Origin of the sequence: Nonomuraea roseola (assembly GCF_039535395.1) — a bacterium.
In the GTDB taxonomy this organism is placed as follows: Bacteria; Actinomycetota; Actinomycetes; order Streptosporangiales; family Streptosporangiaceae; genus Nonomuraea; species Nonomuraea roseola.
The window spans coordinates 2,854,536-2,964,417 of the sequence record NZ_BAAAXC010000015.1 but is presented as its reverse complement, the minus strand read 5'-3'; the positions used below and the strand labels follow the sequence as shown (position 1 = coordinate 2,964,417).

Annotated in this window: 116 protein-coding genes, 2 tRNA genes, 1 other RNA gene and 2 pseudogenes (2 of these 121 only partly in view); 63 read left to right on the top strand and 58 right to left on the bottom strand. The window is 69.5% G+C overall.

Annotated elements, in window-relative coordinates; all coding sequences use genetic code 11:
- The 3 genes from ABFX55_RS37430 to ABFX55_RS37420 all read left to right on the top strand — a co-directional run.
- Nucleotides 1-558, top strand: partial view of a class I adenylate-forming enzyme family protein gene (locus ABFX55_RS37430; protein WP_346127726.1) — the final stretch only. The gene continues 915 nt to the left of window position 1, outside the view; only the last 558 of its 1,473 coding nucleotides appear in the window; the start codon falls outside the window, past its left edge; the stop codon is at nt 556-558.
- Nucleotides 555-1,454 carry an NAD-dependent epimerase/dehydratase family protein gene (locus tag ABFX55_RS37425; protein WP_346127724.1) on the top strand — a complete coding sequence of 300 codons (900 nt, stop codon included), beginning with the start codon at nt 555-557 and terminating at the stop codon, nt 1,452-1,454. Before ABFX55_RS37430 ends, ABFX55_RS37425 begins: the two co-directional genes overlap by 4 nt.
- A gap of 75 nt (nt 1,455-1,529) precedes the next feature.
- Complete coding sequence (locus tag ABFX55_RS37420; protein ID WP_346127723.1) at nt 1,530-2,924, top strand: LCP family protein; 1,395 nt, start codon at nt 1,530-1,532, stop codon at nt 2,922-2,924.
- On the opposite strand, the gene ABFX55_RS37415 is transcribed toward ABFX55_RS37420, so the two are convergent.
- The gene (locus ABFX55_RS37415; RefSeq protein ID WP_346127721.1) at nt 2,901-3,638 is read right to left on the bottom strand and encodes an SAM-dependent methyltransferase; all 738 of its coding nucleotides are present in this window, start codon (nt 3,636-3,638) and stop codon (nt 2,901-2,903) included. The genes ABFX55_RS37420 and ABFX55_RS37415 overlap by 24 nt on opposite strands.
- A gap of 93 nt (nt 3,639-3,731) precedes the next feature.
- Between ABFX55_RS37415 and ABFX55_RS37410 the strand changes: the two genes are divergently transcribed.
- The 7 genes and pseudogenes from ABFX55_RS37410 (at nt 3,732) to ABFX55_RS37380 (ending at nt 9,576) form a co-directional block, all read left to right on the top strand.
- Entirely contained in the window at nt 3,732-4,760 is a 1,029-nt protein-coding gene (locus ABFX55_RS37410) for an ABC transporter substrate-binding protein (RefSeq protein ID WP_346127719.1), read from the top strand.
- Between the two features lies 1 nt (nt 4,761).
- Nucleotides 4,762-5,502 (top strand): annotated as a pseudogene (locus ABFX55_RS37405) (ABC transporter ATP-binding protein); the annotation flags it as partial.
- 224 nt (nt 5,503-5,726) lie between these two features.
- Complete coding sequence (locus tag ABFX55_RS37400; protein WP_346127718.1) at nt 5,727-6,581, top strand: ABC transporter permease; 855 nt, start codon at nt 5,727-5,729, stop codon at nt 6,579-6,581.
- Entirely contained in the window at nt 6,581-6,967 is a 387-nt protein-coding gene (locus ABFX55_RS37395) for an RrF2 family transcriptional regulator (protein ID WP_346127716.1), read from the top strand. Before ABFX55_RS37400 ends, ABFX55_RS37395 begins: the two co-directional genes overlap by 1 nt.
- A gap of 190 nt (nt 6,968-7,157) precedes the next feature.
- Nucleotides 7,158-7,700: a GNAT family N-acetyltransferase gene (locus tag ABFX55_RS37390; protein ID WP_346127715.1), complete on the top strand. Its 543-nt coding sequence runs from the start codon at nt 7,158-7,160 to the stop codon at nt 7,698-7,700.
- Nucleotides 7,701-8,184: 484 nt separating this feature from the next.
- Nucleotides 8,185-9,126, top strand: a complete 942-nt coding sequence (locus tag ABFX55_RS37385; protein WP_346127714.1) for an ATP-binding protein — start codon at nt 8,185-8,187, stop codon at nt 9,124-9,126.
- Between the two features lie 63 nt (nt 9,127-9,189).
- The gene (locus tag ABFX55_RS37380; RefSeq protein WP_183653426.1) at nt 9,190-9,576 is read left to right on the top strand and encodes an SCO5389 family protein; all 387 of its coding nucleotides are present in this window, start codon (nt 9,190-9,192) and stop codon (nt 9,574-9,576) included.
- Here ABFX55_RS37380 and ABFX55_RS37375 read toward each other — a convergent pair.
- Entirely contained in the window at nt 9,545-10,618 is a 1,074-nt protein-coding gene (locus ABFX55_RS37375) for an LLM class flavin-dependent oxidoreductase (RefSeq protein ID WP_346127713.1), read from the bottom strand. The genes ABFX55_RS37380 and ABFX55_RS37375 overlap by 32 nt on opposite strands.
- 51 nt (nt 10,619-10,669) lie before the next feature.
- On the opposite strand from ABFX55_RS37375, the gene ABFX55_RS37370 reads away from it, so the two are divergent.
- Nucleotides 10,670-10,897 carry an AbrB/MazE/SpoVT family DNA-binding domain-containing protein gene (locus ABFX55_RS37370; RefSeq protein WP_346127712.1) on the top strand — a complete coding sequence of 76 codons (228 nt, stop codon included), beginning with the start codon at nt 10,670-10,672 and terminating at the stop codon, nt 10,895-10,897.
- Nucleotides 10,898-11,174: 277 nt separating this feature from the next.
- On the opposite strand, the gene ABFX55_RS37365 is transcribed toward ABFX55_RS37370, so the two are convergent.
- On the bottom strand, nt 11,175-11,843 hold the full coding sequence (locus ABFX55_RS37365) for a ribonuclease HII (protein ID WP_346127711.1): 669 nt from the start codon (nt 11,841-11,843) through the stop codon (nt 11,175-11,177).
- Nucleotides 11,844-11,854: 11 nt separating this feature from the next.
- Nucleotides 11,855-12,790 carry a LysR family transcriptional regulator gene (locus tag ABFX55_RS37360; protein WP_346127709.1) on the bottom strand — a complete coding sequence of 312 codons (936 nt, stop codon included), beginning with the start codon at nt 12,788-12,790 and terminating at the stop codon, nt 11,855-11,857.
- A 79-nt stretch (nt 12,791-12,869) separates the two neighbouring features.
- Here ABFX55_RS37360 and ABFX55_RS37355 point away from each other — a divergent pair, with 79 nt between their 5' ends.
- The 3 genes from ABFX55_RS37355 to ABFX55_RS37345 all read left to right on the top strand — a co-directional run bounded on the left by ABFX55_RS37355 (nt 12,870) and on the right by ABFX55_RS37345 (nt 18,152).
- A complete protein-coding gene (locus ABFX55_RS37355; RefSeq protein ID WP_346127707.1) occupies nt 12,870-14,150 on the top strand; it encodes a pyridoxal phosphate-dependent aminotransferase in 1,281 nt (426 codons plus the stop codon).
- A gap of 152 nt (nt 14,151-14,302) precedes the next feature.
- Nucleotides 14,303-14,947, top strand: coding sequence for a GNAT family N-acetyltransferase (locus ABFX55_RS37350; RefSeq protein WP_183653411.1), 645 nt, complete (start codon nt 14,303-14,305; stop codon nt 14,945-14,947).
- 268 nt (nt 14,948-15,215) lie between these two features.
- Nucleotides 15,216-18,152: an AfsR/SARP family transcriptional regulator gene (locus ABFX55_RS37345; protein ID WP_346127705.1), complete on the top strand. Its 2,937-nt coding sequence runs from the start codon at nt 15,216-15,218 to the stop codon at nt 18,150-18,152.
- A 264-nt stretch (nt 18,153-18,416) separates the two neighbouring features.
- On the opposite strand, the gene ABFX55_RS37340 is transcribed toward ABFX55_RS37345, so the two are convergent.
- The gene (locus tag ABFX55_RS37340) at nt 18,417-19,706 is read right to left on the bottom strand and encodes an FAD-binding oxidoreductase (RefSeq protein WP_346127703.1); all 1,290 of its coding nucleotides are present in this window, start codon (nt 19,704-19,706) and stop codon (nt 18,417-18,419) included.
- Nucleotides 19,707-19,717: 11 nt separating this feature from the next.
- Nucleotides 19,718-20,173, bottom strand: coding sequence for a carboxymuconolactone decarboxylase family protein (locus tag ABFX55_RS37335; RefSeq protein ID WP_346127702.1), 456 nt, complete (start codon nt 20,171-20,173; stop codon nt 19,718-19,720).
- A 66-nt stretch (nt 20,174-20,239) separates the two neighbouring features.
- On the opposite strand from ABFX55_RS37335, the gene ABFX55_RS37330 reads away from it, so the two are divergent.
- Nucleotides 20,240-21,109: a sigma-70 family RNA polymerase sigma factor gene (locus ABFX55_RS37330; protein WP_346127700.1), complete on the top strand. Its 870-nt coding sequence runs from the start codon at nt 20,240-20,242 to the stop codon at nt 21,107-21,109.
- Here the strand turns inward: ABFX55_RS37330 and ABFX55_RS37325 are convergent.
- Entirely contained in the window at nt 21,094-22,491 is a 1,398-nt protein-coding gene (locus ABFX55_RS37325; protein ID WP_346127698.1) for a DUF7059 domain-containing protein, read from the bottom strand. The two genes, ABFX55_RS37330 and ABFX55_RS37325, sit on opposite strands and share 16 nt — an antisense overlap.
- A 93-nt stretch (nt 22,492-22,584) precedes the next feature.
- Between ABFX55_RS37325 and ABFX55_RS37320 the strand changes: the two genes are divergently transcribed.
- Complete coding sequence (locus tag ABFX55_RS37320; RefSeq protein WP_183653396.1) at nt 22,585-22,872, top strand: hypothetical protein; 288 nt, start codon at nt 22,585-22,587, stop codon at nt 22,870-22,872.
- Here ABFX55_RS37320 and ABFX55_RS37315 read toward each other — a convergent pair.
- The 3 genes from ABFX55_RS37315 to ABFX55_RS37305 are packed head-to-tail and all read right to left on the bottom strand — an operon-like array spanning nt 22,862 to nt 25,075.
- Complete coding sequence (locus ABFX55_RS37315) at nt 22,862-23,833, bottom strand: NAD(P)-dependent oxidoreductase (RefSeq protein ID WP_346127696.1); 972 nt, start codon at nt 23,831-23,833, stop codon at nt 22,862-22,864. The genes ABFX55_RS37320 and ABFX55_RS37315 overlap by 11 nt on opposite strands.
- A gap of 34 nt (nt 23,834-23,867) precedes the next feature.
- Nucleotides 23,868-24,482: a TetR/AcrR family transcriptional regulator gene (locus tag ABFX55_RS37310; protein ID WP_221241269.1), complete on the bottom strand. Its 615-nt coding sequence runs from the start codon at nt 24,480-24,482 to the stop codon at nt 23,868-23,870.
- Complete coding sequence (locus ABFX55_RS37305) at nt 24,479-25,075, bottom strand: GNAT family N-acetyltransferase (RefSeq protein ID WP_346127694.1); 597 nt, start codon at nt 25,073-25,075, stop codon at nt 24,479-24,481. Before ABFX55_RS37305 ends, ABFX55_RS37310 begins: the two co-directional genes overlap by 4 nt.
- Here ABFX55_RS37305 and ABFX55_RS37300 point away from each other — a divergent pair.
- Complete coding sequence (locus ABFX55_RS37300) at nt 25,062-25,529, top strand: winged helix-turn-helix transcriptional regulator (RefSeq protein WP_346127692.1); 468 nt, start codon at nt 25,062-25,064, stop codon at nt 25,527-25,529. The two genes, ABFX55_RS37305 and ABFX55_RS37300, sit on opposite strands and share 14 nt — an antisense overlap.
- On the opposite strand, the gene ABFX55_RS37295 is transcribed toward ABFX55_RS37300, so the two are convergent.
- The gene (locus tag ABFX55_RS37295) at nt 25,503-26,177 is read right to left on the bottom strand and encodes a VC0807 family protein (RefSeq protein WP_346127691.1); all 675 of its coding nucleotides are present in this window, start codon (nt 26,175-26,177) and stop codon (nt 25,503-25,505) included. The genes ABFX55_RS37300 and ABFX55_RS37295 overlap by 27 nt on opposite strands.
- Nucleotides 26,178-26,257: 80 nt before the next feature.
- Between ABFX55_RS37295 and ABFX55_RS37290 the strand changes: the two genes are divergently transcribed.
- Nucleotides 26,258-27,094 carry an SURF1 family cytochrome oxidase biogenesis protein gene (locus ABFX55_RS37290; RefSeq protein WP_346127689.1) on the top strand — a complete coding sequence of 279 codons (837 nt, stop codon included), beginning with the start codon at nt 26,258-26,260 and terminating at the stop codon, nt 27,092-27,094.
- On the opposite strand, the gene ABFX55_RS37285 is transcribed toward ABFX55_RS37290, so the two are convergent.
- Nucleotides 26,999-27,652, bottom strand: coding sequence for a hypothetical protein (locus ABFX55_RS37285; RefSeq protein ID WP_346127688.1), 654 nt, complete (start codon nt 27,650-27,652; stop codon nt 26,999-27,001). The two genes, ABFX55_RS37290 and ABFX55_RS37285, sit on opposite strands and share 96 nt — an antisense overlap.
- Nucleotides 27,653-27,675: 23 nt before the next feature.
- On the opposite strand from ABFX55_RS37285, the gene ABFX55_RS37280 reads away from it, so the two are divergent.
- The 3 genes from ABFX55_RS37280 to ABFX55_RS37270 all read left to right on the top strand — a co-directional run bounded on the left by ABFX55_RS37280 (nt 27,676) and on the right by ABFX55_RS37270 (nt 30,391).
- Nucleotides 27,676-28,410: a tyrosine-protein phosphatase gene (locus tag ABFX55_RS37280; protein ID WP_346127686.1), complete on the top strand. Its 735-nt coding sequence runs from the start codon at nt 27,676-27,678 to the stop codon at nt 28,408-28,410.
- A gap of 67 nt (nt 28,411-28,477) precedes the next feature.
- The gene (locus tag ABFX55_RS37275) at nt 28,478-29,674 is read left to right on the top strand and encodes an amidohydrolase family protein (protein ID WP_346127684.1); all 1,197 of its coding nucleotides are present in this window, start codon (nt 28,478-28,480) and stop codon (nt 29,672-29,674) included.
- Nucleotides 29,675-29,749: 75 nt separating this feature from the next.
- Nucleotides 29,750-30,391 carry a DsbA family oxidoreductase gene (locus tag ABFX55_RS37270; RefSeq protein WP_346127683.1) on the top strand — a complete coding sequence of 214 codons (642 nt, stop codon included), beginning with the start codon at nt 29,750-29,752 and terminating at the stop codon, nt 30,389-30,391.
- Here ABFX55_RS37270 and ABFX55_RS37265 read toward each other — a convergent pair.
- The 5 genes from ABFX55_RS37265 to ABFX55_RS37245 all read right to left on the bottom strand — a co-directional run bounded on the left by ABFX55_RS37265 (nt 30,369) and on the right by ABFX55_RS37245 (nt 34,330).
- Nucleotides 30,369-30,710: a YkvA family protein gene (locus ABFX55_RS37265; RefSeq protein ID WP_346127681.1), complete on the bottom strand. Its 342-nt coding sequence runs from the start codon at nt 30,708-30,710 to the stop codon at nt 30,369-30,371. The genes ABFX55_RS37270 and ABFX55_RS37265 overlap by 23 nt on opposite strands.
- 51 nt (nt 30,711-30,761) lie before the next feature.
- Nucleotides 30,762-32,177, bottom strand: coding sequence for an amidase (locus ABFX55_RS37260; protein WP_346127679.1), 1,416 nt, complete (start codon nt 32,175-32,177; stop codon nt 30,762-30,764).
- A 128-nt stretch (nt 32,178-32,305) separates the two neighbouring features.
- A complete protein-coding gene (locus ABFX55_RS37255; protein WP_346127677.1) occupies nt 32,306-33,256 on the bottom strand; it encodes an LLM class F420-dependent oxidoreductase in 951 nt (316 codons plus the stop codon).
- A 98-nt stretch (nt 33,257-33,354) separates the two neighbouring features.
- Nucleotides 33,355-34,023, bottom strand: a complete 669-nt coding sequence (locus ABFX55_RS37250) for a TetR family transcriptional regulator (RefSeq protein WP_183653369.1) — start codon at nt 34,021-34,023, stop codon at nt 33,355-33,357.
- Nucleotides 34,024-34,174: 151 nt separating this feature from the next.
- Complete coding sequence (locus ABFX55_RS37245; RefSeq protein ID WP_346127676.1) at nt 34,175-34,330, bottom strand: hypothetical protein; 156 nt, start codon at nt 34,328-34,330, stop codon at nt 34,175-34,177.
- Here ABFX55_RS37245 and ABFX55_RS37240 point away from each other — a divergent pair.
- Nucleotides 34,329-35,096: a hypothetical protein gene (locus ABFX55_RS37240; protein ID WP_346127674.1), complete on the top strand. Its 768-nt coding sequence runs from the start codon at nt 34,329-34,331 to the stop codon at nt 35,094-35,096. The two genes, ABFX55_RS37245 and ABFX55_RS37240, sit on opposite strands and share 2 nt — an antisense overlap.
- A gap of 303 nt (nt 35,097-35,399) precedes the next feature.
- Here the strand turns inward: ABFX55_RS37240 and ABFX55_RS37235 are convergent, their stop codons facing one another.
- The 5 genes from ABFX55_RS37235 to ABFX55_RS37215 all read right to left on the bottom strand — a co-directional run bounded on the left by ABFX55_RS37235 (nt 35,400) and on the right by ABFX55_RS37215 (nt 39,278).
- On the bottom strand, nt 35,400-36,458 hold the full coding sequence (locus ABFX55_RS37235; protein ID WP_346127672.1) for an aspartate-semialdehyde dehydrogenase: 1,059 nt from the start codon (nt 36,456-36,458) through the stop codon (nt 35,400-35,402).
- Entirely contained in the window at nt 36,455-37,729 is a 1,275-nt protein-coding gene (locus ABFX55_RS37230) for an aspartate kinase (RefSeq protein WP_183653363.1), read from the bottom strand. The genes ABFX55_RS37235 and ABFX55_RS37230 overlap by 4 nt, the downstream gene beginning before the upstream one ends.
- Nucleotides 37,730-37,801: 72 nt before the next feature.
- Complete coding sequence (locus ABFX55_RS37225; protein WP_183653360.1) at nt 37,802-38,332, bottom strand: DUF5063 domain-containing protein; 531 nt, start codon at nt 38,330-38,332, stop codon at nt 37,802-37,804.
- A complete protein-coding gene (gene recR, locus ABFX55_RS37220) occupies nt 38,325-38,924 on the bottom strand; it encodes a recombination mediator RecR (RefSeq protein WP_183653358.1) in 600 nt (199 codons plus the stop codon). Before recR ends, ABFX55_RS37225 begins: the two co-directional genes overlap by 8 nt.
- 3 nt (nt 38,925-38,927) lie before the next feature.
- Entirely contained in the window at nt 38,928-39,278 is a 351-nt protein-coding gene (locus ABFX55_RS37215) for a YbaB/EbfC family nucleoid-associated protein (protein ID WP_183653355.1), read from the bottom strand.
- 333 nt (nt 39,279-39,611) lie between these two features.
- Here ABFX55_RS37215 and ABFX55_RS37210 point away from each other — a divergent pair, with 333 nt between their 5' ends.
- Nucleotides 39,612-41,009, top strand: a complete 1,398-nt coding sequence (locus ABFX55_RS37210; protein WP_346127669.1) for a helix-turn-helix domain-containing protein — start codon at nt 39,612-39,614, stop codon at nt 41,007-41,009.
- A 1,501-nt stretch (nt 41,010-42,510) separates the two neighbouring features.
- Here ABFX55_RS37210 and ABFX55_RS37205 read toward each other — a convergent pair.
- A pseudogene (locus tag ABFX55_RS37205) lies at nt 42,511-44,379 on the bottom strand (DNA polymerase III subunit gamma and tau); the annotation flags it as partial.
- Between the two features lie 31 nt (nt 44,380-44,410).
- An RNA gene (gene ffs / locus ABFX55_RS37200) (signal recognition particle sRNA small type) lies at nt 44,411-44,506 on the bottom strand.
- 83 nt (nt 44,507-44,589) lie between these two features.
- On the opposite strand from ffs, the gene ABFX55_RS37195 reads away from it, so the two are divergent.
- The 3 genes from ABFX55_RS37195 to ABFX55_RS37185 all read left to right on the top strand — a co-directional run bounded on the left by ABFX55_RS37195 (nt 44,590) and on the right by ABFX55_RS37185 (nt 46,446).
- A tRNA-Ser gene (locus tag ABFX55_RS37195) sits at nt 44,590-44,677 on the top strand.
- Between the two features lie 87 nt (nt 44,678-44,764).
- Complete coding sequence (locus ABFX55_RS37190; protein WP_346127668.1) at nt 44,765-45,250, top strand: hypothetical protein; 486 nt, start codon at nt 44,765-44,767, stop codon at nt 45,248-45,250.
- 434 nt (nt 45,251-45,684) lie between these two features.
- Nucleotides 45,685-46,446: an SCO6745 family protein gene (locus tag ABFX55_RS37185; RefSeq protein WP_346127666.1), complete on the top strand. Its 762-nt coding sequence runs from the start codon at nt 45,685-45,687 to the stop codon at nt 46,444-46,446.
- A gap of 23 nt (nt 46,447-46,469) precedes the next feature.
- On the opposite strand, the gene ABFX55_RS37180 is transcribed toward ABFX55_RS37185, so the two are convergent.
- The 4 genes from ABFX55_RS37180 to ABFX55_RS37165 form a co-directional block, all read right to left on the bottom strand.
- The gene (locus ABFX55_RS37180) at nt 46,470-46,937 is read right to left on the bottom strand and encodes an AAA family ATPase (protein ID WP_346127664.1); all 468 of its coding nucleotides are present in this window, start codon (nt 46,935-46,937) and stop codon (nt 46,470-46,472) included.
- Between the two features lie 42 nt (nt 46,938-46,979).
- Nucleotides 46,980-48,077: a LacI family DNA-binding transcriptional regulator gene (locus tag ABFX55_RS37175; protein ID WP_346127662.1), complete on the bottom strand. Its 1,098-nt coding sequence runs from the start codon at nt 48,075-48,077 to the stop codon at nt 46,980-46,982.
- 12 nt (nt 48,078-48,089) lie between these two features.
- Nucleotides 48,090-49,028 (bottom strand): PfkB family carbohydrate kinase, encoded by a 939-nt coding sequence (locus ABFX55_RS37170; RefSeq protein ID WP_346127660.1) that lies wholly within the window; start codon nt 49,026-49,028, stop codon nt 48,090-48,092.
- Between the two features lie 91 nt (nt 49,029-49,119).
- Nucleotides 49,120-50,124, bottom strand: a complete 1,005-nt coding sequence (locus tag ABFX55_RS37165) for an SIS domain-containing protein (RefSeq protein ID WP_346127658.1) — start codon at nt 50,122-50,124, stop codon at nt 49,120-49,122.
- A gap of 229 nt (nt 50,125-50,353) precedes the next feature.
- On the opposite strand from ABFX55_RS37165, the gene ABFX55_RS37160 reads away from it, so the two are divergent.
- Genes ABFX55_RS37160 through ABFX55_RS37140 form a run of 5 tightly spaced genes read left to right on the top strand, consistent with a single transcriptional unit; the run spans nt 50,354 to nt 55,257 of the window.
- Complete coding sequence (locus ABFX55_RS37160) at nt 50,354-51,661, top strand: ABC transporter substrate-binding protein (RefSeq protein WP_183653331.1); 1,308 nt, start codon at nt 50,354-50,356, stop codon at nt 51,659-51,661.
- 4 nt (nt 51,662-51,665) lie between these two features.
- A complete protein-coding gene (locus ABFX55_RS37155; protein ID WP_346127656.1) occupies nt 51,666-52,553 on the top strand; it encodes a carbohydrate ABC transporter permease in 888 nt (295 codons plus the stop codon).
- A 20-nt stretch (nt 52,554-52,573) separates the two neighbouring features.
- The gene (locus ABFX55_RS37150) at nt 52,574-53,383 is read left to right on the top strand and encodes a carbohydrate ABC transporter permease (protein ID WP_312895739.1); all 810 of its coding nucleotides are present in this window, start codon (nt 52,574-52,576) and stop codon (nt 53,381-53,383) included.
- Between the two features lie 11 nt (nt 53,384-53,394).
- Nucleotides 53,395-54,231 carry a sugar phosphate isomerase/epimerase family protein gene (locus ABFX55_RS37145; RefSeq protein WP_346127654.1) on the top strand — a complete coding sequence of 279 codons (837 nt, stop codon included), beginning with the start codon at nt 53,395-53,397 and terminating at the stop codon, nt 54,229-54,231.
- A gap of 42 nt (nt 54,232-54,273) precedes the next feature.
- Nucleotides 54,274-55,257, top strand: coding sequence for an aldo/keto reductase (locus ABFX55_RS37140; RefSeq protein WP_346127653.1), 984 nt, complete (start codon nt 54,274-54,276; stop codon nt 55,255-55,257).
- Between the two features lie 4 nt (nt 55,258-55,261).
- Here ABFX55_RS37140 and ABFX55_RS37135 read toward each other — a convergent pair whose 3' ends face one another.
- Nucleotides 55,262-55,858 (bottom strand): LysE family translocator, encoded by a 597-nt coding sequence (locus ABFX55_RS37135; RefSeq protein WP_346131372.1) that lies wholly within the window; start codon nt 55,856-55,858, stop codon nt 55,262-55,264.
- A gap of 102 nt (nt 55,859-55,960) precedes the next feature.
- On the opposite strand from ABFX55_RS37135, the gene ypfJ (ABFX55_RS37130) reads away from it, so the two are divergent.
- The 11 genes from ypfJ (ABFX55_RS37130) to ABFX55_RS37080 all read left to right on the top strand — a co-directional run bounded on the left by ypfJ (ABFX55_RS37130) (nt 55,961) and on the right by ABFX55_RS37080 (nt 61,168).
- A complete protein-coding gene (gene ypfJ / locus ABFX55_RS37130; RefSeq protein WP_346127651.1) occupies nt 55,961-56,914 on the top strand; it encodes a KPN_02809 family neutral zinc metallopeptidase in 954 nt (317 codons plus the stop codon).
- A 33-nt stretch (nt 56,915-56,947) separates the two neighbouring features.
- Complete coding sequence (gene ypfJ / locus ABFX55_RS37125) at nt 56,948-57,799, top strand: KPN_02809 family neutral zinc metallopeptidase (RefSeq protein ID WP_346127649.1); 852 nt, start codon at nt 56,948-56,950, stop codon at nt 57,797-57,799.
- Between the two features lie 58 nt (nt 57,800-57,857).
- Entirely contained in the window at nt 57,858-58,154 is a 297-nt protein-coding gene (locus ABFX55_RS37120; RefSeq protein WP_183653309.1) for a type II toxin-antitoxin system VapB family antitoxin, read from the top strand.
- Nucleotides 58,155-58,233: 79 nt separating this feature from the next.
- The gene (locus ABFX55_RS37115; protein WP_346127647.1) at nt 58,234-58,512 is read left to right on the top strand and encodes a helix-turn-helix domain-containing protein; all 279 of its coding nucleotides are present in this window, start codon (nt 58,234-58,236) and stop codon (nt 58,510-58,512) included.
- Nucleotides 58,491-59,099 carry a phage major capsid protein gene (locus tag ABFX55_RS37110; protein ID WP_346127645.1) on the top strand — a complete coding sequence of 203 codons (609 nt, stop codon included), beginning with the start codon at nt 58,491-58,493 and terminating at the stop codon, nt 59,097-59,099. The genes ABFX55_RS37115 and ABFX55_RS37110 overlap by 22 nt, the downstream gene beginning before the upstream one ends.
- Nucleotides 59,100-59,181: 82 nt before the next feature.
- On the top strand, nt 59,182-59,490 hold the full coding sequence (locus tag ABFX55_RS37105; protein ID WP_346127644.1) for a hypothetical protein: 309 nt from the start codon (nt 59,182-59,184) through the stop codon (nt 59,488-59,490).
- 6 nt (nt 59,491-59,496) lie between these two features.
- Nucleotides 59,497-60,045, top strand: a complete 549-nt coding sequence (locus ABFX55_RS37100) for a head-tail connector protein (RefSeq protein WP_346127642.1) — start codon at nt 59,497-59,499, stop codon at nt 60,043-60,045.
- Between the two features lie 2 nt (nt 60,046-60,047).
- Nucleotides 60,048-60,251: a hypothetical protein gene (locus ABFX55_RS37095; protein ID WP_346127640.1), complete on the top strand. Its 204-nt coding sequence runs from the start codon at nt 60,048-60,050 to the stop codon at nt 60,249-60,251.
- Complete coding sequence (locus ABFX55_RS37090; protein ID WP_346131371.1) at nt 60,184-60,573, top strand: phage tail tube protein; 390 nt, start codon at nt 60,184-60,186, stop codon at nt 60,571-60,573. The genes ABFX55_RS37095 and ABFX55_RS37090 overlap by 68 nt, the downstream gene beginning before the upstream one ends.
- 60 nt (nt 60,574-60,633) lie before the next feature.
- Nucleotides 60,634-60,819: a hypothetical protein gene (locus ABFX55_RS37085; RefSeq protein WP_346127638.1), complete on the top strand. Its 186-nt coding sequence runs from the start codon at nt 60,634-60,636 to the stop codon at nt 60,817-60,819.
- Nucleotides 60,820-60,907: 88 nt separating this feature from the next.
- A complete protein-coding gene (locus ABFX55_RS37080) occupies nt 60,908-61,168 on the top strand; it encodes a hypothetical protein (protein ID WP_346127637.1) in 261 nt (86 codons plus the stop codon).
- An 84-nt stretch (nt 61,169-61,252) separates the two neighbouring features.
- On the opposite strand, the gene ABFX55_RS37075 is transcribed toward ABFX55_RS37080, so the two are convergent.
- The 6 genes from ABFX55_RS37075 to ABFX55_RS37050 all read right to left on the bottom strand — a co-directional run bounded on the left by ABFX55_RS37075 (nt 61,253) and on the right by ABFX55_RS37050 (nt 64,498).
- Nucleotides 61,253-61,657 carry a hypothetical protein gene (locus tag ABFX55_RS37075; RefSeq protein WP_346127635.1) on the bottom strand — a complete coding sequence of 135 codons (405 nt, stop codon included), beginning with the start codon at nt 61,655-61,657 and terminating at the stop codon, nt 61,253-61,255.
- A gap of 150 nt (nt 61,658-61,807) precedes the next feature.
- The gene (locus ABFX55_RS37070) at nt 61,808-62,677 is read right to left on the bottom strand and encodes a hypothetical protein (protein WP_346127633.1); all 870 of its coding nucleotides are present in this window, start codon (nt 62,675-62,677) and stop codon (nt 61,808-61,810) included.
- A 155-nt stretch (nt 62,678-62,832) separates the two neighbouring features.
- Nucleotides 62,833-62,922: transfer RNA gene (locus tag ABFX55_RS37065), tRNA-Ser, on the bottom strand.
- Between the two features lie 10 nt (nt 62,923-62,932).
- The gene (gene tadA / locus ABFX55_RS37060; RefSeq protein WP_346131369.1) at nt 62,933-63,373 is read right to left on the bottom strand and encodes a tRNA adenosine(34) deaminase TadA; all 441 of its coding nucleotides are present in this window, start codon (nt 63,371-63,373) and stop codon (nt 62,933-62,935) included.
- Nucleotides 63,374-63,492: 119 nt separating this feature from the next.
- Nucleotides 63,493-63,972: a tRNA adenosine deaminase-associated protein gene (locus ABFX55_RS37055; protein WP_346127631.1), complete on the bottom strand. Its 480-nt coding sequence runs from the start codon at nt 63,970-63,972 to the stop codon at nt 63,493-63,495.
- A gap of 16 nt (nt 63,973-63,988) precedes the next feature.
- On the bottom strand, nt 63,989-64,498 hold the full coding sequence (locus ABFX55_RS37050) for a tRNA adenosine deaminase-associated protein (protein WP_346127629.1): 510 nt from the start codon (nt 64,496-64,498) through the stop codon (nt 63,989-63,991).
- 142 nt (nt 64,499-64,640) lie between these two features.
- Here ABFX55_RS37050 and upp point away from each other — a divergent pair, with 142 nt between their 5' ends.
- The 5 genes from upp (at nt 64,641) to ABFX55_RS37025 (ending at nt 68,637) form a co-directional block, all read left to right on the top strand.
- Nucleotides 64,641-65,279 (top strand): uracil phosphoribosyltransferase, encoded by a 639-nt coding sequence (gene upp, locus ABFX55_RS37045; protein ID WP_183653297.1) that lies wholly within the window; start codon nt 64,641-64,643, stop codon nt 65,277-65,279.
- A gap of 120 nt (nt 65,280-65,399) precedes the next feature.
- Complete coding sequence (locus ABFX55_RS37040) at nt 65,400-65,615, top strand: hypothetical protein (protein ID WP_183653294.1); 216 nt, start codon at nt 65,400-65,402, stop codon at nt 65,613-65,615.
- A 272-nt stretch (nt 65,616-65,887) separates the two neighbouring features.
- Entirely contained in the window at nt 65,888-66,418 is a 531-nt protein-coding gene (locus ABFX55_RS37035; RefSeq protein WP_346127627.1) for a PH domain-containing protein, read from the top strand.
- Between the two features lie 96 nt (nt 66,419-66,514).
- Entirely contained in the window at nt 66,515-67,849 is a 1,335-nt protein-coding gene (locus tag ABFX55_RS37030; RefSeq protein ID WP_346127625.1) for a helix-turn-helix domain-containing protein, read from the top strand.
- Between the two features lie 104 nt (nt 67,850-67,953).
- Complete coding sequence (locus ABFX55_RS37025; protein ID WP_183653291.1) at nt 67,954-68,637, top strand: FadR/GntR family transcriptional regulator; 684 nt, start codon at nt 67,954-67,956, stop codon at nt 68,635-68,637.
- Between the two features lie 280 nt (nt 68,638-68,917).
- Here the strand turns inward: ABFX55_RS37025 and dnaN are convergent, their stop codons facing one another.
- The 3 genes from dnaN to ABFX55_RS37010 form a co-directional block, all read right to left on the bottom strand.
- A complete protein-coding gene (gene dnaN, locus ABFX55_RS37020) occupies nt 68,918-70,015 on the bottom strand; it encodes a DNA polymerase III subunit beta (protein ID WP_346127622.1) in 1,098 nt (365 codons plus the stop codon).
- 121 nt (nt 70,016-70,136) lie between these two features.
- A complete protein-coding gene (locus ABFX55_RS37015) occupies nt 70,137-70,796 on the bottom strand; it encodes a response regulator (protein WP_183653283.1) in 660 nt (219 codons plus the stop codon).
- Complete coding sequence (locus ABFX55_RS37010; RefSeq protein WP_346127620.1) at nt 70,790-72,199, bottom strand: sensor histidine kinase; 1,410 nt, start codon at nt 72,197-72,199, stop codon at nt 70,790-70,792. The genes ABFX55_RS37015 and ABFX55_RS37010 overlap by 7 nt, the downstream gene beginning before the upstream one ends.
- 110 nt (nt 72,200-72,309) lie before the next feature.
- Here ABFX55_RS37010 and ABFX55_RS37005 point away from each other — a divergent pair, with 110 nt between their 5' ends.
- Nucleotides 72,310-73,203, top strand: coding sequence for an ABC transporter ATP-binding protein (locus tag ABFX55_RS37005; RefSeq protein ID WP_346127618.1), 894 nt, complete (start codon nt 72,310-72,312; stop codon nt 73,201-73,203).
- Nucleotides 73,200-73,874, top strand: a complete 675-nt coding sequence (locus tag ABFX55_RS37000; RefSeq protein ID WP_183653274.1) for an ABC transporter permease — start codon at nt 73,200-73,202, stop codon at nt 73,872-73,874. Before ABFX55_RS37005 ends, ABFX55_RS37000 begins: the two co-directional genes overlap by 4 nt.
- On the opposite strand, the gene ABFX55_RS36995 is transcribed toward ABFX55_RS37000, so the two are convergent.
- The gene (locus ABFX55_RS36995) at nt 73,852-74,748 is read right to left on the bottom strand and encodes an SMP-30/gluconolactonase/LRE family protein (protein ID WP_346127617.1); all 897 of its coding nucleotides are present in this window, start codon (nt 74,746-74,748) and stop codon (nt 73,852-73,854) included. The two genes, ABFX55_RS37000 and ABFX55_RS36995, sit on opposite strands and share 23 nt — an antisense overlap.
- A gap of 35 nt (nt 74,749-74,783) precedes the next feature.
- On the opposite strand from ABFX55_RS36995, the gene ABFX55_RS36990 reads away from it, so the two are divergent.
- Complete coding sequence (locus tag ABFX55_RS36990) at nt 74,784-75,512, top strand: metallophosphoesterase (protein WP_346127615.1); 729 nt, start codon at nt 74,784-74,786, stop codon at nt 75,510-75,512.
- Nucleotides 75,509-76,039, top strand: coding sequence for a redox-sensitive transcriptional activator SoxR (gene soxR / locus ABFX55_RS36985; protein WP_346127613.1), 531 nt, complete (start codon nt 75,509-75,511; stop codon nt 76,037-76,039). The genes ABFX55_RS36990 and soxR overlap by 4 nt, the downstream gene beginning before the upstream one ends.
- Here soxR and ABFX55_RS36980 read toward each other — a convergent pair.
- Nucleotides 75,978-76,427 (bottom strand): universal stress protein, encoded by a 450-nt coding sequence (locus tag ABFX55_RS36980; RefSeq protein ID WP_346127611.1) that lies wholly within the window; start codon nt 76,425-76,427, stop codon nt 75,978-75,980. The two genes, soxR and ABFX55_RS36980, sit on opposite strands and share 62 nt — an antisense overlap.
- 174 nt (nt 76,428-76,601) lie before the next feature.
- Here ABFX55_RS36980 and ABFX55_RS36975 point away from each other — a divergent pair, with 174 nt between their 5' ends.
- On the top strand, nt 76,602-77,264 hold the full coding sequence (locus ABFX55_RS36975) for a TetR/AcrR family transcriptional regulator (RefSeq protein WP_346127609.1): 663 nt from the start codon (nt 76,602-76,604) through the stop codon (nt 77,262-77,264).
- Here the strand turns inward: ABFX55_RS36975 and ABFX55_RS36970 are convergent.
- Entirely contained in the window at nt 77,227-77,949 is a 723-nt protein-coding gene (locus tag ABFX55_RS36970; RefSeq protein WP_346127608.1) for an HAD family hydrolase, read from the bottom strand. The genes ABFX55_RS36975 and ABFX55_RS36970 overlap by 38 nt on opposite strands.
- Before the next feature lie 92 nt (nt 77,950-78,041).
- On the opposite strand from ABFX55_RS36970, the gene ABFX55_RS36965 reads away from it, so the two are divergent.
- A complete protein-coding gene (locus ABFX55_RS36965) occupies nt 78,042-78,290 on the top strand; it encodes a BTAD domain-containing putative transcriptional regulator (RefSeq protein ID WP_346127606.1) in 249 nt (82 codons plus the stop codon).
- A gap of 197 nt (nt 78,291-78,487) precedes the next feature.
- Here the strand turns inward: ABFX55_RS36965 and dnaB are convergent, their stop codons facing one another.
- Nucleotides 78,488-81,307, bottom strand: a complete 2,820-nt coding sequence (gene dnaB / locus ABFX55_RS36960; RefSeq protein WP_346127605.1) for a replicative DNA helicase — start codon at nt 81,305-81,307, stop codon at nt 78,488-78,490.
- Nucleotides 81,308-81,611: 304 nt separating this feature from the next.
- Between dnaB and ABFX55_RS36955 the strand changes: the two genes are divergently transcribed.
- Both ABFX55_RS36955 and ABFX55_RS36950 read left to right on the top strand, forming a co-directional pair.
- The gene (locus ABFX55_RS36955; protein WP_346127603.1) at nt 81,612-82,907 is read left to right on the top strand and encodes an MATE family efflux transporter; all 1,296 of its coding nucleotides are present in this window, start codon (nt 81,612-81,614) and stop codon (nt 82,905-82,907) included.
- Between the two features lie 81 nt (nt 82,908-82,988).
- Entirely contained in the window at nt 82,989-84,428 is a 1,440-nt protein-coding gene (locus ABFX55_RS36950) for an APC family permease (RefSeq protein ID WP_346127601.1), read from the top strand.
- 7 nt (nt 84,429-84,435) lie between these two features.
- On the opposite strand, the gene ABFX55_RS36945 is transcribed toward ABFX55_RS36950, so the two are convergent.
- The 8 genes from ABFX55_RS36945 to rpsF all read right to left on the bottom strand — a co-directional run bounded on the left by ABFX55_RS36945 (nt 84,436) and on the right by rpsF (nt 90,074).
- The gene (locus ABFX55_RS36945; protein WP_183653244.1) at nt 84,436-85,179 is read right to left on the bottom strand and encodes an amino acid ABC transporter ATP-binding protein; all 744 of its coding nucleotides are present in this window, start codon (nt 85,177-85,179) and stop codon (nt 84,436-84,438) included.
- The gene (locus ABFX55_RS36940) at nt 85,176-85,355 is read right to left on the bottom strand and encodes a hypothetical protein (protein WP_346127599.1); all 180 of its coding nucleotides are present in this window, start codon (nt 85,353-85,355) and stop codon (nt 85,176-85,178) included. The genes ABFX55_RS36945 and ABFX55_RS36940 overlap by 4 nt, the downstream gene beginning before the upstream one ends.
- Complete coding sequence (locus ABFX55_RS36935) at nt 85,355-86,209, bottom strand: amino acid ABC transporter permease (RefSeq protein ID WP_346127597.1); 855 nt, start codon at nt 86,207-86,209, stop codon at nt 85,355-85,357. Before ABFX55_RS36935 ends, ABFX55_RS36940 begins: the two co-directional genes overlap by 1 nt.
- 120 nt (nt 86,210-86,329) lie before the next feature.
- Nucleotides 86,330-87,196: an ABC transporter substrate-binding protein gene (locus ABFX55_RS36930; RefSeq protein WP_346127595.1), complete on the bottom strand. Its 867-nt coding sequence runs from the start codon at nt 87,194-87,196 to the stop codon at nt 86,330-86,332.
- 1,109 nt (nt 87,197-88,305) lie between these two features.
- Nucleotides 88,306-88,752: a 50S ribosomal protein L9 gene (gene rplI, locus ABFX55_RS36925; RefSeq protein ID WP_346127593.1), complete on the bottom strand. Its 447-nt coding sequence runs from the start codon at nt 88,750-88,752 to the stop codon at nt 88,306-88,308.
- Between the two features lie 14 nt (nt 88,753-88,766).
- Nucleotides 88,767-89,003, bottom strand: a complete 237-nt coding sequence (gene rpsR, locus ABFX55_RS36920) for a 30S ribosomal protein S18 (RefSeq protein WP_020543048.1) — start codon at nt 89,001-89,003, stop codon at nt 88,767-88,769.
- Between the two features lie 113 nt (nt 89,004-89,116).
- The gene (locus ABFX55_RS36915) at nt 89,117-89,704 is read right to left on the bottom strand and encodes a single-stranded DNA-binding protein (protein ID WP_346127591.1); all 588 of its coding nucleotides are present in this window, start codon (nt 89,702-89,704) and stop codon (nt 89,117-89,119) included.
- Between the two features lie 79 nt (nt 89,705-89,783).
- A complete protein-coding gene (gene rpsF, locus ABFX55_RS36910) occupies nt 89,784-90,074 on the bottom strand; it encodes a 30S ribosomal protein S6 (RefSeq protein WP_183653229.1) in 291 nt (96 codons plus the stop codon).
- Between the two features lie 190 nt (nt 90,075-90,264).
- Here rpsF and ABFX55_RS36905 point away from each other — a divergent pair, with 190 nt between their 5' ends.
- Nucleotides 90,265-90,576, top strand: coding sequence for a hypothetical protein (locus tag ABFX55_RS36905; protein ID WP_346127589.1), 312 nt, complete (start codon nt 90,265-90,267; stop codon nt 90,574-90,576).
- Nucleotides 90,577-90,622: 46 nt separating this feature from the next.
- Here ABFX55_RS36905 and ABFX55_RS36900 read toward each other — a convergent pair whose 3' ends face one another.
- Both ABFX55_RS36900 and ABFX55_RS36895 read right to left on the bottom strand, forming a co-directional pair.
- Nucleotides 90,623-93,712 carry a phosphocholine-specific phospholipase C gene (locus ABFX55_RS36900; protein WP_346127587.1) on the bottom strand — a complete coding sequence of 1,030 codons (3,090 nt, stop codon included), beginning with the start codon at nt 93,710-93,712 and terminating at the stop codon, nt 90,623-90,625.
- Nucleotides 93,713-93,839: 127 nt separating this feature from the next.
- Nucleotides 93,840-94,016 carry a hypothetical protein gene (locus tag ABFX55_RS36895; RefSeq protein WP_183653220.1) on the bottom strand — a complete coding sequence of 59 codons (177 nt, stop codon included), beginning with the start codon at nt 94,014-94,016 and terminating at the stop codon, nt 93,840-93,842.
- Between the two features lie 135 nt (nt 94,017-94,151).
- On the opposite strand from ABFX55_RS36895, the gene ABFX55_RS36890 reads away from it, so the two are divergent.
- On the top strand, nt 94,152-94,895 hold the full coding sequence (locus tag ABFX55_RS36890; protein WP_346127585.1) for a deoxyribonuclease IV: 744 nt from the start codon (nt 94,152-94,154) through the stop codon (nt 94,893-94,895).
- A 63-nt stretch (nt 94,896-94,958) separates the two neighbouring features.
- Here the strand turns inward: ABFX55_RS36890 and ABFX55_RS36885 are convergent, their stop codons facing one another.
- From ABFX55_RS36885 to ABFX55_RS36870, 4 genes are all read right to left on the bottom strand, one after another.
- Entirely contained in the window at nt 94,959-96,005 is a 1,047-nt protein-coding gene (locus tag ABFX55_RS36885) for a mannosyltransferase family protein (RefSeq protein WP_346127583.1), read from the bottom strand.
- Complete coding sequence (locus tag ABFX55_RS36880) at nt 96,005-97,333, bottom strand: glycosyltransferase family 87 protein (RefSeq protein WP_346127581.1); 1,329 nt, start codon at nt 97,331-97,333, stop codon at nt 96,005-96,007. The genes ABFX55_RS36885 and ABFX55_RS36880 overlap by 1 nt, the downstream gene beginning before the upstream one ends.
- Nucleotides 97,330-99,924 carry a transglycosylase domain-containing protein gene (locus tag ABFX55_RS36875; protein WP_346127579.1) on the bottom strand — a complete coding sequence of 865 codons (2,595 nt, stop codon included), beginning with the start codon at nt 99,922-99,924 and terminating at the stop codon, nt 97,330-97,332. Before ABFX55_RS36875 ends, ABFX55_RS36880 begins: the two co-directional genes overlap by 4 nt.
- Nucleotides 99,925-100,065: 141 nt before the next feature.
- A complete protein-coding gene (locus ABFX55_RS36870) occupies nt 100,066-100,452 on the bottom strand; it encodes a DUF5318 family protein (RefSeq protein WP_346127577.1) in 387 nt (128 codons plus the stop codon).
- Between the two features lie 133 nt (nt 100,453-100,585).
- Between ABFX55_RS36870 and ABFX55_RS36865 the strand changes: the two genes are divergently transcribed.
- Entirely contained in the window at nt 100,586-101,158 is a 573-nt protein-coding gene (locus ABFX55_RS36865; protein ID WP_183653205.1) for a PadR family transcriptional regulator, read from the top strand.
- Between the two features lie 12 nt (nt 101,159-101,170).
- Complete coding sequence (locus ABFX55_RS36860) at nt 101,171-102,250, top strand: inositol-3-phosphate synthase (RefSeq protein ID WP_346127575.1); 1,080 nt, start codon at nt 101,171-101,173, stop codon at nt 102,248-102,250.
- Nucleotides 102,251-102,555: 305 nt separating this feature from the next.
- Here ABFX55_RS36860 and idi read toward each other — a convergent pair whose 3' ends face one another.
- On the bottom strand, nt 102,556-103,140 hold the full coding sequence (gene idi, locus ABFX55_RS36855) for an isopentenyl-diphosphate Delta-isomerase (RefSeq protein ID WP_183653200.1): 585 nt from the start codon (nt 103,138-103,140) through the stop codon (nt 102,556-102,558).
- A 117-nt stretch (nt 103,141-103,257) separates the two neighbouring features.
- On the opposite strand from idi, the gene ABFX55_RS36850 reads away from it, so the two are divergent.
- Nucleotides 103,258-104,553 carry an MFS transporter gene (locus ABFX55_RS36850; RefSeq protein WP_346127573.1) on the top strand — a complete coding sequence of 432 codons (1,296 nt, stop codon included), beginning with the start codon at nt 103,258-103,260 and terminating at the stop codon, nt 104,551-104,553.
- On the opposite strand, the gene ABFX55_RS36845 is transcribed toward ABFX55_RS36850, so the two are convergent.
- Nucleotides 104,513-105,943, bottom strand: coding sequence for a CCA tRNA nucleotidyltransferase (locus tag ABFX55_RS36845; RefSeq protein ID WP_346127571.1), 1,431 nt, complete (start codon nt 105,941-105,943; stop codon nt 104,513-104,515). The two genes, ABFX55_RS36850 and ABFX55_RS36845, sit on opposite strands and share 41 nt — an antisense overlap.
- Nucleotides 105,944-106,024: 81 nt before the next feature.
- On the opposite strand from ABFX55_RS36845, the gene ABFX55_RS36840 reads away from it, so the two are divergent.
- The 3 genes in view from ABFX55_RS36840 to murJ are tightly spaced (at most 47 nt apart) and all read left to right on the top strand, a layout consistent with a single transcriptional unit that may run on beyond the window.
- Complete coding sequence (locus ABFX55_RS36840) at nt 106,025-106,534, top strand: YbaK/EbsC family protein (RefSeq protein WP_346127569.1); 510 nt, start codon at nt 106,025-106,027, stop codon at nt 106,532-106,534.
- A gap of 47 nt (nt 106,535-106,581) precedes the next feature.
- Nucleotides 106,582-108,678 carry a DUF6049 family protein gene (locus ABFX55_RS36835; RefSeq protein ID WP_346127567.1) on the top strand — a complete coding sequence of 699 codons (2,097 nt, stop codon included), beginning with the start codon at nt 106,582-106,584 and terminating at the stop codon, nt 108,676-108,678.
- Nucleotides 108,675-109,882, top strand: the 5' portion of a protein-coding gene (murJ, locus tag ABFX55_RS36830) for a murein biosynthesis integral membrane protein MurJ (RefSeq protein ID WP_346127565.1). Its footprint extends 400 nt past the window's final position; 1,208 of the gene's 1,608 nt are visible here — the first part of the coding sequence; the start codon lies at nt 108,675-108,677; its stop codon lies off the right edge, out of view. Before ABFX55_RS36835 ends, murJ begins: the two co-directional genes overlap by 4 nt.

Sequence of the window (109,882 nt, the reverse complement as noted above, 5' to 3'; positions counted from 1 at the left end):
TACGCGATGACCGAGGCGCTGCCCATCGCGATCGCCACGGCGGAGGACAAGCTCGCCACCACCGAGGGGGACCTGCTCGGCGCGCCCCTGCCGGGGGTGGGCGTCCGGGTCGCGGGCGACGGCGAGCTCTTCGTCAGCGGCCCGCACCTCGCCCACGGCTACCTCGGGCACGACCCCCTCACCGAGCTGCCCACCGGCGACCTCGTCAGGCTCGACGACCGGGGCCGCCTCGTCCTGCTCGGCAGGAAGAAGGACATGATCCTGAGGGACGGCGTGAACATCTACCCGGGCCTGTACGAGCCCGCCATCGCCGCTCTTCCCGGCGTGAGCGAGGCGGCCATCGTCGGGCTCGCCGATCAGGAGACGGGTGACGAGGAGGTCGTCCTCGCCCTGACCACGACGGCGGGCTACGACGAGAGGGCGCTGCGCAGGGCCCTGCCCGGCCTCGTGGACGCCGCCGCGCTGCCCGACCGGATCGTGACGCTGCCCGAACTGCCCCGCAAGGGCCGCAGCGACAAGCTCGACAGGGCGGCGATCAGGACGCGGGTGGCCCGATGAGGGTCGCGGTCACCGGCGCCTCCGGCTTCGTGGGCGGCCACGTGTGCAGGGCCGCGGCGGCGAGGGGCTGGGAGGTGCTCGCCTTCGGCAGGAGGCCGCACGCCGATCTGGGCGGCGTGCCGTACGCCTCGTGGGACCTGGTCCACGGCGAGCCGCCGGGTGAGCGGGTCGACGCGGTGATCCACTGCGCGGGCAGCGTGACCGACTGGGGCCCGCCCGCGGAGATCTGGCAGGCCAACGTCACCGGCACCCGCAACGCCGTGGCCGCCTTCCCCGGCGCCCGTTTCGTCCACGTGAGTACGGCCAGCGTCTACGACCCCTTCCGTCCCACGGTGATGGCCGCCGAGTCCGAGGCCCCCGTCAGGCGGTACGCCAACGCCTACGGCGCCGCCAAGGCCGGCGCCGAGCACGCCGTCAGGGGCGATGCGGTGATCCTGCGCCCGCACGCGATCTACGGCAGCGGCGACACCACCCTGCTCCCCCGCCTGCTGCGCTCGGTCAGGGCGGGCAGGCTCCTCGCGGTGGGCAGCGGCGCGACCAGGCTCAGCCTCACCTCGGTGGACAACCTCGTGCGGGCCTGCCTGCTGGCCACGACCGGCCCTCCCGGCGTCTACAACGTGACCGACAGCGAGCCCGTCACCCTGGACTCCGCCCTGCGCGCCGTCCTGCGCGAGCGGGGCATCGATGCCGAACCCGTCTACCTCGCCCAGGGCCTGGCCATGCGCATGGCCGCACTCGCCGAGACCGCCGCCGTGATCACTGGGCGCCCACCCCGTCTGACCAGGTACGCCGTCGGGCATCTGGCCGTCGAGCGCACTCTCGACATCACCAGAGCGAGGAGAGATCTCGGCTACGACCCCACGCCCACCGCGTTCGAGGGCGCCGCGTCCTGGTGAGGTATGCGGGATTTTGCCGAGCCGCGAGGCTTAGCTTGGCACAATCATCCCAAAACCGTTACTAACCTGTGATGGATGTGGATGGTTGGTGAAGAGCGTGACTTCCGTACAGGCGAGAGCATCGGTCTGACGATCGGCTCTGCCGTTTTGTGGGGGGTGGCGCACATCGCCACGGGACGGCAGCGCACCGGTTTCGCGCTCATGACCCTCTACCTCGTGGTGGTCGCGTTCATCATCACGCTGGCCACGGCGTTCAGGGGTCAGCTGCTCTCGCTGGCCGTCAGGCCCTCGTGGCTCATGGGGCTCACCATCGCCATCGCCTCGATCGCCGTCATCTGGTCGGTGGTGATCCTCTGGTCCTTCTGGCTGGTCAGGCCGGCCGCCGCGGGCCGCAGCGCAGCCGCCGCCACCGCCGGGCTGCTCTGCCTGCTGATCATCGCGCCGAGCGCCTGGGCCACCCGCCTGGCGTACGTCTCGCATGACGTGGTGAGCAGCGTCTTCTCCGCCACCAGCACGACGCCCGTGGTCGCCATGGACCCGTGGAACGGCGCCGCTCGCGTCAACATCCTGCTGGTCGGCGCCGACGCGGCCGCGAACAGGGTCGGCGTCAGGACCGACAGCATGACGGTGGCCAGCGTCGACACCGCCACGGGCGCGACCACGCTGTTCAGCCTGCCGCGCAACCTGGAGCAGGTCCAGCTGCCCAAGGGCCCCGCCCGCGAGCGCTTCCCCTACGGGTTCACCGGCGAGGGCCCCCAGACCCCCGGCCTGCTCAACGAGGTCTACCAGTACGCCGAGGACCACCCCGAGATGGTGCCGGGCGTGCGGGCCGGCCATCGCGGCTCCACCCTGCTCAAGGAGACCGTCAGCGACATCCTCGGCATCCCCGTGCGCTACTACGCCATGGTCGACATGGCCGGCTTCGCCGAGATGATCGACGCCATGGGCGGTGTGAAGATCACCATCAACGAGCCCATCGTCTACGGCAAGTACAACGAGGGCCTCCTGCCCGCGGGCACCCGCAAACTGTCGGGCGCGGAGGCGCTCTGGTACGGCCGCTCGCGCACCAACAGCGACGACTACGTCCGCATGGGCCGCCAGAAGTGCCTGCTCAACGCGGTGGCCCAGCAGGCCGACCCGGTGACGCTGCTCAACAGCTTCGAGCGTCTCGCCACCGCCACCAAGCGGGCGATCTCCACCGACATCCCTCAGGACCTGCTGCCCGCCCTGGTCGACCTCGGCCAGAAGGTCAAGGGCACCCACATCAGGAGCCTGCAGTTCGTGCCGCCCCTGATCAGCACCGCCGACCCCGACTGGAACCTGATCAGGGACAAGGTGGCCGACGCGCTGGAGAACAGGCCGACCGCCCCGAAGCCGGCCACGGCCAAGCCCAGCTCGACCCCCGGCTCGACCCCCAGTGCGACCCCCAGCCCGCAGGGGCCGATCTCACTCGACCAGGTCTGCGGCTAGCAACAGCGTGACGAAGCCGAGCACGCCCCTGTAGCCGTTCAGCCACATCTCGCGGTGCTCCAGCGCCGCGGCCCTGGCCTGCTCCCCGTCGGGACCCGGGTTCGCCGACGCCCAGCGCAGCAGCGAGCCCGTCCACGACCACTCGTACTCGTCCCACTCGCCCAGCTCGCTGGTGTGGGCGTACACGGTGCGGAAGCCTGAGGCCTCGGCCCTGGCCAGGGTGCGGGCCAGGTCCTCGTAGTCGCCGATCTCGGCGCGCAGCTCCTCGCTCGGCTCCTTCTCGTAGAACCCCTCTCCGACCAGCGCGAGCCCGCCAGGCTTGAGGAACTTCCTGATCTGCTCCAGCGTCGGCGTCAGCCCGTCGAAGGCGTGCGTGGAGCCCACGCAGAGCACCAGGTCGTACGGTTCAGCCGGGCTGAAGCCCGCCGCGGACACCAGGTGCAGCCCGAGCCTGTCGGCCACGCCCTTCGCGGTGGCGGCGGCCCGCGCGGCGTCGAGGGCGGGCTGGGAGATGTCGACGCCGTCGCCGGTGGCGTCGCCGTACATCTCCAGCAGCCTGACGAGCCAGAAACCCTCACCGCAGCCCAGGTCGAGGACGCGCGCGCCCTCGGGCAGCCTGGCCCGGCGCAGCAGCCGGTCGAGGTGGGCCTCCGAGATCGGCGCGGCGATCTGGTGGTCGGCGTGTGCGAGGTGGCTGATCAGCTGACGGTCCATGACCAGTCACCCTAATGCGGACTTGACGAGATGGATCCAAGGGGTTTTGATGTACACATAGCCGACTTATTAAGTAGGAAATAGGGAGTAGTGATGAAGAGGCTTGCCGCCGCCGTCGCCGTACTGGCTGTGACCACGCTCGCGGCTGCCTGCGGGTCCTCCCCCAGCGCACCCGCGGCCGAGAACAGGCAGGTGCGCCTGGGCTACTTCCCCAACATCACGCACGCCACTGCGCTCTACGGCATCGAGAAGGACCTGTACGCCAAGTCGCTCGGCGTCCCCGTGACGACCAGCACGTTTAACGCGGGACCCGCCGCCATCGAGGCGGTCTTCTCCGGCGCGGTCGACGCCACCTACATCGGCCCGAACCCGGCCATCAACGCCTGGGAGAAGTCCAAGGGCAAAGCGATCAACATCGTCGCGGGCGCCGCTTCAGGCGGCGTCTTCCTCGTCGTCAAGCCGGAGATCAACTCCGTCGAGGATCTCAAGGGCAAGAAGATCGCCACGCCGCAGCTCGGCAACACCCAGGACGTGGCCCTGCGGCACTGGCTGCTGGAGAAGGGCATCAAGACCGACACCAAGGGCGGCGGCGAGGTCAGCATCGTCCCGCAGGAGAACTCCCAGACGCTGCAGACCTTCGCCACCGGCGACATCGACGGCGCGTGGGTGCCCGAGCCGTTCGCCAGCCGCCTGGTCCTCGAGAGCAAGGGCAAGATCCTTCAGGACGAGCGCGAGCTCTGGCCGGGCAAGCAGTTCGTGATCACCCACCTGATCGTCCGCCAGGAGTGGGCCAAGGCCAACCCGGACCTGCTCAAGAAGCTCGTCGAGGCGCACGTGCAGTCCACCCAGGAGATCAACGCCGATCCCGACGCCGCGGCCAAGGTCGTCAACGCCTCCGTCCAGAAGCTGACCGGCAAGCCGCTCAAGCCCGAGGTGCTGGCCAGCGCGTTCAAGAACATCACCTTCACCAACGACCCGATCGCCTCCTCGCTCACCGGCAGCGCGGACCATGCCGTGAAGGTCGGGCTGCTCAAGCCCGTCGACCTCAACGGCATCTACGACCTGAAGATCCTCAACGAGGTCCTTGCCGCCAGGGGCCAGCAGTCGATCAAGGACAAGTGATATGACCGTCCAGGTGGACCGCCAGGTCGCGGTACGACTCGATGCAGTCTCCAAGCGCTACGGCGACCTGCTCGCGCTCGACAGGGTCGGGCTGAGCGTCGCCCCCGGTGAGTTCGTCTGCCTCCTGGGCGCCTCCGGCTGCGGCAAGAGCACGCTGCTCTCGCTCGTCGCCGGGCTCGACGAGCCCACGGCGGGACAGATCACCACGACGGGCCGCAGGGTCGCGATGATGTTCCAGGAGCCCGCGCTGTTCCCCTGGCTCACCGTCGCGGCCAACGTCGAGATGGCGATGAGGGAGCTGCCCAGGCGCGAGCGACGCGCCAGGGCGGAGGAGTTCCTGGAGATGGTCCACCTGGGCGGCTTCGGCAAGAAGCGTCCACACGAGCTGTCCGGCGGCATGCGCCAGCGCGTCGCTCTGGCCCGCTCGCTGGCCCAGGACGCCGACGTGCTGCTCATGGACGAGCCGTTCGGCGCGCTCGACGCCATGACCCGCGACCTGCTGCACGACGAGCTGGAGCGGATCTGGCGCGAGCGGGAGCTGTCGGTCCTGTTCGTCACCCACAACGTCCGCGAGGCCGTACGGCTGGGCGACCGGGTCGTCCTGCTGAGCAGCAGGCCCGGCAAGGTCGTCGAGGAGTTCCCCGTGCGGTTGGCGCGGCCTCGCCGTACGGACTCGGCGGAGGTGGCGACGCTGGCCGCCCGCATCACCGACCAGCTCAAGCAGGAGGTCGCCCGCCACGCGGAGACCTCAGGCCGGACCTCCGCCGCCCGCCCCGCCGAACCCTCCCCACAGCCTTCCGCCGAACAGACAGCCACGCCTCCGGCGGAGACGGCTTCGGCGGGGACGGCCTCGGCACAGAACCACGCGGAAGGGACCGCCTCGGCGCCGAACCATCCGACGGAGGCCGCCTCGGCGCGGAACCATCCGGCGGAGGCCGCCTCGGCGCGGAACGGAGGAGCGCGCTCGTGAGCACCGACACGCACGCGGCCCAGCTGGCCGGTCTCGACGCCCTCGAGATCCAGGAGAAGCGACGCCGCCACCTCGTCACCCGCCTCTGGGCCAGGCTGTGGCCGATCACCCTCGCCGTCGGCATCGTGCTGGCCATCTGGCAGGGCGTGGTCTGGGCCGGGTTCTGGGAGCCCTGGGTCTTCGCCGGCCCCACGGAGGTCTTCCCTGTCCTGTACGAGCGCCTCGGCACCGCCGAGTTCTGGCAGGCCGTCGGGGTCACCATGCGCCGCGCGGTCACCGGCTTCGCCGCCGCCGTCCTGATCGGGCTGATCGTCGGCGCGCTCGTCTCCAGGGTCAAGGTGCTGCGCGCCGCCTTCGGCTCGCTCATCACCGGCCTGCAGACCATGCCGTCGATCGCCTGGTTCCCCCTGGCGATCCTGCTGTTCAAGCTGAGCGAGAGCGCCATCATCTTCGTGGTGATCCTCGGAGCCGCACCCTCCATCGCCAACGGCCTCATCACCGGCGTCGACTACACCCCGCCGCTCCTCCTGCGCGCGGGACACGTGCTCGGCTTCCGCAGGCTCCAGCTCTACCTGCACGTGATCCTGCCCGCGTCCCTGCCGTCGTTCCTCGCAGGGCTCAAGCAGGGCTGGGCCTTCGCCTGGCGGTCGCTGATGGCGGGCGAGATCGTGGTCATCATCGCCAACCAGCCCTCGCTCGGCGAACAGCTCCACTACGCCAGGGAACTGGCCGACTCGGCGGGCCTCCTGGCCACGATGATCGTCGTCCTGGTGCTCGGCATCGTCATCGACCTGCTCTTCGAGACCGGCGACAACGCCCTGCGCCGCCGCTGGGGCCTGCGGGCAGGCTGATGCACCTGTCCGCGCGAACCCAGTACGCGTTGCGGGCGCTGACCGAGCTGGCCGCGGCGCCACCAGGGCCTGTCCCTGCCGAGCGGATCGCCACCATGCAGGGCATCCCCCGCAAGTTCCTCGACAACATCCTGCTCCAACTACGCAGAGCGGGACTCATCCGCAGCCAGCGCGGACCCGACGGCGGGTACTGGCTCGCCAGGCCCGCCGACGAGATCACGCTGGCGGAGGTGATCCTGCTGATCGAGGGACGGCACGAGCACGGCGACTACCCGGGGGTGGCGCAGCCGCTCGCCGAGCTGTGGACCGCGCTACGCGAACACGAGGAACGCCTGCTCACCGAGATCACCTTCGCCCAGATCGTCACCTCCCGCGCCACCCCCTAGCCATCAGACTCAGCCGTTCGCCGGAGCCCGGCCGCATCCGCCGACTTCCATCGATCTGGTTGTCGATCCCCACATATAGTGCGATCAAGAAGGTGTCCAGGTCTGTCGCCACAAACGGATCTTGGGCGCCTTCGCTGTGTCTGGGGGCCGGATGCCCGAAGGCAGCCCGACTGAGGGAGATCGATCGGCGATGAGGTTGGAAACTGAGCGGCTGGTGCTGCGTCGCTGGCGGGAGGAGGATTTGGAACCACTGGCCGCGATCGACGGAGATCCGGAGGTCATGCGCTTCATCGGTGATGGCTCCGTTCGCACCAGGGAGCAGACCGCGGCCGCGCTCGCGTTCATGGAGCGAGGGTGGGACGAGCGTGGCTTCGGGATATTCGCCGTGGAGCCGCGTGAGACCGGGGAACTGGCCGGTTGGGTCGGGTTGACGATCCCCGGCTTCCTGCCCGAGGTGCTGCCGGCTGTGGAGATCGGCTGGAGGCTGGGACGGCGATTCTGGGGCCGGGGTATTGCCACCGAGGCAGCCAGAGAGGCACTGCGCTTCGGATTCACCGAGGCGGGCCTTGATCGGATCATCAGCATCTGCCACGTCGATCACCACGCGTCCGCCCGCGTGATGACGAAGCTGGGCATGCGCCAAGAACGGGAGACGGTAGTCCCTTCCCACGGGCAGCCGGTGCGAGTCCTGGCGATCACCCGCGGTGAATTCGATGTCATCCACGGCGGCTGATCTGAAGTCGACGCTCAGCGAAACACGGTTCCCGGACTTCGGACTACTCGCCTAGAAGCCGACCAACCTCCGGAGCCGACCCACCCAGACAACCCACAAGAGACGACCCACCAGCAGACGACCGCCAGCAGACGGGCCCCCGGCAGACGGCCCCCCGGCAGACAGCTCGCGGGAGACGGCTCGCGGGGGACCGGACGCTGAGGATGACTAGCTGAGGACGACTCGCTGGGCATGACCCGCACGCGGGACAGTCCTCCCGTCCACCGGGAACTGCCCACCTCCGAGGACCGCCGCCCAGAGACCGCCCGCCGGAAGCCCGCCCGCCCGCCTCGGTGACTCACTCGAGACGGCCGGATCAGCGCCAGGGGCCGCCGTGGGTTCTTCGCTGGTTCGGCAAAATCCTTCGGCATCCGGGCGGCCTCCCCCGCTCCGCTGTGTCATGCTCAATCGGAAACGGTTTTCATACTCAGATGGGATCGTCGACGTGAGAGTGGCGTTCGTTGGCAAGGGCGGCAGCGGCAAGACCACGGTGTCCGCATTGTTCGCGAGATACGTGGCGAGTCTGGGCGACCCCGTGGTCGCCGTCGACGCCGACATCAACCAGCACCTGGCGCTGGTGCTCGGCCTTGAGGAGGCGCCCGAGCCGCTCGGCGCGCACCTCACGGAGATCAAGGAGCTGCTGCGCGGCTCCAACCCCCTGATCGCGAGCGCCGAGGCGATGGTCAAGACGACTCCGCCGGGACGCGGCTCCCGCATCCTCCGCTTCGACGACCTGCCGTACACCGTGCGGACCCCCGAGGGGCCGCGCCTCATGGCCACCGGGCCCTTCAGCGAGGACGACCTCGGTGTGGCCTGCTACCACTCCAAGGTCGGCGCGGTGGAGCTGCTGCTCAACCACCTGGTCGACGTGCACGGCGAGTACGTGGTCGTGGACATGACCGCCGGTGCCGACTCCTTCGCCTCCGGCCTGTTCACCAGGTTCGACCTGACGTTCCTGGTCGCCGAGCCGACCAGGCAGGGCGTGAGCGTCTACCGGCAGTACCGCGAGTACGCCGCCGACTACGACGTGCCCATCGCGGTGGTCGGCAACAAGGTGCACGGACCCGACGACGTGGAGTTCCTGCGCGAGCACGTCGGCGACGACCTGCTGACCTGGATGGAGCACTCCACGGCGGTCCGCGCCATGGAGCAGGGCCGCCCCTTCACCCTCGACGACCTGGAGCCCACCAACGCCGAGGCGCTGTCGGTGCTGGTCAAGGCGGTCGACGCGCGCGAGAAGGACTGGGTTCGCTTCGGCCACCAGGCGGCGGAGTTCCACCTGCGCAACGCCCGCGCCTGGGCCAACGAGCGCACGGGGCTCGACCTGTCCGAGCAGATCGATCCCGGCTTCGTGTACGGCCCCGCGTCACTCGACTGTCGCCCTTAAGCCATCTGGAGCACTCCCGACTCCCCACCTAGCGTCAAGTAGTTCCCTTTGAGAGGAGACAGCATGTCGCTGACCGTTCCGAACGATCTACTCGAACAGGCCAAGGCCGGACACGTGGACGACGCAGCCTTCGTCGCCTGCGTCCGCGACTCCCTGCCCTACGCCTGGTCGATGATCAGCGAGCTGGTCAAGCAGCGTGAGCACTCAGGAGCCGAGTTCACCGACAACCACACCCCGCCGCCCGACGAGGAGGCCCGCGGCCAGCTCCTTCGCTGCCTGGCGAGCGACTCGATGCGCGGCGCCCTCGAACGTCACTTCGGGGTACGGCTCGCCTTCCAGAACTGCCACAGGGTCGCGGTGTTCGACCCGGCCGCCACCGAGGCCCTGCGCGAGTTCGTCACTCCGAGGGCGCAGATACTCAACCAGAGTCCCGAGCTCGTCGACTGCTGAGCCTCGGTAGCACCTCGGCGCCCAGGCGCCTGATGTTCTCGAGGGTGCGGGCCGTGTCTCCCGCGCCCTCGACCATCAGGACGAGATGCTCGATCCCGGTGACCTGCCTGGTCCTCTCGATCGCCGCGACGCAGTGATCGGCGTCGCCGACCGGATGCACCTCCGTCAGGAACTCCACGTACTTTCCGACGTCCCGCACCGGCCGCGCCCTGCCGTCCACCGGCACGTATCCGGCCAACCCGGGCTCGAGCCACCGCGGCATCGCCTCGCGAAGCTCCTGTACGGCCCGCGCGGTGCTGTCCCCCACGAACCCCACGGCCGCGGCCACGTGCGCGACGCCGTCGCCTTCGCCCAGGCCGCCCGAGAGCGTTGAGCGGCGGATCGCCTCGTAGGAGGCGACGGCGGCCGCCTTCTCCTCGTCGTTGATATGCATGCCGAGCAGCATCGGCAGGCCGCGTTCGGCCGCCAGCCGGGTCGTCTCCTGCGACGTGCACGCCACCACGGGAGTCATCCGCGCCGACGGGACCATCGGCACCTCGCGGAAGGCGAAGAACTCCCCCTCCGCCGAGACCCGGTCGCGGCCCAGCGCCGCGCACAGCACGTCCAGGGACTCGGCGAACCCCCGCTCGAACCTCGGCAGCCCGGTGCCGAACACCTCCAGATCCACCCACGGGCCGCCCCTGCCGACGCCCAGGGTGAACCGTCCGCCCGACAGGTGGTGCAGCATCGCCGCCTGCTCGGCCAGCGCCACAGGATGCTGCGTGGACAGCACGCTCACGGCCGTCCCGAGGTGGACGCGCGAGGTCCGCCCGAGCGCCACCGCGGCCATCGTGATCGCCGAGGGGCACACGCCGTAGGACATGAAGTGGTGCTCGGCGATCCACGCGTCGTCGAACCCCGCCTCCTCTGCCGCCACGACCGCCTCGACCGTGTCCCGCAGCACCTGACCTGGGCGCATGCCCGGAAACTGGGCAGCGATCAGAAATATCCCGACCCGCACCTCACCGATACTGACCGATTCTTGAAGGTCGGGACAGGGCATGGTTGGAGGTATTCCACGTGACACATGAACACGAGAATCAGTGATCGCAGTATGCGGATCAACAGCAAGGGACAGGTCACCATTCCTGCGTCGCTCAGGGAGAAATACGATCTTCATGAAGGAGACGAGGTCGATGTGGTGGAGGTCGGCGACTCCTTGCAGATCGTCCGAAGGGAGGGCGCCGAATCCCGCGGAAAGCGGCTCACGCGACACATGCGACGAAAAGCCACGAGGCGGATGAGCACCGATCAACTGATGGAGCTTCTCCGTGGCGAGTAGACGACCCCATCTCGCCTCAGTGTCACCCCGTCCAGTGACGCTGATAGATACCTGTGTCCTTCTTGACGTCCTCATGGAGGATCCGACCTGGGCATACTGGTCCGACGACGCTATCGCCCAAGCCAAGACGGAGGGCAGCGTCGTCATTCATCAAGAGTTCGCCTCTTCCCGACTTCTACATCGGCGCACATGCGGCCGTGGAGTCCTACCGACTTCTCACACGCGACGTCCAGCGCTGCAGGACCTACTTCTCCACCGTCGAGCTGGTCTGTCCCAACTAGCCGAAGAGGGAGATCTGGCCCTCGCCGACCGCCGCGTCTCGGTGGATCTTGAGGTGGCGCCACTGCGGGAGGTCGTCCAGGTACGACCACGACAGCCGATGGTGCGCCGTGGGCCCGTGCGTCGCCAAGGCGCCCTGGTGCACGGGCGACGGATACCCCGCGTTCTCGCCGAACCCGTACTCCTCGCACCCGATCGTCCCCATGTACGCGTCGCGTCGCTCCTTGGCCAGCACCGAGGCCGCCGCCACCGAGATCGACGCCTGGTCCCCCTTCACCTCCAGGCGGACCGGCCACGGCGAGCCGATGTAGTCGTGCGAGCCGTCCAGGATCACCACGTCAGGACGCACAGGCAGCGCCTCCAGGGCCCGATGAGCGGCTCGGCGCAGCGCCTCGGTCATCCCCACCGTGTCGATCTCGGTGTGGGACGCCTCGCCGTAGCCGATGCCATGCGCCCACGATTCCAGCAGCGGCACCAGGGCGGCCCTGCGGGCGGCGGACAGCTGCTTGGAGTCGGTCAGGCCGGCCGGTGGCGGAGACAGGTCGGTCACGACGGCGCAGACGGTGACAGGGCCCGCCCATGCGCCGCGGCCGACCTCGTCGATGCCCGCGACGATCTTCCCTCGCGGTCCTGACAGGAGCGTCTCGATGGAGTACGTGGGAGCCACGGCACCGAAGGCTACCGGTGCGCCAGCCGTACGGGCTCCAGATCGGCGGCGAGGAGGCGGGCGGCCACGTGGATGGCGCGCAGCGTCACCGACACCGACGGGCGGTGGACGCTGGAGCCCCTGGCGACGGCGTTCACGTCGCGTCCGACGGGAGAGCCGGGGAACTCCCTGACGGCGATGCCGCGCACGCCCGCCGCCAGCGCCAGCGCGGGCACGGCGGCGATGCCGATGCCCTTGGCCACCAGGGAGAGGATCGTCCCGAGGCCCTCGAACTCCCATGGGGTGGGCCTGGCGCCGCCGACGTCGGCGAAGAGCCTGTCGACGGCCAGTCGGGACGGCTCGCCGTCGGGCGTGGCCATCCATGGCTCGTCGCGCAGTTCGCGCAGGTCGATGGGCACGTCGGCGGCGGCGAGCCGGTGCTTGCGCGGCACGACGAGGACGAGGGGGTCGTGCAGCAGCGGGAAGACCCTCAGGGAGTCGCTGTCGCGCGCCCTGCCGTACCAGTCGTCGACGAGGGCGATGTCCACCTCGCCCGACTGCACCTCGCGCATGCCCCTGCCCGAGCGGGACTGCCCGAGCCTCAGCGTCAGCCCGGTGTGGCGGCGCAGCGAGCGGGCGAGCGCGGGCGCGAAGGCCACGGCGGCCGTCGGGAAGGCGGTCAGCACGACCCGTCCGGTGGGGGTGCCCGCCTGCGCCGACAGGTCGGACTCCGCCTCCTCCACCATCGTGAGGATCCGCTCGGCGTGGGCGACGAGCCTGCGCCCCGCGTCGGTCAGTTCGGCGCTGCGCGCGGTGCGGTCGAGCAGCGCGGTGCCGGTCTCGCGTTCGAGCGCGGCCAGTTGCTGCGAGACCGCCGAAGGGCTGTAGCCGAGTGACTCGGCGACCCCGGCGATGCTCCCCCTGCGGGAGAACTCGCAGATCAAGATGAGACGGCGAAGATCGAGCATCGGACTTCCTTATGCCTACCCATGAAAAGCCTCGCTTGTGCTGATGCCTTCATACAACCAGGCTGGGAACGTGACAAACATGAGCGTGACACTGTCCGCCACCTTGGCGGCCAACGAAGACATCGAGCGAAGACGACGCGCCGGGGAACGCGTGCTGCACCTGGCCTTCGGTGAGGCCGGTCTGCCCGTCCACCCGGCGCTGCGCCACAAGCTCGTCGCCGCCTCCGACCTGAACGGCTACGGGCCGGTGGCGGGGGCCGCGGAGTTGCGCAAGGCGGCGGCGGGTTACTGGACTCGAAGGGGACTCGTCACCGAACCCGACCTGGTCGTGTGCGGGCCAGGCAGCAAGTCACTGCTGTACGGCCTGCTGCTGGCCATCGGCGGGGACGTCGTGCTGACCATGCCGAGCTGGGTCAGCTACGCCGCACAGGCCGACCTGGTCGGATCCAGGCCGATCATGGTTCCTGCGCCCCCCGGCGAGGGAGGGGCGCCCGACCCCGATCGCGTCGCCTCCGCCGTGCTGCACGCCCGCTCCCAGGGCAGGACCGTCCGCTCCGTGCTCGTGACACTGCCCGACAACCCCACGGGACGGCTCGCGACGCCGCAGACCATCGGCCGCCTGGTCGAGGTCGCCCGCGAGCTCGACCTCACGATCATCTCCGACGAGATCTACCGCGACCTCGTCCACGACACGCAGACGCCGTTCCTGTCGCCCGCCGACCTGGCTCCCGAGCGGACCGTGATCACCACGGGCCTGAGCAAGAGCCTGGCCCTCGGCGGCTGGCGCATCGGCGTGGCCAGGCTGCCGAACCAGGACCTGCTCGGCAGGATGCTCGCGATCGCCAGCGAGATCTGGTCGGCCCCCGCCGCTCCCGTCCAGGAGGCGGCCACCTACGCCTTCACCGAGCCGCCCGAGCTGGTCGAGCGCGTCGTGCGGAGCAGGAGGCTGCACGGCGTGGTCGCGCACGCCGTCCACGCGGCCTTCGTGGAGGCCGGGGCCAGTGTGCCGCTCCCGCAGGGCGGCTTCTACCTGTACCCGGATCTGGGCTACCTCCAGGCGGGCGGCTCCGTCGAGGTGACCAAGCTGCTGCTCAACGATCACGGCATCGCCGTACTCCCGGGACAGGCCTTCGGGGACGACCCCTCGGCGGCCAGGGTGAGGGTGGCGACCAGCCTGATGTACGGCGAGAGCCCCGAGGAGCGGCTGACCGCGCTGACCTCCTGCGACCCGCTCTCTCTGCCATGGATCGCGGCCAATCTCGAGCACCTGTCGACGGGTCTGCGCAACCTCTCGGCGCAGCGGACAGCGCCCCGGCGATCCCGGCGCGCGACGCTGCTTCCAACCCCGGTGCACGGCTAGGCATCGGTTTGGCAAACTTTGCTCCTCAGGCTGATCGCAGAGCCCTACGATCAGCCCCTTGACCTGGGGAAACGGCATCACTGCAGAAAGCTGCAAAAGATAGCCCGTGAGTCCTGGTATCTCGTGGGGCGCGCAAGCCCCATCATGTGCTCATGCCCGCTTTTGTCACCCTGTCCGGGCGCCTCGTGCGCCTGGAACCTCTCAGCCTCGCGGCGGTCGATGACCTCGTCGCCGCGGCGAGTGAAGACCGCTCCACGTATGCCTTCACTCGTGTTCCCGATGGGCGGGAAGAGATGGTCTCCTACGTGGAGGCCGCTATGGCTGAGCAGGCGGAAGGCCGGACGATGCCTTTCGCCATCCGGTGGCTCCACACCGACCGCGTCGTCGGTGCCACCCGCCTCATGCACCTGGAGTACTGGCAGGGCCCCATGCCCTGGCCTCCGGGCACGCGTGGCGCGGTGGGCGAAGTCCCTTCCGTCGCCGACATCGGCTACACCTGGCTCTCCGCTGCGGCGCAGGGCACAGGTGTGAACAGGGAGAGCAAGTTCCTGATGCTCTCGCTGGCCTTCGACACCTGGGGCGTCCACCGCATCACTCTCAAAGCAGACGTTCGCAACACGCGATCCCGGGCCGCGATCGAGGCTCTCGGCGCGCACCTTGACGGTGTGCGACGGGCAGACAGCCGAGGCGCCGACGATACGGTCCGAGATACCGCCTACTACTCGATCCTGAGCTCGGAGTGGCCCATGGTTCGAGAACGGATGGCTCAGAGACTCGGTCTCGTCGAAGCCGCATAAGCACGTTCCTACGAACAGAACTTGGGACACGAAGGCCCTGCCCGCTTGCGTCGGGCAGGGCCTGGTGTTCTTTCTGGGCCTGAAAGGCACGACCGCCCCCGTTGAACTGGGTCATGCCCTTGTGAGAACAAGCATCCGCCGGTGGGCTCAACGCCCGATCAACGCGGAATCAACGCTTTGGTTAACGAAGTGACCTGCCTCTATGGGGAGTGAGGTCATGGACCTATCATTGGTAGCAAATTGTTCCATTGCGTTGGAGACTCAAGGCATGGCTGGTGAGGGACTACGTTTCGCCGTGCTCGGTCCCATCCGCGCGTGGCGTGGGGGCGACGAACTCGATCTCGGCACTCCGCTTCAGCGTTCGATCCTCGCGATGCTGCTCCTCAGGGAGGGTCGCGCGGTCACCCCGACCGAGATGATCGACGCGGTGTGGGGCGAGGACGCGCCACCGAGGGCTCTGGGCGCGCTGCGCACCTATGTCTCGCGGTTACGCACGGTCCTCGAGCCCGATCGCTCGCCGCGCTCGCGCCCCGAGCTGCTCACGTCCGTCGGCAAGGGTTACGCGCTGCGCGCCTCCGCCCTCGACCTGACGCTCTTCGAGCGGGGGGTCCAGGAGGCCGAGTCGATGCGCAAGGCCGGCAGGACGGCCGAGGCCGCCGACAGCCTGCGAGCCGCCCTGGCGCTGTGGGAGGGCGAGCCGCTGGCCGGAGCCGTCGGCCCCTACGCCGAGCACCAGCGCGACCGGCTGATCGAGTGCCGCATCAGCGCGATCGAGCAGCTCATGGATCTCGACCTGGAGCTCGGCAGGCACGCCTCGGTGGTCTCCGAGCTCATCGCGCTCACCGCCGACCACCCGCTGCGTGAGCGGCTGCGCGCCCAGCTCATGCTGGCCTACTACCGGTGCGGACGGCAGGGCGACGCGCTCGCGGTGTTCACCGACACCCGCGACGCTCTCATCGAGGAGCTGGGCATCGAGCCAGGGCCCGAGCTGGCCGCCCTGCACCAGAAGATCCTCTCCGCCGACCCCGGCCTCGCGGTGGACGAGCCCGTCGCCGAGGAGCAGGAGAGCGTCCACGACCTGCCTCGCCCCGCCCAGCTGCCCGCCGCCGTCAACGACTTCACCGGGCGCAGAGAGCTCGTCGCCAGGCTGAGGACGATGCTGTCCACCCAGACCGACAGCGTCCCCGTCGCGACGATCTGCGGCATCGGCGGGGTCGGCAAGACCGCGCTCGCCGTCCACGTGGCGCACGCGTGCGACGACCTGTTCCCCGACGGCCAGCTCTACGCCGACCTGCGCGGCTTCACCGACGAGGCGACGGCGCCCGAGTCGACGCTCGGAGCGTTCCTGCGCGCGCTCGGCATCCCGCCTGACGTCATCCCCGAGGGGCTGTCCGAGCGGGCCGCCCTCTACCGCTCGCTGCTGGCCGACCGGCGCATCCTGGTGCTGCTCGACAACGCGCGCGACACCCGGCAGGTCAGCCAGCTGCTGCCGGGCTCGCCCGGGTGCGCGGCGATGGTCACCAGCAGGGTGAAGCTGGCCGACCTGCCCTCGGCCAGACTGATCGACCTCGACGTGATGGAGCCCGACGAGGCGCTGTCGCTGTTCGCCGCCGTGGCGGGCCCCGAGCGGGTGGCCGCCGAGCGGGCCGCGGCGATGGACGTCGTCGCGGCCTGCGGCTTCCTGCCGCTGGCCGTGCGGATCGTCGCCGCCAGGCTGGCCGCGCGGCCCTCGTGGACGGTCGCCTCGCTGGCGCCGCGACTGGCCGACGAGCAGCGCCGCCTCGACGAGCTGCGCGTGGGCAACCTGGCCGTGGAGGCCACCTTCGCCCTCGGGTACGGCCAGCTCGACGCCGCCCAGGCCCGCGCCTTCAGGCTGCTCAGCCTGCCGAACGGGCCCGACATCTCGACAGGGGCGGCGGCCGCGGTCCTGGCGCTTCCTGCGCTGGAGACGGAGGACCTGCTGGAGTCGCTGGTGGACGCCAGCCTCCTGGAAGCGCACGCGCCAGGCCGCTACCGCTTCCACGACCTGCTCAAGCTCTTCGCCAGGCGGACCATGGACAAGACCGAGCAGCCCCAGGCCATAACCATGGCGATGAGGCGGCTGCTCGGCTTCTACCTGGCCTCGGCCCAGTCGGCGCACCGGCTGGCCTACGAGGGCAGCATGATCGCCGACAATCTGGTCGTGGTCGGCAGCGGGCGCACGTTCGCCTCGGCCGACGACGCCGTGGCCTGGCTCATCTCCGAAGGCGACAATCTGTTCGCGGTGATCGGGCAGGCCGCCGAGTTCTCGCGCGCCGCCGAGCAGCTGCTGCCGGCCGCCGATCTCATCGTGGCCATGGAACCGCTGCTGGAGTCCGGCACCCACGCCCGCGAGTTCGACCTGGCCGCCAGGGCCACCCTGGCCACCGCCATCAAGATCGGTGACGAGGGCAGCGAGCTGCGCGCCCGATACGTCCTCGGCCGCACCCTGTTCGGCGCCAACAAGCTGCCCGAGGCCGAGGAGCAGTTCAGGCTCGTGCTCGACCTGTCCACCACCCGTAGCGAGCGCGTCCTCATGGGCGAGGTGCTCAACGCGCTGGCCGTGGTCTCTGGACGGCTGCGCCGCCACAACGAGGCGCTCGGCTGGTTCGACGCGGCCACCACGTTCTACAGGGAGAACGGCGTGCCGGCGGGCGAGGCGCTGGTGCTCAGCTACTCGGCCCGCGACCATCTCGGCCTCGGCCGTCCGGACGACGCCATCGTCGCCGCGGAGAAGGGCCTGGCCATCTTCACCGAGATCGGCAGCGGGGCGGGCACCGCCCGAGCCCGTTACCACCTCGGCATCGTGCTGTCGCGCGTCGGACGCCTCAACGAGGCCGTCCACCACCACGCCGAGTGCCTGGCCTTCTTCAGGGCGAGCAACCAGCGGGTGTGGGAGCAGCGGGTGTGCGTCAGGCTGGCCGAGACGTTCATCGCGGCCGAGCGCTTCGCCGACGCGGTGCGCCACGCGGAGCAGGCCCTGGCCGTCAGCCGCGACATCGGTCATCCCTACGGTGAGGGACTCTCGCTCGCGGTGCTCGGCAGGGCCCTGCGAGGCACGGGGAACTCCTCCAGGAGCGCCGACTGCCTACGCGAGGCCTTCGACATCTTCACCAGGCTCGGAGCTCCCGAGGCCGGGGACCTCAAGATCCTCCTCGCTGGAGCTCCCGTCGTCGTCGAGTCCTAAGTACAACTCCTCATCCAGACGTGTCATCCACACATGGTTGATCAAGGCCGGGTCTCTTTTCGGGTGCGGTGCGTGTTGGCCCGACCGACCGTCTGACCGTCACGCTTCGCCAGGGGGCCCGGTTTTCCGGATGCTCCACGTGACGGCTAGCCGCCTCACATCGACGGCCGGCCGGGCGACACGCCCCGTTTCTTTCGAACCCCCCGGGGCGTGTCCACGACCTCGAGCGTGCTCCGGCGCGCATGCAAACCAATCAACGCCCGATCAAACGGGGAAGTTGGCGCGGATCACCCGCTGCGGGTCGCGCGCCCGCTTGATCTCCCTCAGCCTGGCGGCCGTCTCCTCGGGGAAGGCGTCCGCCGCCCGCTCACCGGGGGCCAGGAAGGTGTACGCCTTGCGCCCGCTGACGTAGCCGTCGAGCGCACGGACGAGCCTGTCCTGGGCCGAGGTGACGGCCTGAGCCAACTGCGGGTTGAGCGACAGGCCCAGCATGTAGAGCAGGTAGGGCTCGCTCACGGCCGCGGCCGCGCCCTGCCCCTGCTCGGCCAGTGCCCCGCCCAGGTGCCTGAGCTGGACGTTGATCAGCGGCTCGGTCGGCTCGGCCAGCAGGATCTCCACGGCCGAGTCGTCGAGCCCGGTCAGCAGCTCCGCGCGGGACAGCGCGGGGCCGGGGTCCTTGGGCTCCGCGGCGATGTCGCCCAGGTCGGCCACGGCCATGTCGGCGCGCGTGTCGCTCATCACCCCGTCGATCTTGTCGAGGCGGCCAAGCAGGGACTGCGCCTCGGCGCTCTCGCCCAGGTAGGTCACGTCCACGGCGACCATGGGCGGCGCAGAGGGGAAGCGCAGCCGGTTTAGCCAGACCGACAGCTCGGGCGGGGCCTCCGCGGTGATCTCCCTGAAGGCGGCCAGCACCTCGGCCGTGCGGTCGGCGTGCCAGATCATCCGCCCGCCGTACAGGTGGGGGGCTGGGTAGAGGTCGAATTCGATCGCGGTGACCAGCGCGTAGTCGCCGCCGCCGCCCCTGAGCGCCCAGAACAGGTCGGCGTCGGAGTCGGAGTCGGCGCTGACCCTGGCCCTGGTGCCGTCGGCGTCGACGGTCTCGAAGGCCCTGACGCTGTCGGCGGCCCAGCCGTACGCGCGGCTGAACCAGCTCAGGCCGCCGCCGAGGGTGTATCCGGCCACCGACACCACGGGCGAGCTGCCCGCCAGGGCCGTCAGGCCGTGCGCGCCCGCGGCGGCCTGGACCCGGCCCCATCTGGCGCCCGCGCCCACGCGGGCCCAGCGCTCGTCCGCGTTGATCCGCACCTCGTCGAGCCTGCCCGTCCGCAGCAGGATCGCGCCCTCGGTGTCGCCCGACGCGCCGTGGCCGCTCGGCTGCGCCGTCACCGACAGCCCCACCTGCCTGGCGTGGCGGACCACCGCCGCCACGTCGTCGGCGTCCTGGGCCTCCACCACGGCCGCGACCGGCTGGGCGACCGACAGGTTCCACGGCTTCGCCGCCTGCTCGAACCCCTCGTCACCGGGAAGAAGCATCGTGCCCTTGATGTTCGTCATCTCTCGCTCCTCTAGGACCAGTCGCCTGCGACCTGCTTGGTGCTCGCGTTGAGCCGGTTCCACAGATTGACCGTGGCGATCGCCAGGACCAGCGCCCCGAGCGCCTGCTCGTCGTAGTGATCGGCGGCGGCGTCCCAGATCTCGTCCGAGACCGACTCGGGCCGGTCGGCCAGCCGGGTGACGGCCTCGGCCAGCGCCAGCGCGGCCCGCTCCTCGTCGGTGAAGTACGGCGTGTCCCGCCAGCCCGCCACCGACCAGAGCCGCTCGTCGCTCTCCCCCGCCTTCTTGAGGTCGCGGGCGTGCATGTCGACGCAGACGCCGCAGCCGTTGATCTGGCTCGCGCGAAGGTAGACGAGATGGAGCGTGATCTCGGGCACACCGCTCTTCGTCACGACCTTGCCGAGCTTCAGGAGGGTCTGCATCGCGTCGGGGACGACGACCGCGGGGTTGCCCATTCGTGCTTTCATGAGTGGTTCCTCCAGTGTTCTTGGCCTGTCACCTCCATGACGACCCGCGACGAGAGAATGTGACCGATGGACGCGAACAATGAGCTGGCCCTGCGATTCGAGGAGCACCGCACCCATCTGAAGGCGGTCGCCTACCGGATGCTCGGCTCGTTGAGCGAGGCGGACGACGCCGTCCAGGAGGGCTGGCTGCGGCTGAGCCGTACCGACACCGGTGACGTGGAGAATCTGGGCGGGTGGCTGACCACGGTGGTCGGACGGGTCTGCCTGGACATGCTGCGCTCACGCGAGCGGCGCGAGGAGCCCGTGGGCGAGCGGCTGCCCGATCCGATCGTGGTCAGCGACCAGCCGGGGGATCCCGAGCGTGAGGCGATGCTGGCCGACTCGGTCGGTCTGGCGATGCTCGTGGTGCTCGACACGCTCGCACCCGCCGAGCGGCTCGCCTTCGTGCTGCACGACATGTTCGCGGTGCCGTTCGAGGAGATCGCGCCGATCGTCGAACGCGCCCCCTCCGCCACCAGGCAGCTGGCCAGCAGAGCGCGCCGCAGGGTGCAGGGGGTGACCCCGGTGCCCGACAGCGACCTCTCCCGTCAGCGCAAGGTGGTCGACGCCTTCCTGGCGGCCGCTCGCGGCGGCGACTTCCAGGCGCTCGTCGCGGTGCTCGACCCGAGCGTCGTGCAGCGCGCGGCCACTCTCGGCCACCTGAAGGTGCTGCGTGGCGCCGCGGCCGTGGCCGAGCAGGCGATGACCTTCGCGCGCGTGGCCTCCGGCGCGCACCCCGTGCTGATCAACGGCGCCGCGGGCGTGGTGGCGGCGACGCCGGACGGCCGGCCGTTCTCCCTGCTGGCCTTCACGATCGTGGACGAAAGGATCGTCGAGATGTACGCCTTCGCAGGGCCGGAGCTCGTGGACGAGTTCGCCGGTCAGAGCTGGAAGTAGCCCTCGGCGATCAACGGGCGGAGGGCGTCGGCGCGCAGGTGCTCGCCGTCGCCCACCAGCTCGGCGATCACGTTGAGCAGCGGGCCAAGAGCCAGCTCGCCGTCGCAGACCCCGGCCAGCGCCGCCTCCACCGTGCCGACGTCGGTGCTGCGGAGCAGGCCGCGGGTCTGGCGCAGCACGATGCGTGAGGGGTCCTCGGCTCCTGGCGCGCCGATGCGCTCGTCGAGCAGGCCCTCGGCGACGCGCAGCCTGGCCGTCTCGAGGTCGCGGGTGCGGTGGGCGGCGGCGATCGAGTCGAGCACGTCGTCCACGTAGCCACCGACGGGCAGCGCGACCTGGTGGGTCAGGCGCTCGACGCGGACCACCGGGTCGAGCGTGCCCGAGTTGCGCAGCGTGATCCAGCCGAACCCGATGCCCTCCACCCTGTTCGCCTCGAACCAGGACAGCCACTCGTCGTAGCGGGCGGCGTAGGCGGGGGTGCCCTGCTCGGCCGCGTCGCGCAGCCACAGCTCGACGTACTCGGCGGGGTCCTGCACGTCGCGCTCGACCACCCAGCCGTCGCAGCCCGTCTCCCCCACCCAGCCGCCCACCCTGTCGCGCCAGTCCTCGCCCTCGACGTGCAGCCAGTTGGCCAGGAACTGGGCGTGGCCGTGGGGGTTGAGGTAGGTGGGCGCCTGCCGTACGAGGTCGCGGCAGAAGGCGTCGCCCTCGGCGCCGGTCTCGCGGTAGGTCAGGTGGCCGCCCGGTGAGATCACGAAGGGCGGGTTGGAGACGACGAGGTCGAACAGCTCGCCCTCGACGGGCTCGAACAGCGAGCCGACGCGGGCGTCCACGTCCGTGACGCCGGACAGCCGCCAGCTCAGGCGGGCCAGCTCCACCGCTCGCGGGTTCAGGTCGGTGGCGACGATCCTGTCGGCCCGCTCGGCCAGGTGCAGCACCTGCACGCCGCAGCCGGTGCCGAGGTCGAGCGCGCGCTCGACCGGCCTGCGGGAGACGAGCTGGGCGAGGTTGGCCGAGGCGCCGCCCGCGCCGACGACGTGGTCGGAGCGCAGCGCGGGGTCGCCGGGCCTGACCTTCCTGTCGGAGACGACGAAGTAGTGCTCCTCCCACGGCTGCAGGTGCACCGTGGAACGCACCTCGTCGCCGTCGAACTCGACCAGGCCCGACTCCATCACCTCGAACGGCAGGCCGGCCGCGCTGACGGGCACGCCGAGCCACCACAGGCGGATCAACGTGTCGAGCGGGTCGCCGCTCCTGGTCGCCCTCAGCGCCGGGACCAGCTCCTCCCTGGCCAGCGCCGAGGCCGCCATGTCGCCGAGCCGTTCACGAACGCCGTCGATCGTGTAGCCGGTCTTCAGGAGATGGTCGCGCAGTCGTTCCACCCGCTCATCCTAGATCCGAAACTGAGGGTAATCGCACCGTTACGTCTGTCATACTCCTTGTGCACCACCACTGCGCCGGAGGAAACGGAACCGATGCTGCTTCCCTGCCTCGCCTGCGAGACCAGGTTCAGGCCCGAGGAGTACTTCAGCGCCTGCTCCGACTACGACCGCGGACTCGACAGGGTCGCGTGGACGTGTCCGAGCTGCGGCAACCGCGACGACCTGCGGGTCTTCACCGGTGAGCTCGGCTTCGGCACCGCCGGGCACGGCCGCTTCGACGTCCACGACAGGGTGCGGGTCCCCGGTCTGCGGCGGCACCGGCACGAGATCGCCCTCGACATCACCCTCGACCGCCGCCACTGGCACGTTCCTAGGCGGTGATGCGCGCGCCCACGGGCGTGCAGGCGTGCGTGGGCGCTTCGCCGCGCAGGAGCCTGGCGATGTCCTCCACGATCGACTCGGCCCTGTCCTCGGCCGTCTCGCCCGTGGCCTGGCCCAGGTGCGGGGTCAGCACGACGTTGGGCAGCCTGGCGAGCGGGTGCGCGGGGTCCAGCCACTCGCCCTCGAAGTGGTCGAGCCCCGCCCCGCCGAGATGGCCCCATCGCAACGCGTCGACGAGGGCGGACATGTCGTGCAGCGCGCCGCGAGAGGTGTTCAGGTAGATCGCTCCAGGCCGCATCGAGGCCAGCTCGGTATCGCCGATGAACCCTCTGGTCTCGGCGGTCACGGGCACGTGCAGCGACACGACATCGGCCTCCGACAGCAGCTGGGGCAGGGTGTGGGTGGCCTCGGGCACGTAGGGGTCGCACGCGATCACCCGCATCCCGAGCCCCTGGGCGCGCCACTGCACGGCCCTGCCCACCCTGCCGAGCCCGACCACCCCGAACGTACGGCCCGACAGCCGCGAACCCCGGTAGCGCTCGGCGGCCGGCACCCGCTTGCGGCCTGCCGTGCCCCGCCGTACCTCTCTGTCGGCGGCGACGATGTTCCTGCTGACCGCGAACAGCAACGCGAGCGTGAGCTCGGCGACGGCGTCGGCGTCCTGGTCGGTGTCGTGGAGCACGGTCACGCCGTGCTCGGCGGCCAGCGCCAGGTCGATGGTGGTGAGGGCGCCCATGCAGGCCACGATGTCGAGGGGAAGGTCGAGAACGCATCGGCGGACCTCGTCGTGGTCGACGATCAGGACGCCGGCGCCCGTCTCGATCACCAGGTCGGCCAGCCGCTCGTCGGAGAAGCCGAGACGGGGTTTTTCGGCGACCTGGACCACGTCGGCCACCTCGCGCAACCGCGCGAGGGCGCGCTCCGGCAAGCCGGTCAGGAGAAGCGCACGCGGTCGTCTCACAATCGCGACAATAACACCACAGAGGGTGCTTGGATCATTGCTCCCTGTCGCTCTGGCGCAGGCTCTGCCATGCCGCCTGACCCAGGCCCTTGATCTCCTCCTCGCTCGGGGCGTGCGCGCCCGCGAACCACAGGCGGCACATCTCCTGGGCGGGACCGAGCCAGAGCACGTAGCACATCGTCGGCGCGACCGGCTGGAGCAGGCCGTTCTTCATGTGCGGGCGCCACCAGTCCGCGACCTGGCGGAAGAAGGCGCGGCGGGCCTCGGCGACCTCAGGGCCGCCCGGCTCGTTCTTGCGCGGCGGGCGCTCGCTGATCAGGATCCTGGCCCGCTCGGGGTGCTCGCCCGCCCAGCGCATGTGGAAGGCCACCACCGCCTCGATGCCGGCGCGGGCGTCCTGGTGTCCGACCAGCTCGGCGACGAACGCCTGCTGGTAGGCGTTGAGGATCTCCGAGTAGAGCACGCCGAAGACGTGCTCCTTGCTGGCGAAGTGGTGGTAGAAGCTGCCGACGCTGACGCCGCTCTCTTCGCGGAGGCTGGCCAACGTGGTGGCGGAGACCCCGTCCTGGCTGAAACGCCTGAGGGCGCCCTCGATGATGCGGGTGCGCCCGTCGCGTCCGTTCTTGGCACCACTCACGTGCGTCTTCATGAGGTCAATGGTGGGCCAACAGAACGTTGTTCCGCAAATACCACGGCCGGTTGGATCATAGCGGTCACTTCGACAGCCCCGGAAGAGACTGTCATCTTCGCGTCTGGCCACATCCTCCTGATGAGCTTGAGGACCTTTCTGTTCTCGCCGAGGACGTCCATGCCGACGGTCGTCGCGCCGGCGCCTGCGGCCCTGCCGAGGAGCGTGGCGATCAGCTTCCGCCCGAGTCCGCGACCCTGCCACTCGTCGGTGACCACGATCGCGATCTCCACGTCCGCGAGGCCACCCCTGTAGCTCATCGCATGGCCGATGATCTCGCCGTCCCGCTCGGCGACGATCGCGTCACGCTGGCCGTCCACCGCCAGCAGCGCGCGCACCAGGGCGTCCTTGGGCGACTGGATCCCGGTGAAGAACCTCAGGGTCTGGGTGTGGAGCGACAAACCCACCAGGAAGCGCCTGATCCGCGCCTCGTCGTACGGCCCGGCAGGACGGATCTGAGTTCCAATCACAGACTCAGCATTCCGCCGCACGCTGAGTCTGTCAATTGGACTCAGCGTGTGCGCGAAGTACTCTTCACCTATGAGCGTGCGCATCCGGGTGGACAACTGCTCGATCGAGCGGACCCTGGACATCGTCGGGGAGAAGTGGACCTTCCTGGTGCTACGCGAGGCGTTCAGCGGCATACGGCGCTTCGCCGACATGCAGGCCGTCACGGGCGCCCCGCGCCAGGTGCTGAGCGCGCGGCTGAACCGCCTGGTGGACGAGGGGCTCCTGCGCAAGGTGCCCTACCGCGACCCAGGGCAGCGCCAGCGTGACGAGTACCGCCTCACGCAGAAGGGCCGCGACCTCTATCCGATCCTGGTCGCGCTGATGCACTGGGGCGACAAGTACGTGGCCGACGACGACGGGCCACCCGTCCTGCTCACGCACCGCGGCTGCGGCGCCGTGCTCGAGCAGCACTTCAGGTGCGCCGACGGGCACGAGGTGGAGGGCCCGCGCGAGGTGACGGCGCTGCCGGGCTCAGGGGCGAAGCTGAAGAGCGCCTAGGGTCCTGCGGAAGTCGAGCACCGATCCGAGGGCCACGCCGCCCAGGAGCAGGGCCACGCCGGCCGTGCGGACGACCAGGAAGACGCCCATGGCCTCGTGGAACAGCATCCACAGGGTGAAGGTGCCGTTGAGCAGCTGTGCGCCTCCCCACAGGAGCGACTGGCGGGCGAAGAAGCGGCGCATCAGCGGATGCCGCTGGACCTCGTCGGGCATGGGCACCAGGTCGGCCGCCACCCGCTGGAGCATCGGCCTGCGCGCCCTCGTCGTGCACAGGAAGGTCGCGCTGGCGCAGAAGATGCCCAGCGTGGGGATGAGGAAGAACCACTTCGGGTCGTGGAAGACCACCGCGAGCACCAGCCGTACGGTGACCATCAGGGCGGCGAGGAGCACCGAGCCGGGCACGTCGGAGCGCTTCACCAGCCGCCAGCCCGCGCCGCCGTAGACCCACAGGACCATCGCCGCGATGCCGCCGGGGATGCCGGCCACGATCAGCCCCAGATAGAACGAGGCCACCGGCATGATCATGCTTTCGAGGACCCTGGGCGCGGCATGTCGGAGGATCGCCGACATGCGCGGCATGACGACCGTATGAGGCGCGGTGAGCACGGCCATGAAGAGGTGCAGCTCCTGAGGGGGATGGGGAGACAAATCCCGACCGTAGACGATGACCGCGCTCTCTGTCCCGGGTTCGGTGCCGGACCGGTGTGGGGAGTGCCTACCCTGAAGACGTGTACCGGTTCCTGCTCACGCCCAGGTGGCTGGCGCTCCACGTGGTGGTGCTGCTGGTCATCCCCGCCTTCGTCTTTCTGGGTCAGTGGCAGTTCGGGCGCTACGAGGAACGCTCGGCCAACAGCGACGTCGTCACGAGGAACCTCGAGGCCGAGCCCGTTCCTCTCACTGAGCTCGTCGCTCCCGGCGGGGCGGTCGACAACGGCAACCGCTACAGAACTGTCACCGTCCAGGGCACCTACGACCCCGCCCACGCGCTGCTGGTCCGCAGGCGCACGCAGAACAGCCAGCTCGGCTTCTACGTGCTGACCCCTCTGGTGACAGGCCAGGGCCAGGCGGTGCTCGTGAACAGAGGCTGGGTCAAGGCGGGCGCGACGGCCGACGCCCTGCCCGAGGTGCCCGCCGCGCCTTCGGGCCAGGTGACCGTCACAGGACGGCTGCGGCCGAGCGAGACCGAGACCTCCTCGGGCATCAGGGATCGCGGCGGGCTGCCCCCTGGCCAGGTGCTGCTGATCAACGCCAAAGCCATCGGCAGGGGCCTGCCGTACGAGCTGGTGGGCGGGTACGTCTCGCTGACCGAGCAGCGGCCCACGATCTCGCCTGCGCCCGAGCCCGTGCCCCCGCCCGACGTGGGCGCCGGTGGCGGCCTCAACTTCGCCTACGGCATCCAGTGGTGGCTGTTCATCGGGGTGGCCGTCGGCGGGTGGCTGCTGATGATCAGGCGCGAGGTGAAAGACAGGTCAGCCGAACAGGCTGGAGAGCCCGACGAGACCCAGCCCGCTGACGAAGGCGAGCAGGATCGCCACAAGACAGCCGCTCCCTCCGTCGAGGCGTGAGCGGGCGGGCGGCATCGGCTCGTCCATGGCCGCCCAGATCGGCCGCGGCTCCAGCAGCAGGTAGAGGGGCGCGCCGACGCCCCCGACGGAGAACATCCAGAACCAGCCCCACCTGTTGGCGTAGCGCGGGCGCGACCTGGCAAGCATCGCGAGCAGGGTGCCGAACCAGGCGACGGGCACCAGCCATGCGTGACGGGCGGGCACGTCCTCGAACCAGTCGGGCGGCCAGCTGTCATGGTCGGCGCGCACCACGGTGGCGCCCGGCGGCCCGGCCGCGTCGAGCAGACGGTTGATCTCGTGAACGCTCTTGGAATCGTCCAACGGCAGCCGGCGCCAGCCGACGGGTCCGTCCGACCAGCGCGCCTCACGCGGATGGGGCAGGTAGACGACCGTGTCCCCGTCGCCGAGCGCCGCGCGCAGTTCCTCCATGGTTCCCTCGCGGGTGAAGGTGCTCAGCGCGCTCACCAACCCGCCCCACAGCAGGATCGACAGGAGCGCCACGCGGACGAGCAGTCCCACGACCCGCCACGGCGTCCTGACCACTGGCTGCCCTTCCATGCTCCCAAAGTAGGGTATTTCCCGTGACGCGCCATCTCGAATTCCTGCGGCTCCACAACTTCCGCGATATCGGCGGATATGTCACCCGTGACGGGCGGACCGTGCAGTGGCGGCGGTTCTACCGCGCCGACTCCCTCGGCTGGCTGTCGGGCGACGACCTCGACAGGTTCCGGGCCCTCGGGATCCGCACGGTGCTCGACCTGCGCCACCCCTTCGAGATCGAGCGCACGGGCCGCGTCCCCGACGCCGACGGCCTGACCTACCACAACCTCCCCGTCGAGGTCCGCAGGTGGAACGTCGAGACCTATGACCCCGAGCTGGGCGTCGGCAGGTTCCTGGCCGACCGCTACCTGGAGGTCACGGAGGACGGCGCCGACCGGCTCGGCTTCGCCGTCCGGACCATCGCGGACGAAGCCGGCGCGCCCGTCGTCGTCCACTGCGCGGCGGGCAAGGACCGCACCGGCGTCCTCACGGCGCTGGTGCTGTCGCTGGTCGGCGTCGCCGAGGACGACATCGTCGCCGACTACGCTCTCACCGGCCTGGCCACCGAGCGCTTCATCGCCGACTGGAAGGCCAGGCACCCTGAGGTCACGCTGTGGCCGGGGTTCGGCATGGCGCCGGCCGAGGCGATGCGCCACTTCCTCACCGACCTGGCCGCGCGGCACGGCTCCGTCGAGGGCTACTGCGCCGACGTGCTCGATGTCGACCAGGCGACGATCGGGCGGCTGCGGGCCGTACTCCTGGGTGATCCCCGGTGAGCGCCCGATACCAACAGGTGACCAGTCGGCTTGTTCGACGTGATGCGCACGTCGTACCGTTGCCTGCGTGACTACGCCGCTCCTTCCCGACCCCGAGCCGAGGCGGCGCGACTATGTGATCATCTCTGCTGATGATCACCTGATCGAGCCTCCAGACCTTTTCGAGGACCGAGTGGCGGCGAAACACGCCGACGCGGTCCCCAAGGTGGTCGAGACCGAGGCTGGTCACCAGGTCTGGCGGTACGGCGGAGCCACCTACCCCTGCGCGGGGCTCGACGTCGGCGCAGGGCTGCCGCGCGAGCAGTGGACCCTCGACCCCGTCAGGTTCGAGGACATGCGCCCTGGCTGCTACGACATCGAGGCCCGCATCGAGGACATGGACCTCGCCGGCATCTGGGCGGCGCTCTGCTTCCCCGGCATGCTCGCCGGTCAGTCGGGCATGCCGTTCGCCAGGACCCGCGACCAGGAGCTCGGCCTCGCGCTGACCAAGGCGTGGAACGACTGGCACATCGACGTGTGGGCCGGCACCTATCCCGAGCGCATCATCGGCCTGCAGCTCCCCTGGCTGCCCGACCCCGAGGTCGCCGCCAAGGAGATCCGCGCCAACGCCGCGCGCGGCTTCAAGGCCGTCGTCTTCCCCGAGTTCCCTACCAGGCTGCGGCTGCCGTCGATCCACACGCAGCACTGGGACCCGTTCTTCGCCGCCTGCGAGGAGACGGGCACCGTCGTCTGCCTCCACACCGGCGCCTCGTCGTGGTCGCCGGTCCCCTCCCCCGACACGCCCATCGAGGCCATCACCACGCTCATGCCGGCGAGCGCGATGTTCGCCTGTGCCGACTGGCTCTGGTCGGGGGTGCCGCTGCGCTTCCCCAACCTGCGCATCCTCGTCGTCGAGGGAGCCGTGGGCTGGCTGCCCATGCTGGCCGAGCGGGCCGACTACGCCCTCGACCACCCCGTGGGCACCGAGGCGCTGTGGGAGGGCGGCCTGAAGCCCAGCGAGGTCCTGCGCCGCAACTTCTTCTTCGGCACCCTCGACGACCACGCGCTCTCGGGCGTACGGCTGGCCGTCGGCCTCGACCACGTCCTGCTGGAGAGCGGGTATCCGCACTCCGACTCGACCTGGCCCGACACGCAGCAGGCGGTGGCCCGCAACCTCGGCACCCTCCCGCCCGCCGACATCGCCAGAGTCGCCTACGGCAACGCCGCCCGCCTGTTCGGCCACCCGCTTCCCTCACGCGCCTGGCTGCGGATGGAGCAGCTCTGAGCACGGCTTGATCTCAAGCATGGTTGAGGTCGCAGAATGCGGATCGTCTGATCCGTTTTCGAGCAGAGGAACCCCATGCAGGTGGAGATCTACGTCGATGTCCTGTGCCCCTGGTGCTACATCGGCAAGAGGCGCGTCGCCGCCGCGTTGAGCCAGGTCGACGGGCGTGACCAGGTGGAGATCATCTGGCGGAGCCTCGAGCTCGCCCCCGAGTCAGGACGTGAACCGGGACAGAGCGCCGCCGAGGCGATGAGGGAGTGGTGGGGCGACCAGGCCGCGGCAAGGGTCGCTCACATCCAGGCGCTCGGAGCGGCCGAGGGCCTGGAGCTCAACCTGCATCTGGCCCGGCCGGTGAACACCTTCGACGCCCACAGGCTGTGCCATCTGGCCGCCGATCGCGGGCTGGCCGACGAGGTGATGGAGCGGCTGCTGCGCGGTTACCACACCGAGGGGCTCGACGTGGCCGACCCCGTGGTGCTGGAACGCCTGGCCGTCGAGGCCGGGCTGGAGGCGGACGAGGTGCGCGCCCTGCTGGCCGGTGACGCCTACGCCGAGCGGGTCAGGGCCGACGAGCGGCGCGCGGCCGGGCTCGGCGTCACAGGGGTCCCCTCCATGGTGATCGACGGCGGGGCCCCCGTGTCGGCGGTCCAGCCTCCTGCCGCGCTGCGGCTGTTGCTGGAGAACGCGGCTCAGGTCAGCGCTCCACCTGTCCCATGATGCGCTTGCGCTCCCACTCGACGTATCGGCCGCTCTCGCCGAGCATCGAGGCCGCCAGCCACAGGAACACACCGAAGTCGTCCGCGACACCGATGAGCACCAGGAACTCGGGGATCAGGTCGACCGGCGAGACGATGTAGGCCACGCCGAGCGCCATCATGGCCAGCTTGCTCTTGCCCATGCCCTGGTAGTCGCCGCGCATCACGCCGCCGATCAGGCGGGGGATCGCCCTGATCCTGGTCAGGATGCCGGGCGAGCCCGGCGTGCTGACCTCTCTGTACGTCTTCCAGACCGCAGCGGCCCTGGATGCCTTCACCATCGCGAGTACCTCCTCTTCGCGATATAACGCATTACCCGTGAGGGAGGTTCCCTAACGCATGGCGGCGTGATCGAAGGGCCGGGCGTGCTCGATCTGGGCGGCCAGTCGTACGAGCAGATCGTCCCTGCCGGCCGCGGCGATCAGCTGAACGCCGACGGGGAGCCCCGCGGGGGTCCTGTGCAGCGGCAGGGAGATCGCGGGCTGGCCGGTGGCGTTGAACGGGGAGGTGAACGCGACGGCGGGCCCCGTACGGCCGAACGCGGTGCTCAGGTCGTCGGACGGCAGCCAGCCCAGAGGGAAGGGCTGGATGCCCAGCGTGGGGGTGAGCAGCACGTCGTGGTCGGCCCACCAGGCGGCCATCCTGCGGCGGAAGCCGTCGATCCACTGCAGCGCGAGGATGTGGTCGACGGCGCTGCGGCCGCGACCCGCCCTGGCCATCGCCTGGTTGCGCGGCTCGAGCTCGGCCAGGTCGACGGGCTTGCCGCGCCACCTGCCGATGTTCTCCACCTCGGCGGCCACGTTGGTGGCGACGATCGCGCCGAAGTGCAGGGCGAAGTCCGGTTCGGCCAGAGCCTCCGGCCGGCTCGGCGTGACCTCGTGGCCCAGCCCTTCGAGCAGCGTGGCCGCCGCCGTGACGGCGGCCGCCAGCTCGGGGTCGCCGGGGACGTCCTCGCGTGGGTGCTCGGCGACGAACCCGATCCTCAGCCGCCCGGGATCGGCGCCCACCTCGGCCTCGAGCGGGCCCGGCAGTCCGGGCGCGTCGTACGGGTCGCCGTGCACGTAGCCCGTGAACAGGTCGAGCACCGCGGCGGTGTCCCTGACCGTGCGGCTGAGCAGGCCGAGCGTGGACATCCCGCTCCAGGCCTCCCCCGACGCGGGGCCGTAGCTGGAGCGGCCCCTGGTCGGCTTCAGCCCCACGAGCCCGCACATGCCTGCGGGGATCCTGATCGAGCCGCCTCCGTCGCTGGCCGTCGCCACCGCGACCATGCCCGCCGCGACCGCCGCCGCCGACCCTCCGCTGGAGCCGCCCGGCGAGTAGGCGGGATCGTAGGGATTGCGGGTCGGCCCGTAGGCCACGGGCTCGGTCGTGATCGTGGTGCCGAACTCGGGGGTGTTCGTCCTGCCCAGGATGACGAATCCGGCTTCACGCAGGCTGGTCACCGCGTGCGCGTCCTCGCCGACCTCCACGCCGTCGAACGTCCTCGACCCCGCGTTGTACGGCTCGCCCGCCTGACCCCAGCCGAGGTCCTTCACCAGGATCGGCACCCCCCTGAACGGCGCCCCCTCGGGGAGGCCGTCCAGCTCGGCGAGCGCCCGCTCGAACCTCGGATGGACGACGGCGTTGATCTCGGCGTCATGAGCTTCGATCTTCGCGATGGCCGCTTCGACCAGCTCTCGCGGGCTGATCAGCCCCTCGCGCACGGCCCGCGCCTGCCCGACCGCGTCCAGCCTCAGAACCTCGTCCACGCCGTCTCCCTCTTCAGGTGATCTCCCTCCACACTCCCTCCGGATCGCCCGCATGAGAACCCCGATCGGGGCCGTGTGAGCAAGCCCACGCGCGGGGTCCGCCTCGCGGCCGACCCCGCGCGGCCGCGTCAGCGAGCCAGGGCGCGGACGGCGTCGGGGACGGGAAGGTCGGCGGGGACGGGCGCGAGGATGGGGGTGTCGAGCCCGTTGTCGACGTACTCCTGCACCCTGGCCCTGCAGGTGGCCGCGTCGCCATGGACGATCAGCGCGTCCACCACCTCGTCGGGGATCGCCTTCAGCGCCGCCTGCCGATCGCCCGCCGCCCACGCCTCGTGCATCGGGCGCAGCACCTCGGCCCGCCCCAGCCAGTCGTGGAAGGCCGCGTAGGCGGGCACGGTCAGGTAGCTGGCCAGCATCCACCTGCCCATCTCACGCACCCTGTCGGAGTCCTCGCTCACGCAGACGAAGATGCGCGCGATGAGCTCGGTCGAGGGCCCGACCTCGGCCCGCACCTGCCGCACGTCCTCGGGTGACAGCCAGTTCGTGATCGCGCCGTCGGCCTCGGAGGCCGCCAGGTGGAGCATCCTCGGGCGCAGCGCCGCCAGCACGATCTTGGGAGCGACCTTGGGCGCCCGCTCCAGCTTGAACCCCTTCACCCCGAAGGTCTCGTACTGCTCGGACACTTTCTCCCCCGCCAGCGCCTTCCTGAGGAAGCGCAGGGTGTCCCTGGTCCTGGCGTACGGCCTGCCGAACTCGGCCGCGTTCCACCGCTGCACGATCGCCGGGGAGGAGGAGCCGATGCCGAGCACGAACCGCCCTGGCGCCAGGTCGGCCAGCGTCGCCGCCGACATCGCCAGCAGTCCTGGGCCGCGGGTGAACACCGGCACGATGGCGGTGCCCAGCCTGACGCCCTGGGCCCACTCCGCGGCCATCGCCAGCGGCACGAAGGCGTCGGCGCCGTTGACCTCCGCCGACCAGACGTCGGTGTACCCGAGGCCGGGCAGTTCGGCGATGAGCTCCTTCGACTCAGCGAGCGAGCGGTCGAAGAAGGGGATGGTCATGCCCCAGTTCTGGGTCATCGCGAGCCTCCAGGGAGGTGTCCGTCATTACCCAGGACCATACCAACCAGACGGTATGCCGCCATGGGCATGGCGTCGGCCACCGCCCGTAGCCGGGGTCATGCGCGCAGCTCGTGCACCGCCGCGATGAAGTCCTTGGTGATGCCCCGCAGGCCCGGCAGGTGCGAGAGGCCGACGAGCCGGTCCACGAGCGGCACGGTCACCTCGATGAGCCTGTAGGTGCGCGCGCACCCTGGCGAGGTGTCGTGGACCCAGTAGAGGACGATGCCCATGGACATCAGCCACAGCAGCTCAGGCAGCTCCTCGCGCAGCTCGGCGTCCATGCGGTCGCGCGAGCCCTCCACCACCTGCCGGTAGATGGCGATGGAGGCCTCACGGGCGGGCGTGGACTGGGAGCTGAAGGGGCTGAGCGGGTTGGTCGGCTCGGCCGCGTGCTTGAAGAACTTCACCGCGAACTCGTGGTACGGCTCAGACACCCGCACCCACTCCCTGAGCACGCCCGTCAGACGCGCGGCGAAGGAGCGCTCGGTGGCCAGCAGGTCGCGGCAGGCCTCCTCGTGCGCGATCTGGGCACGGTCGTAGTACGCCTGCACCAGTTCGTCCTTGGAGGCGAAGTAGTAGTAGGCGTTTCCCACGGAGACCCCGGCCTCCGCCGCGATCGCCCGCATCGTGGTCGCATCGAAGCCGCGTTCCCTGAACAGGCGCAAGGCCGTCTCAACGATGAGCTCGCGGGTGCTCTCCGATCCTCGGCTGCGCGGTTCGGACACGCTCGTCACTTTACGTTAGACGGGGCCGTGAGGTCATGGAGCCGCACGGTGATCACCGCCACAGGGTAAAGATCGCTTCGGAGGAGGGATCATCCGCCCTGAACCGTGGCATTGATGATTTTGGCGGAAGGGCAACTCCGCGAAAAGGGCATCACATGTGGATACGTTGGTTGGTGCGGTTCTTCGTGGCCGCGCTCATCGCCATACAGACCTGCATCATCATGCTGTCGGGTGCGGCTTCGGCCGCGCCCGCGCGATTCACCCCGGCCGCTGACGATGCTTCCGCCGAGGCTACGCCTCCGATCATGGGAACTTATCGACCAGGGGGCGTCATCGAGACCGCCCGCTGGTACGTGGCCGAGGCTCACCAGCCGAAGGCCCGCCCGCACAGGGCACAGCAGTCCCCGGCGAGCCGCTCTGCGGCGAACCGGCCCGCCGGGCGCCGCGTCGAGGCGCCCCGCTATGAGGCGCGTCACGTCGAGGCGCTCCGCTCCGAGGCGCGTCATGTCGAAGCGGCCCGCCATGAGGCGCGTCACGTCCAGGCGCCCCGCTTCAAGGCGCGTCACGTCGAGGCCCGACACGTCGAGGCCCGTAACGTCGAGGCCCGTCACTACCAGACCCGCACCTGGCGGACGCGCGAGTCCGCGGCGCTCCTTTCCAGGGCCCTGCCTCGCCACGCGGTACGCGTCTCGCACGCCTTCGCCATCGACAGGCTGGCCCAGGAGGGGCTGAGCTGGAAGTCCAGCGGGCACTGCGCGGACAGGCACAACAGGGTCTGCACCTCGATGCAGGCCATGAGGTCGGAGACGCTCGCCGGGGTGATCGACCTGAAGCGCGAGAGCGGCTGCAAGGTCGTCGTGACCGGCGGCACGGAGGCGGGCCACGCGCCGGGCGCCTTCAGCCACGCGGCGGGCTACAAGATCGACATCCGCCACAGCGAGTGCGTGGACCGTCACATCACCCGCACGTACCCGAAGGTCGGCGTCAGGAGTGACGGCGCCGCCCTCTACCGCTCCGCCGACGGCGCCCTGTTCGCCAGCGAGTCCGACCACTGGGACATCCTGTTCCGGTGAGATCGCCGCTCTGCGTGCGGCCGAGCCTCGGGACATCCCGTTCCGGTGCGAGCGCCGCTCTCCGGGCGGCACGGCCCTGCCGTCCGTGACGGCGCCGGGCGGGCGCGCCCGAGGAGCGTCCCCTGGACGGGCCTCAGCCGGTGACCACGGGGGCGCGAGGGGCGGCTTGCCGTACGGGAGAGAAACGGACGGCGTCGGCAAGCACGGCGCCCTCCGGTCGCGGTGACCGGAGGGCGCGTGGAGAGGCAGGGCCCGAGAGAGCCCCAGGAAGCGACTCCAGGGGATCTCGGACAGTGGGCGGGATCAGAACTCGGTGGCCACCAGCTCGGCGATCTCAGCCGCGTTGAGGGCCGCGCCCTTACGGAGGTTGTCGCCGCAGACGAACATGTCGAGCGTGTTCGGGAAGTCGACCGCCTGGCGGATGCGCCCGATGTAGGTCGGGTCGGTGCCCACCACGTCGATCGGCGTCGGCCACACGCCGTTGGCGGGGTCGTCCATGAGGACCACGGACGGCGCGGCCTCGAGGATGCGGTGCGCGTCGGCCACCGTGATCTCGCGCTCGAACCTGGCGTGGACGGCCAGCGAGTGCGTGGTGACGACGGGCACCCGCACGCAGGTGGCCGAGACCTTCAGGTCGGGGATGCCGAGGATCTTGCGCGACTCGTTGCGCAGCTTCAGCTCCTCCGAGGCCCAGCCGCCGTCCTTGTAGGAGCCCGCCCACGGCACCACGTTGAACGCGATGGGAGCGGGGAACGGCGAGTCGCCCTCGAGCTTGTTGGCCAGCGCCTTGCGCACGTCGCCGGCGCTCTGGCCGACCGTGCGGTCGCCCGCCAGCGCCTCGATCTCGTCGTAGAGCCGGGCGGGACCCGCCACGCCCGCGCCCGAGACCGCCTGGTAGGAGGCGACGACGAGCTCCTTGAGCGTGTACTCCGCGTGCAGCGCGCCGATCGCGGCCATCATCGACAGCGTGGTGCAGTTGGGAGTCGAGATGATGTTGCGCGGCCTGTTACGCGCCTCGAGCGGGTTCACCTCGGGGACGACCAGCGGGACGTCGGGCTCCATGCGGAACGTACCCGACTTGTCGATGGCGATCGCCCCGCGGGCGGCGGCCACCGGCACCCACTCGGCCGACACCTCGTCGGGGACGTCGAAGATGGCGACGTCGACGCCGTCGAACACCTCGGGCGCCAGCGCCTGGACCACGACGTCCTCGCCGCGGACCCGCAGGACCTTGCCCGCGCTGCGGGCCGAGGCGACGAGACGGATCTCGCCCCAGACGTCCTCACGGGTCGAGACCAGCTCGCGCATCACGGTGCCGACCGCTCCGGTCGCGCCGATCAGGGCGAGAGTGGGCTTGCTCATCGTCCGCTACCTCCGTACACCACAGCTTCAACCTGGTCCGAGTCGAGGTCGAACGCGCGGTGCGCCGCGGCCACAGCCGCGTCGACGCCGTCCTGACCCACGATCACCGAGATGCGGATCTCCGAGGTGGAGATCATCTCGATGTTGACGCCCGCGTCGGCGAGCGCGGCGAAGAACGTCGCGGTGACGCCGGGGTGCGAGCGCATGCCCGCGCCCACCAGCGACACCTTGCCGATCTGGTCGTCGTACTGCAGCGACTCGAACCCGACCTGCTCCTGGATGCGCTTCAGCGCGGCCAGCGCCGTGGAGCTGTCCGTCGAGGGAAGCGTGAAGGAGATGTCGGTACGACCGGTCGCCGCCGCCGAGACGTTCTGCACGATCATGTCGATGTTGATCTCGGCTTCGGACAGCGTTTTGAAGATCGCGGCAGCCTCTCCGACCTTGTCGGGAACACCGACAACGGTGATCTTGGCCTCGCTCCGGTCGTGCGCGACGCCGGAGATGATCGGCTGCTCCATCTCGGTTCCTTCGGTGTAAGGGTCGGCCACGACCCACGTGCCTTCCTTGGTGCTGAAAGAGCTGCGCACGTGGATCGGCAGGTTGAACCTGCGAGCGTACTCGACGCAGCGCAGGTGCAGGATTTTCGCCCCACAGGCGGCCATCTCCATCATCTCCTCATAGGAGATCCTGGGGATCTTCTGCGCTTGGGTGACGATGCGGGGGTCGGCGGTGAAGATGCCGTCGACATCGGTGTAGATCTCGCAGACGTCGGCTTCCAGAGCCGCCGCCAGCGCCACCGCCGTGGTGTCGGAACCACCACGGCCCAGCGTGGTGATGTCCTTGGTGTCCTGCGAGACGCCCTGGAACCCGGCCACGATGGCGATCTGGCCTTCGTCGAGCGCCTCACGGATGCGGCTCGGCGTCACGTCGATGATGCGCGCCTTGCCGTGCGTGGAGTCGGTGATCACGCCGGCCTGCGACCCGGTGAACGAGCGCGCCTCGTGGCCCAGGTTGGCGATCGCCATCGCCAGCAGGGCCATCGAGATGCGCTCACCCGCCGTCAGCAGCATGTCGAGCTCACGCCCAGGGGGCAGCGGCGACACCTGCTCGGCCAGGTCGAGCAGTTCGTCCGTCGTGTCGCCCATCGCGGAGACGATGACGACGACCTCGTTGCCGGCTTTTTTCGTCGCGACGATCCGCTGCGCGACCCGCTTGATGCAGGACGCGTCGGCGACGGACGAACCACCGTACTTTTGCACAACGAGCGCCACGAGAGTCTCCCAGTCTGGACTGTGAGCTGCCAGTCTACTGGGGGCTTCTCATGGACCCGATGGTTCGGACCACTATGTGGACAATGCCTCTTCTGCCACATCCAGACGGGTGTGCGCGGCCAGCGCCTGGAGCGCCCGCATCGCCGCGCCCGCGTGGTTGCCCCAGGTGTTGAAGTAGGAGTACTGCCACCACCACAGCGCCTCCAGCGGCCTGCCCGCGTGATAGTGGCGCAGACCGTGGATGAGGTCGGCCGCCACCGCGGTCAGGTCGTCGGACAGCCGGTACGGCGTGACGGCGGTGTCCTTGTACGGGTCGAACACCTCGGCGTAGTCGTCCACCGCCTCGAGGCGTTCGGCCAGCGCCGTACGGACGCCGTCGACGTCTGGGTCCTCGCTCAGCGGCGGCTCCCAGTTGCCCGACAGGATGACGTCCTGGCTCGCGCCGAGCTGGGCACCCGCCAGGCTCACCTGGGCGACCTCGACGAGCAGCAGCGACCAGATGGCGTCACCGCCCTCGCCGCCCGCGACCCTGGTCAGGCCGTCCAGATAGTTCTGCGCGTGTCCTGCGATCTCGTCGGCGAGAGCGCGCCACTGATCAGACATCCAGCAGCCTCCGTCCTTCGAAAGCGCGGCCCAAGGTGACCTCGTCGGCGTACTCGAGATCACCGCCCACAGGCAGGCCGCTGGCCAGTCGTGTCACTTTCACGCCCATCGGCTTGACCAGCCGGGCGAGGTAGGTCGCCGTCGCCTCCCCCTCCAGATTGGGGTCGGTGGCGAGAATGAGCTCGGTCACGCGGCCGTCGGCCAACCTGGTCATGAGCTCACGGATGCGCAGGTCGTCGGGGCCGACGCCGTCGATCGGGCTGATCGCCCCGCCGAGCACGTGGTAGGTGCCTCGGTACTCGCGCGTCTTCTCGATCGCGACGACGTCCTTGGACTCCTCCACCACGCAGATCACATGAGGGTCGCGCCGCGCGTCGCGGCAGATCCGGCACTCCTCCTCGGAGGCGACGTTGCCGCAGACGCGGCAGAACCGGACCTTCTCCTTGACCTCGAGCAGCGCGTGGGCCAGTCGCTTCACGTCGGTGGGATCGGCCGCCAGCAGGTGGAAGGCGATCCGCTGCGCGCTCTTGGGACCGACGCCGGGCAGCAGGCCCAGCTCGTCGATCAGGTTCTGGACGACCCCTTCGTACATGGCCTAGAGCCCGGGAAGCTGGCCGAGGCCACCGCCGCCGAGGCCCTGGGCCAGCGGGCCCAGCTTCTCCTGCTGCAGGTCGGCGGCCGCTCGCACGGCGTCGCGGACGGCCGCGATGACCAGGTCGGCGATCGTGTCGGCGGTGTCCTGCGGGTCGTCGGCGTCGATGACGGACGGGTTGATCTTGAGTTCGAGCAGCTCACCTGAGCCGTTGACGACGGCCGTGACCATGCCGCCCCCGGCCGAGCCCTCGATCTGCGCGTCGTTGAGCTCCTGCTGGGCGCTCACGAGCTGCTGCTGCATGAGCTGTGCCTGCTCCAGCAGCTGCTGCAGGTTGACATCCCCTGGGTTCACCTTCGTGCGCTCCTCGCCTGCTCCGCGTCCTTAACTGTCACGAGCCTACGGGTTCTGAGCGCCGTCATGTACTGGGGAGCACATGCGTTTCATCTCTGTGCCACCGACCAGGGCTTTATGGCCGGATCCCGGCCCCCCTCCAGCGTCCGGGACCCGGCCATCACGCCGACCGGAGCGGCCGCACCATGTCAGCGTGGTGCGTGACACTAGCGAGACCAACGTTGCACACAGGTTGCGAGCATTCAATCACCCTGCGCAATCCCCCGAACGGGTTGCGGACGGGGGTGATAACACGGATGCTTCGCCGTACAGCCCGACTACTGGGAGTGGCCGATGGGTGACGCGAACCTCGATGCGTACTCTCGCCGGCTTCGCCGGATCCACGAGACGACGATCGGAGAGCCGCGACAGCTGATCAGCGCGTCGTGGCGGAGGTCGAAGGCGGCAGGGGTCGATCCGGAGAGCCGTGCGGCGCCCCTGGTGTACGACGGCTCGCTCATCAGGGACGTCCGCGAGTCGCACCCTCTCCAGCCGGTCCTGCCCATGCTCGCCGAGACGCTGCGGCGCATGGCCGACGAGTCCGAGCACATCATGATCGTGACGGACGCCGAGGGCCGGATCCTCTGGCGCGACGGTGACCTCGGCACCATGCGCCGCGCCGACGTCGTCGGCCTGGCCGACGGCCACCACTGGTCCGAGATCTCCGTCGGCACCAACGGCATCGGCACCGCGCTCGCCACCCGCAAGCCCGTCCACGTCTACTCCGAGGAACACCTGCTGCGGGTCCTCCACTGCTGGTCGTGCAGCTCTGCGCCGATCATCGACCCCGACACCGACACCGTGCTCGGCTGCGTCGACGTCAGCGGCATCACCCGCAGCCTCCACCCCGCCACGGTCGCGCTCGTGGCCACCACCGCCAAGCTGGCCGAGGCGCGCCTCGCCCTGATGATGCACGAGCGCGACGAGCGGCTGCGCAGGAGATACGACTCGCTCGTCCAGCGCACAGGCGTCCTGATCACCAAGACGGGACGGGTCCTCGCCGGCGACCACTCGGGCAGGCTCGGCGCCCGCATCACCCTCCCCGAACCGGGCGGCACGGACTGCCCCGCCGGCATCCTCGAACCGTTCTTCGACGGCTACCTGCTACGGCCCGCCTCCCGCACGGAGGCGCTGCCGCTGCGCCTCGCCTTCCTCGGCGAGGGCCCACCCATCGCCCGCTACGGCGACCGCTTCCTGACGCTCTCGCTGCGCCACGCGGAGATCCTCACGTTGCTCGCGCTCTATCCCTGTGGCCTTACCGCCGAGCAACTCTCCTATTACCTCTATGGCGACGAGGGCAACCCCGCCACGATCAGGCCAGAGATCTACCGGCTGCGCGCCCAGCTGGGCGAGGCGGTGGCGGCCAAGCCGTACCGGCTGGTCGCTCCCCTGAGCGCCGACTTCCTCGAACTGAGGCAGCTGCTGACGGCCAACGACCCCGAGGCCGTCGCCCGCGCCTACGCGGGGCCGCTGCTGCCGCGCTCGGAGTCGCCGGAGATCCGCAGCGCTCGCGACGAGCTGGAGGTCCAGGTGCGCACCAGTCTGCTCACGCACGGCTCGGCCGACGCCCTGTGGACGTACGCGCAGACCGTCAACGGCCGCGACGACTTCCAGATCCTCGAACGGGTCGCCGCCGCCCTGCCCTCCTCCGACCACCGCGCCGCCGCCGCCCGCGCCCGCCTGTCTCCCTAGCCGTTCATCCCCGTTACCGCCCGTACCTTCCCCGCCCGTACGTTGCCGCCCGTACCTTCCTCGGCTGTACGTTCCCGCCCTCACGTTCCCGCCCGTACGGCAGGCCGGGCCAAGCGCCCCCGTGGTCCCAGGCTGGCGTCTGTCCAGGAATACGCTCACCGAGCGCACAACCTCCCACCCCAACGGAAGGCTCCTCCCGGCCACGCCCCTCCAAGACACCGCGTTCCCGGAGACCGCGTTCCCGCAGGCCAAGTTCCCGCAGGCCAAGTTCCCGCAGGCCAAGTTCCAGCAGGCCGCGTCCCGAGAGACCGCGTACCGAGACACTGCTGTGGTGGGGCCGGTCTCGGTGGGTCGATCAGGTGTGGTCGATCTCGCCGATCATCTGGGCGCCGAGTTCACGCTGGAGCAGGGCCATGCCGCTGAGCTCGTCGATGTCGGCGTTGGCGTCGTTGAGCGGGTCCACGTCATCGGACTCGGGACCGCGCCGGCGTCCGGGGATCGCGTCGGGCCAGCCACCCGATCCCGATCCGCCGCCCTGCCTGGACGCGGGCACCCGAGGACCGGACTGCGCGGCCGCCTGAGCCGCCGCCTTCGCCGCCGACCTCGCCGCGGCCAGCCCCGGGCTGGGCGTGCGGCTCGCTCCCTGCGCGGGACCTGAGGAGCGGCTCGTGCCCTGGCTCGGGCTTGGCATGGGAGGCATGCCGGGATCCGGGTCGTCAGGCGCCTGAGGCCAGGACTCGTCGGTGGTCAGCCGCTCCCGCCCCTGGGCGTTCTCGCCGCCGGAAGTCTCCACGACCGCACCGCCATGAGCCCCTTCGACCCCGGCACCACCGGAGACCGTGCCACCCCCGGCGCCCACGCCGCCCGCGGAGCCGCCGGAGCCCCAGCCATCCGCGGAGCCACCGGAAACGTCACCTCCGGCGCCGGGCTCACCGCCTCCTGCACCACCGGAGACACCGTCGGGAGCGCCACCACCGGCACCGCCTACGCCGCCGGGTCCGCCTTGCTGAGCACCGGTCGCGCCGGAAGCACCTCCGGGAAAGCCGCCACCCGGGACACCGCCCTCAGGAGCGCCGCCGCCCTGGAACCCGCCGCCCACGACGGCTCCAGGCCCGTCGGCCCCCGTGACGCCGCCTGCGGGAGCGCCGTGTCCTGAGGTGCCGTGTCCAGGAGCGCCATCTGCGGGCGCACCACCTTCAGCGGCGCCGGCTGGATGGACACCAGCCCCGGGAGCGCCGCCGCTGTGGGAGCCGCTTCCTGAGGGGTCGCCAGGTGAAGCACCGGCCACCCCCTGAGGGCCGGCCTGGTGAGACCCGCCCTGGGGAACCCCGGCCACGCCGTGAGGACCGGCCTGCGGGACCCCCGGGCCACCGTGAGGAGTGCCTTGTGAGGCGACGGGAGCGCCGTGAGAGCCGGCCTGCGAGACAGGCGAGCCACCGTGCGGAGCGGGGGGAGCGCTGGGGCCGGGCTGAGCCGGGCGGCCCTGCGGGGCGGGTGAGCCGCCGACGACGGCCTCCACTCGCCACGTGCCGCCCAGGACATCGCCCAGCGCGGAGGCCACGACGGCGTCCTTGCCGCCGCCTGTGAAGTTCTTCATCGCGCCCACCTGGGTGAACCCCAGCGTGACCACGTTGCCCTCGACGCCCACCACCTGCGCGTTGGTGTTGACGTTCGCCCACACGACGATGCTGCGCTTCTTCAGCGCGGCCAGTACGGCGGGCCACTGCTGCTGGAGCTGCCCCGCCCCGCCCTGGGCGGGTGCCGCGTAGGCGGGCGCCTGCTGAACCGGCTGCTGCTGGACCGGCTGCTCGGGCTGCGCCGCAGGGGCACCCGGCCGAACAGTCTCGGGCCAGTCGTCCCCGCCGGAAGAACCCGGGGAACCGGCGACCGCGCCCGCCGGCGTCCCAGACGACGCCGCGCCGGACGCCGTCCCGCCAGCGGTCCCGGCCGAACCCGCGGACTGCCCGGAAGGTCCGGACACCGCGCCCGAAGAGCCGGACGACGCGCCAGGAGCGCCGCTCGCCGTACCCGCAGAGCCTGAGGCCGTCGCGTCGTGGGAACCGGGCACCGCTCCGGCCGCGCTCGAAGGACCGGCCGCCCCCGCGTACGGAGCGGCCGTCTCGCCGTAGCTCGCGGCCCCCGCGACGTGCGGCGGGGCGCCGTGCGCGCCTGCCGTACCGCCAGGGCCCGGACGGGAGGCCATCTGGGCGACCACGCCGCCGCGCTCGAGGCGTTCGAGGCGGGCCAGCAGCGCGCCCTCCCCCTGCGCCGCACCGGGCAGCAGCACCCGCGCGCACATCAGCTCGAGCAGCAGCCGGGGTGAGGTGGCGCCGCGCATCTCGGTCAGGCCCGCGTTGAACAGCTCTGCCGCGCGGGTCAGCTCGGCGGGCCCCATGGAGGAGGCCTGGGCGACCAGGCGTTCGAGCTCGTCGGCCGGACGGTCGAGCAGCCCGCTGGTCGCCGCCTCGGGGACGTTGGCGAGGATCACCAGGTCGCGGAAGCGTTCGAGCAGGTCGGCCGCGAACCTGCGGGGGTCGTGCCCGCCTTCGATGACGCGGTTGACGGTGTGGAAGACGGCGGCGCCGTCGCGCCGGGCGAACGCGTCGACCACCTCGTCGAGCAGGTCGCCGTCGGTGTAGCCGAGCAGGGAGACGGCCTTGGCGTAGGTGATGCCGTCGTCGTCGGCGCCCGCGAGGAGCTGGTCGAGGATGGACAGCGAGTCGCGCGCGGAGCCCGCGCCCGCCCTGACGACCAGCGGCAGCGCGGTGGGCTCGTAGGGGACGCTCTCGGAGGAGAGGATCTCCTCCATGAGCGTCTTGAGCGTCGCGGGCGGCATCAGCCTGAACGGGTAGTGGTGGGTGCGCGACTTGATCGTGCCGATGACCTTCTCGGGCTCGGTCGTCGCGAAGATGAACTTCAGGTGCGGCGGGGGCTCCTCGACGAGCTTGAGCAGCGCGTTGAAACCCTCGCGGGTCACCATGTGCGCCTCGTCGATGATGTAGATCTTGAAGCGCGCGGAGACGGGGGCGAAGAACGCCCGCTCACGCAGGTCGCGCGCGTCGTCGACGCCGCCGTGGGAGGCCGCGTCGATCTCGATGACGTCGAGGTGGCCAGGGCCCGTGGGGGCGAGCGCCACACACGACTCGCACTCGCCACAGGGGTCGGGCGTCGGGCCCTTCTCGCAGTTGAGGGAGCGCGCCAGGATGCGCGCGCTGGAAGTCTTGCCGCACCCGCGCGGGCCGCTGAAGAGGTAGGCGTGGTTGATCCGGCCGGTGCGCAGCGCCTGCCGCAAGGGGTCGGTGACGTGCTCCTGACCCTTGACCTCGGCGAAGGTTCCGGGCCGGTACTTGCGGTAAAGCGCAAGACTCATGCGACCATCCCGCCTGCGAGGGGGCTTTCAATGAAGAGACCCCTCGCACACCCGCCAGAGCCCGCTTATCCTTGCTGCCTTCCGGCCCTGGGGAGGTTCACAGGATGACGCCGCGCGAGGGGTCCTACGACAGTCTAGCCCCGTACGGCAGTGCTCGCTCACGCTAAATCGTGGTCTCTTCATCGCGAAGAGTCCGGTAAGCTTCTCGACGGAGGATTCGCCTAGTGGCCGAGGGCGCACGCTTGGAAAGCGTGTAAGGGGCAACCCTTCAGGAGTTCAAATCTCCTATCCTCCGCCAGCTAGAAGGGGTCATACCGAGATCATCGGTATGACCCCTTCTGCTTTGGGTCTCGGTTGACGTCTCGGCTGTGATCAACTGAGACTCATGGAAGCCGTTCTAGCCGGGCTCTTCGCGATCGGGGGGACCCTCTTAGGTTCACTCGTCACCTACCTCTTCCAGCAAAGAGCCACCCAGCGAGCCGAACAGTTCACGATCTCCGCCCGCCTCCGCGAGGAACGAATGGCGGTCTACAGCGGGTTCGCCGGGACCGTCCTCGAATTCCGCTCCGCCCAGTACAACCGTGCCTTACAGCGGCTTGAGGGCAAGGAGGGCGCAGCCTACGACGAGGCCAAGGCGGCGTCGTACCGGCTTCGCGCGGCAGCATGGCACTCTCTCTACCGGGTTCGCCTCCTTGCCGATGACCCCGAGATCACGCGCCTCGCGGAGAACGCCATGGCCCTCGTCGCCGACATGCGCGACACGGACAGGGCCGCGCTGACCCGACGAGGCGACGACGTGCGTCAGGCGGTCGAAGAGTTCATCGCCGCGGCGTCAGAGGAAGTCACGAAGGCGAAGCCCCTGCCGAAGTAGCTCTCTCGGCCGGCTCCAGATCGAACCGCCATCCTGCTGAGCCATCGACCGCCGGGTGCTGTCGGTCACGCGCTGACATCGGGCAGCCGTGCCCGGTGCACACCGTCCCATGATGACCATCACGCTTCGCTCTGGAACTGGTCGTACCTCGCGCTACCCGCCGCTTCCTCCCGCCCCGCGCACGCGCTGATCGCTCGGTGCCGGACGGGCGGTTCGCCTTGAGGCCCTTCGCGCACTGCGGCTGAGCCGTTCCGGGCTGAGGAGGCCTGCCGTGATCGGGAGCCGCTGGTGGAGCGCTGACAAGGGGTGTGCCGCGATCGTGGCACACCCCTTCCGACGTTCACGTGTCACTGATCGGTCTCTTGCGCCCGAACCCGGCAGTGGATTGTTTGGTGTGGGCGGGGCGACGGCGTGAGCGGAGGAGTGGAGCGTGGGTGACACCTGACGACGTGGTGCGGCACACCGAGCATGTGGTGACCGGCGTCGGGGCCGCGTTCGGCTCCGACCCGCTCTATCGGGCCCGTGGTGAGAGCCTGAGCCTTTCCCGCTGGCCGTTCTACTTCGGCGGTCGCGCGGGCGTTCTCGGCGAGGTCCACGCCGACGTCGCCGCCGCCGCCTGCGGGTTCTTCGCCCCGGACCTTGTGCGTGAGGCCTGGAGCACGGCCCGTGCCGCGACTTCACTCGCCACCATCGTGCACGCCGACGTCGAGGAGTGCCTCCGCTGGGCGCGGAGGGTCTACGGCCACCTGATGGGGCTCGAGCGCCTTGCCTACCTGGCCGAACAGGTGGTGGAAGCGGCCGATCCCGCTGGACGGCCGCTCTTCGCCGCATGGCGCTCCCATCCCGCCCCGGCCCACGAAGCGGTGGACCGCGTGGCTCTGGCGCTGCTGCGGCTTCGCGAGCACAGAGGCGGCTCCCACCTGATCGCTGTGCTGGCCGGCGCGCTCACCCCGCTGACGGCCATCCTGGCCGGGCCCGGGATCGACAAGGCCGTGGCCAACGGCTGGCGTCCGCCGTGGCCCGCCCTGCCGTCGACCGCCAGAAGCGCCAGGGACGAAGCCGTCAGGCTCACCGACGAACTCGCCGCCGCGCCGTACGCCGTCCTCACGCGGGCGGAACGCCTCGAACTCGTCGATCTCCTCGATCAGGTTCACGAGGCCCACCAGCGCTTCCTGCGGAGACGACCCCGAGCCTGAGCGTGACTCCCCCGACCCGCTGGTCAGGCGAGCTCCTCCAGCCGGCGGACGACGCTGTCGAGCGGCACACTGGTGTCGATCTCGACGGTCGAGGTGGCCCGCAGCAGTGGCTCGACGTCGGCCAGGTCGCGCAGGACGGCCTCGCGTTCCTCAGGCCGCTTGCCGTACGGATTGTTGGTCCTGGTGGCGATCCTGGCGAGCATCACCTCGGCGGGCGCGCTCAGCAGGACGACATGGTCGAAGCGGGAGTAGAACTTCCCCTGGTTGGACTTGCACCCGGCCACGAACAGACTGCCCGTGGTGTGGCCGTCGAGCAGCTCGGCGATGGACTCCTCGCGCCACACCCAGTCGGACGACCCGTCGGGCAGGGTGACCCAGTGGCTCCATCGGTCGTCGTCCGTGTCGACGGTCCTGTGCCCTCGCGAGGCCAGGACCTCCAGAGCGGTCGACTTGCCCGTGCCCGACATCCCGGTGACCAAGACCTTCGGCATGGGGCGAGACTAGGACGCGAGGGTGCCGCCCCGCCAACCGGCTCAGACGCCGGCCGGTGGGGCCACGGAGGAGCGCACGATGAGGCGGGAGCGCAGCGTGTGCATCTCCCTGCGGGGCTCGGCCCCCGCGATGGTGTCGAGCAGCACCTCGGCCGCCTTCGCGCCCAGTTCGTGCACGGGCTGCTCGATCATCGTGAGGGGCGGCTCCATGACCGCCGCCCACGAGCTGTCGTCGAAGCCGATCAGCGCGACGTCACGCGGGCAGGACAGCCCCGCCGTCCTGAAGGCGCGCAGCGCGCCTGTCACCGCGTCGGTCTCGGTGCAGAACACCGCGGTGATGCGGTCGGGAAGGGCCAGCATCCTGGCGACCTCCCCCGGCACCCGCTCCTCCGTCTTGCGTCCGACCATCACCAGGTCGGGGTCGAAGGGGATGCGGGCGTCGTCGAGGGCGTCGAGGTAGCCGCGCAGGCGCTCGCCGTCCGTCCACAGGTTGCGGGAGGCGGCGGTGAGCAGCCCGCGCCGGGTGGCGGGGGCCTGCCCGACCGGCGGTCCCCACACGAACCCGATACGGCGGTGGCCCGCCGCGATGAGCGTCTCCACCCCCTCCCTCGCCGCGTCGCGGTTGTCGATGACGACCGCGTCGAGGTCGAGCGAGGAGACCGCACGGTCGACGAGGACGACGGGGATGCCGCGGTCCATCGCCGCCTTGATGTGGGCCACCTCCGTACGGTCGACCGCCGCCGAGGCGATGATGACGCCGTCGACGCGCTTGTCGATGAGCACGTTCGTCGCCGCGACCTCCTCGCCGAGGTCCTCGTACGTGCTCAGCACGATCGTGTCGAAGCCCCTGGCGCGCGAGGTGTCGGAGATGCCGCGCACGACACCGGCGAAGAACGGGTTGCCGATGTCGGCGACGATCACCCCGAGGGTGTGGCTCACCCCCGTCGACATGCTGCGGGCGAGCGCGTTCGCGCGGTAGCCGAGCTTCTCGGCCGCCGCGAGCACCCGCTCGCGCAGCTCGGGGCTGACGTACCCATACCCGCCGAGTGTCCTGGCCGCCGTGGCACGGCCGACACCCGCCTCGGCGGCCACCTCGGAGATCGTCGGCGGCCCCGCCGCACGGCCCCGGTCAGCTGGCATGGATGGCGTCCCTCATCTCTCGTGTTCGGCGGCTCGCCACATGCTAGCCACGGGAGGTCTTTCCGCGGCTCTGCCGTGGCCGAAGGCTCCTTCGACGAAGCACTGCTCGTACGCGGCCGCGGCGCCGTCGTGCAGAGCACGCTCGATCGCGTCCTCTCCAGGCGAGACCGCGGAGGCCGGCGACACCGCAGGGGCCGCGACAGCGGACCAGCCGACGCGCAGCAGCGAGACGGCGAAGCCCGCCAGGAAGGCGTCGCCGCAGCCCATGGTGTCGACGACCTGCTCGTGCTCCACGGCGCGCGCCGGCGCCGCCACCGTGACGTGGCCGTCGTGGGCGATCGCCCCGTCCACACCTCGGGTGGCGAGCGCCATGCGCGCGCCCCGCCGTACGACCTCGGCCAGCAGGGCGCGCGTGGCGGACTCGTCGAGGTGGGAGCACGACAGCAGCACCAGGTCGGCGTGCGGGCAGACGCGGTCGAGGTAGGAGGGGGTGCGGAACTCCTCCTCGCTGGAGAGGTCGAAGCTCACGAGCGGACCGCGCCCCGCCAGCTTGGGCAGCTCGCTCTCGCTGCGGGAGTAGACGCTCGAGTGGACGAGGTCGAAGGACGACACGTAGTCGAGCAGGTCACCTTCGAGCACCAGCGGCTCACTGACCGTGACGCCGCCGCCGTTCCACCCGAGGAAGATACGGTCGCCGTCGTCGACGCGCAGGGTGGAGACGCCGCTCTCCCCCTCCTTCACCACGCAGCGGTCGACGGCGACCCCCTGGGCCGCGATGGCCTCGCGCAGGAAGCCGCCGAGGTCGTCGTCGCCGAAGACCCCGAGGTAGGCGGCCTCGAGGCCGAGCCTGCGCGCGTAGACGGCGACGTTGACGCTGTTGCCGCCCGGATAGTCGATGCCGCGGTCGACGAACCGGTCGACGATGTTGTCACCGAAGCCGAGGACTCTCATGGTTCTCCTGTGCGCGGGCGGGAGTGCGGACGTTGACACCGGGACGCGCGGACGGGTGCAGCCCGCCCGCCACGGCCCCTGAAGGAAAGGCTCAGTACTCCATGACCCGGTAGTAGCGGCGCAGGTCGAGCGAGTGGTCGCGGACGCGCTCCAGGTGCTTGCTGACCCTGCTCAGCACGGTGTCGAGCACCAGCGGAGCGAGCAGGCCGCGGAACTCGGGGCTGATGCCCTCGAGCGGGTAGTCGCGCGTGTCGAAGACGGTGACGTCCTCCGAGACGCGCTTGGCGAAGGCCTCCACCCTGTCGGTGAGGGGACGCGTCTCGTCCTCACCCTGGAAGATGATCACGCTGGTGTCCTTCTCGATCAGCTCGAGCGAGCCGTGGAAGAACTCCGCGCTGTGCACCCTGGTGGTACGCAGCCACTGCATCTCCTCGAGGATGCACATCGAGTAGAGGTAGGTGAATCCCCAAAGGTTTCCGCCGCCGACGAGGAAGTGGTAGTCGGAGTCCTTGTGGGCCTCGGCGAAGGCGGCGGCCACGGGCTCGGCCTGCTTGGCCACCTCGACCAGGACGCCGGGGATGCCCGCGAGCTCGTCGGCGAGCTTCTCGTAGCCGTCGAACTCGCCCCTGCGGGCGAGCAGCCGTCCCATGAACAGCAGCATCTGCATGTCGAAGGGCCACGTCTTGGGCTCGGAGATGAGAGCCACGTCGACGCTCTTGGCGATGGGCGAGTCGGCGTAGCCGGTGAAGCCGACGGTGTAGGCGCCCCTGGCCTTGCAGTACTCGATGGCGCGGATGCTGTCGTCGGTCGTGCCCGAGACCGAGGTGAAGATCACCACGGAGCGCTCGCCCAGGGTGACGTCACCCGAGACGATCAGCTCCGCCGCGATGGCGGACCGCACGGGAAGGCTCGAGGCGCGCCTGGCGAGGTGCTCGTACGGCCACATCTGGGCGTAGGTGCCGCCCGCGCCGACGAGGAAGAGATTGTCGAACCCCTCGTCCACGAGGCGGTCGACGAGCTCCTCGATCTGGGGCCGCAGGGCCACCGCGCTCGCCGTCTGTGAGAGGAATTCGGGCTCGTTGAATCCGAGCATCATCGCGTCCTTTCGAGAGTGTGCGGCCAACCTGAGACCGGTATCACGCGGGGCTCACGCTGACACAGAGAAACCGGTGACGTCAATACAGCAGTTCAGAGCCCCAATAGTAAAGATCTTGGATTGGAGTCTGGTACCGGTATCAGTTCCTCTGTACAGTCAGCCCTCACCAAGCGGATCTGAGGTGCCACTGCACCGGCGGTCCCCTCTCCCCCCGAGAGAAAGGAAGCCCATGCGCCCACTGACGACGTTCGCGGCACTGCTCGGAACGCTCGCCCTCACCGGCTGTGCCGGTGGCTCGGGCGAGGCTCCCGCAGCCGACGTCACGGCGAAGCCGGAGTTCTCCGGCACGCTCAGCATCCTCACGAAGTTCGCCGGCGACCCGTTGAGCCCGTACTTCGAGAAGCTGGCGGCGGCCTACGAGAAGAAGCATCCGGGGGTGAAGATCGAGCTCATCCAGGAGACGGACCAGAGCATCAAGGACAAGTCGAAGACGCTGACCGCCTCCGACGCGCTGCCTGACATCTACTTCACCTGGACGGGCAACTGGGCGGAGAACTACGTCCGCGGCGGTCGCGCGGCCGACCTCACCAAGGTGATCGGCCCTGACACCGAGTGGGGCAAGACCTTCAGCAAGGCCTCCCTGTCGGCCTTCGCCTACGACGGCCGCTACTACGGGATCCCGCTCTACAACAACGGCAAGTTCATGGGCTACAACAAGGCCGCCTTCACCAAGGCGGGCGTCAAGCCGCCCACCACCTTCGAGGAGCTCATCAGCAGCTGCGCCACCCTGCGCAAGGCCGGCTACGAGCCCATCGCCTTCGGCAACAAGGACGGCTGGCCCGCGCTGCACTACCTCCAGCAGCTGTTCGCCTACAACGTGCCGAGCGCCACCCTGCGCGCCGACTTCCACCCCTCGACGGCCAAGCTCGCCGACCCCGGCTACGTCACCGCGCTCAAGCAGTTCAAGACGCTGGTCGACACGTGCACCGACACGGGCAGCGGCACCAACGGCGTGCTCTACACCTCGGCCCAGGAGGCCTTCTCCAACGGCAAGGCCGCCATGTACTACCAGGAGATCCTGGAGTTCGACAGCGCGACGGCCGGCCGCGGGATCACCCCCGAGGACTTCGGCATCTTCCCGCTGCCGGTCCCCGCGGGCGCCGCAGGCAACCCCAAGGTGATCGAAGGGGCGCCGGAGGGCTACCTGGTCAACGCCAAGTCACCGCGCGCCGCGCTCGCCGTCGACTTCATGAAGTTCGTCACCGAGCAGGAGAACGCGAAGACGCTCTCCTCGCCCCCGTACGGCCAGCCCAGCACGGTCGTCGGCGCCGTCACCCCCGAGACCTCGAGCAAGGCCGTCTTCGAGGGCATCGAACTGGTCAACAAGGCGCCCGAGCTGGCCAGCTGGCTGGACATGGTCACGGTGCCCGAGGTGGCCGACGCGTGGCTGGCCGGCGGTGAGGCTCTCATCAGCGGCGGCAAGAAGCCGGAGCAGGTGCTCGAGAGCGTCCGCCAGGCCTCAGAGTCTGCCAAGTAGTCCGGTGCGCGCCATCGTCCAGCGGACGCTCGGGCTCGCGTGGGTCCTCCCCGCCCTCGTGCTCGTCGGGGTGTTCGTCTACCTGCCGCTCGTGCAGAACATCGGGTTCAGCACGCTCAAGTGGGACATCTACAGCGGGGACCAGGAGTACGTCGGGCTCGACAACTACACCAAGCTCCTCGACGACCCGATCTTCTGGTCCTCGTTCGGGAACAACCTGCTCTACGCGGTGATCTCGATCGTCTTCCAGGTGTTCGGCGCGCTGCTGCTGGCCGCGCTCATCGAGAGCATCCGCAGCGACCGGTGGCGGCGCAGCCTCAGGGCCATCTACTTCATCCCCTCGGCGATCTCGCTGACGGTCGCGGGCCTGCTCTTCTACTTCATGTACGAGCCGAACCTCGGCCCGCTCAACCACGCCTTCCAGGCGGTGGGGCTCGGGCTGTTCGACCAGTCGTGGCTGGGCCAGGAGAGCACCGCGATGTTCGCGATCATCGGGATGAGCCAGTGGCAGGGCTTCGGGTACTCCACCCTGCTGTTCGCCGTCGCGATCCAGCGCATCCCCTCCGAGCTGTACGGCGCCGCCGCCATCGACGGCACCGGGCCGATCCGCCGTTTCATCCACGTCACCGTCCCGCTGGTGCGCGAGATGACCGGGCTCATGACGATGGTCACCATCTCGGGGGCGTTCCAGGTGTTCAACGAGGTCATGGTCATGACCAGCGGAGGGCCGAACAACTCGACGCAGGTCATGGGCACGTGGCTCTACCGCAGCGGGTTCGTCCGCAACAACTTCGGCTACGCCGCGGCGATCGCGACGCTGATCTTCGTGATCACGCTCGGCATCGCCATGGCGCAGCTGTGGGTCACCCGCAGACGAAGGGTGGAATGGTGAAGCGCCTGAGCTTTCTCGGCGTGATCGCACGCGTGTTCATGTGGGCCTTCCTGCTGGGTCTCGCGGTGATCGTGCTCTATCCGCTGCTGTGGATGGTGCTCAACGGGTTCAAGACCAATGCCGAGCTGTTCGGCAACCCGTTCGCCCTCCCCGTCGACTGGAGCTTCACCAACTACCAGAAGGCGTGGAACAGAGGGGTGAGCGACTACCTCACCACCAGCGTGCTCGTCACGGTGACCTCGACGATCGTCACGGTCTTCGTCAGCGCGTGGGCCGCCTACGGCCTCACCAGGGTCACCATCCCCTTCAACAAGGCGATCACCGCGCTGATCCTCGGCGGGCTCATGCTCGCCCCGACCGTGGCGCTCGTCCCCCTGGTGAAGATGTTCCAGGCGATGGGGCTGTACAACAGCTTCTGGGCGCTGCTCATCCTGTACACCGCCTTCCGCGTGCCGTTCACCACGTTCCTCATCCGCGCCTACATGATCGACCTTCCGCGCGAGGTCGACGAGGCCGCGGAGATGGACGGCGCGGGCCGGTGGACGGCCTTCTGGCGGATCATCCTGCCCATGAGCAAGCCGATCATCACCTCGACGGTCCTGCTGCACGTCCTGTTCGCCTGGAACGAGTATCTCTTCGCGATGGTGTTCACCAGCGGCAGCGGCGTGCAGACTCTTCCCGTGGGCCTGACCAGCCTGATGAGCAAGCACGGCACCGACTACCCCGTCGTCTTCGCCGGCATGGTGATCGCGGCCGTCCCTGTCGTGCTGCTCTTCTTCTTCGGCCAGCGTTACATCGTCAAAGGCCTCTCTGACGGCATCGGCAAGTAACGGAGCTCCCCATGACCCTCACACTCCAGCAGCTCACCGGCTCGAACTTCGCCTACCAGCAGCTGCCGTTCGAGCGCTTCCTCGACGACGCCGCCGCTCTGGGGCGCGAGAGGCTGGAGCTGTGGGGCATCGCGCCGCAGTTCCACATCCCGCAGGTGAGCGACGCCGAGGCGCGGGCCGTGCGCCGGAGCGCGCAGGCGCGCGGGCTGAGCGTGCACTGCCTCACGCCCGAGCAGGTGATGTACCCGGTCAACGTGGCCTCGCCCGTCACCTGGCTGCGCGCGGCGAGCATCGCCATGTTCCGCCGCGCCGCCGAACTGGCCGCGGAGCTCGGCGCGGAGCTGCTGCTGCTGACCCCTGGCCGCGGCTTCGAGGACGAGCCGCTGGAGGCGGCATGGCGCCGCTCCGTCGACGCGGTCGGCGAGATCGCCGCCTACGCCGAGACCCTCGGGGTGGCCTGCGTGCTCGAACCGCTGCAGCGCGTGGAGTCGAACCTCGTCAACGACTCGCGAACGCTCGCCAGGATGCTCGACGAGATCGGCTCGTCGAACGTCGGCGCCGTCCTCGACACCGTGGGCATGGCGGTGGCGGGTGAGAGCGTCGACGACTACTTCGACTCCCTCGGCGACAGGGTGCGCCACGTGCACCTCGTCGACGGCAGTCCCGCTGGCCACCTGGCGTGGGGCGACGGCGAGCTGCCGCTCGCCGAGTACCTGACCGCGCTGGAGCGCAGGGGGTACGGCGGGCGCATGACCTTCGAGCTGTTCGGCGACGGCACCTACGCCTTCGACCCCAGGCCCGTGGTGGAGCGCTGCCTGTCGGCGGTGACGTCGGCACTGCCGAGGTAGGCCGATTGGACAGCCGACGGCCCCGCCTCCGATGCTGAGGACATGGAACAGCGGATCATCGGCAGGACCGGCCAGCGGGTGTCGGTCGTCGGGCTGGGCACGTGGCAGCTCGGCGCTGACTGGGGCGAGGTGGAGGAGAAGGACGCGCTGGCCGTCCTCGACGCGGCCGTCGAGGCGGGTGTGACCTTCTTCGACACCGCCGACGTGTACGGCGACGGCCGCAGCGAGCAGCTGATCGGCGCCTACCTGCGCGAGCGCCCCGACGCGGGCGTCACGGTCGCCACCAAGATGGGCCGCAGGGTGGCGCTCGACCCCGCTCTCTACACCCTCGACAACTTCCGCGCCTGGACCGACAGGTCCCGCGCGAACCTGGGCGTGGACCGTCTCGACCTGGTGCAGCTGCACTGCCCGCCCACGCAGGTCCACTCCTCCGACGCGGTCTTCGACGCGCTGGACACGCTCGTCGATGAGGGCAGGATCGCCGCCTACGGGGTGAGCGTGGAGACCTGCGACGAGGCGCTGACCGCGATCGCCCGGCAGGGGACGGCCAGCGTGCAGATCATCTTCAACGCCTTCAGGCTCAAGCCGCTCGAGCGGGTGCTGCCCGCCGCCGCCGAGGCGGGGGTGGGGATCATCGCCCGCGTGCCCCTGGCCTCGGGGCTGCTGTCGGGCAAGTACACCAAGGACACCGTCTTCCCCGCCGACGACCACCGCACGTACAACCGGCACGGCGAGTCGTTCGACCAGGGCGAGACGTTCTCGGGCGTGGACTTCGCGACCGGTGTCGAGGCGGCCGTGGAGTTCGCCGCGCTGGCTCCCGAGGGCGCCACGCCCGCGCAGGCGGCGCTGCGCTGGATCATCCAGCAGCCAGGCGTGACCACGGTCATCCCAGGGGCCCGCTCTCCCGAGCAGGCCAGGGCCAACGCGGCGGCCGCGGCGCTGGCCCCGCTACCCGAGGCGACGCTGCGGGCCGTACGGGAGATCTACGACGGCAGGATCCGCGCGCAGGCGCACCACCGCTGGTAGCCGCTCACGCCGCGACGGCGCGGGAGCGGTCGGTGGCCAGGTGGATCGCCATGCCGCCGAGCACGGTGCCCATGAAGTAGCGCTGCATCCGCAGCCACAGCGGGCGGGCGGCGAGGAAGGCCGCCAGGCTGCCCGCGGTGATGGCGATCAGGCCGTTGATCGTGGTGGCGACGACGATCTGCACCGATCCGAGCGCGAGGCTCTGCAGCAGGACGCTTCCCGCCGCGGGATCGATGAACTGCGGCAGCAGCGAGAGGTAGAGAATCGCGATCTTGGGGTTGAGCAGGCACGTGAGCAGCCCCATGGAGAAGAGCCTGCGGTTCGAGGCGTGCTCGAGCTCACGCGCCTCGAACACCGATCCGCCGCCGGGCCTGAGCGCCTTCCACGCCAGCCACCCGAGGTAGACCGCGCCCGCCAGCTTCAGCGCGGTGTAGGCCGTGGGCACGAGGGCGAAGATCGCCGTCAGCCCGAGACAGGTGGCGGTCAGGTAGATGGTGAACCCGAGGACGACGCCCGTGAGCGAGACGAGCCCTGCGCGTCGCCCCTGCGCGATCGACCGCGAAATCAGATAAATCATGTTCGGGCCCGGCGTGAGCACCATGCCGAGAGATACCAGTGTGATTCCGATAAGCCCGCCCGTCATATGCCCACCATAGTCCGATTACGGAGAGTATCTGATCTATTACTAGGGAAGGGCACTGGCATGCAGTTCGACGACGACGCCAAGCTCGACCCTTCACAGGTGGAGGACGTCAGGGCTTCGGGCCCGAGGGCGGGTGGAGGCGGGGGCGGCCGCGGAATGATGCCGGGAGGGTGCGTGCTGCCCGTCGGCGGGAAGGGCGGCGGCTGCCTGCTCCTTCTGGTGGGTGTGGCCGCGCTGTTCCTCTTCCAGATCGTGCCGACGAACTTCAGCGGCGACGAGCCGCAGAGCCCCGCCCCGTCCGCGTCGAGGGCCGAACCGCAGGGCTCGCCGAGCGGCAACCTGGCCTCTCGCTGCCGGACGGGCGCGGACGCCGACCAGTCGGAGGACTGCCGCATCGTCGGCACCGTCAACAGCATCCAGGCCTACTGGAAGCAGGCCTTCACCGGCAGGGGCCGCACGTCGTACACCCCCGCCAAGACCGTGCTGTTCTCCAGGGCCGTCAACACCGCCTGTGGGGCGGCCGACTCCTCCGTCGGCCCGTTCTACTGCCCGAGAGACCAGAAGGTGTATCTCGACCTGACCTTCTTCGACACCCTGCAGCGCGACTTCGGCGCGAAGGGCGGGCCCTTCGCGCAGGCCTACGTCATCGCCCACGAGTACGGTCACCACGTCCAGAACCTGCTCGGCACCATGAACAGGGTCGGCAACGACCGGCAGGGAGCCACCAGCGGAGCCGTACGCCTGGAGCTGCAGGCCGACTGCTACGCGGGGGTCTGGGCCGGCAACGCCGTGCGCACGGGGTTCTACACCCAGCCCTTCACCCAGGCCGACATCGACGAGGCGCTCAGCGCGGCCGCGGCCGTCGGGGACGACAGCATCCAGCGCCGCTCCCAGGGCAGGGTCGTGCCCGACGCCTTCACCCACGGCACCTCAGAGCAGCGGGAGAAGTGGTTCAGCGTCGGCTACAAGAGCGGCGACCCGGCCCGCTGCGACACCTTCACCGGAGGGATCTGACTGATTCGCGGTCTGGAGGGCAGATGCCAGGCCATGGATTTCCGAGACGAGGCCCAGCTCGACTCCTCACAGGTCGAGCAGCGCGGCGGCCGCGGCCTCCCCGGTGGCGGACTGGCCATCGGTGGCGGCATCACCGGCATCATCGCGCTCATCGCGGCCGTGATATTCGGGGTGAACCCCGGCAACATCACTGGCGGCGATCCAGCCGGATTACAGCCCACCTCCAACCTGTCCGAGCAGTGCAGGACAGGGGCGGACGCCGACCAGTCCGAAGAGTGCAGGGTCGTCGGCGTGGTCAACAGCATCCAGGACTACTGGGGGAACATCGACGGCTACCAGCAGGCCAAGACGATCCTGTTCACCCAGGCCGTCAACACCGGCTGCGGCGCCGCCGACTCCTCCGTCGGGCCCTTCTACTGCCCGAGCGACCGGCAGGTCTACCTCGACCTGACCTTCTTCGACACCCTGCAGCGCGACTTCGGCGCCAAGGGCGGCCCCTTCGCGCAGGCTTACGTCATCGCCCACGAGTACGGTCACCACGTCCAGAACCTGACAGGCCAGATGGAGCGCGTGGGCCAGGATCGTCAGGGTCCCGACAGCGGCGCGGTGAAGCTGGAGCTGCAGGCCGACTGTTACGCCGGGGTCTGGGCCAAGCACGCCGTGGACACCGGGTTCTACGAGAAGGCGTTCACCCAGGCCGAGATCCAGCAGGCGCTGGACGCCGCGGCCGCCGTCGGGGACGACCGGATCCAGGAGCGCAGCCAGGGCAGGGTCGACCCGGAGGCGTTCACGCACGGAACTTCCGAACAACGCGTCACGTGGTTCGGAAACGGCTATCAGAGCGGCGATCCGGCCGAATGCGACACCTTCAAGAAGGGCATCTGAGCTGCGATGGGAGCGCTGAGTAACGCAGGGATGCGAATTCTCTTCTAAAATCGATGGGGTGATCTTCAAGTTGGTCGGCGACGGACGCCCCTATCCCGAACACGGTCTGAGCAATCGCGAGTGGGCTCAGATCCCGCCGAGGCAGGTCCGGCTCGACTCGCTGGTCACCACCAAGGCCATGCTCGACCTGCACTCCCTGCTCGCCGCCGACTCCACCTTCTACGGCGACCTGTTCCCGCACGTCGTGCAGTGGCGAGGCGAGCTCTACCTGGAGGACGGCCTGCACCGCGCCCTGCGCGCCGCGCTCCACCAGCGCTCCATCCTGCACGCCAGGGTGCTGGAGCTGCCCTCCTGACCTCAGGATGCGACATGCCCAGAAACGACACGATCCCGCCCGATCGAGATGATCGGACGGGATCAGTTGCCTGGCGGTGGTGCCTCTCAGGCTGCTGCGCCTCGGCCGCGTCCTCCTCCGACTGCGCGAGGAGCGAGGCCTGACCGGCGACCAGGTGTGCGCCAGAACGGGCTGGAGCCCGAGCACCTTGAGCCGCCTGGAGCGTGGCAAGACTGTCCACGTGCTCCCGGGAGACATCCACGTCCTGCTGAACATCTACGCGGCCGAGCAGAGCGTGCGCGACGAGTGCATCAAGCTCGCCATCTCAGCTCGCGCAAGGCCCTACTGGGCAACCTGGTGCAGCTGTCCAGCGAGCTGACCACCGACACCGGCGTGGACCTGCTCGGCTACCTCGCCCGGGCGGCCGGTAGGGCGATCGGCAACGCCTTCGGCGCTCACCTGGTCACGGGAACCGGCACCAACCAGCCCTCTGGTGTGGCGGTCGTGGCGACCACCGGCAAGACCGGCGGTGCCGGGGTGGCCGGCGCGTTCACCGCTGACGACCTGATCGACCTGTTCTTCAGCGTGATCGAGCCCTACCGGATGAGCCCCTCCTGCAGCTGGATGCTGCGCGACGCCTCCATCGCGGCCGCCCGCAAGCTGAAGGACGGACAGGGCCAGTACATCTGGCAGCCCGGCCTGGTCGCCGGCGCCCCGGACACCATCTTGGGCAAGCCGGTCCGCTCCGACCCGAACGTCGCCGCGATCGGTACTGGCGCCAAGAGCGTGCTGTTCGGCGACTTCGGCGCCTACTTCGTCCGCATGGTCAACGGCATCCGCTTCGAGCGGTCCGACGACTACGCCTTCAACACCGACATGGTGACCTTCCGCGCCCTGCTGCGCGGGGACGGCCTGCTCGCCGACCAGACCGGCGCCATCAAGGCCTTCGTCGGCGGCGCGGCCTGACCGGCAGTTCCCCACCTCGGCCGCTTCGCGTTCGACGCGGAGCGGCCGAGGCTCCTCCCCTGAATAGAAGGAAAGGGCAGTCATGCGCGTACAGATGTTGATCACCATGTCCGGCACCCGCGACGGTGTCGAGTGGCCCGCACGGGGTGGGTACATCGACCTGTCGGAGACCGAGGCGCACACTCTGATCTCGATGGGCGCCGCGCAAGCCGCCGACGAGGACGACGAGGTCCTCGAGGCCGACGCCGACACGGCGCAGGACAGTGAGCGCGAGCAGGCAGGCGACCGGCCGCTGGTGGAGGCGGCGGCCGTCGACCACGACCAGGCGGAGACCGCCGACGCGCCAGCCAAGCCGACGGCCAAGCGCGGCCGCCCCACCAGGCAGGCCTGACCAGCCATGCCGATCGTGTCCCTGGCCAAGGCCAAGGAGCACCTCAACATCGACGTCGCCGACTACGACGCCGAGCTGACCGGCTACCTCGGAGCGGCCACCGAGGTCGTCGAGCACTACGTCGGCGCTGTCGAGCCTCGGTCCCTGACCGAGCGCTACTCCGGCGCCGGTACGGCCGAGCTCATCCTGCGTCATCCGCCCGTCCAAGCCGTCACCGCGGTGGTGGAGAACGGCACCGCGCTGGCGGCCGCCGACTACTCCCTCAGCGACTCTGGCGTGCTGGTGCGGATGGCGGGCCATCGGCCGCGCGTGTGGCCGTACGGCAGGAACAACATCACCGTCGACTGCACCGCGGGCCGCGCGAACGTGCTCGACAACTACGTGCTCGCCGGGTTGATCATCATCGGGCATCTGTGGGAGACCCAGCGCGGATCTGGCGGCAGCCCGCTGCCCGGCGGCAGCAACGACAACATGCTGTTCACCCCCAACTTCAGCTTCGCCATCCCGCGCCGCGCGGTGGAGCTGCTGCAGACCTCCCGCATCCCTGGAGTGTGACCATGGCGACCTCCCGTGTGCCGGAGATCATCGACAACCTGCTCGCCGCCCTGGCTGCCGCCCCGCCGCTGGCCCACCCGGTCAGGGTGTACGACGGACCGCTGATCAGCGGCGAGCAACCCGCCGACTCAGTGTTCGCTGCAGGCGGGCCTGAAGTACAAGCGCGCCAGCCGAGTCACCAAGAGCCGCGTCACCGCCGGCGGTGACATCGAGCTGCCGATCGCCACGCGCGGCATGGGCCTGCTGTTCAAGCACATGCTCGGCTCCACCGGCGTCCCCACTGTGATCGCCTCCACCACCGCCTACCGAACGGTGCACATCCCCGTCGGCAAGCTCGGGCTCGGTCTCACCATCCAGGTCGGCCGCCCCGAGGCGGCGACCGGGCTCGTGAGACCGTTTACCTTCCGCGGCTGCAAGATCACCGAGTGGGAGTTCAGCCTCTCCGACAACGACGTCGCCAACCTCAAGCTGAGCGTCGACGCGATGGACGAATCCACCGTGACGGCGCTGGCCGCGGCCAGCTACTAGCGGCAGGCCGCGGCTGACCTGTCCGGCAGCAAGGCGACGGTCGACGACGGCCAGGCGCCGGTGCACGTCATCCAGATGCGCGGCGACTTCGTCGGCCACATGGCCACCGCGCCGAAGGGCGCACCCACGCCGCGCGGCAACACCATCACGCTGACCATCGACGCCGCCACCGGCGAGGTCACCGACTGGAGCCTCGGCAACCAGAGCCGAGACCTGACCAAGCTCGGCGCCGTCAAGAGCCTGTAGGCGGCGGCCAGCGTTCATGGCCCAGCCGTACCAGCCCGGATCTGCTCATAGGCCCGGGCTTCGTCGTTCCTACAGAAAGGCAGCAGCCATGAAGATCGAGACCAAGCGGTCCCTACGGACCGCGCTCCAGACCGCCACCGGCTTCGCCGTCGCGCTCCCCGCCATCGTCGGCGCCGCCGGCATCCCCGAGACCCTGCCATGGGTCGCGGGTGGCCTGGCCGTCGCCGGCGGCTTCGCCCGCGTGATGGCACTGCCCAGCGTCCAGGCGCTCCTGCCCAGCTGGCTGCGCACCACCGAAGAGCCGCCCGCCGAGCCCACCTCTGAGCCGCCGTACCCGTACAGCGGCTGAACTCGACAGGCATTACCTCACGGCGCCTCCGTCCACCTTCGGGTGGCGGAGGCGCCTTTTTGTGTTACGTAAGGAACGAGACGTTTACCTCCTGGCAGCCCGAATACCGGCCACGAGCGCGGCGATGAGGATTCCGAGGATGAGCAGGACCAGCGGGACGGGCGCCAGCAGGAGCAGCAGAACCAGAATCACCACCGCGGCGACCCTCTGGGGCACGGTGGCTCCGGACCACGCGCCCTTGGCACCCGCCCACACGGGGTTCTTGCCCTGCAGATGGGCCTTGCCAGCTTCGTAGGCGGCTCGCTCGAACGGCCCCCGGGATGCCATCGTGCGCTCGAGGTCGCGGAGCCACTCGCCCACCTGGCGCGACAGCTTAGCGGCCCCGTACGTCAGGAGCTCCTCGATCAGGTTCCCGAGCGCCTGTGACAGTTCGGGCGGTGAGACCGGGACGTCTTCCCGTGCTTCGGCCGCGATGCTCGATGTGCTCATGTCGGCCCCTCCTACGTCAAAGATTACCTCTCCCGATGCGGGAGCGGCTGAGTGGCCGGGACGCGAAGAGGGCATTCCATGGCCTGAAGGCTGTCAACAGGCGGTCCTGGCCAGCAACATTTCCCGCCAGCTCTTCCGCTGGCGGAATGCTCACAGGGCGCGGGTGGCTCCAATCCCGCCAGCCCACATGACCCGGGCCACGGTGAGCAGCCGCCGGGTGGTGTCGACGTCGCAGGGGCGCAGCGCGGTGATCTCGCCGAAGCGTAGGCCGGTGCCGAAGGCGAGGGTGACCATGTCGCCGGCGAGCTGGTCGACGGCGTAGGCGCAGGCGATCCACTCGGGGATCTCGTGGCCGGTGGGCACGTTGTCGAGGGTGACCGTGCGGCCCTGCTGGGAGGGCAGTCGGACCCACGCCGAGGGGTTCACCTCGAGCAGGCCGGAGCGGGTGGCGTAGGCGAGCGTGGGCGCGATGACGCCGCCGTGGATGTTGATGATGGTCTTGGACGCGAAGGGGACCAGCTGGCCGCGCACGGGGCGGCGGCGCTGTTCCATCCAGGTGACCCAGGCCTGGATGACGTCGGTGGTGACCTCGGTGATGGGCAGGCCGCCGAGCGGGCCGACCCGCCGCTCGGCACCGTCGAGCCCGGCGGGCACGGTGACAACGGCGCCGCGCACGTGGCGGTCGAACAGGCGGCGGTAGTTGGTCAGCTGGCACGGCTCGGCCCGGTGGTTGGGCTGGGCGAGGTAGTACTCGAGGACCTGGCCGAAGCTCGGGATCTCGGCGGGCAGCTGGGGCTCGGGCTCGGCTGGTGCGGGGGCCAGGCCGCGGCAGCCCTTCGGGTATCCCTCGGGACGCCGCTCCCCCGCCGCTACGACGAGGGCCTTGAATCGCTTGGCGATGGTCTTGCTGTCGCAGGTCTCGCTGTCTCGGGCGCCGCCGCGGCGGCCGCCGGTGACCCAGGTGACCCGGTAGGTGAGGTGACCCTTCGCGGACTTGCGTGGAGGCTCGATCGAAGCCATTTCGTGATCCTTCCGTGTTGGAAGGCGAGCGACCACCGCCACCGGGAGACCGCATTTTCTATATCATCCGGAGTCCCGTTCCCCAACGGTTCCCCAATGATCTTGATATGCGAAGAGCCCCTGAACTGTCTTACCAGGTCAGAGGCTCTTTTTAGTGGCGGTGGTGGTGGGATTTGAACCCACGGATGAGTTGCCCCATCACACGCTTTCGAGGCGTGCGCCCTCGGCCACTAGGCGACACCACCGCGGACGAGCTTACCGGATTCTCCGAGTAGCGAAGAACTTCTTGAGCGCGGAGGAGCACTCCTCCTCCAGAACGCCGAGGATCACCTCGGGCCGATGGTTGAGCCGGCGGTCGCGTACGACGTCCCACAGCGACCCGACCGCGCCGCCCTTGGCGTCGACGGCCCCGAAGACGATGCGGTCCACTCGCGACAGTACGGCGGCCCCCGCGCACATCGTGCACGGCTCCAGGGTGACCACGAGGGTGCAGCCGCTCAGCCGCCATGCGCCCAGCGAGGCGGCGGCGCCGCGCAGCGCCAGCACCTCGGCGTGCGCGGTGGGGTCGCGGCTGGACTCCCTGTCGTTGCCGGCTCGCGCGAGCACGTCCGCGGGCCGAGGTCCCACCACCACCGCGCCCACGGGGACCTCTCCTCGCTGACCCGCCAGCTCGGCCTGCTCCAGCGCGAGGCGCATGGCGCCCTCCCACGGGCTCGGGCTCACCGCGGGCTCACCCACGGCCACGCGCTCTCACGGCAGGCCCCACAGGCTCGTCGGAGGCCGCATGGCGGGTTCACCGCAGGCTCATCGCGGGCTCATCGCAGGCGGTCGAGCTCGTCGGCGAAGGCGAGCCTCTCGGCGATGATCGAGAGGATGTCGGCGGGCAGCACGCCCTCCTCCATGCTCAGCTCGAGCAGCTCCTCCTTGCTGACGCCGAAGTCCTGCAGCAGCTCGAAGTCACCGGCGGGCCGTACGCCGAGGTCGGTGCTCTCCTTGTCGGGCGCGACGCCGGCGAACTCGGCGAACAGCTCGCCCACCTGACCGTTCACGCCCGCCTGCGCGTCGGACAGGAAGACCCTCGGCTCCTCGTCGCCCCTGTAGCGGGCGATGGCGAACCATTCGTCCTCGACCTCGACGCACAGCAGCGCGAGCTCGTCGCCGACCAGCCCCAGACTCTCCTGGACGGCGTCGCCGAGGTCGTCGACGATCTCCGCGGCGCTCAGGTCGACCTCCGCGCCGCTCCACCCTTCGGGTGTCCTGACGAACGCGGCCGAGAAGATGGCGCTGGAGGGCATGCCGGTGCTCCCGAGATCAGCCGAAGACCGAGTCGATCGCGCGCTCGAACGGCTCGGAGAAGCCGAGCCGCGCGGCGATGCTGGACAGCACGTCCTCGGGGTGAAGGTCGATGTCACCGGAGAGGATGCCCAGCTCCATCTCGTCCAATCCGAGGTCCACGAAGATCGACAAATCGCCCGCGGGCAGGACGGTGTCCTCGTCCTGGAGAATCTCGTCGAGCTCGTCCTCGTCGGGGACCGGGACGTCGAGATACTCAAGGGCCTGCTGCGCCAGCGGGTAGTCCCACGAGGCGGCGATGTCGGACAGGAACACGTCCACCCGATCGCCCAGCACGCGCAGCGCCACGAAGAACTCGTCGCCGACGGCCACCAGGCCGATGGTCCCGCTCTCGCTCGGCTGCTGCTTCAACGCGTGGATCAACCCGTGGAGATCGGAGGTGAGCGCGACGGGAAGCAGCTCGGCGTCCCAGCACTCGTCCTCTCGATAGACCACGATGGCGAAGTCGAGCGCATCTTCGTCTGTCATCGTCCACCCCACCCGACGTGGCCTCTACGACCTTCAATGCTTCCAGAACCGTCCACTGAGCGTAGGGCCCTCCGACCAAATTGTGATCAAATCCAAGTACGCGACGTGCCGGTACCTTCCACACAAGATAGCGTTGTCCGTTATGGAGACCCTCGTCGTCGATCACCCCCTTGTCGCACACAAGCTGACCACGCTGCGCGACGTCCGCACCGACTCGCCCACCTTCAGGCGGCTGGCCGACGAACTGGTGACTCTCCTGGCCTACGAGGCAACCCGCGACGTCCGGGTCACGGACGTGACCGTCCAGACCCCCGTGGCCCCGGCCGACGGCGTCCGGCTGGCCAAGCCATACCCGCTGGTGGTGCCCATCCTGCGGGCCGGGCTCGGCATGCTCGACGGCATGACGCGGCTGCTGCCCACGGCGGAGGTCGGCTTCCTCGGCATGATCCGCAACGAGTCGACGCTCCAGGCTGAGACCTACGCCACCCGCCTGCCCGACGACCTGTCGGGGCGGCAGTGCTACGTGGTGGACCCGATGCTGGCCACGGGCGGCACGCTGGCGGCGGCGATCCAGTTCCTGTTCGACAGGGGCGCCGTCGACGTGACCGCGCTGTGCCTGCTGGCCGCGCCCGAGGGCCTGGCCTACATGGACAAGGTCTTCGCCAACTCCGGCAAGCCGATCAGGGTCGTCACCGCGGCGCTCGACGAGCGCCTGAACGAGCACGGCTACATCGTCCCGGGTCTGGGGGACGCGGGAGACCGTCTCTACGGCGTGGTCTGATCAGCTCTTTTCCTCCTCTAGGCGCTCGCGTTCGTTACATTCTGTGGTTGCATGGGTACGTAGAGTGATGAACGCATCTCTTAGGCACCGCGTTCCGAGCGGCGCATACCGGGGAGCACCATGAGCGAGCCAGCCACGAGTCCGTACGCGGAGGTCGAGTCCGCCCTCCGTGACGAGTTCGCGGGGATCCACTCCGCGAGCACCGTCACCCGCTGCGTCGAGGCCGCGCACTACGGCGCGCTCGAGGTCACCGGCTATGCCCACCCGGGCCTGGTCGAGAGGATCGCTCGCAAGCACCTTCATGTCCTCGCGCTGGTGGCCAGCGAACGAGGTTAGTCAAGATCGAAATCCCGTGACGCTTAAGACTTGTCGTGGTCTGTTGCGCTTTACCCGGCCGCTTGGCTGGGTAATGTATACGGCGGGTGTAGTGGGTACGTGGTAGTGGAGGCGACAGTGCAGGTCAAAAAGGTCCTCACGTATGGTGGTATCGCATTCGTTGCGTACTACCTCTTCGCGCGACCAGCCGACGCAGCGGACGCGGTACGAGGCGCGTTCGACACAGTGTTCAACGCGGCCGACTCGCTAGCTCAATTCTTCAACAGCCTCGCATGAGACTTGTGACCCACGGGGACTCTGCTCCGTCGTCGGTCAACCGGTACCTACTCCCCCACGAACACCAGGTCATCATGGTACGGCGGCATCCCGCCGTACTTCTGCGTCCGGTCGCCGAGGTCTTCGGCGGCCTGATCGTCGCAGGGCTGCTCAGCAAGTTCTTCGGCGACCAGGGCGGCGGCACCGCCTTGGTCGTCGTGTGGTGGCTCTGGCTCCTGTTGCTGATCCGTTTCGTATGGAAAGTCGCGGAGTGGTCGGTCGACTACTTCGTGGTGACCTCGAAGCGGATGTTGCTCACCACAGGGCTCATCACGCGCAAAGTCGCGATGATGCCACTACAGAAAGTCACGGACATGAGCTTCCAGCGCTCACTGCTGGGGCGCATGCTCGGTTATGGGGAGTTCATCCTCGAGTCAGCAGGTCAGGACCAGGCGCTGTCGACCGTGGAGTACATCCCGTATCCCGAGACCCTTTATCTCGAGGTCTGCCAGATGCTTTTCCCGAGCAAGGACGAAGGGGACGATTAACCCTCTGTGAAGAGATTTCTCGGGTGGGGATACCCGATTCGGTCGCTTCATGCAATCATTGCGACACATTGACCCTTCCCCGCCCTGAGAGATGAGATGCCGAGTCAGGGAACAATCGGTGACCGCGTCCGCGGACTGCGGCTTAACAGGCGGATGTCCCAGGCCCAGCTGGCCGGGCCCGACCTGTCGGACAGTTACGTCTCACTCATCGAGTCGGGCAAGCGCACGCCGACTCCGGTTGTGGCACGCCTCTTGGCCGAACGGCTGGGATGCACCACCGAGTTCCTCCTTCACGGGATAGAACCTCGGCAGCGCATCGACACCGAGCTCGGCCTTCGTCATGCCGAGCTCGAGCTGCGTCACGGCGACCCCAACGTCGCCGCTGAGCGCTTCACCGAGATCATCAAGGCCGCCGGTGAGGAGAACGCACTTCTCGCCGCGCATGCCAGGCTCGGCAGAGCGCGCGCGCTCGAGGCACAGGGCAGGCTCGGTCCTGCGGTCGAGGCTTATGAGCGGCTGCGTAGGGAGGCAGCCGCTCATCCCGAACGCCTTGCCGACCTGCCGCTGACCGTCGCGCTGTCGCGCTGCTACCACCTCGCCGGCGACCGCCTGCGCGCTCGTGACCTCGGCACCACCGCCTTCGGGCAGGCCTCCAGGCTGGCCGTCACGCAGGGCGAGCTCGCCGTCGACCTGGCCGCCGCGCTGGTCGAGACCCGCTCCGACGACTCCGCCGAGCTGGCCTACGTCCGACAGGTGCTCGCCGCCACCGGCTTCCCTGAGGTTGTGGACCGTTCCGCTGAGATCCACGCGCTGTGGAAGGCCAGCATCGTGGCCGCCTCGGGTGAAGACTCCGCGCTGGCCGTACGGCTGGCAGACGACGCCATCGCCGCAGGTCGGCCGGCTCGTCTGGCGGTGCGCCTCGGGCACGTGGCGATGGAGTGGGCCAGGCTCGGCCTCTCCTCCGCCGAGGAGGCCGAGGAGTTCGCCGTGGCCGCCACGCGGATCCTGTCGGCCTTCGCCGACACGGTCGCCGATCACGCCGAGAGTCTGATCGTGCACGGCCGGGTGCGACTTCGCGCAGGTGACGCCACCGGTGCGGCCGAGCTCGGAGCCAATGGCCTCGCGCTGCTTCGTAACGTTCCAGGAACGGTCCCGGCCACGGCGCACCTGCTGCTGGCCGACGCCGCCCTGGCCGCGGAGCGCGAGGCCGGCGAGCATCTGCGTTCGGCACGGGTGCTGCTCGACAGCCTGCACGGGCCTGTCTACGGCACGGACAGGAAGTCCGCCCGCTGCTGGCGGGAGCTCGGCGACCTGTACGGCAGGGCCGGGCACAGAGAAGAGCAGACGGCGGCGTATCGTAGAGCACTCGAGGCTGCCGGAGTGCGTTCCGCCATGGCAGGAGTGAAGGTCGACGTACCGATTTCCCGTTGAATAGCACCTCCGGGAGCTCCAGATTTGTGTTTTCAGGTCTGGAATAATTAGGGTCTACCAGTCATTGACTCATAGGATGATTGGTTTCCCGGAGGAGGCGGACTGTGAGTCTGCGTACGGCGCAGCGAGCTTCGCTCGTCGACCAGGTGATCGATCAGCTCAAGGAGCAGATCACCTCAGGGTCGTGGCAGATGCACGGCAAGATCCCCACCGAGACCGTGCTCGCCGAGCAACTGGGCGTGGGCCGCAACACGGTCCGTGAGGCCGTGCGTGCGCTCACGCACGCAGGGCTGCTGGAGTGCAGGCAGGGCGACGGCACCTATGTCAGGGCGACCAGCGAGCTGTCCGGCGCGATGCTGCGCCGGCTGCGGCAGGCCGAGCAGCTCGAGATCCTCGAGGTGCGGCGGGCGCTCGAAGTCGAGTCGGCGAGGCTGGCTGCCACCAGGCGGACCGACGACGACATCAAACTGATCGAGGCCAGGCTGGCCGAGCGCGACAGGGCGTGGGAGGCGGGCGACCCCGAGGCGTTCGTCGAGTCGGACCTGGCCTTCCACATGGCGGTGGTGCACGCCACGCACAACCTGGTGCTGATCGACCTCTACGAGGACTTCTCCGCCGCCCTGCGCGCATCCATCACGGCCGCGGGCACCTCGATGGACGCGCTCAACAGCAGCTACATCCCGCACGACGCGATCGCCAGGGCCATCGCGGCGGGCGACGCGGCCGCCGCCGAGCGCGCGGGCCACGCCTGCATGGAGCACATCCTCATCGCTCTCACCGACGTGTGAGCCGCTTTCTCTCCTTTACGGCGAGCCCGTCTACAGCCAGTACGGCAGAGCCCCCTCACGGCCACCGCAGTCAGCGGTGGCCGTCTGTCTTTCACGCGTCCTCCAGCGGGACTTCAGCCTCCCACCGTTACGTCGCCCGCAGAATGGCTCAGCGGCTCGATGTAGGCGTTACGGGCGCCGTTTCGGCCCGGCCGCGTCGGCTCGGGGAGCGTGTCCCCGGAGGGACGCCGTCCCCGTGCCATGGGTGGGCCGGGGGTGGCCTGCCGTACAGGCTCGTGGTTCAGACGATGCGCAGGGACATGACCAGGTAGTGGAAGGCGGGGGCGGCGTCGCCGGGAACGTCGGTGATCAGCGCGGGACGGGTCGGGGACTCCATGTTGACGCTGGCGAACTCCGTGTCGATGCCCGTCAGCCCGTCGAGCAGGAACTGCGACTGGAAGGCGATCTGGATGTCGTCGCCCCGCAGGTCGCACTCGACGACCTCGGCGCCCCTGCCCACGTCTCCCCCGCCCGCCTGGATGAGGACCTGGCCCTGGGTGAAGGAGAGCTTGACGCGGGTGTTGCGCTCGGCGACCAGCGCCACACGCTTGATGGCCTCGACGAACGGGCCGACCCGCACGTCGGCGCGCAGCGGCCAGTCGCCGGCCAGCCTGGCGCGGTAGTCGATGAACTGTTCGTCGAGCAGCCTGACCGTGGTGCTCCTGCCGACGCTCTCGAAGCCCGCCACCCCGTCGCCCATGGCGATGGACACCTCGCCGCCGCGCAGCGACTTGGCCACCTCGACCAGCACCTTGGCGGGCACCATCGCCGAGACGTTGAGGTCGGGCTGCGAGGGACGCCAGGTGAAGTCGCGGGCGCCGATGCGGTAGCGGTCGGTGGCGGCCATGGTCACCGCGTCGCCCGCGATGTCGACCCTGATGCCGGTCAGCATCGGCAGGGTGTCGTCGCGGCTGGCGGCCGGCGCCACCTGGCCCACCGCGGCCGCGAACACGCCGCCGCCCACGGCGCCGACGGCCGGCGGCATCTGGGGCATCGTGGGGAAGTCTTCGACCGGCATCGTCACCAGACCGAACTCGGCGCTCCCGCAGGTCAGCACGGCCTCGGCGCCGTCGGTGACGATCTGCACCGGCTCCTGGGGCAGGCTGCGGCTGATCTCGGCGAGCAGCCTGCCGGGGATCAGCACCTTGCCTGGCTCGTCGACCTCGGCCTCGACGCGCGCCTGGGCGGAGACGTCGTAGTCGAACGCGGACAGGGTGAGCTCCTCCCCCGCCTCGAGGAGCAGGCCGGAGAGCACGGGAGCGGCAGGGCGGGTGGGGAGAACTCGGGCAGCCCACGCCACCGCGTCGGCCAGCACATCGCGGTTAACCCGGAACTTCACCTGAGCCATCCCTTCGTCGCCGGTTTCTCACCAAACGGTAGCCTGCGCGACCGACAAAGCTGACGGTGCGTGTCCGAACTCGTGCGGAAGGACGCCACCGGCCCGTAGGAGGCGCGGCCGCTCAGCGGCGCGCGGCGTTGAGATAGGCCAGGACGGCCAGCACCCTGCGGTTGTCGTCGTCGGAGGGCGCCAGATCCAGCTTGGTGAAGATGGCGGCCGTGTGCTTGGCCACGGCGCTCTCGCTCAGGTGGAGGCGCTGGGCGATGGCCGCGTTCGACCTGCCCTCGGCCATCGCCCCCAGCACCTCGCGCTCACGCGGCGTCAGCCTGCCGAGCGGCTCGTGCCTGGCGTTGCTGGCCAGCAGCTTGGCGATGACCTCGGGATCCATGGCAGTGCCGCCCTCGGCGACCCTGCGCACCGCGTCGACGAACTGCGAGGCGTTGAAGACCCTGTCCTTGAGCAGGTAGCCGACCGCGCCCGAGCCGTCGGCCAGCAGTTCCCTGGCGTAGAGCTGCTCCACGTGCTGCGACAGCACCAGGATCGGCAGCCCTGGAATCTGCTTCCTCGCCGACAGCGCGGCCTGCAGCCCCTCGTCGGTGAAGGTGGGCGGCAGCCGTACGTCCACCACCGAGACGTCGGGGCGCAGCTCGATCAGGGCCCGCTCCAGCGAGGGTCCGTCGTCGACGGCGGCCACGACCGTGAAGCCGTGCGCCTGGAGCAGATGGACCAGTCCTTCCCTGAGCAGGTAGAGGTCTTCGGCGATCAGCACGCGGTTCAGCATCGGCTGAACCAGGGGCGGCGGGGAGAGGCCTCGGCGATCCAGCGTTCACGCGAATGCCGCATCGGCAGGTACAGGGCCACGCCGTACATCAGCATGCCGAGCGACACCATTCCGACGATCGCCGGCCACTGCCAGAAGTCAGGAAGGTACAGGGCCAAAAACCAGCTCCTGTGCTCGAACCCGATCGTCTTGAACACCCCCGCGACCAGACCCTGGGGAAAGAGCGGGAGCCAGGACAGCGCCCAGCAGAACACCACGACGGCCGCCTGCCACTTGGGCATCGGGTTCTTCTTCTTGCCGTACTCCTCGGGCAACACCTTCGGCACCGACATCGCCACGGTCGTGGGACCGCCCTGCGGGCTGGACAGGGCGAGCACGCCGTCGAAGGCGGCGAGCCTGCGCTCGATGCCGTCCAGCCCGCTGCCGCGCGAGGGGTCGGCGCCGCCCTCGCCGTCGTCCCAGACCATCACCGTCACGTCGCGCTCGGTGTGGGTGATGTCGACGATGACGTTGTCGGCGCCCGAGTGCTTGGCGGCGTTGGACAGTAACTCACTGATGGCGAAGTACAGCGCGGTCTCGACGGGCGTCTGCAGCCTGACGGGCAGATCCACCTCGACGCTGGTGCGCAGCGGGCTGTCCAGTGCCAGTGCCTTCACCGCGTCGCCGAGCCCGCGCTCGGCCAGCACGGGCGGGTGGATGCCGCGCACGACACCGCGCAGCTCGACCAGCGTCTCCGCGGAGGCCTCACGCGCCTTGGCCAGCAGCGCCACAGCCGCCGCGGGGTCGGTTCTGACCAGCTCCTCGACCGCGCCGAGCGTCATGCCGAGCGCGACCAGCCTGGCCTGCACGCCGTCGTGCAGGTCGCGCTCGATCCTGCGCATCTCGGCCGCCTGGGAGTCCACGGTCAGCGTGCGCGACTCCGACAGCTTGCGCACCTGCCCCGCGAGCTCGCTCTTGGCCGTCGGCCCGAGCAGCCACGCCGCCCAGTACCCGTAGACCCGCTGCGCGTGCCCGGGCAGCATCAGCAGCGGTACGGCCAGCACCAGCTTCACCACCGGGTCGAGCAGCAGCCACAGAAAGTCGCGCCAGGTCGAGGGGTCGCCGAACAGCCACTTCCACCTGTCGTTCCACGCGGGGATTCTGGGCGTCTTGTAGAGCGTGCGATCCGAGCGGTACCAGCCGTCGGCCTGCGGCACCGGAGGCGGCGGCTGAGGATGGTAGGGCGCGGCGATGCCCATCAGCTTTCTCGTCCGCCGCGTCACGCGCCTGACCAGCGCCACGCAGGGCGGGAAGAACGGGACCAGTCCCACGGTGAAGGAGGCCAGCAGCACGAGGGCCGACAGCAGCACCAGCGGCACCTCGACGACCACGAGCGCGAGCAACCAGAGGCTTCTGCGCAGCATGTCCTCCAGTCTGAGCGATGTCGCCGCCTTCGGGTACTGCACCTAGGTACACCATTGCCGGGCATCTAGCCGTCTTATCCGCTGATCAGCGACTTCCTACCGTGATGGCTATGAAGGTCATAGAGGTCACGAACCTCCACAAGCGCTATCGCGACCAGGTGGCGGTGGACGATGTCTCGTTCGCCGTCGACGAGGGCGAGATCTTCGGCGTCCTCGGCCCCAACGGAGCCGGCAAGACGACCACGGTGGAGTGCGTCGCGGGGCTGCGCACCCCCACGAGCGGCACGATCACCGTCGGCGGCAGGACGCCGCTGGAGGCCAAGCACCTGCTCGGTGTCCAGCTGCAGAGCGCCCAGCTGCCCGAGAAGATCAAGGTGTGGGAGGCGCTGGACCTGTTCGCCTCCTTCTACCGCGAGCCCGCCGACTGGCGTGCGCTGATGGAGCGGGTGGGCCTGGCCGACAAGCGCGACACGCGCTTCACCAACCTCTCAGGCGGCCAGAAGCAGCGGCTGTCGGTCGCGCTCGCCCTCGTCGGCAAGCCGCGCGTGGCCATCCTCGACGAGCTGACGACCGGCCTCGACCCGCAGGCCCGCAGGGACACCTGGGACCTCATCGAGCAGATCCGCGCGGATGGGGTCACGATCGTGCTGGTCACCCACTTCATGGAGGAGGCGGAGCGGCTGTGCGACAGGGTCGCGCTGATCTCCTCGGGCCGGGTCGTCGCCATGGACGCGCCGAGCGCGCTGATCGGCCAGGTGGAGGAGTCGCAGCGGGTCAGGTTCAGGCCCTCGGCTCCGGTCGAGGACGCGATGCTGCTCGCCGTACCCGAGGTGACAGGGGTGCGTCGGAACGGCGAGCAGCTCACGGTCACCGGCAGGGGCAACCTTGCGCCCGCGGTCACGCTGGCGCTGGCCGAGCACCAGATCGTCCCCACCGACCTGCGCATCGAGCAGGCGACGCTCGAGGACGTCTTCCTCGCACTGACAGGAAGGAAGCTGTCATGAGCAAGCTTCTGCTCGTGGAGGCCAAGCTGCACCTGCGCGACGGGTGGTACCTGCTGTTCGCGATCGGGCTGCCGCTGTTGCTTCTGCAGTTCCTCGGCAAGGTGGCAGGGCCCGCCTTCCCCGCCCTGATGGTCATGCTGTCGGCGCTGACGCTGTCGTTCAGCGTGCTGCCCGGCGTGCTGGCCGCCTACAGGGAGCAGGGCGTGCTGCGCAGGATGTCCACCACACCCGTCTCACCGCTGCGCATGCTGACCGTCCAGCTCGTGATCAACCTGGTGGTCGGGATCGTGGCCACGACGTTGCTGGTCGCCTTCGGGCCCGGCGTCCCGCGTAACGTGGCGGGCTTCGTGCTGGTGTTCCTGCTCGGCTCGGCGGCGCTCATGGCGATGGGGCTGGTGATCGCCGCCGTGGCGCCCAACGGCAAGAGCGCGCCGATCATCGGGTCCGCGGCGATGTTCCCGCTGATGTTCGTGGCGGGGATGTGGGTGCCGAGGGAGTACCTGCCGGAGGTCGTGCGCGTGATCGGCGACTACTCGGTGGCGGGACCCTTCGCCCAGGCGCTGAGCGCCACCTGGGCGGGCCAGGCGCCGCAACTGCCGCACCTGCTGGTGCTCGCGGCCGGGCTGGTGGTCTTCGGCGGGCTCGCCGTCAGGGTGTTCCGCTGGGAGTGAGGCCCCGCACGTTGGTCATCAGCGCGTAGAGCGAGGTGGAGGCGGCGATGAACAGCCAGTTGCCCTTGAGGCCGCCGAAGGTCAGGTTCGCGACCTTCTCGGGGATCCGCAGCCTGCCGATGAGCGTGCCGTCGGGGTCGAAGCAGAGCACGCCGCCCTCGCCCGCGGCCCAGATGCGGCCCGCGTCGTCGAGCCTGATGCCGTCGGAGGTTCCCTCTGCCAGCACCTTGCCTCCCGACAGCGTGCCGTCGGCGTGCACGTCGAAGACGCGCAGGTGCTTGCGGCGGGTGTCGACGACGTACAGCAGGCTCTCGTCGGCGGAGAAGGCCAGGCCGTTGGGGCGCTCGAAGTCGTCGGTCACCTTGCGGACCTCGCCCGTGACGGGATCGGCGCGGTAGACGTGGCAGCCGTCGATCTCCTGCTCGGCCCTGTGTCCCTCGTAGTCGCTGGTGATGCCGTACGGCGGGTCGGTGAACCAGATCGACCCGTCCGACTTCACGACCGCGTCGTTGGGGCTGTTGAGCCGCCTGCCCTCCCAGCGGTCGGCGATCACGGTGATCGAGCCGTCGTGCTCGGTGCGGGTGACCCTGCGGTTGCCCTGCTCGCAGGAGATCAGGCGGCCCTGGGCGTCGCGGGTGTTGCCGTTGACGTAGCCGGACGGCCGGCGGAAGGGGCCGACGTTCCCCGTCAGCTCGTCCCAGCGCAGCATCCTGTCGTTGGGGATGTCGCTCCAGACGAGATAGCGGCCGGCGGGGAAGTAGCACGGGCCCTCCGCCCAGCGCGTTCCCGTGTAGAGGATCTCTATCCGCTCGTCGCCGCCGATGCCGGAGAAGCGCTCGTCGAGGAGTTCGAACTCGGCCTGAATCGTGTTCACGTGCCGATGCTAGCCGTACCTTTAAGCTTGGAAAGATGCAGGTATACGCGCACATCAGTGACACCCACATCGGTGGCTCCGACCAGAGCGTCGAACGCACCCGCCTCGTCATGCGCCACCTCCTCTCCTTTCCAGGGCAACTGGACGCGATCCTGGTCACCGGCGACATCGCCGACCACGCGCTCGTCGAGGAGTACGAAACGGCGCGCGACCTGCTGCGCTCGCCCATCCCCCTGATCATCTGCCCGGGCAACCACGACAGGGTCCCCGAGTTCGAGAAGATCATCGGCCCGGCCAACCAGGTGCTGCGGCTCGATGGCGCGACGATCGCGCTGGCCGACTCCAGCATCCCCGGCAGGGACGACGGCCGTCTGTCCGACGAGACCATCGCCTGGCTGGACGAGGTGCTGTCGGAGCGGCCCGAGGTGCCCGCCTTCGTCGGCATGCACCACCCCGCGGTGCCGCTGGGCGTGCCGTACGTCGACGAGATCCGCCTCCAGGAGCCCGAACGGCTGGCCGCGCTGCTCGACCGGCATCCGCAGGTCGTCGCCGTCCTCGCGGGCCACGCCCACACCGCCGTCGCCACCACCTTCGCGGGACGACCGCTGATCGTGGCGCCGGGCGTCATCTCCACGCTGGTGACCCCGACGGAGAGCGGCGCGACCGTGATCGTCGACTACGACCTGCCGCCCGCCTTCGCCCTGCACCTCTTCGACGCCGACGCGGGCACACTGGTGACGCACTTCCGCCCGGTGACGCCATGACGGCACCGTGGAACGCGAAGGAGCTGACCGTGGGGCAGCTGTCCGAGCGCAGCGGCGTCGCGGTCTCTGCGCTGCACTTCTACGAGGCCAAGGGCCTGATCACCAGCCGCCGCACCACCGGTAACCAGCGGCGCTACAGCCGCGACACTCTCCGCAGGGTGGCCTTCGTCCGGCTGGCCCAGCGCATCGGCATCCCGTTGAAGACCATCAAGGACGCCCTGGCCGAGCTGCCGGAGGGCCGTACCCCGACGCGCGCCGACTGGGCGCGCCTTTCCGCCACGTGGCGCACGGAGCTGGACGACCGCATCGAGCAGTTGCTACGGCTGCGCGACGACCTGACCGACTGCATCGGCTGCGGCTGCCTGTCGCTCGACAGGTGCGTGCTGGCCAACCCGCGTGACCAGCTCGGCGAGGAGGGGCCGGGGGCCAGGCGCATCGACACCCACCTGCGGCCCCCCTCGTGTGTCACTCGCCAGGAGGAACGATCAGTGTCGGACGGCGCGCGTGGTGCAGCACATGGTTGCTGACGCTGCCGAGCAGCACCGAGCGCACGCCCGCGAGACCGCGTGAGCCGGTGATGACCAGCGAGGCGTCGAGCTCGTCTGCGAGGTCGACGATCGCCTGCCAGATCGAGCTCCTGTCGGCGACCGCGCGGTAGCCGACGTCGGTGAGACCCGAGGCGAGCGCCAGCTCCGCGCCCTCCTTGGCGTTCGCCTCCGCCTGGGCCCTGAACTCCTCGGGCTCCTCGTTCGAGACGATCGCCGAGGCGGCGGCGGCGCCGTGCCTGGCGAGCTGCACGAGCAGCGGCTCCCATACCGTGACGATCACGGTGGGCTCCGCGGCGAGATGCTTGGCGGCGAACTCGATCGCGTGGCGCGAGTCGGCTGAGCCGTCGTAGGCGATGAGGTACGTCATGGTCCCGATTCCCTTCGCTTTGCCTATCGCGTGTAGCGCTGGGGTGATCAGCGGGGATTCCTGACCGCGCTGTCTGCTGCGTCACACGGCGCGCTCGCGCGAGGCGGCCCAGGCCGCCCACTTCGCCTTCCGGGTAATGTGACTGATCGACCAGATCGGTCACGAGGAGGGCCTGTGGAGCGCGCCGACCGCATCCTTGACGCCGCCGCCGCGCTCCTGGTGCGGCTCGGCTACCGCAAGGTGACGATCGAGGACATCGCCCAGCGCGCCGGCATCGGCAAGGGCACCGTCTACCTGCACTGGCGGACCAAGCAGCAGCTCTTCGACGCGCTGCTGCTGCGGGAGGCCATCGCCTACCTCGAGAGCCTCCTGGCCGAACTGCGCCGCGACCCCGCGACCGTGCTGCCCCACCGCCTGCTGTCGTTCTCCTTCGTGGACGTCCACGGCAGGCCGGTGCTGCAGACGCTGGTCACCGGCGACACCAGGGCGCTGCAGGGCCTGCTGGCCGACAGGCCGCTGCGCAGCCAGGAGCTGCTGGCCACCAAGCGGATGTTCGAGCTGCTGGTCGGCCACGGCCTGCTCCGCGACGACGTGCCCCACCTCACCTACGCGATGAGCGCGCTCAACAGCGGCTTCTACCTCGTCGACGCCCTCGATCCGCAGGCCGCCGAGCTGGACGTGCGGGCCAAGGCCGACGCGCTGGCCTTCGTCGTCAGGCACGCGCTCGAACCGGCGACTCCCCCGGGCCCCGAGGAGCTGGCCCAGGCCGCCGCCGAGGTCATCGCCGTCTTCGAGGAGCTCATCCCGCCCTATCGCCAGTGGATCTACCAGGGCTGAGCGCGGCCACCAGCTCCTCGAGGGAGCCGATCACCGTCACCCCCTCCTCCTGGACGGCGGAGCCACCGACCCTGTCGAGCCAGAACGCGCGCAACCCCGCGGCACGGGCGCCGAGCGCGTCGACGTCGTACTTGTCCCCCACGTAGGCGACCTGACCGGGCGGCAGGCCCAGCAGCTCGCAGCCGGCCAGGAAGATCTCGGGGTGCGGCTTGGCCCTGCCGTACTCGTGGGAGCACACGATCGCCTCGCCGAAGTGGTCGAGCAGGCCGAGCGTGGTCAGCTTGGTGCGCTGGTGCTGCAGCGAGGAGTTGGACACCACGCCCAGCTTGAAGTGCGGCGCGAGCGCCTCCAGCACGGGAGCCGCGTCGGGGAAGGCCGCCCACGCCTTGGTCACCAGGGCCGAGTAGCGCCCGAACCACGCCTCCTGGTCGGGGATCGCCCGCCCGAGGAAGCGCCTGACCCTGACCATCCGCTGCTCCTCGAAGGACAGCTCGCCCCGCAGGAACCTGGTGTACTCCTCCTCCATGATCCCCCGCCAGAGCGCCACCGCCTCCTCGGGCGAGGGGAAGCTCTCCAGCAGGCCCTCGGCCGCCAGATGCCCGAGCAGGCCGGTCCGCTCCGAGCTGGTGTAGTCGAAGAGGGTGTCGTCGATGTCGAACAGGACACCACGGATCTCGTCTGCCAACGCACCACCCATGAAGAAGCCAACGAATGTCCACAATCTAGCCGGAACCGCTCGCGATGACCCCGGACGGCCTGGCCTGGCAGACTGGCCGGGTGCGCGTGCTGCTGCTTGGTCCTTTCGAGGTGCGGGGTGACGACGACCGTCCGATCGAGGTGGCCGGCACCAGGTTGCGGGCGCTGCTGGCCAGGCTGTCGGCCACCGAGGAACGACTCGCGGCCGAGCTCGCCACCGGCGCGGACGTGCTCGGCGAGCTGCGCCCGCTGGCCGACGCGCACCCGCTGGCCGAACGGCTCCAGGGTCTGCTGATCCACCGCCGCTTCGCTCTGCGCCGAGGGCCATGAGGTTCTCCTTGCGGGACGCGGTGGTCGTGAGGGCCGAGGGGAAGCGAGAGGTGCTGATCTCCATGCCCCAGACGTTCGCGTAGCCCGCTGACGCGGCACTGACATGCCGGCGACGACCGTGACGGCGACCGGAGCCTCTCCCCCGGCCCTCCGACCTCGCGCAGGGCCGCGCCTGTCTGCCGCGCGCTGGGGCCCTCCTAGTGCTGGGCCATGTCCACGAAGCGGCTGTAGTGGCCCTGGAAGGCCACGGTCACGGTCGCGGTGGGACCGTTACGGTGCTTGGCCACGATCAGGTCGGCCTCACCCGCCCTGGGCGACTCACGCTCGTAGGCGTCTTCGCGGTGGAGCAGGATGACCATGTCGGCGTCCTGCTCGATCGAGCCCGACTCGCGCAGGTCGCTGACCGCGGGCCGCTTGTCGGTGCGCTGCTCGGGACCTCGGTTGAGCTGGGAGATCGCGATGACAGGGACCTCGAGCTCCTTGGCGAGCAGCTTGATCGAACGCGAGATCTCCGAGACCTCGTTCTGCCTGGACTCTGTCTTCTTCGGCGAGCTCATCAGCTGGAGGTAGTCGATGACCACGAACCGCAGGTCGTTGCGCTGCTTCAGGCGACGGCACTTGGCGCGGATCTCCATCATCGACATGTTGGGCGAGTCGTCGATGAACAGCGGCGCCTCGGCCACCTCGCTCATCCTGCGCGCGAGGCGGGTCCAGTCGTCGTCGTTCATCAGGCCCGAACGCATCGAATGCAGCGCCACGCGCGCCTCGGCCGACAGCAGACGCATGGTGATCTCGTTGCGCGACATCTCCAGCGAGAAGATGACCGTGGTCATCCCATGCTTGATGGCCGCCGACCTCGCGAAATCGAGTCCGAGGGTGCTGTTGTGCGTGGGGACGCAAGCCCTGCCGGCAAGGTACATGTGATCGCCGTTGTCCACTTCGACACAGCGGACGGGCACCGAGGGGATGGGTCTGACATCGACGATGTAGCGGACCCGGGTTGACGGGTGAGCGGTGCCGACCAGCCTGGCCGCCTTGCGTGAGAGCCGGAAGACCCTGTCGGCCGTCGTGAAGTTGATCATGTAGCAGACAGCGGAGCCCGGTGTCCTTCCGCGAACGGCCTTCGTCCGCATGGTCGCCTTGTATCCCAGGCTCAGGACAAGCTCCAGAACGTCCTCAGCGAGCCGTCGACTGGTGACGGCGAACTGGATCTGACCCTGCTTGTTGATCGTTCCATCGGAGTCGAGCAGCCCGGCGAGGAGGTCTCGCCGTTGGCGCTCCGAGGCCCTCAGATAGCGCGAGGGGACGTGCTTGGCGTTCAGGACCCCCAGGGACCGCAGGATGCCCTGGACGGTCCCGTGGTCACGGTGGCACGCCTGGCACCGTCGCAGACCCGAGGATGGCCTGCCGCAGTCAGGACAGGTGGGTGACGGCGCGGGGGCGGAGACCCCTGCCGCCTTGCCTCCGCAGCGCCGACCGCAGGTGCGGACCTGCGCGGTTCGCGGCACGAAGGCCGCACCGCACACCGCGCAGTCGCGGTGGGGAAGCGGCTCGGGCTTCGGCAGCGCGATGTGGAAAAGCATCGGAGCCGAACGGGAGGGAACGATGCGCAGCCCCTCGGATTCAAGATGGGAGACGATCTCCGGATCCGCGGTCGTGAACCTCGCTCCGGAGCTGTGGCCGTCACCCAGCCAGATCCCGAGCGCGTACGGCGACAGCGGCAGGTCCTGCTCCTCCAACTGGAAGGCCGCCGCCACCTCGACAGCGTGGTTCGGCCGTCGATCGGCCGAGGCGCAGCGCAGCGTGGCGGCGATCTCCTCAGTGGTGCGCACGGTGGCGTGCGTCGCTGTGGTGGCGGCGTTCTTCGGCCTGGTAATCCGGCTGTGCAGGGCGGCGAGCAACCGTTCGGACGGGTAGGTGGGTGCCCGGCCGACGGCTCCGGCCGCGCCGACCTGCCCCTGCACCGTGTGGAGGACGTGGCGGAACTCCTCGCCGACGAGCGCCAGGGCCTCTCGATGTGTGAAAGGTCGCTCAGGCTGCTGCGCGGCGGCCTCGTGTGCGGCTCTCGCTCTCCGGATGGAGTCTTCGTGCCAGTAGAGAGCGCGCTTGGGCTTGGGACGGCGGCCGGCCCTGGTGCTGGTCCGCCACTGGTGCCGGCCGTCGGCCACGATGACCGAGCCGTCGCTGAACTCCACCTCGTAGCACGGCCTGTCCGTCATGACGTCGGTGGCGGCGACGACCATGGTCGGCTTGCCGTCCGCGCCGATGAGGTAGTCACCCACACTGACCTGCCCCATGGTGGTCCATCCGGACGGCGTGGGCAGCGGGGTGTCGAGGGCCAGCGCCTTGCCGATCGCGGGACGGGCGGCCACGACGATCATCTGGCCGGGGTGGAGGCCGTTGGTGAGGGAGTCGAGGTCCTGGAAGCCGGTGGGGACGCCGACCATCTGGCCGCCGCGGGAGCCGATCGCCTCCAGCTCGTCGAGGGCGCCGGGCATGATGTCGGACAGCGGCGCGTAGTCCTCGGAGGTGCGGCGCTCGGTGACCTTGTAGATCTCGGCCTGGGCGCGGTCGACCAGGTCGTCGACCTCTTCGTTCTGCCCGCCGTAGCCGAAGGAGACGATGCGGGTGCCGGCCTCGATGAGGCGGCGGAGGATGGCCTGCTCACGGACGATCTTGGCGTAGTAGCCGGCGTTGGCCGCGGTGGGGACGACGGCCGTGAGGGTGTGGAGGTAGGCCGCGCCACCGACCCTGGCCATCTCGCCGCGCTTCTGCAGTTCGTCGAAGACGGTGACGGCGTCGGCGGGTTCGCCCCTGCCGTACAGGTCGGTGATGACCTCGTAGATCATCTGGTGGGCTGGGCGGTAGAAGTCGTCGGATCGGATGAGTTCGACGACGTCGGCGATGGCGTCCTTCGACAGCAGCATGCCGCCGAGAACGGACTGCTCCGCCTCGATGTTGCTGGGTGGGGTGCGCTCGAATCCTGGGCCGCCGCCGCCCGGCTCTTCGTCTTCCATTGGTTACCGCGCCCCCTCGAACACACCTAGCAGGCGGTCGCACCACCCCCACTTGTAGTCGACCGGGCTGACAGTTTCGCCCGTCGTTAGACGGTACGGCAACGCAGCCTGTGGACAACCCTGGGGGCAAGCTGTGCAGGAACCGGTGGATGGTGCGCGAGTGCTGTGGACGAGCCTGGGGATAACTCGGCGACTTACTGTGGAAACGCACTCTGACCTGCGGAGATATTGTCCACCATCTGTGGAGGAAAGAAAGTTGGCGCGACAGACCGAAGGACCGGGAGGTAAGGGGCATAATGACTAAATGCCCATTACTAGCCGGGACAGGGAGATTCTCCGACTGGCGCTCCCGGCCCTCGGCGCGCTGGTCGCCGAGCCGCTCTTCCTGATCGCCGACTACGCGATCGTGGGCCACGGGCTCGGCACCTCGGCGGTGGGCGCGCTCGGCGTGGCGGGGACCGTCCTGTCCACGTTGGTCTACCTCTGCGTGTTCCTCGCCTACGGCACCACCGCCTCGGTGGCCAGGCAGATCGGCGCCGGACACCCCGAACGCGCGATGCGCAGCGGCGTCGACGGCCTCTGGCTGGCGTTCGGGATCGGCATCGCGCTGATCGTGGTGGGCTGGCCGCTGTCCCCAGCGATCGTGGACCTGTTCGGCGCGACCGCCGCGCAGTCCGCCGACGCCGTCACCTACCTGCGCATCAGCCTGCTGGGCACGCCGGGCATGCTCGTCGTGCTGGCCGGCACCGGTGTGCTGCGCGGCATGCAGGACACCAGGACCCCGCTTGTCGTGGCGGTCGGCTCCTTCGCGTTGAACGCGCTGCTCAACGCCTGGTTCGTGCTCGGCCTGCACTGGGGCATCGCGGGCTCGGCGTGGGGCACCGTCCTGGCGCAGACCCTCGGCGCGGCCGTCTACCTGTGGGTGGTCGTCGGGGGCGCGCGGCAGGCGGGCGTGCCGCTCACGCCCGACCTCGCCGGCATCGGACAGGCGGGTACGGCCAGCGTCGCCCTTTTGATCAGGACCGTCTGCCTGCGCATCGTGCTGCTCGTCGCGACCGCCGTGGCGACCAGGATGGGCACCGCCGAACTGGCCGCCCACGCCATCGCCACCCAGCTGTGGACCCTGCTCGCCCTCGGCCTCGACGCCATCGCGATCGCGGGCCAGGCCATCACGGGACGCTCGCTCGGAGCGGGCGACGCCGACGGCACCAGGGAGGCCACCAGGCGCATGGTCTGGTGGGGTGTGTGGTCGGGTGTCGTGCTCGGGGTGCTGGTCGTGGCGGGACGCCCCTTCTTCCCCGGCGTCTTCGACGCCGATCCCCACGTGACGGGCGAACTGCTCGACGTGCTGTGGGTGGTGGCGCTCTTCCAGCCGATCTCCGGCGTCGTCTTCGTGCTCGACGGCGTGCTGATCGGCGCCGGCGACCAGCGCTACCTCGCGTGGGCGGGGGTGTGGACCACCGTCGCCTACCTGCCGGTCGCTCTCGTGGCCGACGGTCTCGTGGTCCTGTGGCTGGCGCTCGGCGTGTGGATGATCGCCAGGCTGCTCACGCTCGGGCTCAGGGCGTACGGCACCCGGTGGCTAGTTACCGGAGGGTGACCAGTCGTCAACCGGTCCGTGCTTGTCTGGCACGGTCCACGACGTGCACGGTGGAGCCTCCCTAGGGATTGGGCCATCGACGTGCGCCGCCTTCCCCTCGCCGACGCGATCGGCCTCCGTACCGGTGCCAGGCACAGCCTCCACCGGCTCTACCGGCCTGCCGATCTGGTCGTGCTCGGCCTCGGCGTGATGATCGGCGCGGGCATCTTCAGCATGGCGGGACGGCAGGCCGCCACCACCGCGGGCCCTGGCGTGATCCTCTCCTTCATGATCGCGGGCATCGCGTGCATGCTGGCGGCCCTGTGCTACGCCGAGCTGGCCTCCGCGATCCCCGCCTCAGGCAGCGCCTACACCTTCGCCTACGTCATCTTCGGCGAGGTGTGGGCGTGGGTCGTCGGCTGGGCGCTGATCCTGGAGACGCAGCTGGCGGCGGCGGTCGTGGCACGGGTCTGGGCCATCTACGCCACCCAGACCCTCGCCGACCTCGGCTTCGGACAGGCGATCCCGCAGGGGGTGCTGGCGGCCTTCGTACTGGCCACGCTGACGGCCACGGTGGCGCTCAGCGCGCGCATCGGCCTGCGGGCGCTGTGGGTGATCGTCGTGGCCAAGCTGCTGGCCATCGGGGCGGTGATCGTGGTCGGCGCGACACACTTCGACGCCGCCAACCTGGGCGGGTTCATCGCGCCCGCCCAGCCGTCCTCGGGGCCGGCCGACACCGTGCTCGGGCTGTTGCTGGGGCCCACGGGGAGCTTCGGGTGGTTCGGCGTGTTCGCGGCGGCTCCGGCCATCGCCTTCGCGTACGTCGGGTTCGACCTCGTCGCCACGGCCTCGGAGGAGACGGTCGACGCGCCGCGTGCCGTACCGCAGGGGATGATCAGGAGCCTGGCGATCGCCACGGTCCTCTACATCGCCACGGCCGTGGTGATGGTGGGCATGGTGCCGTACACGCGGATCGCACAGGAGGCGCCGCTGACGGCGGCCTTCGAGACACTCGGCGAGCACGTGATGGTGCACGTCATCAACGTCGGCGCGGTCCTCGGCCTGACAACCGTGATCCTGGTGCTGATCGCAGGACAGACGCGAATCGTGTACGCCATGGCCCGCGACGGCCTGCTGCCCCGCAGGCTCGGCAGGCTCAGCCGCCGCTACCACACCCCCTCCACGGTGACGCTGGTGATCGGGACGGTCGCGATCCTGCTGGCCCAGCTGGCGCCCGTGCTCATGCTGGAGCAGCTGGTCGTGATCGGCACGCTGTTCGCGTTCCTCATGGTGTCGGTCGGCGTGGTCGTGGCGCGCCGCACGATGCCGTCCGCGCCCAGGGAGTTCACGGTGCCGCTGTCACCGCTGATCCCCGCGCTGTCGGTGCTGGCCACGCTGTGGCTCATGATCAACCTGCGGGTGCAGACCTGGGTGTGGTTCACCGCGTGGATGGCGGTGGGGCTGCTGGTCTACCTCGCGTACGGCAGGCGGCGCAGCCCGTTCGCCGCGGATCTCGCCCGTGGCGGCCGGCACCGCCGCTGAGGCGTGGTCAGAGCCTTCCCGCCTCGATCACACTGCGCAGGAAGTCGCGCGTCCTCGGGTGCTGAGGATCGGAGAAGATCTGCTCGGGGGTGCCACGCTCCAGCAGCACGCCGCCGTCGAGAAAGCACACCGTGTCCGCGATGTCGCGGCAGAAGCCCATCTCGTGCGTGGTGAGGATCATCGTCATCCCCGACTGCTTGAGCTCCCTGATGATCCCGAGCACCTCGGTGACCAGCGCCGGGTCCAGCGCCGAGGTGACCTCGTCCAGCAGCATCAGCCTGGGCTGCATCGCCAGCGCCCTGATGATGGCCACCCGCTGCTGCTGCCCGCCCGACAGCTGGTCGGGGTAGGCCCCCGCCTTCTCCGCCAGCCCGAACCGCCCCAGCAGCTCCCTGGCCTGCTCCTCCGCCTCCCCTCTGGCCACCTTGTGCACCTGACGAGGGGCGAGGGTGATGTTGTCCAGCACGCTCATGTGCGGGAAGAGGTTGAACGCCTGGAAGACGATGCCCATCCGCTTGCGCACGTCGTCCACGTCGACGCCGGGATCGGTGATCTCCTTGCCGTCCAGGAGGATCGCGCCGTCGTCCACGGTCTCCAGCAGGTTCACGCACCGCAGCAGGGTGGACTTGCCCGACCCCGAGGCGCCGATGAGACAGACGACCTCGTGGGTGTCGACCTCGAGGTCGATGCCCCGCAGCACGTGGTGGCCGTGGTAGTTCTTCCAGACCCCGTCGACGGTCAGCACGCTCACGCCACACCTGCTCTCTTCAGTGCCGTACGGCAAGCCGTCCCACGCGCCTGCGCGGTCACCGCTGACCGCCCGTCCAGGGGACGCTCCTCGTGCGCCCCCGGCTGACCGCCGCGACGGCGCACCCGCGGGCTGCGCCGTACGGCCAGGTCGACGCCCTCGCCCGTCGCGACCGCCATCACTGCCCGCGCCGTCTCTGCGACCTGGCCGCCAGATAGTCGGTGAAGCGCGCCAGCGGGATCGTCAGCAGGATGAACAGCAACGCCGCCACCAGGTAGGGCGTGTAGTTGAAGCTGGAGGCCGCGTGGATCTGCGCCTGCCTCAGCGCCTCGAGCGGCCCGATCGTGGCCACCAGCGCGGTGTCCTTCTGCAGCGAGACGAAGTCGTTCAGCAGCGGCGGCACCACCCTGCGCAGCGCCTGAGGAAGCACCACGAACCTCATGGTCTTCCCGTGGCTCAACCCCAGCGACCTGGCCGCCGCCACCTGGCTCGGATGGACCGAGTCGATACCCGACCTGATCACCTCGGCGACGTACGCGCCGTACGACAGGGTCAGCGCGATGATCCCCAGCGTCGCCAGGTCGCTCGGCACACCCTGCAGCTGCAGCGCGGGCAGCCCGAACCCGATCAGGTAGATCACCAGGATCGTCGGCACGCCACGGAAGATGTCGGTGTACGCCGTGGCCAGCGCCCGCAGCGGAAAGAAGATCGGCGCCTTGAGCCCGCGCGCCAGCGCCACGAGCAGGCCGACGATCAGGATCAGCGGCTCGGCGATCAGGAAGATCTTCACGTTGAGCAGGAAGCCGCTGAGCACGTCGGGCAGGGCGCCGGCGAACTCGTCCCAGTTGAAGAACGTCTCCTTGACGCTGGCCCAGCCGGGAGAGTTCGTCACGCCCCAGACGAGAAGGACGAGGAAGACGATCGTCGAGACCGTCGCGACGGACGCCGAACGGCGGGCCCGCGTCCTGCGGACCCGCTCCCGCTCGACCTGCCGATCACTCTTGACCCACTCGGTCGCGGTTTGGCTCGTCATCGGCCTACTTCACCTTCGGTGTCCATGCCGTGCATGGCCTAACCCGTCGGTTCCACCGACGGGTCCCGGCCTGCCAGACCGTGCCGCGACTCGCCGCGGCACGATCGGGAGCGGCGGCCGTTACTTGAGCTCGGGAGCGCCCGCGGCGGAACCGAGCCACTGCTGCTCGATCTTCGCCAGCTCACCCTTGGACTTCAGCGTCTCGACGGCCTTGTCGACACACGGCTTGAGCGCGCTGCCCTTGCCCATGACCAGCCCGAACTCCTCGGGGGTTCCGGACGTGGCGGCGAACTGACCGACGATCTTCGAGTTCTCCACCTGGGCGGCCGTCACGTAGAACGCCGTCGGCAGGTCCACCACGACGGCGTCGACCTGCTTGTTCTTCAGCGCGTTGACCGCGTCGATCTGCTCGTTGTAGACGTTCGGCTCGACCGACGGCTTGACGACCTCCTTCACCGCGGTCAGCGAGGTCGTGCCCACCTGGACACCGATCTTCGCGTCCTTCAGCGAGGCCAGGTCGGTGGCTCCGGCGAACTTCGACCCCTCGACCGCCACCACGGCCTGCTTGACCGTGTAGTAGCCCTTGCTGAAGTCCACCGCCTTGGCGCGGGCCGGGGTGATGGAGACCTGGTTGATGTCGAAGTCGAACTGCTTGGGGCCCGGTGCGTAGGCGGAGTCGAACTTCACCGTCGACCACTGCACCTCGTCACGGTCGAAGCCCATCTCTCCCGCCACGGCGAAGGCGACCGCGCTCTCGAAGCCCTGGCCGTTGGAGGGGTCTTCGTCCTTGAACCACGGGGCGTAGGCGGGCTTGTCGGTGCCGATGGTCAGCTTGCCCTGGGTGACGAGCTTGAGCTGGTCCTTGGTGCAGGCGGTGGAGGGGGCGGCGCTGGGCGCGGCGGTGCTCGCGGTGTTGTCGGCGGGCGCACACGCCACGGCGGCCATAGCCAGCGCTCCAAGCGCGAGCAGCATCGAAGGGCGGACCATGGGTGAGCCTCCACGTTTTACCTAGATGAACGTGCAAATTGTACGCGCCTCAAATAGAGGTACAGCCCCGACCCTTATGCCCGGAACACCCCTTCCCTGCCGCCCACCCACGCCGCCGCGTCCATGCATAACCCCAGCCGACGAACTCCCCCAGGGAACCGCGTGACGCAGGACCGATCGCCCCAGCCACCCCCGCAAGCCCGCCGATCCCCCCAACCGACCCGATGGCGTATCCCTGGCCCCCCGAAAGCGACGGGAACGAGCACCGACCGGGCCCCGAAAGCCGAGGAACGAGGAGGCCGAAGAACGAGGAATCGAGGGACGTGGAATCGACGGCGTCCCGGGGCGACGGGGTGAGGAGGCGGGGGCCGAGCAGGCCCGGAAGCCATGGGACCGAATCCGAGGCGACGGGCCGAGGGGGCGCAGGTTCAACCGGGCCGGTCGACGGGTGAGGAGACGGGGCCGAGCGGATCCGGAAACCGAGTGAGCCGAGGATCCAGGAACGCGGGTCGAGGGACATGGGTTCGACGGCGTCCCGGTTCGAGGGAAGCCAGGTCGACCGGGGAGGAGAAGGCGGGGGCCGAGCGGGGCCGGGAAGCCATGGGATCGAAACCGGCGCGACGGGTCGAGGGGGACGCAGGCGCAACGCGACCTTCGGACGAAGAAGACAAGGGGCAAGCGGACCCAGAAGCCGAGTGAGCCGAAGTCCGGCGGCGACGGGTCCGAGGGCCACGGCTCCGAGGGCGACGGGTCCGAGTGAGCCGAGGTCCGGGGCGATGGGTCCGAGGCGATGGGTCCGAGGCGATGGGTCCGGGGCGATGGGTCCGGGGCGAGGGGTCCGGGGCGAGGGGTCCGGGGCGAGGGGGCCGGGGCGAGGGAAAGGCCGAGGGAGACGCGGACTCCAAGGGGCAGGGAGTCGAGAGGCCTGGGTTGAGAGGGCCGACGGGTCGACGGAGGCCGGGGACCTACATGTGCCGAGGTTCGCCGAAGAGGGCCAGAGATCGAGGAGCCGGAAGGCGAGGACGCGGAAGGGCGCAGAGGCGGAAGGCCAGATAAAGGGAAAGGCCCCCGCGTCCTGAGGACGTGGGGGCCTGACCTGAAGGGGACCGTCAGCCGGCGACGACTTCGACGTCGACGGAGGCGGAGACCTCGGGGTGCAGCTTGACGCTGACCTTGTGGGAGCCGACGCTCTTGATCGCGTTGACGATCTCGATGCGACGACGGTCGAGGACCGGGCCACCGGCCTTCTTGACCGCGTCGGCGATGTCACCGGTGGTGATGGAGCCGAACAGACGGCCGGACTCGCCGGCGCGCGTGGTCAGCTTCACCTTCAGAGCGCCGAGCTGGCCGGCGACTTCCTTGGCAGTGCCCAGGTCGCGGATCTCGCGGGCGTCGCGCGCCTTCTTGATCGAAGCGATCTGCTTCTCGCCGCCACGGGTCCAGAGGATCGCGTAGCCACGGGGCACGAGGTAGTTGCGGCCGTAGCCGTCCTTGACCTCGACGATGTCGCCGGGGGCGCCGAGGCCGGAGACCTCGGTGGTGAGGATGAGCTTCATGTCGCAAGTCCTCCTTAGCGCGCGGTGCTCGTGTAGGGCAGCAGAGCCACCTCACGGGCGTTCTTGATCGCGGTCGCCACGTCGCGCTGGTGCTGGGTGCAGTTGCCCGTCACCCGGCGCGCACGGATCTTGCCGCGGTCGGAGATGAACTTCCGAAGCAGCGCCGTGTCCTTGTAGTCGACGTAGGAGATCTTGTCGTGGCAGAACAGGCAAACCTTCTTCTTGGGCTTGCGCAGTGCCGGCTTAGCCATCGTGGTGCTCCTTTCAGAGCCCCGCCGTGAAGCGGGAATGGACTCGGGCTTGTTGACAGGTGGTCAGGCCTCGCAACCTGACCGGTGAGGGGCCCGCGAACGGGCCCTTCAGACTAGAAGGGAGGCTCGTCGCTGAAGTCTCCGCCGCCGCCGCCGCCGAAACCGCCGCCGCCCGAGGGCTGGCCGCCGAAGCCGCCACCCTGGTTGCCGCCGCCGTAACCGCCGCCACCGCCGCCGCCGAAGCCGCCGCCCTGGGGCGGGGCGGGCGAGGCAGAGGCCCACGGGTCGTCGGCGGGGCCGCCACCGAAGCCGCCGCCACCGCCGCCGCCCTGACGGGTGGTGCGGTTGACCTTGGCCGTGGCGTTGCGCAGGGACGGGCCGATCTCGTCGACCTCGACCTCATAGACCGTGCGCTTCTCGCCTTCCTTGGTCTCGTAAGACCGCTGCTTGAGCCGTCCCTGCACGATGACGCGCATACCGCGCGTCAGCGACTCGGCGACGTTCTCGGCCGCCTGCCGCCACACGTTGCAGGTCAGGAAGAGGCTTTCGCCGTCTTTCCACTCGTTGGTCTGGCGGTCCATGAACCGCGGAGTGGACGCGACGCGGAACTGGGCCACAGCTTGCCCCGTGGGGGTGAAGCGCAGCTCAGGATCGTTGACAAGATTGCCGACGATGGTGATGACGGTGTCGCCTGCTGCCATGGCTGGGGCCCTTCCTCGACTCTTGGTTACGGCTCAGACTACGGCGCGCCCCCGACAGAAAGCCGGGAGAACGAGCCGCCTAGTGCACGTCCGGGCGGAGAACCTTGGTCCGCATGATGCCCTCGTTGAGGTTCATCTGGCGGTCGAGTTCCTTGACCGTGGCCGGCTCGGCGGACAGGTCGATGACGGCGTAGATGCCTTCCGACTTCTTCTCGATGTCGTAGGCGAGCCGGCGGCGGCCCCACACGTCGACCTTCTCCACGGTGCCACCGTCATTGCGGACGACAGCGAGGAACTGGTCGAGGGACGGCGCCACAGTGCGCTCATCGAGCGAAGGGTCCAGGATCACCATTACTTCGTAACGACGCATGATGGACTCCAACCTCCTCTGGACTTTTGCGGTCACGACACTCTGCCGTGACAGGAGGACGCTGACGTTTTCGCCGAGGCGCCCCTTTCGGCGACCCGGCGGCGGGGTTGACCCAGCACAACGCAGCCTGTTCAGGTTACCAGCCGCTCATGGATGGGAACTCCTCTACATGATGAGGGGGTGGTAAGCCATGCCACATGTGCTTCGTCCCGCCGAGCGCGAGAGATTCAGGCTGACGCTCAACAGCGACGGCCGCTCGCATCCGGTCGAGAACCTGCTGTCCATCGGAACGCTGCTGTGCGGTCTGTTCGCCTTCGCGGCCACCTTCTTCCCCGGGGGCCACGTGGTCGCCTCGTGGGTGGGGGCGCTGGGATTCGGCGGCGGCCTCTATTCGCAGTACGTCTCGGCGACGACGGCCCAGCGGACGCTCAACATCGTCGGGATCGTGGCCTCGTTCGTCGGGGTCGCGCTGGGAATCGCGCGCGGCGGTTTCGTCCCGTAGCCAGGGCCGGTGCGGGGAAGGCCGCCCAGGGCCTCCCCCGCCGGGGTCAGCGGATGGGCTTCACGTCCAGGCGGACGTTGTCGATCGCCCAGTACCAGTTGTTGCCCGCGTCGAACACGCGGAACCTGAGCGTGACAGAGGTGGCGCCCGAGGGAACGGCGATCTCCTTCGTCACCAGGCGGTTCTTGGCGTCCGCGCCCGCGTTGTCGGTGCCGGAGGCGGCGCTGCCGTACAGCAGCAGGCGCCGCTCCTCCCCCGTGCTGAAGACCGCCGTGACGCTGGCCTGCTGGGGGCTCTCCTGCCGGTAGTGCGACTCGAAGCCCAGGTGCAGGGTCGTCGCGCCCGAGGGGATCGGCACCGAGGGTGAGACCAGCGTGGAGTCGAACCTGCCCTTGGACGAGGGGGATCCCTTGTCGTCCCAGTCGTCGGGGTCGGCCACGGCCAGGACGCCGAGGCCGCGAGAGAAGTCGGCGCGCTCCTGGCCGCCCGTCGCCCACATGCGCTTGGTCATGAACGTCCAGCCCTGCAGGTCGCGCGTGCCCTGCGGCATGGTCGGCGCGTTCACCACGGTCCAGCCCTCGGGTGCGGCGGCCGTCCAGCCGACCAGGCCCGCGGCGGCCGGCCTGTCGAGCGAGGGTCCGAGCCTGGGCTCCAGCGACTCGAAGTCCTCGCCGAGAAGGTGGCCCGTCGGCGAGGTGAACACGCGGGCCGCCACCTCGCCCTCGGCCAGAACGTACCTGGAAGGAGTGCGTCCCCGCACCACCGCCAGCAGGCGCAGGGGTGTGGTGTCCGTGAGCGTCGCGGGGGCGGTCACCTCCCAGGTCGCCCGCGCGCTCGCGCCCGCTTCCAGCGTCTCTGGTACGGCCTGCGAGGCCGTCGCCGTCCATCCCTCCGGCACCCGCAACCGGGCCTCGACCTGCGAGACGGCCTCGGCGGCCGTCAGGGTGAGCGTCACGGTGGTGGGCCTGCCCGGCCGTACGCCTGGCTCGTCGATCGTCGTGGACGCGGGCGCGAGCCTGAGCGCGGCGGTCAGCGCGTCGGGCAGCCCCATCGCGGGGTCGGTGACGCCCTGTCCGTCGCCGGGTGCCTTGCCCGCGTAGCGACGCAGGAAGAAGGGGTCGTCGGAGACGCCGACCGCGAGGTCGTACCAGCCTTCGGCGGGCTCCTCCAGCCGGAATGTGCGCTTGGCGTGCCCCTGGACGCGCTCCTCGCGCACGCCCGCGCCGTACGCCAGGTCTCCGACGAGGACGGTGCGCCGCGTCTTGTCCCTGTTGCGCACCTCGATGTGCCGTGGCCCTTCGAAGGTGACGTCGACGCCCTCCGAGCGTCCACCCCTGAAGTGCCACAGGTACCCGTTGGGCCCGTGCACGCGCAGGTCGTAGCCGCTCTCGCCGAACTCCCAGCCGTCGGACAGCGACCTGCCCTGCTCGACGGTGTAGAAGCGCGGCAGCACGCCCGGTTCGGGATAGACGTGGAAGACCGCCGCGAGCGTCCCCGCGTTGGCGAAGGTCAGCGTGACCTTCCCCTCCTCGACGGCGGGCGTCACGGCCAGCCGGTACGGCAGCGGCCGCTGCGTCCTCGTCCCCCGCTGCTGCCGGGGGAAGGCCTGGGGGTTGGGCACGGAAGGCGAGGGCCACTTCTCCGAGTCGACGACCTTCTGCCTGTTGCCCGAGGTGTCGGGGACCTGCGGCCACACGGGATCCTGGCCCGAGAAGTCGAACACCGACATCAGATCGCCTGTGACGGCCCTGCGCCACGGGCTGATGTTGGGTTCGGCGACGCCGAAGCGCCGCTCGAGGAAGCGCAGCGTCGAGGTGTGGTCGTAGACGGTCGAGTCGACCACCCCGCCCCTGGTCCACGGCGAGACCACGATCATCGGCACCCGTACGCCCAAGCCCATGGTGTGGGGGCCTGAGATCACGCTCTCGCCGTCGGGCAGCGTGTCGGACCACGCGCCGTCGACCTTGTGACGGCCCTCGTGGTTGACGACCCTGAAGTAGCTGCTCGACCCCTTGGCCACGCGCATGACCAGCTCGCCGTCCGTGGAGACCGTGCTGGCCCCCCTGCCCGCGCCCGGCGGCGGCACCGGCGGCAGGCAGTGGTCGAAGAAGCCGCCGTGCTCGTCGTAGTTGAGGATGAAGACGGTCCTGGCCCACACCTCGGGGTGTTCGGCGACCGCGTTCATGAGCCTGGCGGTCAGGTGCTCGCCGTCCGGCGGCGCCCAGCTGGCGTGCTCGGACAGCGCCTCGGGGGCGACGATCCACGACACCTGCGGCAGCGCGCCCGAGGCGACGTCCGCGGCGAAGGCCCGCACCAGCGCGTCGCCCATCGCGTGACCGTCGCCCGTGGTGCCGACCCTGGCCATGCCCCTGTCGTGGAGCGGCTCACCCGGCTTTGCCTTCTGGAAGGGGGCGAACCAGGCGAGGGCGTTGTCGTCGTAGTTGTCCTTGGCCTGGTAGGTCTTCCAGCTGACGCCCGCGGCCTGCAGCCGTTCGGGGTAGGTGGTCCACTCGTACCCGCCCGGGATGTAGCTGTTGTTGGTGACGGGCAGGTCGCGGACCGTGCCGCCGCTGGTGCCCGTCATGAAGTGGTCGCGGTTGGTGTTGGTGTTGCACTGCACCGAGGCGTGGTACTGGTCGCAGATCGTGAACAGCGAGGCGAGCGCGTTGTAGAAGGGCATGTCGGCGGGCACGTAGAAGCCCTGGCCGAGCCACCCGGTGCCGCGTCTGGTCACGTAGCCGTCGCCGAGCCCCTCGTTCCACAGGGGCAGGGTGTCGACGTAGCCGAAGGCGGGCGCGCCCGACCGGTAGGCCCTGGTGTGGGCGGCGTTCATCGCGAACGGCAGCGTGTAGCCCTCGGTCTTGGTGGGGTCGGGCTGGTGGAAGATCGAGCGGCCGTTGACGCCTCTGACGGCTGCCCTGTCGCCGAAGCCGCGCACGCCCTGAAGCGTTCCGAAGTAGTGGTCGAAGGCGCGGTTCTCCTGCATGAAGATCACCACGTGCTCGATGTCCTGCAGCGAGCCTGGCTGGACCGGGGCGGCCAGCGCCGCGCGCATGCTCGGTGGCAGGGCCAGCAGCGCCGCGGCGCCTGCCGTACCGCCGAGAAGGGCGCGCCTGGAGATGGGGGGCGGGGTCATCGGGCTCCTCTGTCGTTCTGGACCACGACATGGATACGGGAGCCCGATGTCCGCTAGCTAGAGAGGAAACGAACGTCTTCTGAAGCTTTTTGTGCGTAAGTGAGGATTATGAGCGTTAATGAGCGTTCTAGCCCACGTGGAGGTCTCCGCCGAGGAGGATGACGAACCACAGGAAGGTGGCGAGCAGCGCTTCGGCCACGTCCTTGAGCAGGGCGGGGGTGATGTAGTCGTAGATCCAGGCCACGTAGAGGCCGACCAGGATGTAGATCAGGAACAGGAAGCTACCTATGCGATAGCGAGACATCTCTCGCGCTCCTATCGTCGGGGGGCTGCGCCTCGACTGCCCTTCTGCGCGCCCGGCAAACGAGCCGATGGTTCGTCGGTCAAGCAAGCTGCCGCTCTCCGCCCCAGGCTCGCCGCTCCAAGTAATGTGGATCGCATGGTGCGCATCGGAGCTCATGTCGATCAGGACGATCCCGCCGCCCACGCGGCCGAACGCGACGCGGAGATCGTGCAGTTCTTCCTCGGCGACCCGCAGGGCTACAAGGCCCCCGTCCTTCCGGACAAGCCCGTCGAGGGTGTCGACGTCTACATCCACGCGCCCTACCTGATCAACGTGGCCACCACCAACAACCGCATCAGGATTCCCAGCCGCAAGCTGCTGGAGCAGCACCTCAAGGCGGCCGCGAGCCTCGGCGCCAAGGGTCTGATCGTCCACGGCGGCCACCTCAACAAGGACGAGGACCCGCAGATCGGCTTCGACAACTGGCGCAAGGTGTTCGAGCGGATGGACTGCCCCATCCCCGTCCTCATCGAGAACACCGCGGGCGGCGACAACGCCGTGGCACGCAGGCTCGACAGGATCGCCAGGCTGTGGGACGCGCTCGACGGGTTCGACGTGGGGTTCTGCCTCGACACCTGCCACGCCCACGCGGGCGGCGAGGAGCTCGTGGACGTCGTCGACAGGGTCAAGGCCATCACCGGCCGCATCGACCTGGTCCACTGCAACGACTCGCGCGACGCCTTCGACTCGGGCGCCGACCGGCACGCCAACCTGGGCCAGGGCCAGATCGACTCCGAGCTGATCCTCGAGGTGTGCCGCAGGGCGGAAGCGCCGATCATCGTGGAGACGCCATTCGCAGGTCAAGCGGATGACATCGCCTTCCTCAGGAAGAATCTCTAAGGGAAATACACAGCCTGTGGATAACTTCCATGGATTACTTCACGGCGGAAGTGGGTAAAGAGCTCACCCGGCCCAGGCGCCGGTGAGGAAGCGCAGGGCGTTCAGCACCATCAGCGGGCCGAGAAGCAGGCCGTACCCGATGACCCATCGAGCGGGCAGCCTGGCGATCAGCACCCACAGCGGGAACCACAGCAGCAGCGAGCGCGGCACCGACAGGTAGTAGGCCGAGGTCAGCAGCGCGCCCGCCTGCAACCCGCAGTAGACGAACTCGCTCCACCTGCGCGTGACCAGCAGCCAGACCAGGACGGCGACGGCCACCACCGCCCCCGCGATCTCCATCCTGAAGGCGACGGCGGACTCCCCCGCGGTCATCGCCGAGTCCCACGTCGTCTGCCACGCCCGCCACGGCCAGACCAGCTCCCTGCCCCAGCCCGCCTCCTGGGCGTGCTTCCACGCCAGCCAGTCGCCGGTGAGACCGCGCAGGTACCAGGAATAGGCGATCAGCGGCACGAACGGGATGACCAGCCACGGCAGGTCCCGCTTGTGGGGCCTGCTGAACGCGAACTCCACGATCAGCGCGACCGCCAGGAACAGGCCGGTGATGCGGATGCTCGACGCCCCCGCCGCCAGCAGGACGGCCAGGGGCCACTGCCTCCTTCGCGCGGCCAGCCACGCGGGGATGGCGAACGCCAGGAAGAGGGACTCGCTGTAGCCCGCGGCGAGGAAGACCGCGGTGGGGAAGAGCACCATCGCCACGACCGCCAGCTCACCTGAGCCGCCCTCGAACTCGGCCAGCCTGGCCAGCGCCACCGCCGCCACCCCGCCCGCCACCAGCGAGATCAGCAGCCCGCACAACGCCCAGTCGTCCACCACCAGATGGACGAGCCTGAGCACGGCCGGCATCCCTGGAAAGAACGCGGGGAGCCCGGGATCGCGCGCCTGCGCGGGATCGCCCCTGTAGCCGTACTGGGCGATGGTGACGAACAGGCTGGCGTCCCACTGCTTCCACCTGGACAGGTAGTCGCTCCCGCCGACCAGCCACGGCACGGCCATCAGGCTGACGAGCAGGAGCCCCAGGCGGGAGCTGGTCCAGACGCCCAGAGCCCGCATCAGGCGAGGGAGAACCTGTCGGGTGCCCGGTCGAAGACGCCACCGCCCTGGTCGTCGATGCCCGCCTGCCGTACGACGTCCTTGTCGGGACGGAGGATGTCGCGCACCACGAAGGCCATCATGATCAGGATCGTGATGACGCGGCCCCAGACGGCGGTGAAGTAGATGTCGTCACCGATGCCCAGATGCCTGGTCGACTCGTCCTGGTAGAGCAGGTAGAGCCAGATCGCGAAGAAGTACCAGACCTCGGCGACCTGCCAGAGCGCCAGCGGCTTCCAGTTGGGCCTGGCCAGCACGGCGAACGGCACCAGCCACAGCACGAACTGCGGCGACCACACCTTGTTCGTCATCATGAACGCCGCCAGCGCCAGGAAGCAGATCTGCGCCAGGCGTGGCCGCTGCGGCGCGAGCATCGTCAGCACCGCGATGCCCAGGCAGAGCAGCCCAAGCGAGAGCATGCCGAGCAGGCTCGGGTCCATCGTGCCGAGGATCGGCCAGCCCTTGCGCTCGAAGAACAGCCACGGCGAGCCCCAGTCGATGCCGCGCTCCTGGGAGAAGACGTAGAAGCGGCGCCAGCCGTCCCATGCCAGCAGCATGAACGGCACGTTGACGACGAGCCACGCGGCCACGGCCGCGGCCATCGAGACCAGGAACGGCCGCCACTTCCAGGTGCGCAGCGTGAGCAGGAACAGCGCGCCCACGAACATCAGCGGGTAGAACTTCGTGGCGATGGCCAGGCCGAGCAGCACGCCCGCGGCCACCTGACGCCCCCGCGACCACGCCAGCAGGAAGCCCATGGACAGCGCACCGGCGACGAGGTCCCAGTTGACGTAGGCGGCGAGGATCACGGCGGGGGCCAGCGCGTACCACAGCGCGTCCCACCGGCGTGAGGGCCCCGCGACCGCGGCCATCAGCAGCACCCCCACCACCAGGCAGAGCCCGAGCAGGACCACCGTGATGTCGTAGAAGTAGACGGCCTGCGCCGCCGCGGCCCCGTCCAAGGCGGCCTGGCTCGAATCGGCGGGCGGCGCCAGCCAGCGCGCCACCCAGGCGATGACCTGCATCACCTCGCCGAGCACGACCGGGTACTCCACCTGCTTCTCGAACGCCACGTCGGCGAAGTAGGGGTTCTCCGTGACCAGCTTCCGGTCGAAGTAGAGCGGATAGATGTCGGTGTAGCAGAAGTTCGCGTACGTCTGGATGGAGTTGTTCCAGCCGCCCGTCCTGCAGGGCAGCTTCCACACGTAGGCGAGAACCGCCCCCAGGGCCGCGAACAACCCCAGGGGCAGGTACGGCACCAGCCGTGCCGTCAGCAAAGGCCGCGTCATTCCTGGTCGCGCCTGGCGGGGTCGGCCATGGGGTCGGGAACGACGGAGCCGCCACCCATCGGGTCCTCCTCCTGGCCGACGTCACCGAGCCTGTCGGCGTCGGTGGTGCCGTCCTCGGGCAGCCCGTCGCTGTCGCTGTCGCCCTCGCCACAGCCGAGCAGGCCGCAGTCGGTGTCGTCGTTGCCCCACGGATCCTCGGGCGTGCCGAACGGGTTGCTCGGGGTCGGCTTCGGGGTGGGCGTGGGCTTGGTGACGATGTTCTCGGGCTGGCCGATGCTCGCCTTGGTCGGGAACTGCTCGATCTCCTTCCCCTCGTGCGCGGCGAGCATGAACGCGCGCCAGACCTCGGTGGGTGGGCCCGCACCCTCGAACCCCAGGCTCGCCTCGAAGGCGGTGGAGTAGGGGTTTTGCATGGAGTACTTGGAGTTCTTCTTGCCGTCGGACCACGGGCAGTTGGAGTGCTTGGGCGGGACGACCTTGCCCGACTTCGTCTTGCACACCTCGCGGTAGAAGCCGACCGCGGTGGAGATCTGCGGGGTGTAGCCGACGAACCAGGCTTCCTTCTCGTCGTTGTTGGTGCCCGTCTTGCCCGCGGCGGGCCTGGAGCCCAGGCCCTTGCCTGCGGCGGTGCCGTTCTTCAGCACCGCCTGCAGCGCGACGGTGGCGTCGGCGGCGGCCTCGGCCGAGATCACCTTGCGGGGCGTCTGCCTCTCGCGCACGACCGGAGTCTTGTCGGCGGTGTCGACCTTCTGGATCACGTGGTAGTCGACGTGCTTGCCGCCGTTGGCGAAGATCGAGTATCCCGCAGCCTGCTCGACGGGCGACACCAGGGCGGAGCCGATCGAGAAGCCGTAGGTGTGGTCCTTGATGTCCTGTTCCATCCGCTTCTCGCCGAGGCCGGCCTCCACGGCGATCCGCTTCACGTCCTCGAGCTGGCCGGGGAGCTTGTAGGCCATGGAGACATAGGCGGTGTTGACGGAGTCGGCGGTGGCCTTCACGACGTCGACGGCGGGGCCCACATTGTGGCTGTTGCGGTAGCCGCCGGGCTGCTGGCCGGGGATCACCTTGGGCACGGTCTCGTTGCCGGGGACGTAGCTGTTGAGGCTGTAGCCGGCGTCGAGCCAGGCGGCGAGCACGTACGGCTTGAACGCGGAGGCCGCCTGCTTGTAGGACTTGAAGGCGTCGTTCCACGGGTCGGTCAGGTAGTTGCTGCCGCCGTAGAAGGCGAGGACACGGCCCGTCTTGTTGTCAACCGCGGCCAGACCCGCGTGGTACTCCTTGGGCATTCTCTTCAGGACGCCCTCGGCCGCGATCTTGGCGTCCTTCATGAGCTTTCTGTCGAACGTCGTGGTGATCCTGTAGCCACTGCGCTCGACCTCGTCGCTGGAGATCTGGTACTTCTCCTTCAGCTCCGCCAGGGCCGCCTCGACCATGTAGCCCTTGACCCCGGCGAGCTCGTTCTTCTTGCTGGCGGCATCGACCGTGGGGTACTTGGCCGTCGTGGGCAGGCTCGCGTACTTCTGCGGGAACTGCTGGGCCATGTAGTCGATGACCGTCTTCCAGCGGTGTTTCAACCTCGGGTCGTTGATCTCCCAGTTGGGCTGCTGGATGCGGGCCGCCAGGTAGGCCGCCTCCGAGGGAGTGACGTTGCTGGCCTTCTTGCCCTTGCCGAAGTACGCCTCGGCCGCCGCCTCGATGCCGTAGGCACGTCCGAAGTTGACGGTGTTGAGGTAGTTCTGAAGGATCTGCTCCTTCGAGAGCTCCTTGTTCAGCTTGACCGCGACGAAGATCTCTTTGATCTTCCGCTCGATGGTCTGCTCCTGGCTGAGGCCCTGGTAGTAGTTGCGGGCCATCTGCTGGGTGATGGTGGAGGCGCCCTGGAGCTGCTGGCCCGTCGCGGTGCTCCACACCGAGCGCGCCATGCCGGAGAGCGAGATGCCGGCGTCCTCGTAGAAGGTCTTGTTCTCGATCGCGACCGTGGCGTCCTTCACAGCGTCGTTGATGTCGCTGATGTCGACGTTCCTGCGGGGCGTTCCCCAGCGGGCGATCTCGGTCTTGCCGTCGTTGTAGTAGATGATGCTTTCCTGAGCCGTCGCCTCCACCTGCGCCGCCGTGGGCAGGGGGGTGTTGGCGTAGCCGACCCAGATCATGGCGAAGACGCCGGCCGCGACCACGACCATGCCCGCCATGACGATCTTCCAGTTCGGGATGAACCGTTTCCAGCCGCGGCCGCCCTTGCCTTCACCACCGCCGCCGCCACCACCGCCACGGCCCGGACCCTCGGGGCCGCGCGGTCCGCGTCCACCACGGGAGCGGCGAGGGGCGGGACCGCCCGCCATGGTCTCCTCCATGGCACGGCTGCGGGTGGCCGGGCCACCGGTGGGGTACTGCGCGGTCTGCTGAGGCGGCATCTGCTGCGGGCCCGACGGCTGCCGCCCGGGCTGCGGCCCTGACGGGCCCTGCCTGCCGGGAGATCGCTGAGGACCTGAGGGGGCGGGCGGCTGCGCGTCCATGGCCCCGGTCTGCTCGTAGGCGGCCTCGGGACGGCGGGCGGTGCCCCAGCCGGTTTGCGGCGGCTGCGAGGCGGGCACAGAACTCGAGCGACGGCGCCTTCCCTGGCGAGCCGTCCCCTCGGGGCGCGGTGTGCGTCCGTTCGGTTCGGAGCCATAGCTGCTGTTACTCAACACGTCCTCGCATCGTCGTCGTCGTGCACGGCGGGCGCCGTCCTCGGTTCAGGTGGTGCCGACGGTGTCGGGCGGTCCGTTGCCGAGGACGTTGGAGACGGTCAGGTGGTTCCAGGAACAACCTTGACAGACCTCGACCGCGTAGACCCGGAACTCCACGTAATCATGGGCCATCTCGCGGGGCTCTGACGTGGGCTTTGCCCGACCGGCATGTCGCCCCGGGGAATCCCCGTAGACATAGGTCACGTTGGTGACGTTCTTCCTCTCGCACACCGGGCAGGGGCGTTCGGTCGATCCACCGAAGTGCCGGGCGGCGCGAAGGAGACAGGGCTGTGCGTCACAGATCTCCCGGGCGGAAGCACGGCCAGAAGGGCGTGAGCGCAGTGCCGCGCGCTTCGCCAGCCCGTAGTCCACCACCCTCCTCTGTGACCACATGCGCGCCAGACTACGGCTTTTTACCGATTGCTCCCAACCTCTTGGCAAAACCATTAATTGCAGCGATATAGCGCGGCGACGTATCATCGGGATGTATCGACTCGATACATCGACGCGAGAGGGGGCGGTTCCATTGGCCAGCGGGCAGGGCAGAGTCCTGGAACTGGCCGTGCTCGGGTCGCTGCACGAAACCCCGCTCCACGGCTATGAGCTGCGCAAACGGCTCAACGCCCTGCTGGGGATGTTCAGGGCCTTCTCCTACGGCTCGCTCTACCCGTGCCTGAAGTCGCTGCTCGAGCAGGGGCTCATCGCGGAGGAGCACCCCACCGCGGTCACGGGGCGATCGAAGATCGTCTACAAGCTCACCGCGGAGGGCAAGGAGCGGCTGCAGGAGCTGCTGACCCAGGCGGGCCCTTCCGCGTGGGAGGACGAGAGCTTCGGCGTCCACTTCGCCTTCTTCCGCCACACAGAGGCTGAGGTACGGCTGCGCATCCTCGAAGGACGTCGCAGCCGGCTGGAAGAACGACTCGACGGCGTCCGCACCGCGCTCGCCCGAACAAGGGAGCGGCTCGACAGCTACACGCTCGAGCTGCAGCGTCATGGTCTGGAGTCGGTGGAACGCGAGGTGCGTTGGCTGAACGAGCTGATCGCCACAGAACGCAGGGCGTCGCAAGAGCCCGCGAAAGATATGTCATCAGATGAGTAAGGAGCGAGTGCGATGGGTTCGGTACGCGTAGCCGTTGTCGGTGTCGGCAACTGCGCGACGTCGCTGATTCAGGGCGTTCACTACTACAAGGACGCCGACCCGGACACACGAGTGCCGGGTCTGATGCACGTCAAGTTCGGTGAGTACCACGTCGGCGACGTCGAGTTCGTCGCCGCCTTCGACGTGGACGCCAAGAAGGTCGGGCGCGACCTGTCCGAGGCGATCGTGGCGAGCGAGAACAACACGATCAAGATCACGGATGTGCCGCCGACCGGTGTCATCGTCCAGCGCGGGCACACCTTCGACGGTCTCGGCGAGTACTACCGCGAGATCATCGAGGAGTCCGACGAGCAGCCGGTGGACGTCGTCCAGGTTTTGAAGGACGCGAAGGTGGACGTTCTGGTCTCCTACCTGCCTGTGGGCTCGGAGGAGGCGGACCGCTTCTACGCGCAGTGCGCGATCGACGCGAAGGTCGGCTTCGTCAACGCACTTCCCGTGTTCATCGCCTCCGACCCCGAGTGGGCGGCGAAGTTCGAGGAGGCCGGCGTCCCGATCGTCGGTGACGACATCAAGTCGCAGGTCGGCGCCACGATCACGCACCGCGTCATGGCCAAGCTGTTCGAGGACCGCGGGGTCGAGCTGCTGCGCACGTACCAGCTCAACTTCGGCGGCAACATGGACTTCATGAACATGCTGGAGCGCAAGCGCCTCCAGTCCAAGAAGGTGTCCAAGACCCAGTCGGTCACCTCGCAGATCCCGCACGAGATGGCCAAGGCCGACGTGCACATCGGCCCTTCCGACCACGTGCCGTGGCTGGACGACCGCAAGTGGGCCTACGTCCGCCTCGAGGGCCGCTCCTTCGGTGACACCCCGCTGAACCTGGAGTACAAGCTCGAGGTCTGGGACTCGCCGAACTCGGCCGGCATCATCATCGACGCCGTGCGCGCCGCGAAGATCGCGATGGACCGTGGGATCGCGGGACCGATCCTGTCGGCCTCGTCCTACTTCATGAAGTCGCCGCCGGAGCAGTACTCCGACGACGAGGCGCGCGACTACGTCGAGAAGTTCATCCGCGGCGAGGTCTCTCGATAGACATCCCGTACGGCACGCCGACGTAAGCGCCGACGTCTCCCGGTGGTCGAGGTCCCTCTCCGTGCGCTACTCCAGCGGCACGGGGTGCTCTCTCCAACGGCGAGACGTCGGCGTTCTTCCGTGGTGTGAACCCACCCAGGGCGTCTCGCCGTGACGGGCCTCGCCACGCCGGCTCGAGGAGCGTTTCCCTGGAGGGACGCCCGCCCCGCGCCTGGGGTGGCGCCTTGGTCGGCGTGCCGTACAGGGGCTCGGAAGAACGCGCGCCGCCGGCGGACCCACAGGCGCGGCAAGAAGCCGGGAGCGGGTCAGCCGCGGGCGGCGGGCGGCAGATCGGCGACGGGGGCCGACGGCCACGTGAGCGGGTCGGCGCCGAGGTCGTCGAGGAGCGGCACCTGGTCGCGGCACCACGGCGAGATGGCGAGCAGGCCCGACATCACGCCCGAGGTGAACTCCTTCCACGGCATCCACAGCACCTCCCCCACCTCGTCGGGGTTCGGCCTGGCGGCGGCCGTGGTCAGCACCCGGTAGACCGGGCAGAGCTCGTGCTCCACGATGCCGTTGCCCATCACCGCCCGGTAGGAGAAGCGCGGCAGCACCAGGTCGACGCTCTCCACGACCAGGCCGAGCTCGTAGGACAGCCTGCGCAGCACGGCGTCGCCGAGCGGCTCGCCCGGCAGCGGGTGGCCGCAGCAGCTGTTGGTCCACACGTCCGGCCAGGTGATCTTGTGCGAGGCCCTCCTGGACAGCAGCACCCGCCCGTTCTGGTCGAAGACATAGCTCGAGAACGCCAGGTGGAGAGGGGTGTCCGGGCCGTGCACCGACGTCTTGGGCGCCGTGCCGATCGCGTTTCCCTCGCTGTCGACCAGCACCACGTGTTCGTCAGAGGTCACAGAAAGTAGCGTACGTGATCATGACGTATCCCTGGAACACTTTTGCCTACCTGTCACACCAGCTATCTCAGGGTTGACCCCGATGTTCGGACCGTGAGCGGCGGCTAGGCTGACGTCGTGTCTTATGCCGCCGATCTCCGCACGGTCCTGAAGGGGCGCGACTTCAGACGGTTGTTCTCCACCCGGCTGGTCTCGCAGTTCTCCGACGGGATCTTCCAGTTCGGCGTCGTGGGTTTCGCCTTCTTCAGCCCCGAGAAGCAGACGACCGCGCTCCAGGTGGCGATCGGCCTGGCGGTGCTGCTGCTGCCGTACAGCGTGCTCGGCCCCTTCGTCGGCGTCTTCATCGACAGATGGTCGCGCCGGCAGATTCTCGTCGTCGCGCCGATCGTGCGCGGCGCCCTGCTGCTGGTCGCGGCGACCTTCGTGGCCACGGGCCTGCCCGACGAGTACTTCTACGCGGTCGCGCTCGCCGTCCTGGGCGTCAACAGGTTCTTCCTCGCCTCCCTGGGCGCCTCGCTCCCCCATGTCGTGCCGCGCGACCAGCTCATGATGGCCAACGCCGTCACGCCCACCTCCGGCACGGTCGTCACATTCGTCGGCGTCGGGTTCGGCATGCTGCTGCGCTCGGTGTTCGGCAGCGAGGCGGCCGGCACCGCGCTGCTGCTGGCCACTTCGGGCGTGGTGTTCGGGCTGAGCGCGCTGATCGCCCGCACGATGCACCGCGACCTGCTCGGCCCCTCCTACGACTCCGACCGCCCGCAGGCCCGCGAGGCCATGCGCAACGTGGTCACCGGGCTCGCCGACGGCGCCAGGCACCTGATCCACCACCGCGCCGCCGCGGCCGCGATGGGCGCGATGGCGACCCACCGCTTCATGTACGGCATGGCGACGGCGATGGGGATCATCCTTTACCGCTACTACTTCACCAACGGCGACGCCGAGGCCGCGCTGTCGGGCGTCAGCGTCGTGGTGGCGACCTCCGCCGTCGGCTACGGCCTCGCGGTGATCATCACCCCGTGGGCCACCGACCGCTTCACCATCGAGCGCTGGGTGCCGATCATGCTGGTCACGGCCGGCGTGCTGACCGCGATCCTGGTCATCCCCTTCCAGCCGTGGGGGCTGTGGATCGCCGGCTTCGTGCTCGGCGTGACCGGCCAGAGCGTCAAGATCTGCGCCGACACCAGCGTCCAGCGCGATGTCGAGGACGCCTATCTCGGCAGGGCCTTCTCCATCTACGACATGCTGTTCAACGGCATGTACGTGCTGGCGGCGGCGCTGGCCGCGGCGATCCTGCCCGCCAACGGCAAGTCGCTGGTAGCCGTCGCGATCATCACGATCGGCTACCTGCTCGGCGCGGTGGTCTACCGGATGGTCACGCCGACTCGCGTGACCACGCCAGCAGAGCCTCAGTAGCGGCGTCCTTGCCGATGAGGCCCTTGTCGAGGCGCAGCTCCAGCAGGAACTTGTAGGCCTTGCCGACCACGGGCCCCGGGCCGACGCCGAGGATCCGCTGGATCTCGTTGCCGTCGAGCTCGGGCCTGATCTTGGCCAGCTCCTCCTCGTCGGCCAGCCTGGAGATGCGCTCCTCGAGCTGGTCGTAGGTGCGGGAGAGCGCCTGCGCCTTGCGCTTGTTGCGGGTGGTGCAGTCGGCCCTGGTCAGCTTGTGCAGCCGGTCGAGCAGCGGCCCCGCGTCGCGCACGTAGCGGCGCACCGCGCTGTCGGTCCACTCGCCGGTGCCGTAGCCGTGGAAGCGCAGGTGCAGCTCGACCAGGCGGGCGACGTCGGAGACGACGTCCTTGGGGAACTTCAGCTCCGACATGCGCTTCTTGGTCATCTGCGCGCCGACCACCTCGTGGTGGTGGAAGGAGACCCTGCCGCCCTCCTCGTGGCGGCGCGTCTTCGGCTTGCCCACGTCGTGCATGAGCGAGGCCCAGCGCAGGATGCGGTCGGGCTTGCCGTCCTCCTCCTGGGCGATGGCCTGCTCCAGCACGATCAGCGTGTGCTCGTAGACGTCCTTGTGCCGGTGGTGCTCGTCGATCTCCAGCCTGAGCTTGGGCAGCTCGGGCAGGACGTGGGCGGCCAGGCCCGTGTCGACGAGCAGGCGCAGGCCCTCACGCGGGTGGGCGCCGCAGATCAGCTTGTCGAGCTCGTCGCGGATCCGCTCGGCCGAGACGATCTCGATGCGCTCGGCCATCGCGGTCATCGCGGCGATCGCCTCAGGCGCGACCGTGAAGCCCAGCTGCGAGGCGAAGCGCGCGGCGCGCAGCATGCGCAGCGGATCGTCGTCGAAGGACTGCTCGGGCGTGCCTGGCGTGCGCAGCAACCCCGCCGCCAGGTCGCGCATGCCGCCGTAGGGGTCGACGAACTCGTGGGTGGGCAGCCGCACCGCCATCGCGTTGACCGCGAAGTCTCGGCGCTCCAGGTCGGCCTCGAGGGTCTCGCCGTACATGACCTCGGGCTTGCGCGACTTGGGGTCGTAGGACTCGCTGCGGTAGGTGGTGATCTCCAGCAGCCAGCCGCCCTTGCGCACGCCGACGGTGCCGAAGTCGATGCCGATCGTCCAGACCGAGTCGGCCCAGTCTCTGACCAGCTCCAGCACCCGTTCGGGCCTGGCTTCGGTGGTCAGGTCGAGGTCGTTGCCGATACGGCCCAGCAGGATGTCGCGCACCGACCCGCCCACCAGGGCTAGCTCGTGCCCTCGAGCGGCGAACAGCTCGCCGAGCTCGTTCGCCACTGGTGCGATCTTGCGGGAGATCTCAATTGAGTCGGACAAGCTGCATAGGTCCTTCTGATTGCGGAACATATCCCCCGAGCCACACAGGGTCCGGGTTACCGTCGGTCAGAGACCGTCGGGGGCCCATGGAACGAGGCTAGGAGCTCATATATGAAGGACGCCCTCGCGATCCACCGCTGGCTCCTCGCACACCAGGTCCATCATGAGATCGTACGCCTTCCGCGCCCCATGAAGTGCGCGGAGGAACTGCCCGCTACGATCGCCGCCGAGCCCGAGCGGTGCGTGGCGGTGACGGTGTTCGAGGCACGCGCCAGACTGGGCCGCGAGGTGGTCGCCTTCGTCTCCACCGTCGCCCATCCGCCCTCTCCTGGCCAGGTCGGCAGGCTGCTCAGGGTCAGGAGCGTACGGCCCGCCCCCGCCTTCGTGGTCAACGCCACCACCGACTACGCGGCGGGACTCGTCTCCCCGCTGCTGCTCCCCCGCGACCTGCCCCTCCTCGTCGACGACCGGCTCACGGGCGACGGCGGCTTCCTTTTCACCCCCACGGGCGAGCGCCGTACCGCGCTGCGTCTGCACTCGCTCGACCTGCTGCGACTCCTGCCGAGCAGGACCATCGAACTCCCTGCAGAAGCCCGGGAGGCGGTCGCGGTCCGGCACTGAGCCCGTACCATGGCGGGCGTGCGTCGAACTCCTCCACGGGCAGACGCGTGATCCGTAAGGCCACGCTCCTCTCCGTCCTCATCGCCGCGTTGCTCACCCCCTCGGTCGTGACGACGGCGAGCACGGCTGCCGCCGCGCCTGTCAACGCGCAGCAGGCGAAGCTGACCATCGAGTCGATCACGCCGGACGTACCGAGTCGACTCACCGACGAGATCAAGGTCTCCGGCAAGGTCACCAACGCCGGCACGACGCCCATGGGCCCGGTGGTCATCCGGCTGTGGCTCCCCAGGCAGCCGTTCGCCGACAGGGCGGCCATGGAGGCCTACCTCGCGGGCGGTCCCGTCGTCGAGTACGCCTCGCTCACCTCCACGATCACCATTCCCTCGATCGCGGCGGGCGGGTCGGCGCCTTTCGAGCTGGTCACGACGCCCGCGGCGCTCAGCGTGAGGCAGTTCGGCGTCTACCCGCTGGGCGTGGAGGTGATGAACAACTGGCAGCCGGTCACCAAGGTGCGGACCTTCCTGACCTACGCGCCGCCGACCACTCCCCCGATCCCGAAGACCAAGGTGGCGTTCGCGCTGCCGATGATCGACCAGCCGCACCGCAGCGACGACTCCCTCTTCATCGACGAGACCCTGCGCACCTCGCTGCTCGGCAACGGCCGCCTCGCCGACCTGCTGCGCATCGCCCAGTCCAAGCCCAAGAACGCCACCTGGTTCGTCGATCCCGCGCTGCTCGACGACGTGCTGGCGATGACCAGGGCGCACGAGGTACGGCCCAAGTCGGGCGACAAGATCAAGCGCCCCGCCGACGCCAGCGCGCGCCAGTGGCTCGACCAGCTGCGCACGGCGTTGGCCGGTCAGAAGGTGGTGGCCACGCCGTACGCCGACCCCGACGTGACGGCCCTGGCCCACCAGGGGCTCGACGGGGTGACCGACAAGGCCGTCACGATCGCGGGCTCCACCGCCAGGGAGCTGCTCAAGCAGGACGTGCCCACCTCGATCGCCTGGCCTGTCGCGGGCAAGATCGACGACGACGGGCTCGACCTGCTCACGGTCAGCAAGGTGTCGACCGTCCTGCTCAATGCCGACAACCTGCCGCCCGACCCTCCCATGACCACCACCCCCGACGCCGCGGCGACGATCAACAGCGTCTCGGGTCCCGTCACCGCGCTGCTGGCCGAGCCAGGGCTCAGCCGTACGCTCGAGCTTGAACCAGGGGTGGCCGGCTCCTCCACGCTGCAGAAGCAGCGGTTCGTGGCGGAGAGCGCCCTGATCGCCGCCGAGCCTGGCGTCACGACGCCCCGCTCGTTGGTGGTGGCGCCCGCGCGGCGCTGGAACCCCAACCCCACGCACGTCATGAACCTGCTGAAGACCGCGGAAGGGCTGCCCTGGCTCACCAGCGTCCCACTCGACTCGATCAAGCCGGGCAAGGCCCCCACTCCGCGTTCGGGCCTGGTCTACACCGACGATGACCGCAAGGCCGAGCTCAGCAAGAAATACCTCGACTCGGTCAGGCGGGTGGCGGGCAAGGCGCAGCTGACCTCCTCGATCACCGCCGATCTCCGGCCCTCCGACTTCGACAGGGCGGTGCTGCGCCTGACCTCCTCCGCGTGGCGCACCAAGACCGGCACGGGCAGCAGGGAGGTCAAGCAGGTCGACCAGGCCGTCGAGGACGATCTCGGCCTCGTCACCATCACCGGCGCGGCGGCCGACTGGACACGGGAGCTGGCCGGTGAAGAGGGTCAGATCCCGATCAGCGTGAAGAACCAGCGGAAGGAGGCGATCTCCCTGACGGTGGACGTCTCCCCCGACAACCCCGACGTGCTGACGATCGTCAGCGACGGCAAGCCCAAGCGGCTCGACATCGACCCTGGGCAGAGCGGCACGATCCAGGTCAAGATGCGATCGAAGACCAGCGGCGACTCCACGGTGACGGTCCGGCTGCGCACGCTGGACGGCAAGGCCTACGACGCACCGCGGAAGCTCACGATCAGGACGACCGGCTACACGGGAATCGCGCTGGTGATCATCGGGGCGGCGCTGTCCGTCATGCTGGCCGCGGTGGTGATGCGCATTCTGCGGCGCAGGTCGCAGCGGCGGCTGGCGAAGACGGCGAAGGTTAGGGAGAACGAGCGCGTATGAGCCGAATGCTGCGGGCGAGCGCGATCATGGCCGCGGGCACGATGGTGTCCAGGGTCACGGGGTTCGTGCGCACGATCATCCTGGCCGCCGCGATCGGCACCGGTCTGATGGGCGACGCCTACCAGGCCGCCTACACCATCCCCTACAGCATCCTCGACCTGCTGATCCTCGGCGTGCTCAGCAGTGTGGTGGTGCCGATGATCGTCCGGGCCCAGCAGCAGGACCCCGACGGCGGCAGGGCCTACGAGCAGCGCCTGCTCACCATCTCGACGCTCGCGCTCACGGTCGTGGCGGTGCTCTCCGTCCTGGCCGCCCCGCTGCTGATCGATCTCTACACCAACTGGCGGCCCGGCTCGAGGGAGTTCGACGTCGCGGTCTCCCTGGCCAGGTTCATCCTGCCGCAGCTGGCCTTCTTCGGGGTCGGCGCGATCGCCGGCGCCATCCTCAACACCCGCGACAGGTTCGCCGCCCCGATGTGGGCCCCGGTTCTCAACAACCTGGTCGTCATCGGCGTCCTGCTGGCCTACATCGTCGTCAGCACGGGCCGAGGCGACATCTCCAAGGTCACCACCTCCGAACTCGCGCTGCTCGGCCTCGGCACGACGGCGGGAATCGTCGCCCAGGCCCTCGTGCTCATCGTGGCGCTCAAGCGGGCGGGCTTCTCCTTCAGGCTCCGCTTCGATGTGCGCAACGCCAGGCTCGGCGAGATGGGGAGGGCGGGCATCTGGACGATCGGCTACGTGGTGGTCACGCAGCTCGGCCTCGTCCTCACCACGAACCTGGCCACCGCGGCGGGAGCGGCGGTCAAGGATCACGGCCTCACGCCGTACAACTTCGCGTTCCAGCTGTTCCAGCTGCCCTACGGCATCATCGGCGTCTCCGTCATCACCGCCATGCTGCCCAGGATGAGCAGGGCAGTGGGCGAGGGCAGGCTCGACGACGTCCGCTCCGAGTTCGGCTCAGGGGTACGGCTGGTCGCCTCCGTCATGGTGCCGATCTCGCTGCTGCTCATGGTGCTCGGCCCTGCGATCACCGTGCTGATCTTCGGGCACGGCGCCTCGGCTCCGGAGAACGCCGTCTACATCGGCAACGTGCTGCAGGTCTTCGGCCTGGCGCTGGTGCCGTTCTCGGTCTTCCAGCTGCTGCTGCGCGTCTTCTACAGCTTCGGAGACACCCGCACCCCCGTCTTCGTCGGCGCGGGCAC

Coding starts and splice junctions, on each gene's coding strand:
- ABFX55_RS37080 (WP_346127637.1), top strand. CDS start 60,908: ATGAAGATCGAGACCAAGCGGTCCCTACGGACCGCGCTCCAGACCGCC.
- ABFX55_RS37345 (WP_346127705.1), top strand. CDS start 15,216: ATGGCTGGTGAGGGACTACGTTTCGCCGTGCTCGGTCCCATCCGCGCG.
- ABFX55_RS37410 (WP_346127719.1), top strand. CDS start 3,732: ATGAAGAGGCTTGCCGCCGCCGTCGCCGTACTGGCTGTGACCACGCTC.
- ABFX55_RS37235 (WP_346127672.1), bottom strand. CDS start 36,458: ATGAGCAAGCCCACTCTCGCCCTGATCGGCGCGACCGGAGCGGTCGGC.
- ABFX55_RS36915 (WP_346127591.1), bottom strand. CDS start 89,704: ATGGCAGCAGGCGACACCGTCATCACCATCGTCGGCAATCTTGTCAAC.
- ABFX55_RS37095 (WP_346127640.1), top strand. CDS start 60,048: ATGGCGACCTCCCGTGTGCCGGAGATCATCGACAACCTGCTCGCCGCC.
- ABFX55_RS37340 (WP_346127703.1), bottom strand. CDS start 19,706: ATGACGAACATCAAGGGCACGATGCTTCTTCCCGGTGACGAGGGGTTC.
- ABFX55_RS37015 (WP_183653283.1), bottom strand. CDS start 70,796: ATGCTGAACCGCGTGCTGATCGCCGAAGACCTCTACCTGCTCAGGGAA.
- dnaB (WP_346127605.1), bottom strand. CDS start 81,307: ATGGAAGACGAAGAGCCGGGCGGCGGCGGCCCAGGATTCGAGCGCACC.
- ABFX55_RS36885 (WP_346127583.1), bottom strand. CDS start 96,005: ATGCGGGCTCTGGGCGTCTGGACCAGCTCCCGCCTGGGGCTCCTGCTC.
- rpsF (WP_183653229.1), bottom strand. CDS start 90,074: ATGCGTCGTTACGAAGTAATGGTGATCCTGGACCCTTCGCTCGATGAG.
- ABFX55_RS37270 (WP_346127683.1), top strand. CDS start 29,750: ATGCAGGTGGAGATCTACGTCGATGTCCTGTGCCCCTGGTGCTACATC.
- ABFX55_RS36990 (WP_346127615.1), top strand. CDS start 74,784: ATGCAGGTATACGCGCACATCAGTGACACCCACATCGGTGGCTCCGAC.
- ABFX55_RS37330 (WP_346127700.1), top strand. CDS start 20,240: ATGGACGCGAACAATGAGCTGGCCCTGCGATTCGAGGAGCACCGCACC.
- ABFX55_RS36955 (WP_346127603.1), top strand. CDS start 81,612: ATGCCCATTACTAGCCGGGACAGGGAGATTCTCCGACTGGCGCTCCCG.
- ABFX55_RS37010 (WP_346127620.1), bottom strand. CDS start 72,199: ATGCTGCGCAGAAGCCTCTGGTTGCTCGCGCTCGTGGTCGTCGAGGTG.
- ABFX55_RS37350 (WP_183653411.1), top strand. CDS start 14,303: ATGCCCGCTTTTGTCACCCTGTCCGGGCGCCTCGTGCGCCTGGAACCT.
- ABFX55_RS37425 (WP_346127724.1), top strand. CDS start 555: ATGAGGGTCGCGGTCACCGGCGCCTCCGGCTTCGTGGGCGGCCACGTG.
- ABFX55_RS36890 (WP_346127585.1), top strand. CDS start 94,152: ATGGTGCGCATCGGAGCTCATGTCGATCAGGACGATCCCGCCGCCCAC.
- ABFX55_RS37305 (WP_346127694.1), bottom strand. CDS start 25,075: ATGCGCACGCTCATAGGTGAAGAGTACTTCGCGCACACGCTGAGTCCA.
- ABFX55_RS36905 (WP_346127589.1), top strand. CDS start 90,265: ATGCCACATGTGCTTCGTCCCGCCGAGCGCGAGAGATTCAGGCTGACG.
- ABFX55_RS37360 (WP_346127709.1), bottom strand. CDS start 12,790: ATGCTCGATCTTCGCCGTCTCATCTTGATCTGCGAGTTCTCCCGCAGG.
- ypfJ (WP_346127649.1), top strand. CDS start 56,948: ATGGATTTCCGAGACGAGGCCCAGCTCGACTCCTCACAGGTCGAGCAG.
- ABFX55_RS36845 (WP_346127571.1), bottom strand. CDS start 105,943: ATGTTCCGCAATCAGAAGGACCTATGCAGCTTGTCCGACTCAATTGAG.
- ABFX55_RS37165 (WP_346127658.1), bottom strand. CDS start 50,124: ATGATGCTCGGATTCAACGAGCCCGAATTCCTCTCACAGACGGCGAGC.
- ABFX55_RS37005 (WP_346127618.1), top strand. CDS start 72,310: ATGAAGGTCATAGAGGTCACGAACCTCCACAAGCGCTATCGCGACCAG.
- ABFX55_RS37040 (WP_183653294.1), top strand. CDS start 65,400: ATGAGCGAGCCAGCCACGAGTCCGTACGCGGAGGTCGAGTCCGCCCTC.
- ABFX55_RS37245 (WP_346127676.1), bottom strand. CDS start 34,330: ATGATCGGAGGCGTAGCCTCGGCGGAAGCATCGTCAGCGGCCGGGGTG.
- ABFX55_RS37175 (WP_346127662.1), bottom strand. CDS start 48,077: ATGCCAGCTGACCGGGGCCGTGCGGCGGGGCCGCCGACGATCTCCGAG.
- ABFX55_RS37190 (WP_346127668.1), top strand. CDS start 44,765: ATGGAAGCCGTTCTAGCCGGGCTCTTCGCGATCGGGGGGACCCTCTTA.
- ABFX55_RS37240 (WP_346127674.1), top strand. CDS start 34,329: ATGGGAACTTATCGACCAGGGGGCGTCATCGAGACCGCCCGCTGGTAC.
- ABFX55_RS37370 (WP_346127712.1), top strand. CDS start 10,670: ATGCGGATCAACAGCAAGGGACAGGTCACCATTCCTGCGTCGCTCAGG.
- ABFX55_RS37355 (WP_346127707.1), top strand. CDS start 12,870: ATGAGCGTGACACTGTCCGCCACCTTGGCGGCCAACGAAGACATCGAG.
- upp (WP_183653297.1), top strand. CDS start 64,641: ATGGAGACCCTCGTCGTCGATCACCCCCTTGTCGCACACAAGCTGACC.
- ABFX55_RS37160 (WP_183653331.1), top strand. CDS start 50,354: ATGCGCCCACTGACGACGTTCGCGGCACTGCTCGGAACGCTCGCCCTC.
- ABFX55_RS37420 (WP_346127723.1), top strand. CDS start 1,530: ATGTGGATGGTTGGTGAAGAGCGTGACTTCCGTACAGGCGAGAGCATC.
- ABFX55_RS36870 (WP_346127577.1), bottom strand. CDS start 100,452: ATGTGGTCACAGAGGAGGGTGGTGGACTACGGGCTGGCGAAGCGCGCG.
- ABFX55_RS36980 (WP_346127611.1), bottom strand. CDS start 76,427: ATGACGTACCTCATCGCCTACGACGGCTCAGCCGACTCGCGCCACGCG.
- ABFX55_RS37285 (WP_346127688.1), bottom strand. CDS start 27,652: ATGGAAGGGCAGCCAGTGGTCAGGACGCCGTGGCGGGTCGTGGGACTG.
- ABFX55_RS37140 (WP_346127653.1), top strand. CDS start 54,274: ATGGAACAGCGGATCATCGGCAGGACCGGCCAGCGGGTGTCGGTCGTC.
- ABFX55_RS37180 (WP_346127664.1), bottom strand. CDS start 46,937: ATGCCGAAGGTCTTGGTCACCGGGATGTCGGGCACGGGCAAGTCGACC.
- ABFX55_RS36860 (WP_346127575.1), top strand. CDS start 101,171: ATGGGTTCGGTACGCGTAGCCGTTGTCGGTGTCGGCAACTGCGCGACG.
- ABFX55_RS36895 (WP_183653220.1), bottom strand. CDS start 94,016: ATGTCTCGCTATCGCATAGGTAGCTTCCTGTTCCTGATCTACATCCTG.
- ABFX55_RS37255 (WP_346127677.1), bottom strand. CDS start 33,256: ATGACCCAGAACTGGGGCATGACCATCCCCTTCTTCGACCGCTCGCTC.
- ABFX55_RS36930 (WP_346127595.1), bottom strand. CDS start 87,196: ATGGTCCGCCCTTCGATGCTGCTCGCGCTTGGAGCGCTGGCTATGGCC.
- ABFX55_RS37395 (WP_346127716.1), top strand. CDS start 6,581: ATGCACCTGTCCGCGCGAACCCAGTACGCGTTGCGGGCGCTGACCGAG.
- ABFX55_RS37105 (WP_346127644.1), top strand. CDS start 59,182: ATGCGCGTACAGATGTTGATCACCATGTCCGGCACCCGCGACGGTGTC.
- ABFX55_RS37055 (WP_346127631.1), bottom strand. CDS start 63,972: ATGCCCTCCAGCGCCATCTTCTCGGCCGCGTTCGTCAGGACACCCGAA.
- ABFX55_RS37145 (WP_346127654.1), top strand. CDS start 53,395: ATGACCCTCACACTCCAGCAGCTCACCGGCTCGAACTTCGCCTACCAG.
- ABFX55_RS37390 (WP_346127715.1), top strand. CDS start 7,158: ATGAGGTTGGAAACTGAGCGGCTGGTGCTGCGTCGCTGGCGGGAGGAG.
- ypfJ (WP_346127651.1), top strand. CDS start 55,961: ATGCAGTTCGACGACGACGCCAAGCTCGACCCTTCACAGGTGGAGGAC.
- recR (WP_183653358.1), bottom strand. CDS start 38,924: ATGTACGAAGGGGTCGTCCAGAACCTGATCGACGAGCTGGGCCTGCTG.
- ABFX55_RS36900 (WP_346127587.1), bottom strand. CDS start 93,712: ATGACCCCGCCCCCCATCTCCAGGCGCGCCCTTCTCGGCGGTACGGCA.
- ABFX55_RS37265 (WP_346127681.1), bottom strand. CDS start 30,710: ATGGTGAAGGCATCCAGGGCCGCTGCGGTCTGGAAGACGTACAGAGAG.
- ABFX55_RS37070 (WP_346127633.1), bottom strand. CDS start 62,677: ATGGCTTCGATCGAGCCTCCACGCAAGTCCGCGAAGGGTCACCTCACC.
- ABFX55_RS37030 (WP_346127625.1), top strand. CDS start 66,515: ATGCCGAGTCAGGGAACAATCGGTGACCGCGTCCGCGGACTGCGGCTT.
- ABFX55_RS37170 (WP_346127660.1), bottom strand. CDS start 49,028: ATGAGAGTCCTCGGCTTCGGTGACAACATCGTCGACCGGTTCGTCGAC.
- ABFX55_RS37100 (WP_346127642.1), top strand. CDS start 59,497: ATGCCGATCGTGTCCCTGGCCAAGGCCAAGGAGCACCTCAACATCGAC.
- ABFX55_RS37380 (WP_183653426.1), top strand. CDS start 9,190: ATGTCGCTGACCGTTCCGAACGATCTACTCGAACAGGCCAAGGCCGGA.
- ABFX55_RS37310 (WP_221241269.1), bottom strand. CDS start 24,482: ATGAAGACGCACGTGAGTGGTGCCAAGAACGGACGCGACGGGCGCACC.
- ABFX55_RS37050 (WP_346127629.1), bottom strand. CDS start 64,498: ATGACAGACGAAGATGCGCTCGACTTCGCCATCGTGGTCTATCGAGAG.
- tadA (WP_346131369.1), bottom strand. CDS start 63,373: ATGCGCCTCGCGCTGGAGCAGGCCGAGCTGGCGGGTCAGCGAGGAGAG.
- rpsR (WP_020543048.1), bottom strand. CDS start 89,003: ATGGCTAAGCCGGCACTGCGCAAGCCCAAGAAGAAGGTTTGCCTGTTC.
- ABFX55_RS36935 (WP_346127597.1), bottom strand. CDS start 86,209: ATGACGAGCCAAACCGCGACCGAGTGGGTCAAGAGTGATCGGCAGGTC.
- ABFX55_RS37135 (WP_346131372.1), bottom strand. CDS start 55,858: ATGGTGCTCACGCCGGGCCCGAACATGATTTATCTGATTTCGCGGTCG.
- ABFX55_RS37000 (WP_183653274.1), top strand. CDS start 73,200: ATGAGCAAGCTTCTGCTCGTGGAGGCCAAGCTGCACCTGCGCGACGGG.
- soxR (WP_346127613.1), top strand. CDS start 75,509: ATGACGGCACCGTGGAACGCGAAGGAGCTGACCGTGGGGCAGCTGTCC.
- ABFX55_RS37375 (WP_346127713.1), bottom strand. CDS start 10,618: ATGCCCTGTCCCGACCTTCAAGAATCGGTCAGTATCGGTGAGGTGCGG.
- ABFX55_RS37210 (WP_346127669.1), top strand. CDS start 39,612: ATGGGTGACGCGAACCTCGATGCGTACTCTCGCCGGCTTCGCCGGATC.
- ABFX55_RS37035 (WP_346127627.1), top strand. CDS start 65,888: ATGAGACTTGTGACCCACGGGGACTCTGCTCCGTCGTCGGTCAACCGG.
- ABFX55_RS37075 (WP_346127635.1), bottom strand. CDS start 61,657: ATGAGCACATCGAGCATCGCGGCCGAAGCACGGGAAGACGTCCCGGTC.
- ABFX55_RS37320 (WP_183653396.1), top strand. CDS start 22,585: ATGCTGCTTCCCTGCCTCGCCTGCGAGACCAGGTTCAGGCCCGAGGAG.
- ABFX55_RS37415 (WP_346127721.1), bottom strand. CDS start 3,638: ATGGACCGTCAGCTGATCAGCCACCTCGCACACGCCGACCACCAGATC.
- ABFX55_RS37335 (WP_346127702.1), bottom strand. CDS start 20,173: ATGAAAGCACGAATGGGCAACCCCGCGGTCGTCGTCCCCGACGCGATG.
- ABFX55_RS37300 (WP_346127692.1), top strand. CDS start 25,062: ATGAGCGTGCGCATCCGGGTGGACAACTGCTCGATCGAGCGGACCCTG.
- ABFX55_RS36940 (WP_346127599.1), bottom strand. CDS start 85,355: ATGGCGGTCGCGACGGGCGAGGGCGTCGACCTGGCCGTACGGCGCAGC.
- ABFX55_RS36840 (WP_346127569.1), top strand. CDS start 106,025: ATGAAGGACGCCCTCGCGATCCACCGCTGGCTCCTCGCACACCAGGTC.
- ABFX55_RS36880 (WP_346127581.1), bottom strand. CDS start 97,333: ATGACGCGGCCTTTGCTGACGGCACGGCTGGTGCCGTACCTGCCCCTG.
- rplI (WP_346127593.1), bottom strand. CDS start 88,752: ATGAAGCTCATCCTCACCACCGAGGTCTCCGGCCTCGGCGCCCCCGGC.
- ABFX55_RS37225 (WP_183653360.1), bottom strand. CDS start 38,332: ATGTCTGATCAGTGGCGCGCTCTCGCCGACGAGATCGCAGGACACGCG.